This is a genomic window from Tenacibaculum litopenaei (genome assembly GCF_964514025.1).
Classification (GTDB): Bacteria; Bacteroidota; Bacteroidia; order Flavobacteriales; family Flavobacteriaceae; genus Polaribacter; species Polaribacter litopenaei.
In genome coordinates this window covers 346,029-461,371 of the sequence record NZ_CAZEQT010000001.1, presented here as the reverse complement: position 1 = coordinate 461,371, position 115,343 = coordinate 346,029, and the positions used below count along the sequence as shown (strand labels likewise).

The 115,343-nt window shown below is 39.3% G+C and carries 111 protein-coding genes (2 of these 111 cut by a window edge); 60 read left to right on the top strand and 51 right to left on the bottom strand.

Translation table 11 applies throughout. The features are described from left to right. On the bottom strand, window positions 1–84 hold the 5' portion of the coding sequence (locus tag ACKTS5_RS02000) for a winged helix-turn-helix transcriptional regulator (protein ID WP_408042157.1). The gene continues 165 nt to the left of window position 1, outside the view; only the first 84 of its 249 coding nucleotides appear in the window; its start codon is at window positions 82–84; its stop codon lies beyond the left edge, outside the window. Window positions 85–192: 108 nt separating this feature from the next. On the opposite strand from ACKTS5_RS02000, the gene ACKTS5_RS01995 reads away from it, so the two are divergent. From ACKTS5_RS01995 to ACKTS5_RS01970, 6 genes are all read left to right on the top strand, one after another. After that, entirely contained in the window at window positions 193–1,341 is a 1,149-nt protein-coding gene (locus tag ACKTS5_RS01995; protein WP_408042156.1) for a DUF6438 domain-containing protein, read from the top strand. Window positions 1,342–1,446: 105 nt separating this feature from the next. Next, window positions 1,447–2,373 carry a hypothetical protein gene (locus tag ACKTS5_RS01990; RefSeq protein ID WP_408042155.1) on the top strand — a complete coding sequence of 309 codons (927 nt, stop codon included), beginning with the start codon at window positions 1,447–1,449 and terminating at the stop codon, window positions 2,371–2,373. Window positions 2,374–2,467: 94 nt separating this feature from the next. Continuing rightward, window positions 2,468–3,997 (top strand): YifB family Mg chelatase-like AAA ATPase, encoded by a 1,530-nt coding sequence (locus ACKTS5_RS01985; RefSeq protein WP_408042154.1) that lies wholly within the window; start codon window positions 2,468–2,470, stop codon window positions 3,995–3,997. Window positions 3,998–4,175: 178 nt separating this feature from the next. Next, complete coding sequence (locus tag ACKTS5_RS01980; RefSeq protein ID WP_408042153.1) at window positions 4,176–5,183, top strand: TlpA family protein disulfide reductase; 1,008 nt, start codon at window positions 4,176–4,178, stop codon at window positions 5,181–5,183. Window positions 5,184–5,308: 125 nt separating this feature from the next. Further along, on the top strand, window positions 5,309–5,605 hold the full coding sequence (locus ACKTS5_RS01975) for a hypothetical protein (RefSeq protein WP_408042152.1): 297 nt from the start codon (window positions 5,309–5,311) through the stop codon (window positions 5,603–5,605). An 87-nt stretch (window positions 5,606–5,692) separates the two neighbouring features. Beyond that, window positions 5,693–6,199: a ferritin gene (locus tag ACKTS5_RS01970; RefSeq protein WP_408042151.1), complete on the top strand. Its 507-nt coding sequence runs from the start codon at window positions 5,693–5,695 to the stop codon at window positions 6,197–6,199. A 77-nt stretch (window positions 6,200–6,276) separates the two neighbouring features. On the opposite strand, the gene ACKTS5_RS01965 is transcribed toward ACKTS5_RS01970, so the two are convergent. Both ACKTS5_RS01965 and ahcY read right to left on the bottom strand, forming a co-directional pair. Further along, window positions 6,277–7,146, bottom strand: coding sequence for an alpha/beta fold hydrolase (locus tag ACKTS5_RS01965; protein ID WP_408042150.1), 870 nt, complete (start codon window positions 7,144–7,146; stop codon window positions 6,277–6,279). 206 nt (window positions 7,147–7,352) lie between these two features. Further along, entirely contained in the window at window positions 7,353–8,669 is a 1,317-nt protein-coding gene (ahcY, locus tag ACKTS5_RS01960) for an adenosylhomocysteinase (RefSeq protein WP_408042149.1), read from the bottom strand. A 62-nt stretch (window positions 8,670–8,731) separates the two neighbouring features. Between ahcY and ACKTS5_RS01955 the strand changes: the two genes are divergently transcribed. The 6 genes from ACKTS5_RS01955 to ACKTS5_RS01930 all read left to right on the top strand — a co-directional run bounded on the left by ACKTS5_RS01955 (window position 8,732) and on the right by ACKTS5_RS01930 (window position 14,919). Beyond that, window positions 8,732–9,358 (top strand): 4'-phosphopantetheinyl transferase family protein, encoded by a 627-nt coding sequence (locus ACKTS5_RS01955; RefSeq protein WP_408042148.1) that lies wholly within the window; start codon window positions 8,732–8,734, stop codon window positions 9,356–9,358. Between the two features lie 56 nt (window positions 9,359–9,414). Beyond that, entirely contained in the window at window positions 9,415–9,675 is a 261-nt protein-coding gene (locus tag ACKTS5_RS01950) for a hypothetical protein (RefSeq protein ID WP_408042147.1), read from the top strand. Beyond that, a complete protein-coding gene (gene pnuC, locus ACKTS5_RS01945) occupies window positions 9,659–10,288 on the top strand; it encodes a nicotinamide riboside transporter PnuC (protein WP_408042146.1) in 630 nt (209 codons plus the stop codon). The genes ACKTS5_RS01950 and pnuC overlap by 17 nt, the downstream gene beginning before the upstream one ends. Continuing rightward, window positions 10,252–10,848 (top strand): AAA family ATPase, encoded by a 597-nt coding sequence (locus ACKTS5_RS01940; protein WP_408042145.1) that lies wholly within the window; start codon window positions 10,252–10,254, stop codon window positions 10,846–10,848. The genes pnuC and ACKTS5_RS01940 overlap by 37 nt, the downstream gene beginning before the upstream one ends. Window positions 10,849–11,008: 160 nt before the next feature. Continuing rightward, on the top strand, window positions 11,009–12,304 hold the full coding sequence (locus tag ACKTS5_RS01935) for a lipase family protein (RefSeq protein ID WP_408042144.1): 1,296 nt from the start codon (window positions 11,009–11,011) through the stop codon (window positions 12,302–12,304). Window positions 12,305–12,549: 245 nt separating this feature from the next. Continuing rightward, window positions 12,550–14,919 (top strand): TonB-dependent receptor, encoded by a 2,370-nt coding sequence (locus ACKTS5_RS01930; protein WP_408042143.1) that lies wholly within the window; start codon window positions 12,550–12,552, stop codon window positions 14,917–14,919. A 35-nt stretch (window positions 14,920–14,954) separates the two neighbouring features. Here the strand turns inward: ACKTS5_RS01930 and ACKTS5_RS01925 are convergent, their stop codons facing one another. Together ACKTS5_RS01925 and ACKTS5_RS01920 are read right to left on the bottom strand one after the other, a co-directional pair. Continuing rightward, window positions 14,955–15,377: a hypothetical protein gene (locus tag ACKTS5_RS01925; protein ID WP_408042142.1), complete on the bottom strand. Its 423-nt coding sequence runs from the start codon at window positions 15,375–15,377 to the stop codon at window positions 14,955–14,957. A 339-nt stretch (window positions 15,378–15,716) separates the two neighbouring features. Beyond that, the gene (locus ACKTS5_RS01920) at window positions 15,717–16,769 is read right to left on the bottom strand and encodes a zinc metalloprotease (RefSeq protein WP_408042141.1); all 1,053 of its coding nucleotides are present in this window, start codon (window positions 16,767–16,769) and stop codon (window positions 15,717–15,719) included. A gap of 388 nt (window positions 16,770–17,157) precedes the next feature. Here ACKTS5_RS01920 and ACKTS5_RS01915 point away from each other — a divergent pair, with 388 nt between their 5' ends. Further along, window positions 17,158–17,862: a Bax inhibitor-1/YccA family protein gene (locus ACKTS5_RS01915; RefSeq protein WP_408042140.1), complete on the top strand. Its 705-nt coding sequence runs from the start codon at window positions 17,158–17,160 to the stop codon at window positions 17,860–17,862. Window positions 17,863–17,919: 57 nt separating this feature from the next. Here ACKTS5_RS01915 and ACKTS5_RS01910 read toward each other — a convergent pair whose 3' ends face one another. From ACKTS5_RS01910 to ACKTS5_RS01885, 6 genes are read right to left on the bottom strand one after another with little or no spacing between them, the layout of a single operon-like run. Further along, complete coding sequence (locus tag ACKTS5_RS01910) at window positions 17,920–19,458, bottom strand: polyamine aminopropyltransferase (RefSeq protein WP_408042139.1); 1,539 nt, start codon at window positions 19,456–19,458, stop codon at window positions 17,920–17,922. A gap of 5 nt (window positions 19,459–19,463) precedes the next feature. Next, window positions 19,464–20,246, bottom strand: coding sequence for a hypothetical protein (locus ACKTS5_RS01905; protein WP_408042138.1), 783 nt, complete (start codon window positions 20,244–20,246; stop codon window positions 19,464–19,466). Next, window positions 20,239–20,718 (bottom strand): DUF4178 domain-containing protein, encoded by a 480-nt coding sequence (locus tag ACKTS5_RS01900; protein WP_408042137.1) that lies wholly within the window; start codon window positions 20,716–20,718, stop codon window positions 20,239–20,241. The genes ACKTS5_RS01905 and ACKTS5_RS01900 overlap by 8 nt, the downstream gene beginning before the upstream one ends. Window positions 20,719–20,730: 12 nt before the next feature. Next, window positions 20,731–21,531: an ion transporter gene (locus ACKTS5_RS01895; protein WP_408042136.1), complete on the bottom strand. Its 801-nt coding sequence runs from the start codon at window positions 21,529–21,531 to the stop codon at window positions 20,731–20,733. After that, window positions 21,518–21,895 carry an adenosylmethionine decarboxylase gene (gene speD, locus ACKTS5_RS01890; protein ID WP_408042135.1) on the bottom strand — a complete coding sequence of 126 codons (378 nt, stop codon included), beginning with the start codon at window positions 21,893–21,895 and terminating at the stop codon, window positions 21,518–21,520. The genes ACKTS5_RS01895 and speD overlap by 14 nt, the downstream gene beginning before the upstream one ends. Window positions 21,896–21,923: 28 nt before the next feature. Continuing rightward, entirely contained in the window at window positions 21,924–23,135 is a 1,212-nt protein-coding gene (locus ACKTS5_RS01885; RefSeq protein ID WP_408042134.1) for an aminotransferase class V-fold PLP-dependent enzyme, read from the bottom strand. A gap of 88 nt (window positions 23,136–23,223) precedes the next feature. On the opposite strand from ACKTS5_RS01885, the gene ACKTS5_RS01880 reads away from it, so the two are divergent. Together ACKTS5_RS01880 and ACKTS5_RS01875 are read left to right on the top strand one after the other, a co-directional pair. Beyond that, complete coding sequence (locus tag ACKTS5_RS01880; protein ID WP_408042133.1) at window positions 23,224–24,549, top strand: serine hydrolase domain-containing protein; 1,326 nt, start codon at window positions 23,224–23,226, stop codon at window positions 24,547–24,549. A gap of 3 nt (window positions 24,550–24,552) precedes the next feature. Continuing rightward, window positions 24,553–24,894, top strand: coding sequence for an SdpI family protein (locus ACKTS5_RS01875; protein WP_408042132.1), 342 nt, complete (start codon window positions 24,553–24,555; stop codon window positions 24,892–24,894). A gap of 4 nt (window positions 24,895–24,898) precedes the next feature. Here the strand turns inward: ACKTS5_RS01875 and ACKTS5_RS01870 are convergent, their stop codons facing one another. Then, on the bottom strand, window positions 24,899–25,576 hold the full coding sequence (locus ACKTS5_RS01870; RefSeq protein WP_408042131.1) for an SCO family protein: 678 nt from the start codon (window positions 25,574–25,576) through the stop codon (window positions 24,899–24,901). A 155-nt stretch (window positions 25,577–25,731) separates the two neighbouring features. On the opposite strand from ACKTS5_RS01870, the gene rseP reads away from it, so the two are divergent. Continuing rightward, window positions 25,732–27,078, top strand: coding sequence for an RIP metalloprotease RseP (gene rseP / locus ACKTS5_RS01865; protein ID WP_408042130.1), 1,347 nt, complete (start codon window positions 25,732–25,734; stop codon window positions 27,076–27,078). Between the two features lie 99 nt (window positions 27,079–27,177). Further along, on the top strand, window positions 27,178–28,260 hold the full coding sequence (gene dinB, locus ACKTS5_RS01860; RefSeq protein ID WP_408042129.1) for a DNA polymerase IV: 1,083 nt from the start codon (window positions 27,178–27,180) through the stop codon (window positions 28,258–28,260). Here the strand turns inward: dinB and ACKTS5_RS01855 are convergent. The 4 genes from ACKTS5_RS01855 to rplU all read right to left on the bottom strand — a co-directional run bounded on the left by ACKTS5_RS01855 (window position 28,257) and on the right by rplU (window position 32,055). Continuing rightward, a complete protein-coding gene (locus ACKTS5_RS01855; RefSeq protein ID WP_408042128.1) occupies window positions 28,257–30,182 on the bottom strand; it encodes a tetratricopeptide repeat protein in 1,926 nt (641 codons plus the stop codon). The two genes, dinB and ACKTS5_RS01855, sit on opposite strands and share 4 nt — an antisense overlap. Window positions 30,183–30,187: 5 nt before the next feature. Next, on the bottom strand, window positions 30,188–30,922 hold the full coding sequence (locus ACKTS5_RS01850; protein WP_408042127.1) for a LytR/AlgR family response regulator transcription factor: 735 nt from the start codon (window positions 30,920–30,922) through the stop codon (window positions 30,188–30,190). Between the two features lie 364 nt (window positions 30,923–31,286). Then, complete coding sequence (rpmA, locus tag ACKTS5_RS01845; RefSeq protein ID WP_408042126.1) at window positions 31,287–31,547, bottom strand: 50S ribosomal protein L27; 261 nt, start codon at window positions 31,545–31,547, stop codon at window positions 31,287–31,289. Between the two features lie 22 nt (window positions 31,548–31,569). Then, window positions 31,570–32,055: a 50S ribosomal protein L21 gene (rplU, locus tag ACKTS5_RS01840; protein ID WP_408042125.1), complete on the bottom strand. Its 486-nt coding sequence runs from the start codon at window positions 32,053–32,055 to the stop codon at window positions 31,570–31,572. 218 nt (window positions 32,056–32,273) lie between these two features. Between rplU and ACKTS5_RS01835 the strand changes: the two genes are divergently transcribed. Together ACKTS5_RS01835 and ACKTS5_RS01830 are read left to right on the top strand one after the other, a co-directional pair. After that, complete coding sequence (locus ACKTS5_RS01835) at window positions 32,274–33,590, top strand: M16 family metallopeptidase (protein ID WP_408042124.1); 1,317 nt, start codon at window positions 32,274–32,276, stop codon at window positions 33,588–33,590. A gap of 20 nt (window positions 33,591–33,610) precedes the next feature. Further along, window positions 33,611–35,668, top strand: a complete 2,058-nt coding sequence (locus ACKTS5_RS01830) for an insulinase family protein (protein ID WP_408042123.1) — start codon at window positions 33,611–33,613, stop codon at window positions 35,666–35,668. A gap of 55 nt (window positions 35,669–35,723) precedes the next feature. Here ACKTS5_RS01830 and ACKTS5_RS01825 read toward each other — a convergent pair whose 3' ends face one another. After that, on the bottom strand, window positions 35,724–36,596 hold the full coding sequence (locus ACKTS5_RS01825; RefSeq protein WP_408042122.1) for a DMT family transporter: 873 nt from the start codon (window positions 36,594–36,596) through the stop codon (window positions 35,724–35,726). 91 nt (window positions 36,597–36,687) lie between these two features. On the opposite strand from ACKTS5_RS01825, the gene ACKTS5_RS01820 reads away from it, so the two are divergent. Further along, window positions 36,688–37,320 (top strand): cation transporter, encoded by a 633-nt coding sequence (locus tag ACKTS5_RS01820; RefSeq protein ID WP_408042121.1) that lies wholly within the window; start codon window positions 36,688–36,690, stop codon window positions 37,318–37,320. Window positions 37,321–37,390: 70 nt separating this feature from the next. On the opposite strand, the gene ACKTS5_RS01815 is transcribed toward ACKTS5_RS01820, so the two are convergent. The 3 genes from ACKTS5_RS01815 to ACKTS5_RS01805 are packed head-to-tail and all read right to left on the bottom strand — an operon-like array spanning window position 37,391 to window position 41,009. Next, a complete protein-coding gene (locus ACKTS5_RS01815; RefSeq protein WP_408042120.1) occupies window positions 37,391–39,214 on the bottom strand; it encodes a GNAT family N-acyltransferase in 1,824 nt (607 codons plus the stop codon). A gap of 41 nt (window positions 39,215–39,255) precedes the next feature. Beyond that, window positions 39,256–40,524: an aspartate kinase gene (locus ACKTS5_RS01810; RefSeq protein ID WP_408042119.1), complete on the bottom strand. Its 1,269-nt coding sequence runs from the start codon at window positions 40,522–40,524 to the stop codon at window positions 39,256–39,258. Beyond that, complete coding sequence (locus tag ACKTS5_RS01805; protein WP_408042118.1) at window positions 40,524–41,009, bottom strand: GNAT family N-acetyltransferase; 486 nt, start codon at window positions 41,007–41,009, stop codon at window positions 40,524–40,526. Before ACKTS5_RS01805 ends, ACKTS5_RS01810 begins: the two co-directional genes overlap by 1 nt. A 158-nt stretch (window positions 41,010–41,167) precedes the next feature. On the opposite strand from ACKTS5_RS01805, the gene fbp reads away from it, so the two are divergent. Beyond that, window positions 41,168–42,202, top strand: a complete 1,035-nt coding sequence (fbp, locus tag ACKTS5_RS01800; protein ID WP_408042117.1) for a class 1 fructose-bisphosphatase — start codon at window positions 41,168–41,170, stop codon at window positions 42,200–42,202. A gap of 123 nt (window positions 42,203–42,325) precedes the next feature. Further along, window positions 42,326–42,934 carry a superoxide dismutase gene (locus ACKTS5_RS01795; protein ID WP_408042116.1) on the top strand — a complete coding sequence of 203 codons (609 nt, stop codon included), beginning with the start codon at window positions 42,326–42,328 and terminating at the stop codon, window positions 42,932–42,934. Between the two features lie 46 nt (window positions 42,935–42,980). Here the strand turns inward: ACKTS5_RS01795 and ACKTS5_RS01790 are convergent, their stop codons facing one another. The 3 genes from ACKTS5_RS01790 to ACKTS5_RS01780 all read right to left on the bottom strand — a co-directional run bounded on the left by ACKTS5_RS01790 (window position 42,981) and on the right by ACKTS5_RS01780 (window position 46,293). Beyond that, complete coding sequence (locus ACKTS5_RS01790; protein ID WP_408042115.1) at window positions 42,981–43,853, bottom strand: cupin-like domain-containing protein; 873 nt, start codon at window positions 43,851–43,853, stop codon at window positions 42,981–42,983. A gap of 120 nt (window positions 43,854–43,973) precedes the next feature. Then, window positions 43,974–45,074, bottom strand: coding sequence for a biotin synthase BioB (gene bioB, locus ACKTS5_RS01785; protein WP_408042114.1), 1,101 nt, complete (start codon window positions 45,072–45,074; stop codon window positions 43,974–43,976). A 64-nt stretch (window positions 45,075–45,138) separates the two neighbouring features. Beyond that, window positions 45,139–46,293, bottom strand: a complete 1,155-nt coding sequence (locus ACKTS5_RS01780) for a beta-ketoacyl synthase N-terminal-like domain-containing protein (protein WP_408042113.1) — start codon at window positions 46,291–46,293, stop codon at window positions 45,139–45,141. A gap of 122 nt (window positions 46,294–46,415) precedes the next feature. Here ACKTS5_RS01780 and ACKTS5_RS01775 point away from each other — a divergent pair, with 122 nt between their 5' ends. Next, a complete protein-coding gene (locus ACKTS5_RS01775) occupies window positions 46,416–46,853 on the top strand; it encodes a cytochrome c oxidase assembly factor Coa1 family protein (RefSeq protein ID WP_408042112.1) in 438 nt (145 codons plus the stop codon). Between the two features lie 45 nt (window positions 46,854–46,898). Here ACKTS5_RS01775 and bioA read toward each other — a convergent pair whose 3' ends face one another. The 3 genes from bioA to ACKTS5_RS01760 form a co-directional block, all read right to left on the bottom strand. After that, window positions 46,899–48,164, bottom strand: a complete 1,266-nt coding sequence (bioA, locus tag ACKTS5_RS01770; RefSeq protein ID WP_408042111.1) for an adenosylmethionine--8-amino-7-oxononanoate transaminase — start codon at window positions 48,162–48,164, stop codon at window positions 46,899–46,901. Then, a complete protein-coding gene (bioD, locus tag ACKTS5_RS01765) occupies window positions 48,161–48,772 on the bottom strand; it encodes a dethiobiotin synthase (RefSeq protein ID WP_408042110.1) in 612 nt (203 codons plus the stop codon). The genes bioA and bioD overlap by 4 nt, the downstream gene beginning before the upstream one ends. Window positions 48,773–48,836: 64 nt before the next feature. Further along, window positions 48,837–49,979, bottom strand: a complete 1,143-nt coding sequence (locus ACKTS5_RS01760; RefSeq protein ID WP_408042109.1) for an aminotransferase class I/II-fold pyridoxal phosphate-dependent enzyme — start codon at window positions 49,977–49,979, stop codon at window positions 48,837–48,839. A 93-nt stretch (window positions 49,980–50,072) separates the two neighbouring features. Here ACKTS5_RS01760 and ACKTS5_RS01755 point away from each other — a divergent pair, with 93 nt between their 5' ends. Genes ACKTS5_RS01755 through ACKTS5_RS01745 form a run of 3 tightly spaced genes read left to right on the top strand, consistent with a single transcriptional unit; the run spans window position 50,073 to window position 51,681 of the window. After that, window positions 50,073–50,306, top strand: a complete 234-nt coding sequence (locus ACKTS5_RS01755; protein ID WP_408042108.1) for a thioredoxin family protein — start codon at window positions 50,073–50,075, stop codon at window positions 50,304–50,306. Window positions 50,307–50,362: 56 nt separating this feature from the next. Beyond that, a complete protein-coding gene (locus ACKTS5_RS01750) occupies window positions 50,363–50,968 on the top strand; it encodes a MarR family winged helix-turn-helix transcriptional regulator (protein ID WP_408042107.1) in 606 nt (201 codons plus the stop codon). Between the two features lie 2 nt (window positions 50,969–50,970). Then, a complete protein-coding gene (locus tag ACKTS5_RS01745; protein ID WP_408042106.1) occupies window positions 50,971–51,681 on the top strand; it encodes an AAA family ATPase in 711 nt (236 codons plus the stop codon). A 34-nt stretch (window positions 51,682–51,715) separates the two neighbouring features. Here ACKTS5_RS01745 and nhaC read toward each other — a convergent pair whose 3' ends face one another. After that, window positions 51,716–53,200: a Na+/H+ antiporter NhaC gene (nhaC, locus tag ACKTS5_RS01740; protein ID WP_408042105.1), complete on the bottom strand. Its 1,485-nt coding sequence runs from the start codon at window positions 53,198–53,200 to the stop codon at window positions 51,716–51,718. Window positions 53,201–53,280: 80 nt separating this feature from the next. Between nhaC and ACKTS5_RS01735 the strand changes: the two genes are divergently transcribed. Then, window positions 53,281–54,300, top strand: a complete 1,020-nt coding sequence (locus tag ACKTS5_RS01735) for a metal-dependent hydrolase (protein WP_408042104.1) — start codon at window positions 53,281–53,283, stop codon at window positions 54,298–54,300. A gap of 53 nt (window positions 54,301–54,353) precedes the next feature. On the opposite strand, the gene ACKTS5_RS01730 is transcribed toward ACKTS5_RS01735, so the two are convergent. Further along, window positions 54,354–55,571 carry an aminotransferase class I/II-fold pyridoxal phosphate-dependent enzyme gene (locus ACKTS5_RS01730; RefSeq protein WP_408042103.1) on the bottom strand — a complete coding sequence of 406 codons (1,218 nt, stop codon included), beginning with the start codon at window positions 55,569–55,571 and terminating at the stop codon, window positions 54,354–54,356. Between the two features lie 161 nt (window positions 55,572–55,732). On the opposite strand from ACKTS5_RS01730, the gene ACKTS5_RS01725 reads away from it, so the two are divergent. Further along, window positions 55,733–56,197: an Lrp/AsnC family transcriptional regulator gene (locus tag ACKTS5_RS01725; RefSeq protein WP_408042102.1), complete on the top strand. Its 465-nt coding sequence runs from the start codon at window positions 55,733–55,735 to the stop codon at window positions 56,195–56,197. On the opposite strand, the gene ACKTS5_RS01720 is transcribed toward ACKTS5_RS01725, so the two are convergent. Beyond that, complete coding sequence (locus tag ACKTS5_RS01720; protein ID WP_408042101.1) at window positions 56,194–56,667, bottom strand: retropepsin-like aspartic protease; 474 nt, start codon at window positions 56,665–56,667, stop codon at window positions 56,194–56,196. The two genes, ACKTS5_RS01725 and ACKTS5_RS01720, sit on opposite strands and share 4 nt — an antisense overlap. 41 nt (window positions 56,668–56,708) lie before the next feature. On the opposite strand from ACKTS5_RS01720, the gene ACKTS5_RS01715 reads away from it, so the two are divergent. Both ACKTS5_RS01715 and ACKTS5_RS01710 read left to right on the top strand, forming a co-directional pair. Next, window positions 56,709–57,473 carry a TatD family hydrolase gene (locus ACKTS5_RS01715; protein ID WP_408042100.1) on the top strand — a complete coding sequence of 255 codons (765 nt, stop codon included), beginning with the start codon at window positions 56,709–56,711 and terminating at the stop codon, window positions 57,471–57,473. Further along, on the top strand, window positions 57,466–57,960 hold the full coding sequence (locus ACKTS5_RS01710; RefSeq protein WP_408042099.1) for a methylated-DNA--[protein]-cysteine S-methyltransferase: 495 nt from the start codon (window positions 57,466–57,468) through the stop codon (window positions 57,958–57,960). Before ACKTS5_RS01715 ends, ACKTS5_RS01710 begins: the two co-directional genes overlap by 8 nt. Here ACKTS5_RS01710 and ACKTS5_RS01705 read toward each other — a convergent pair. Further along, complete coding sequence (locus ACKTS5_RS01705; protein ID WP_408042098.1) at window positions 57,957–58,403, bottom strand: nucleoside deaminase; 447 nt, start codon at window positions 58,401–58,403, stop codon at window positions 57,957–57,959. The genes ACKTS5_RS01710 and ACKTS5_RS01705 overlap by 4 nt on opposite strands. A 93-nt stretch (window positions 58,404–58,496) precedes the next feature. On the opposite strand from ACKTS5_RS01705, the gene ACKTS5_RS01700 reads away from it, so the two are divergent. Next, window positions 58,497–59,258 (top strand): UDP-2,3-diacylglucosamine diphosphatase, encoded by a 762-nt coding sequence (locus tag ACKTS5_RS01700; RefSeq protein WP_408042097.1) that lies wholly within the window; start codon window positions 58,497–58,499, stop codon window positions 59,256–59,258. A gap of 65 nt (window positions 59,259–59,323) precedes the next feature. On the opposite strand, the gene ACKTS5_RS01695 is transcribed toward ACKTS5_RS01700, so the two are convergent. After that, window positions 59,324–61,924: a TonB-dependent receptor gene (locus ACKTS5_RS01695; RefSeq protein WP_408042096.1), complete on the bottom strand. Its 2,601-nt coding sequence runs from the start codon at window positions 61,922–61,924 to the stop codon at window positions 59,324–59,326. A gap of 229 nt (window positions 61,925–62,153) precedes the next feature. On the opposite strand from ACKTS5_RS01695, the gene ACKTS5_RS01690 reads away from it, so the two are divergent. From ACKTS5_RS01690 to ACKTS5_RS01635, 12 genes are all read left to right on the top strand, one after another. Beyond that, a complete protein-coding gene (locus ACKTS5_RS01690; protein ID WP_408042095.1) occupies window positions 62,154–63,143 on the top strand; it encodes an AAA family ATPase in 990 nt (329 codons plus the stop codon). A gap of 84 nt (window positions 63,144–63,227) precedes the next feature. Then, the gene (locus ACKTS5_RS01685) at window positions 63,228–63,557 is read left to right on the top strand and encodes a hypothetical protein (RefSeq protein ID WP_408042094.1); all 330 of its coding nucleotides are present in this window, start codon (window positions 63,228–63,230) and stop codon (window positions 63,555–63,557) included. A gap of 3 nt (window positions 63,558–63,560) precedes the next feature. Then, window positions 63,561–64,427 (top strand): DUF58 domain-containing protein, encoded by an 867-nt coding sequence (locus ACKTS5_RS01680; protein WP_408042093.1) that lies wholly within the window; start codon window positions 63,561–63,563, stop codon window positions 64,425–64,427. Window positions 64,428–64,453: 26 nt separating this feature from the next. After that, the gene (locus tag ACKTS5_RS01675) at window positions 64,454–65,542 is read left to right on the top strand and encodes a hypothetical protein (RefSeq protein WP_408042092.1); all 1,089 of its coding nucleotides are present in this window, start codon (window positions 64,454–64,456) and stop codon (window positions 65,540–65,542) included. After that, a complete protein-coding gene (locus ACKTS5_RS01670; protein WP_408042091.1) occupies window positions 65,532–66,536 on the top strand; it encodes a vWA domain-containing protein in 1,005 nt (334 codons plus the stop codon). Before ACKTS5_RS01675 ends, ACKTS5_RS01670 begins: the two co-directional genes overlap by 11 nt. Window positions 66,537–66,548: 12 nt before the next feature. After that, window positions 66,549–67,589 (top strand): VWA domain-containing protein, encoded by a 1,041-nt coding sequence (locus ACKTS5_RS01665; RefSeq protein WP_408042090.1) that lies wholly within the window; start codon window positions 66,549–66,551, stop codon window positions 67,587–67,589. Between the two features lie 4 nt (window positions 67,590–67,593). Further along, window positions 67,594–68,415, top strand: a complete 822-nt coding sequence (locus ACKTS5_RS01660) for a tetratricopeptide repeat protein (RefSeq protein WP_408042089.1) — start codon at window positions 67,594–67,596, stop codon at window positions 68,413–68,415. Window positions 68,416–68,507: 92 nt separating this feature from the next. Further along, window positions 68,508–70,283 carry a BatD family protein gene (locus ACKTS5_RS01655; protein WP_408042088.1) on the top strand — a complete coding sequence of 592 codons (1,776 nt, stop codon included), beginning with the start codon at window positions 68,508–68,510 and terminating at the stop codon, window positions 70,281–70,283. After that, window positions 70,280–71,047, top strand: coding sequence for an SH3 domain-containing protein (locus ACKTS5_RS01650; RefSeq protein WP_408042087.1), 768 nt, complete (start codon window positions 70,280–70,282; stop codon window positions 71,045–71,047). The genes ACKTS5_RS01655 and ACKTS5_RS01650 overlap by 4 nt, the downstream gene beginning before the upstream one ends. 51 nt (window positions 71,048–71,098) lie before the next feature. Continuing rightward, a complete protein-coding gene (locus ACKTS5_RS01645; protein WP_408042086.1) occupies window positions 71,099–71,404 on the top strand; it encodes a hypothetical protein in 306 nt (101 codons plus the stop codon). Window positions 71,405–71,543: 139 nt separating this feature from the next. Continuing rightward, window positions 71,544–73,076, top strand: a complete 1,533-nt coding sequence (locus tag ACKTS5_RS01640; protein ID WP_408042085.1) for a SulP family inorganic anion transporter — start codon at window positions 71,544–71,546, stop codon at window positions 73,074–73,076. 132 nt (window positions 73,077–73,208) lie between these two features. Further along, entirely contained in the window at window positions 73,209–73,838 is a 630-nt protein-coding gene (locus ACKTS5_RS01635) for a carbonic anhydrase family protein (protein WP_408042084.1), read from the top strand. A gap of 44 nt (window positions 73,839–73,882) precedes the next feature. Here ACKTS5_RS01635 and ACKTS5_RS01630 read toward each other — a convergent pair whose 3' ends face one another. The 3 genes from ACKTS5_RS01630 to ACKTS5_RS01620 all read right to left on the bottom strand — a co-directional run bounded on the left by ACKTS5_RS01630 (window position 73,883) and on the right by ACKTS5_RS01620 (window position 79,139). Beyond that, on the bottom strand, window positions 73,883–75,844 hold the full coding sequence (locus tag ACKTS5_RS01630) for a hypothetical protein (protein WP_408042083.1): 1,962 nt from the start codon (window positions 75,842–75,844) through the stop codon (window positions 73,883–73,885). Between the two features lie 82 nt (window positions 75,845–75,926). After that, window positions 75,927–78,173: an inorganic phosphate transporter gene (locus tag ACKTS5_RS01625; protein WP_408042082.1), complete on the bottom strand. Its 2,247-nt coding sequence runs from the start codon at window positions 78,171–78,173 to the stop codon at window positions 75,927–75,929. A gap of 81 nt (window positions 78,174–78,254) precedes the next feature. Beyond that, entirely contained in the window at window positions 78,255–79,139 is an 885-nt protein-coding gene (locus ACKTS5_RS01620; RefSeq protein ID WP_408042081.1) for a metallophosphoesterase, read from the bottom strand. Between the two features lie 166 nt (window positions 79,140–79,305). Here ACKTS5_RS01620 and ACKTS5_RS01615 point away from each other — a divergent pair, with 166 nt between their 5' ends. Continuing rightward, window positions 79,306–81,390 (top strand): M20/M25/M40 family metallo-hydrolase, encoded by a 2,085-nt coding sequence (locus ACKTS5_RS01615; RefSeq protein ID WP_408042080.1) that lies wholly within the window; start codon window positions 79,306–79,308, stop codon window positions 81,388–81,390. A 53-nt stretch (window positions 81,391–81,443) separates the two neighbouring features. Here the strand turns inward: ACKTS5_RS01615 and ACKTS5_RS01610 are convergent, their stop codons facing one another. Next, the gene (locus ACKTS5_RS01610) at window positions 81,444–82,754 is read right to left on the bottom strand and encodes a DUF5689 domain-containing protein (RefSeq protein ID WP_408042079.1); all 1,311 of its coding nucleotides are present in this window, start codon (window positions 82,752–82,754) and stop codon (window positions 81,444–81,446) included. 26 nt (window positions 82,755–82,780) lie between these two features. Next, complete coding sequence (locus ACKTS5_RS01605) at window positions 82,781–85,534, bottom strand: carboxypeptidase-like regulatory domain-containing protein (protein ID WP_408042078.1); 2,754 nt, start codon at window positions 85,532–85,534, stop codon at window positions 82,781–82,783. 167 nt (window positions 85,535–85,701) lie between these two features. Between ACKTS5_RS01605 and ACKTS5_RS01600 the strand changes: the two genes are divergently transcribed. Further along, entirely contained in the window at window positions 85,702–86,751 is a 1,050-nt protein-coding gene (locus tag ACKTS5_RS01600) for an endonuclease/exonuclease/phosphatase family protein (protein WP_408042077.1), read from the top strand. Window positions 86,752–86,782: 31 nt separating this feature from the next. On the opposite strand, the gene ACKTS5_RS01595 is transcribed toward ACKTS5_RS01600, so the two are convergent. The 3 genes from ACKTS5_RS01595 to ACKTS5_RS01585 are packed head-to-tail and all read right to left on the bottom strand — an operon-like array spanning window position 86,783 to window position 89,294. Then, window positions 86,783–87,127: a hypothetical protein gene (locus ACKTS5_RS01595; RefSeq protein ID WP_408042076.1), complete on the bottom strand. Its 345-nt coding sequence runs from the start codon at window positions 87,125–87,127 to the stop codon at window positions 86,783–86,785. Between the two features lie 51 nt (window positions 87,128–87,178). After that, a complete protein-coding gene (gene recJ, locus ACKTS5_RS01590; RefSeq protein WP_408042075.1) occupies window positions 87,179–88,864 on the bottom strand; it encodes a single-stranded-DNA-specific exonuclease RecJ in 1,686 nt (561 codons plus the stop codon). Window positions 88,865–88,868: 4 nt separating this feature from the next. Next, window positions 88,869–89,294 carry an OsmC family protein gene (locus ACKTS5_RS01585; RefSeq protein ID WP_408042074.1) on the bottom strand — a complete coding sequence of 142 codons (426 nt, stop codon included), beginning with the start codon at window positions 89,292–89,294 and terminating at the stop codon, window positions 88,869–88,871. Between the two features lie 120 nt (window positions 89,295–89,414). Here ACKTS5_RS01585 and ACKTS5_RS01580 point away from each other — a divergent pair, with 120 nt between their 5' ends. After that, window positions 89,415–90,005: a carboxymuconolactone decarboxylase family protein gene (locus tag ACKTS5_RS01580; RefSeq protein WP_408042073.1), complete on the top strand. Its 591-nt coding sequence runs from the start codon at window positions 89,415–89,417 to the stop codon at window positions 90,003–90,005. A gap of 211 nt (window positions 90,006–90,216) precedes the next feature. Next, window positions 90,217–91,212, top strand: coding sequence for a helix-turn-helix domain-containing protein (locus ACKTS5_RS01575; RefSeq protein WP_408042072.1), 996 nt, complete (start codon window positions 90,217–90,219; stop codon window positions 91,210–91,212). Between the two features lie 35 nt (window positions 91,213–91,247). Here ACKTS5_RS01575 and mscL read toward each other — a convergent pair whose 3' ends face one another. Genes mscL through ACKTS5_RS01560 form a run of 3 tightly spaced genes read right to left on the bottom strand, consistent with a single transcriptional unit; the run spans window position 91,248 to window position 93,406 of the window. Next, on the bottom strand, window positions 91,248–91,652 hold the full coding sequence (gene mscL, locus ACKTS5_RS01570; RefSeq protein ID WP_408042291.1) for a large-conductance mechanosensitive channel protein MscL: 405 nt from the start codon (window positions 91,650–91,652) through the stop codon (window positions 91,248–91,250). A gap of 52 nt (window positions 91,653–91,704) precedes the next feature. Further along, window positions 91,705–92,805 carry an alanine racemase gene (alr, locus tag ACKTS5_RS01565; protein ID WP_408042071.1) on the bottom strand — a complete coding sequence of 367 codons (1,101 nt, stop codon included), beginning with the start codon at window positions 92,803–92,805 and terminating at the stop codon, window positions 91,705–91,707. Then, entirely contained in the window at window positions 92,798–93,406 is a 609-nt protein-coding gene (locus tag ACKTS5_RS01560; protein WP_408042070.1) for a thymidine kinase, read from the bottom strand. Before ACKTS5_RS01560 ends, alr begins: the two co-directional genes overlap by 8 nt. A 101-nt stretch (window positions 93,407–93,507) precedes the next feature. On the opposite strand from ACKTS5_RS01560, the gene ACKTS5_RS01555 reads away from it, so the two are divergent. Genes ACKTS5_RS01555 through ACKTS5_RS01545 form a run of 3 tightly spaced genes read left to right on the top strand, consistent with a single transcriptional unit; the run spans window position 93,508 to window position 96,359 of the window. Next, entirely contained in the window at window positions 93,508–94,647 is a 1,140-nt protein-coding gene (locus ACKTS5_RS01555; protein ID WP_408042069.1) for a hypothetical protein, read from the top strand. Between the two features lie 51 nt (window positions 94,648–94,698). Next, window positions 94,699–95,307 (top strand): DUF4254 domain-containing protein, encoded by a 609-nt coding sequence (locus ACKTS5_RS01550; RefSeq protein WP_408042290.1) that lies wholly within the window; start codon window positions 94,699–94,701, stop codon window positions 95,305–95,307. A 5-nt stretch (window positions 95,308–95,312) separates the two neighbouring features. After that, on the top strand, window positions 95,313–96,359 hold the full coding sequence (locus ACKTS5_RS01545; RefSeq protein WP_408042068.1) for a glycosyltransferase family 9 protein: 1,047 nt from the start codon (window positions 95,313–95,315) through the stop codon (window positions 96,357–96,359). A gap of 160 nt (window positions 96,360–96,519) precedes the next feature. Here the strand turns inward: ACKTS5_RS01545 and infB are convergent, their stop codons facing one another. The 3 genes from infB to rimP all read right to left on the bottom strand — a co-directional run bounded on the left by infB (window position 96,520) and on the right by rimP (window position 101,363). After that, entirely contained in the window at window positions 96,520–99,510 is a 2,991-nt protein-coding gene (gene infB, locus ACKTS5_RS01540) for a translation initiation factor IF-2 (RefSeq protein ID WP_408042067.1), read from the bottom strand. 121 nt (window positions 99,511–99,631) lie between these two features. After that, window positions 99,632–100,888 carry a transcription termination factor NusA gene (gene nusA / locus ACKTS5_RS01535; protein ID WP_408042066.1) on the bottom strand — a complete coding sequence of 419 codons (1,257 nt, stop codon included), beginning with the start codon at window positions 100,886–100,888 and terminating at the stop codon, window positions 99,632–99,634. 13 nt (window positions 100,889–100,901) lie between these two features. After that, window positions 100,902–101,363 carry a ribosome assembly cofactor RimP gene (rimP, locus tag ACKTS5_RS01530; protein ID WP_408042065.1) on the bottom strand — a complete coding sequence of 154 codons (462 nt, stop codon included), beginning with the start codon at window positions 101,361–101,363 and terminating at the stop codon, window positions 100,902–100,904. 155 nt (window positions 101,364–101,518) lie between these two features. Between rimP and ACKTS5_RS01525 the strand changes: the two genes are divergently transcribed. After that, window positions 101,519–102,346, top strand: a complete 828-nt coding sequence (locus ACKTS5_RS01525; protein WP_408042064.1) for a universal stress protein — start codon at window positions 101,519–101,521, stop codon at window positions 102,344–102,346. Window positions 102,347–102,393: 47 nt separating this feature from the next. On the opposite strand, the gene ACKTS5_RS01520 is transcribed toward ACKTS5_RS01525, so the two are convergent. Continuing rightward, window positions 102,394–102,723 (bottom strand): YegP family protein, encoded by a 330-nt coding sequence (locus ACKTS5_RS01520; RefSeq protein ID WP_408042063.1) that lies wholly within the window; start codon window positions 102,721–102,723, stop codon window positions 102,394–102,396. Between the two features lie 303 nt (window positions 102,724–103,026). Here ACKTS5_RS01520 and ACKTS5_RS01515 point away from each other — a divergent pair, with 303 nt between their 5' ends. The 3 genes from ACKTS5_RS01515 to ACKTS5_RS01505 all read left to right on the top strand — a co-directional run bounded on the left by ACKTS5_RS01515 (window position 103,027) and on the right by ACKTS5_RS01505 (window position 105,835). Continuing rightward, window positions 103,027–104,178 carry an SPFH domain-containing protein gene (locus ACKTS5_RS01515; protein ID WP_408042062.1) on the top strand — a complete coding sequence of 384 codons (1,152 nt, stop codon included), beginning with the start codon at window positions 103,027–103,029 and terminating at the stop codon, window positions 104,176–104,178. A 61-nt stretch (window positions 104,179–104,239) separates the two neighbouring features. Then, window positions 104,240–105,340 carry a DNA helicase PriA gene (locus tag ACKTS5_RS01510; RefSeq protein ID WP_408042061.1) on the top strand — a complete coding sequence of 367 codons (1,101 nt, stop codon included), beginning with the start codon at window positions 104,240–104,242 and terminating at the stop codon, window positions 105,338–105,340. A 132-nt stretch (window positions 105,341–105,472) separates the two neighbouring features. After that, a complete protein-coding gene (locus ACKTS5_RS01505) occupies window positions 105,473–105,835 on the top strand; it encodes a DUF2200 domain-containing protein (protein WP_408042060.1) in 363 nt (120 codons plus the stop codon). Here ACKTS5_RS01505 and ACKTS5_RS01500 read toward each other — a convergent pair. After that, a complete protein-coding gene (locus ACKTS5_RS01500; protein ID WP_408042059.1) occupies window positions 105,832–106,374 on the bottom strand; it encodes an STM3941 family protein in 543 nt (180 codons plus the stop codon). The two genes, ACKTS5_RS01505 and ACKTS5_RS01500, sit on opposite strands and share 4 nt — an antisense overlap. 456 nt (window positions 106,375–106,830) lie before the next feature. On the opposite strand from ACKTS5_RS01500, the gene ACKTS5_RS01495 reads away from it, so the two are divergent. Together ACKTS5_RS01495 and ACKTS5_RS01490 are read left to right on the top strand one after the other, a co-directional pair. Continuing rightward, on the top strand, window positions 106,831–107,262 hold the full coding sequence (locus ACKTS5_RS01495; RefSeq protein ID WP_408042058.1) for a hypothetical protein: 432 nt from the start codon (window positions 106,831–106,833) through the stop codon (window positions 107,260–107,262). Window positions 107,263–107,272: 10 nt separating this feature from the next. Continuing rightward, on the top strand, window positions 107,273–108,412 hold the full coding sequence (locus ACKTS5_RS01490; protein ID WP_408042057.1) for a tetratricopeptide repeat protein: 1,140 nt from the start codon (window positions 107,273–107,275) through the stop codon (window positions 108,410–108,412). A gap of 87 nt (window positions 108,413–108,499) precedes the next feature. On the opposite strand, the gene ACKTS5_RS01485 is transcribed toward ACKTS5_RS01490, so the two are convergent. From ACKTS5_RS01485 to ACKTS5_RS01470, 4 genes are all read right to left on the bottom strand, one after another. Further along, window positions 108,500–109,435: a hypothetical protein gene (locus ACKTS5_RS01485; protein WP_408042056.1), complete on the bottom strand. Its 936-nt coding sequence runs from the start codon at window positions 109,433–109,435 to the stop codon at window positions 108,500–108,502. Window positions 109,436–109,441: 6 nt separating this feature from the next. Next, a complete protein-coding gene (locus ACKTS5_RS01480) occupies window positions 109,442–109,942 on the bottom strand; it encodes a hypothetical protein (RefSeq protein ID WP_408042055.1) in 501 nt (166 codons plus the stop codon). 233 nt (window positions 109,943–110,175) lie between these two features. Continuing rightward, window positions 110,176–110,919 (bottom strand): hypothetical protein, encoded by a 744-nt coding sequence (locus ACKTS5_RS01475; protein WP_408042054.1) that lies wholly within the window; start codon window positions 110,917–110,919, stop codon window positions 110,176–110,178. Between the two features lie 61 nt (window positions 110,920–110,980). After that, window positions 110,981–111,280 (bottom strand): hypothetical protein, encoded by a 300-nt coding sequence (locus tag ACKTS5_RS01470; RefSeq protein ID WP_408042053.1) that lies wholly within the window; start codon window positions 111,278–111,280, stop codon window positions 110,981–110,983. 189 nt (window positions 111,281–111,469) lie between these two features. Between ACKTS5_RS01470 and ACKTS5_RS01465 the strand changes: the two genes are divergently transcribed. The 4 genes from ACKTS5_RS01465 to ACKTS5_RS01450 all read left to right on the top strand — a co-directional run. After that, window positions 111,470–112,048, top strand: a complete 579-nt coding sequence (locus ACKTS5_RS01465; RefSeq protein WP_408042052.1) for an RDD family protein — start codon at window positions 111,470–111,472, stop codon at window positions 112,046–112,048. 84 nt (window positions 112,049–112,132) lie between these two features. Then, window positions 112,133–113,434 (top strand): serine hydrolase domain-containing protein, encoded by a 1,302-nt coding sequence (locus ACKTS5_RS01460; RefSeq protein ID WP_408042051.1) that lies wholly within the window; start codon window positions 112,133–112,135, stop codon window positions 113,432–113,434. A gap of 88 nt (window positions 113,435–113,522) precedes the next feature. After that, window positions 113,523–114,173: an HAD family hydrolase gene (locus ACKTS5_RS01455; RefSeq protein ID WP_408042050.1), complete on the top strand. Its 651-nt coding sequence runs from the start codon at window positions 113,523–113,525 to the stop codon at window positions 114,171–114,173. A gap of 170 nt (window positions 114,174–114,343) precedes the next feature. Then, a protein-coding gene (locus ACKTS5_RS01450) for a helix-turn-helix domain-containing protein (RefSeq protein WP_408042049.1) crosses the window boundary here: on the top strand, window positions 114,344–115,343 show its 5' portion. It continues 86 nt past the right edge of the window; only the first 1,000 of its 1,086 coding nucleotides appear in the window; the start codon lies at window positions 114,344–114,346; the stop codon falls past the right edge of the window.

Sequence of the window (115,343 nt, the reverse complement as noted above, 5' to 3'; positions counted from 1 at the left end):
GTATTTGTCACCAATTAAATGCACTACAAATGCTAAAAAACACACAAACTCTTTGCCTTTATAAACTATTTTCTGGCTTTGCATAGAAGTCTTATTTTGGGTAGGTACCATGGGGACTAACAAATATACCGAAATTCAAAAAAATCGTATCTTCATCGCGATAACTGGCCGTTATTCAAAAAATTGCTAGCCATGAAAAGAATTACAAAAATTAGCCTTAACCTACTAGTATTGACTTTTTTCACCCTGGGATGCCGTGAAGAAAAAAAGAAAAAAACAGTCCTATTGGATGGGTCTTGGAGTAAAGTACAAAAAGACAATAATGAACATTTTGGCCTTAGCTTTTCGGATACAAAAATTGAATTATTTAATGGTTTTATTCGGTATGAAAGAGACTCCACATCTGGGGTGCATAGAAAAAACTACAAAGGCCTTACTACTCGCTATGAAGTGAGAAAAGACAGCATTTTTATAAAAGATCCTTTCAGTCAAAATTGGAAATTTAGTTGGCGTATAAAAAAGCTACTAAAAAACACTTTGGTGTTAGAACGAAACAATTCTACTTTTATCGAGTTAAAGAGAATAACCTCCATTCCGAGCTTCGATTTTGACCAAATTGTCTTTTCTCGTTCTGGTTGTTACGGCTATTGCCCCGTACTCGATATTTCATTACATAAAAATGGAGAAGTATATTATCAAGGCGAAGGTTATATACATCCCTTAGGTTTTTATAGATCAAAAACCAACAGTGCTCAAAAAACTCAGATTTTCTCAAAATTTCGTAATATAGCCATTGACAGTCTATCAGATGTGTATTCAGCAAGCCACACAGATGATGAAACCATAACAACTACCTTCATAAAAAATGGCCGCATAATAAAAACCATTTACGACTATGGAAAATCTGGTCCCAAAGAATTGGTATGGGCTTACGTTCCTATCGAGAATCTTTACACTCAACTAAAGTTTGATAGTATACTTAACGATGACGCCATTTATCCTAAGCTTCACTACCACTACTTTCAAAAAGACTCCAAGATTGTAACCTTAGAGAAGTCAGAAAGTTTTTATTTATCGACTGAAATTCAAAAATCTAAGATTGTCCAAACAAATTTTCAACCTGAATATCAAATAAGATTTACAGTAAGCTCCCCCGGTTGGATAAATGCCCCAACCGAAAAGAAAACACCTAAAATCGAGTTAGTTAAAATTGTAACAGACGGAAGATTGTTTAAATTTTCTTTCAAAAATCACAAATCGATTACCCGTGATTTAGGCTATAATTTTATTTCGAGGAATTTTACGCAAGCGGATTTCAAATTGAAAACAGCCTACCATTAATACGGACGAAAACAATCGTAATTACTTTTTCAAAGAGAAAAAATACTTTTACATTAACCCACATAAAATTGCATTACATACCTTTCGGTACCAAAATGAAATCCTATGCCTAAACATTTAATTTGTCTTTTAGTAATAGGTAGTATTTTACTTATAAATTGTTCTGGAAATACTACTAAAAATTCATCATCCAACTTCCGTAACAAAAAAACATTACTAGACAGTCTAGCAAAGTTAAAACAGCACACTCTAGACACATTTATTATCAACACAACAAAAGCACAAAAAGCTAGTGATTTTAAATTGAATAAAAATTGGGCTTATAGTAAAGAAACGGTACAATCGATACCGAAGAGGGTAATAGAAAAGTGGCCTGATAAAGGGAAAATATTTATAAACGAATTTAAAAATCTAAAAATCAAAAAGACTAAACTCGACACTACAATTATATTAACACGAAATAATTGCATGGTAGTTAGCGATTTGTATTATGATCGTTACGAGGATAAAAAAGGCGTATATGGAATTAAATATTATGACAAATCTAACCTAGTTTACAGTCCAGAAGATAGACACTTAACCGATTTTGTACTCTACAAAAAGGAAACAACTCTTAAAAAACATTTTAATTTCGATACGGATGTAGCTTATGACGAACTTCTAAAAAGTTATAATCAAACCATAAAAAACCTAGATTCTGTAAACTATATTTTGGTACTTGATAATGTGTTATACCAAAAAACTAATCGTCTTTTTGACAAATTTATATCTGGTCATTTAGCAACAAAAGTAAGCTTGTTTGATTGCACGAAAAGTAAAATAGTACTAAGCGATTTAATTTTAGCTTCTAATAGTGAAACCCTATTTACCAGACATTTAACAAACGATAATAACAGTACAAGGCAAGCTAATAAAGAATATTTTGACAACGAAAGCTTTAAAGACCTCATACGAAATCGAAACAAGAAAATATTGAATTTGATAAATAGGTCTTCTGATTCAATTGCGAAGAAACAAGCACCACCTAACTAACTTACAAACAAAACATTAAATAAAGTACTTCAATCTAAGCACTTATTACATATAAAACTAGAGGTTTTGATGAGTTTCGTACTTTTAAACAAAAATGCTTATCAAAACCTACGGTGCAGCTCTGTTTGGCATTGATGCAACTACCGTAATCATCGAAGTCAATATTGATATGGGCATAGGCTATCACCTTGTTGGACTTCCCGACAATGCCGTCAAAGAGAGTTCTTATCGCATTATGGCCGCTCTCAAAAACACCGGTTACAAACTTCCAGGAAAAAAGATCATTATCAACATGGCTCCAGCGGATCTCCGAAAAGAAGGTACTGCCTATGACCTTCCTATTACCCTCGGTATACTAGCCGCTTCTGGCCAGATACACTGTTCTAACCTACACGAATACATTATTATGGGAGAACTCTCCTTAGACGGAGGTTTACACCCCATAAAAGGAGCCCTCCCCATTGCTATTCAAATGCAGAAAGAAGGTTTTAAACATTTCATTCTCCCCCAACCCAATGCCTTAGAAGCCTCCGTAGTCAGTGGTATAGACATCCTCGCCGCTCAGCACCTCAGCGAGGTCATCGAACATTTTACTGGAGCTACACCGCTCACCACTGTAGTCACAGACCCCGCTATTTTTTGCCAATATTCCAACGCCTACACTATGGATTTCTCCGATGTTAAAGGCCAAGAAGGCATCAAACGCTGTATGGAAATTGCCGCCGCAGGAGGGCATAACCTATTGCTTATTGGTCCGCCCGGAGCCGGAAAAACTATGTTGGCAAAAAGACTACCTACCATACTTCCTCCCATGACACTTGAAGAAGCTTTGGAAACTACGAAAATCCATTCCGTTACCGGCGTACGATCGCATGCCGGACTGGTACAAGTACGTCCGTTTAGAGCTCCTCACCACACCATCTCAGACGTCGCCCTCGTCGGTGGTGGTCAATATCCCCAGCCCGGCGAGATATCACTGGCCCACAACGGCGTGCTCTTCCTAGATGAACTCCCCGAGTTTAAACGCAGTGTACTCGAAGTCATGCGACAACCTCTGGAAGATAGAAATGTCACCATTTCTAGAGCAAAATTTACCGTAAATTACCCCAGTAGCTTTATGCTGATCGCCAGCATGAATCCCAGTCCTAGTGGGTACTTCCCCGGCTCCAACCAATTTCCAGCTCCTTCCTCGTACGAAATGCAGCGCTACCTGCAAAAGTTATCGGGACCTTTACTCGATCGCATTGACATGCATGTTGAAGTTCTCCCGGTGCCATTTGACAAACTAACGACCAAAAATCATTCAGAAAACTCAGAGACTATTAGAAAACGCGTTTGTCAAGCTCGCGAATTGCAAACAATCCGCTTTCAGTCATCCCCCAACATCCACTACAACGCACAAATGAGCAGTGCTCAACTACATCACCACTGCGCATTGAGTCCAGCTTGCTTAGCACTCATCAAAACTGCCATGAAACAACTCGCTCTGTCCGCTAGAGCCTATGATAAAATACTAAAGGTATCGCGTACCATTGCCGATCTGGATCAGTCCCCCACACTCAAAGAACAACACCTCTCCGAAGCTATTTTGTACCGAAGTCTCGACAGAACCCACTGGTTTTGAACAACAAAAAATAAAAAAACGTCCTCCAAACAATGCAAAACGAGGTACTCTCAACCTGTAAAACGACCCAAAACACGAATTTTAACCACTTCCCAGCAGTGAATACAATTTTAACAGGACCAGTTTATCTAATTATTACTAACTTAGTCACCCATTAAACACTATAATTAAATCTCAGATGAAAAAATTTTTCTATTTAGCATTAGCGTCCCTGGCTATTGTTTCCTGCAAAAAAGAGGCTAAAGACTACCTTACCTTCAGCGGTAAGATCACCAATAAAAACTCAGACTCTTTGGTAATTGCCAACCCTAGATTAGGATTTAAAAGAGTTATTAAAGTACAAGAAGACGGTACTTTTAAAGATACAATGAAGATTCCTACGGGAGTATATCGTTTATTTGACGGTCGTGAAGTGACAACTGCCTACTTAAAAAATGGGGCTGATATCAACATGACTTTAGATACCAAAGAATTTGACGAAACAGTAAACTATACTGGAGCAGGTTCAGAGGAGAGTAACTACTTGGCAAAAGCAGCGTTAAAAGAAATCAAGTTCATGCAAGACGAAACCTTAATGGATTTAGAGCAAGACGCATTTGACGCAAAGGTAACTGCTTATGAAAAAGAATTCAACGACCTTATTGACAGCAAAACTTTTGATTCTACTTTTACTGCTAACCAAAAACAAAACTTAGGGTATCTTAAGCAGTATTTAAAAAGAGCCTATGATGAAAAGGCATATATCAAAAAGAACCTAGCAAAAGGAATGGCCTCTCCTAAATTCGTTGCCTACGAAAACCACAAAGGAGGAGAAGTTTCTTTAGACGATTTAAAAGGTAAATACGTATATATCGACATGTGGGCGACTTGGTGTCAACCATGTAAAAATGAAATTCCTTTCTTAAAGAAAGTAGAAAAGGAATTCCACGATAAAAACATCGAATTCGTAAGTATCTCTGTTGACAGAGCCAACGATTACGAAGTTTGGAAGAAAATGGTTGCTGAAAAAGAATTGACTGGTTTACAGTTATACGCTAAGCAAGATAAGTCATTTGCAGACGCTTACCGCGTTTCTGGAATTCCAAGATTTATCTTATTAGATCCAGAAGGAAATATCGTTGATGCAAATGCACCAAGACCTTCTAACCCTAAATTAGTAGAGTTATTCAAATCTTTAGAGATTTAATTCTAGATAAATAGTTAAGAAAAAACTCACCGATTGGTGAGTTTTTTTGTTAGGACCGTTTGATGTTCACAGGATATTAACAAATTTTGCTTCTTTAGATTAATTAAAAATAATATCTTTGCAGCATGGACATCTGCCTTTCAAATACATCGATACAAGTACGCTATAGCCGAAGAAATTCTTATGAGTTGGTTTTAGAACACAAAACCATCGCGCTTAGATTTTGCCAGTTGTTAGCACTCAGAGCAAAAGTACTTGAACTTACAGAAATAGGTGCCCTAGAAGAACTCATCAACGGAGACAACTTCGTATTGCTATTTGTCGCTGATAAACAGCACGTACTCTACCTCGACGTAGCGCAATTATTAGCTGTTAAAGAAGCTTTGGCCTACACTTTTCAGGATACTACCTACAGCTACTAAGACTTACTAAGACTTTGTATAAATTACTCTTTCGCGTTTTTGACGCGCTTATAATCTGTACCTTTATACTATCTAAAACATAGTATCATGGAAACAGCAATCAGAAGAGATATGATCTTACATGTTGAGGTCGTTGATTTATTAAATAAACAAATTATGATGGAGCAAAAAGCTTCGTCAAAATACTTAGCAATGGCTTCTTGGTGTGATCAACGTGAGTTGAGAAATAGCGCGACCTATTTTTACGCGCAGGCAGAAGAGGAAAGAGCTCATATGATGAAAATCTTCAAATTTGTTAACGATAACGGTGGAAGCGCTTTGTCACCTACCGTTGCCGATGTCCCTCACGAATTTGAAAGTTTACGCGCCGTTTTCGAAGCTTCTTTAGACGCTGAAATCGAAGTAACGAAAGCCATACACCACGTTTTTAAAACCTCTAGACAGTTAGGTGATTTCACCTCTGAAATCTTCTTACAATGGTTCGTTACAGAACAAGCAGAAGAGGAGGAAAAAGTACGTGATATCTTAGACATGATCGATTTAATGGGCGATATGCCTTTAAAAATGATCGACGAACGCATACCTACAGCCTAAGCTGTACCATTTATTCGTAACAAAAACTAAAAAAGCCTCAACGAGTGTTGAGGCTTTTTTAGTTTTTACAGCATTTGTTATTTGATATTAAAAACAGTTTTCATCATCGTCGCTGTTTTTTCAATGGCCGTTCCATGTCCGCCGTTAGGTACGAGAACCACCTTTGCTTTTTTCGATTTTAAAAAGGCAATTTCAGCGCTAGACAACGGTCCTACTTGTGCGTCTCGATCTCCGTATACATAGGTTACTTTTGAGAGGTCCTTAAGAGCGGCCCATTCTTTAGTATACCTGTGATACCCTAATCCAGCCGCCAATTTTGACATATTTTTTTGCTTAACACCAGGTATATTGTGCGCTTCGATCGTATAATTTCCCGACGCGTCAAATACATAACGCGTTACCATCCCTTTGCTAAATGGCTCCCAAGTTTCCTTGTCGATATCGAGGCGTCCTACGGAAATTAAATAACCATCTGCCACGTCCTTTCCGTAATTAGCTATTAGCTCTTGGGTCATAAAAGCACCGAAAGAAATCCCGAGTACATACACCTTTTTCTTCGGCTGCGCCTTGTAAAAGTCTACCACCTTCTTTAGGTTAGCCACACTCTCCTGATCGTATTTTTTTGCCTGATCAAAACTAATTTCTCGACTAGTAAACAAGGATGGTTTTGCGGTTTGTACTTGATGAACATTCACCACCAAGGCTTGATCTTTAATACCTGCTTTTGTTAGTATATCTCCTAAGGTTCGTTCATCTAAAGCCGTTTCCGGGCCTCCTTGTGTATTGATGATAACTGTATTGGAATTCCTATTGCCGTGAAAGGTCACCAGTTTTGCTATCTGTTTAACATCGGTTGTCGGGTTGTCTAATGTGTCTTTTTCATTACAAGCTGTCAAACAGCAAACTGCTACAACGAGTAGCAGCATTTTTTGCATCATAGTTTTCATTTGTTTTGGGTTTTAATTATTGTAGGTAAAACAGCTCAACCTCCACTTCCCCAACTGAATTTTAAAGGTTTAACAGCGGATTAACAACAGCTCTTAAAAAAGGGCTTCCTTTCTTAAAAAACTCCCAAACTATGTTAACAAAAAAAAACCTCCAAATAACGTATTTGGAGGTTTTGAATATCAACTACGAAGTAGTCTTTATGCTATTAGTATCTGTAGTGCTCAGGCTTAAATGGTCCTGCTACGGTTACACCAATGTACTCAGCCTGATCTTGACGTAACTCTGTCAACTCAACACCGATTTTCTTTAAGTGTAATTTTGCTACTTTCTCATCTAAGTGTTTTGGCAACATGTAAACTTCGTTCTTATACGCTTCTGAATTGTTCCACAATTCGATTTGCGCCAATGTTTGATTAGTAAACGAATTCGACATTACGAAACTCGGGTGTCCTGTAGCACAACCTAAGTTTACCAAACGTCCTTCTGCCAAAATAATGATATCATTACCATGTACGTTGTACTTGTCAACCTGAGGCTTGATTTCTACCTTGCTCGCTCCGTGCTCTCCGTTTAACCAAGCCATATCGATTTCGTTATCGAAGTGACCGATGTTACAAACGATGGTTTTATCTTTCATTGCTTCGAAGTGCTCTCCGCGAACGATATCTTTGTTTCCAGTCGTTGTAATTACAATATCAGCATTACCAACTACGGTTTCTAACTTTTTTACTTCAAATCCGTCCATTGCCGCTTGTAAGGCACAAATTGGATCGATTTCAGTCACGGTTACAATACTTCCTGCCCCTCTAAATGAAGCAGCAGTTCCTTTACCTACATCTCCGTATCCACATACTACAACGCGTTTTCCAGCTAACATTACATCTGTAGCTCGGCGAATAGCATCTACTGCTGATTCTTTACATCCGTATTTGTTATCGAATTTAGACTTCGTTACAGAATCGTTTACGTTAATTGCAGGCATTGGCAATGTTCCGTTTTTCATACGCTCGTATAAACGGTGTACTCCTGTGGTTGTTTCTTCTGACAATCCTTTGATTCCGTCAACTAAGTGTGGGTACTTATCCAATACCATATTGGTTAAATCTCCACCGTCATCTAAAATCATATTCAAAGGTTGCTTATCCTCACCGAAGAATAACGTTTGCTCGATACACCAGTCAAACTCTTCTTCGTTCATTCCTTTCCATGCATATACTGAAGTTCCAGCAGCAGCAATCGCAGCAGCAGCTTGATCTTGAGTAGAGAAAATATTACAAGAACTCCAAGTAACCTCAGCTCCTAATGCTTGTAAAGTCTCGATTAATACAGCCGTTTGAATCGTCATGTGTAAACAACCTGCAATGCGTGCTCCTTTTAACGGTTGCTCCTCTTTATACTCTTCGCGTAAGCTCATTAATCCAGGCATTTCTGCCTCTGCCAACTCAATTTCTTTTCTTCCCCAATCAGCTAAAGAAATATCTTTAACTTTGTAAGGAACGTATGTAGCTGTATTTGTGCTCATATTTTTTGTATATTTATTATCAATCTTTCGAGCTGCAAAGTTACGGAATAACTTTTTAATTTATGCCTATTTACAAAACTGTAACACTTGTTAACAATATTAAAGTATTGATTTGGAAGATAGAAGAGTCTATCGAAGAATTAACGACTGGAATCACGTTGACAGCAACGAGTCAAAACCGCGTGGATGCCATGAAGTCAGAACTCCACCAAAAAGGTTTTCTCAGTATCCGGCATTTACTCAAAGAAGAAGGCTATACCGATAGCGATTTGCGCTATGACGAATTCGGAAAACCACACCTGAACAACGGTCATCACATTTCCATTACGCACTCATTTACCTTTACGGCCATTATTATTTCACCTGAACATCCGGTAGGAATCGATATCGAAAAACGCCGCGATAAAATTGTGAAAATTGCCCACAAATTCACCCCTATAGACGCCTATAAGTCCATCGCCAACCACGATGCCCTGGTGAGTAAACTCACGGTAGTTTGGGGAGCTAAAGAAAGTTTATACAAAATATACGGAAAGAAAAAACTGTTGTTTCTAGACCATATCTACATTGAAGACTTTGCCTTTGAAGATCAAAAAACTTCTGGTACAATCTTGTACGAAAGTAAAACGGACGACTACGATGTGCACTTTGAAGAAATTGAGGATTTTACCTGCGTATACGCCTTTTAGCGGGGCGATTATGTGCTGAGAACTTCGTACCTTAGCCCCCCTTGAATGAATCAATTATGCAAATATCTGTCGAGCTTACCTTGAGTCCGCTACAAAACGAATTCGAAGCACCAATTATCGCGTTTATTAAAAAATTACGCGCTTCCGGTTTAACGGTTATTGAAAATCCACTGAGTACCCAAGTGTACGGCGACTACGATGTCGTGATGCCTTTGCTACACTCCGAGATAAAAAATGCCTTTGAATTGATGGAAAACGGACTTATCTTCCTGAAAATTGTAAAATCTAACCGAAGCGATTATGAGCCAAATTTTTGATTTTCTCTTCGGGCAATACAGTAGCTACGCCCCATTGGATGTAGCCTTAGAATTTATCGCTGTAATTTTTGGAGGACTCTCCGTTTGGTTCTCGAAAAAAAATAATATTTGGGTATTCCCTACAGGTATGTTAAGTACCGCTATTTTCGTGTACCTGCTGTTGAAATGGGAACTGCTTGGAGACATGATGATCAATGCCTACTATTTTATCATGAGTGTATACGGGTGGTATGTTTGGACCCAAAAGGTAAACGGCGCCGAAGTGACTCCCATCTCTAGAACTACGAACAAAGAAAAACGCATTAGTGTACTCATTTTTATAGCGACGCTATTATTTGTATTTGCCGTATACCAAACCTTTGACAAATGGAATTCTTGGACCGCCTATGTAGACACCGTAACGACCGCTGTTTTCTTTGTCGGAATGTGGTTAATGGCCCGCAGAAAAATAGAAAACTGGATCTATTGGATTTTAGGCGATTTAATTTCCATACCTTTGTATTTCTATAAAGGATTCACCTTTACCAGCATACAATATTTAGTTTTCACCTTCATCGCTATATTCGGATATATTTCATGGAAAAAGCACTTAAGCAACGCGACATTAACCTAGTCAAGGTAGTTTTATTCGGTCCTGAAAGTACAGGAAAAACGACGCTCTCTGAGCAGCTTGCTCGTCATTACAATACTGTTTGGGCTCCGGAATACGCCAGAGAATACCTACAAGACAAATGGAACAACGAGCGAAAAACCTGTGAAGAAAGCGATTTAATTCCCATAGCTGAAGGGCAGATGAAATTGGAAAATGACCTCGCTTTAAAAGCAGATAAAGTACTTATTTGTGATACCGATTTGCTAGAAACTAAGGTGTACTCTGAGCAATATTACGGAGGTTTTGTTGACCCAAAACTCGATGCGGCCGCTCAAGAGAACACCTACGATGTGTATTTCTTGACCTATATTGATACGCCATGGGTAGCCGACGACTTGCGAGACAGACCTGAACAACGTGAAGAAATGTTCAACGCTTTTGAAGATGCTCTTAAAAAATATGAAAAGCCCTACGTTTTACTCAAAGGAGACAAAACGACCCGCTTGCAAAAAGCAGTGGCACATATCGATAAAATTTTGACAGAAAAAAGCAATTTATACACCTTTTCACAAAACTTATAAGCCCCCAACAGCACACACATACCCAATACTAGCTGAGTTAAGCACTAAATACGAACTCTTACAACCATCACAGTCAGTACCATAACGAGAAGACAGTAATTTTAATCCTGTAGGCTTCCCTCGAAAGCCGCTGATTAATCTAACTAAACAATTGTTCGTTATGCAACCAACCTATTCTAAACAACAAATTATCCACAGCCTATCGCTCGCCAGTAACAGCGCTTATGGCTTGAGCTTTCCCAATAATCAAGACTGCGGAAAATCATTTGAACAACTCCAGGGCTTTGTAAGTGGTCTCGCAACCGCACTACTCGCTCAAAAAGAAATTAAAAAACTCATCGGTGACGACTGGAAAGAAGTGTGGGGACCTGTCGTCTACGCTACCGACGAAAATTCTTCCGCCGCGATTGCCGACAATACGATGGGCGTATACTACAGCCCGCAGTTAAACCTCTTTGTGATTGCCATTGCCGGAACCAATCCTATTTCCTACTTCGGTTGGATGCACGAAGATTTTGATGTCAACAAAACTGTATCTTGGAAGTCTATTACAGGAAAGGGAAAAGGAGCTATTGCACAAGGTACCGCCAGAGGCCTTGAGATACTCACTAAAAAAATGAAATTCCAAGGAAGAGGTTTGTTAGAAGGACTACAACACTTCATTTATGAAAACGGTATCAAAGCTGCCGAAGTAGCCGTTGCCGGACATAGCCTAGGAGGAGCCCTTTCACCTGCTTTGGCACTGTATTTACTGCACACACAAGCTACCTGGGACACCACCAACTCCATGAAAATAGCCACCTATCCTTCGGCAGGTCCGACCATAGGAACTCATCCAAAACTCGGAGAAAGTTTTGTCAGTTACTACGAAAGTTTGCTTGCCAAAGACGGTGCACTTACCTTCGGAAAAATTGCCTACCACGCCGTTAAAAATGACCTCGACATCGTACCCATGGCATGGCAAGCCAGTACACTTGCAGCCATTCCAACGCTGTATCAAGATTTCGGAATTACACCAGACATGATTGGTCCGATAACTCAGATCGCCGCCATCAATAAAATCAGCACGCGTCCTTTACCACATGTAAAAAACTACCGACAAATACAACCGCTTACTGCACTCAAAGGTAGCTTTGACAAAGCCTCTGATCAGGTTTTGCGTACGAAATTTAGCTTTGTACGTTATTTTACACCCAAGCAGTTACACGCATTTACCCCAGCCCTGGAAAATCTGGTTCGTTTTTTAATGCAGGCGGGATATCAGCATACAACAGCCTATTCTAGTTTGCTTCAAATTACCCAATTTATGGATCGTTACGATGCATTGAGAACAGCGCTTATTCCTGACAATTGTACCCAAAAAGACTGTGTTCAAGATCAGGTAAGTACCTTGACAGGTATTGACATGACTCAGCTATTAGCCTTGCAACCAGAGCCTAGTACCGAAGAAGTATAAGAATGTTCGCTACAGATAAAAACAAGGGGTTTCTTTTCTACATGAAGGAAACCCCTTACCTTTGCGCCGTTCTCATAAAGGGGTGCCATATTCGATATGCTATCGAATTGAAAAAGGCTGAGATCATACCCATAGAACCTAGAACAGGTAATGCTGTTTAGGAATAAGCTGATAAAATTATCAGCCCCAATAATTACAAATCATAACTGAAGAATAATTACCCCTTTTATTCTGAATTGACTATCATGAAGTTGACATTCGTATGTAAAAAAGTGAAGACAGTAGCTTTTTTATTCGTCATGTTACTCGGACTTACAGCTCATGCACAAAGCTATGTGTTGAGTGGTAAGGTAACTGACAAAAATCAAAACGGTTTAGAGGGAGCCACCATTAGTATTCCTTCACTACAAAAGGGAACCATTACTGACGTTGAGGGGAACTTTATGCTCAAAGTACCGGCCGGTAAACAAACAGTTCGCATTGCCCATATCGGTTTTACTAGCTTACAACAAGAGATTGACCTCAAAGAAAATACGTCGATTACCTTTGTTTTAAACAGTGATCACGTTTTAGACGAAGTACTCGTGCAAGCGGTACGTGTAAAAGCCGATGCTCCTGTAACACACAGTAACTTGAGCAAAAAGGAAATCGCCAAACGCAACCTAGGTCAAGACATTCCTGTTTTATTAAATTATTTACCTTCGGTAACCTCATCATCTGATGCTGGTGCAGGAGTTGGATATACCTACATTCGCGTTCGTGGTTCGGATGCGAGTAGAGTAAATGTTACGATCAACGGAATTCCTTACAACGATGCGGAGAGCCAAGGGACATTTTGGGTTAATATGGGAGATTTTGCTTCTTCGACTCAAAGTTTACAATTACAACGTGGTGTAGGAACCTCTACCAATGGAGCTGGAGCTTTTGGTGCGAGTTTAAACATCTTAACAGATGCCATGGCTGAAGAAGCTGGTGGAGAAATTGCCAATTCATTTGGATCTTTCGGAACTAGAAAACACACGGTTAAATTTACTACAGGACGTATCAACGAGCACTTTGAATTAGCCGGTAGACTTTCAAACATCTACTCTGATGGGTATGTAGATCGTGCATTTACGGATTTAAAATCGTACTTTTTACAAGGAAGTTATAAGAACGGAAACACCTTTATCAAGGCACTCGTTTTTGGAGGAAAAGAGAAAACCTACCAAGCTTGGGCCGGATTAACCCCAAAGCAATTGGCACAAGACAGACGCCAAAACCCGTATACCTACGAAAACGAAACCGACAACTACTGGCAAGACCACTACCAATTGCACTGGAATGAAAAACTAAATGCACAATGGTCAACCACTGTTGGTTTAAATTATACACGTGGTAAAGGATATTTCGAACAATTCAAATCAGGAGTATCGGCCGCAGCTTACAACAATTTGGTACAAGACAAAAGTAACGCCATCGTTCGCCGTTGGTTAGACAACCACTTTTATGTGGCTAACGGAACCTTAACCTATACCAACGACAACTTGGAAGTAATCTCAGGAGTGTCGTACAGTAAGTACAAAAACGAACATTACGGAGAATTAATTTGGGGAAATGCACTCGCTACCAATACGCAATGGGGAGATCGTTACTACCAAAGTAACTCAACGAAACAGGACTGGAGTGTTTTTTCAAAGGTAAATTTCAATGTTACTGATGAATTAAAGGCTTTTGTAGATCTTCAAGGACGCTTTATCAATTATAGCACCGCAGGTCTTACAGATAAACGCGCAGCGATTGCTGTTGATGAAAACTATCTTTTTTTCAATCCAAAACTAGGATTCACCTATACCTTTAACAACGAACACAGCTTATACGCTTCTTATGCTCGTGCTAATAGAGAACCTAACAGAGCGGATTTTGAAGGAGGGAACAGCCAACACGAAAGCTTAAACGATTACGAATTAGGATGGCGTTTTGCTACGGATCGCGTAAAGTTAAATACCAATGTTTACTTTATGGATTACCAAAATCAGCTCATCTTAACTGGTGCCATTGACCCGAATTCAGGAGAGCCTTTGCGCGCTTCAAGCGGAAAGAGTTATCGTTTAGGAATCGAAATTGACGCGGACATCACCCTAGCAAAAACACTGGCACTGCGTCCGAACATTGCGTTTAGTAAAAACGTAAACCAAGATTTCTACGCAAAAATTGACGGGCAATTACAGAACTTAGGAGATACTCCCATCACCTTTTCACCGGACATCATTTTCGGTAATGCCTTGGTGTACCAACCAGTACAATCGGTACAAATCGCCTTCTTATCAAAATACGTAGGAAAACAGTTCATGAGTAACTTCAACAGTAAAGTAACTGATTTAGATGTCTTAAAAGGATTCTTTACCAGTGATTTAAATGTAGTTGTTGAAATTCCAACTCAAAAGGTTTTCAAATCTATCGTATTAAGCGGAACGGTCAACAATATCTTTAACAAAGAATACGTCGATAGAGGGTACTACTATACCTATGACGATACTTGGTCGCAACCGGGTACTACCAAAACAGTAGACGGTGCCGGATACTATCCGCAAGCCACTAGAAACGTTTTATTAGGGCTGACACTTAAGTTCTAACAATAAAAAAATCCGAGAATATTCTCGGATTTTTTTTATTCTGGTTTGCTCAAATCTAAGAGCAAATGTACCAATTCTTTAATCTTTGTAGGTGGATTCCCTTCGTCAAAGGTAGGAGATGTATACCGAACTCCTCGTTGTTCTATCTCTAGGCGTGCCTGTAAGGCGGCATCTGATGAACGCTTGTTTGACGGGACTTCTAAAGTCTTCAGCGCATTCAAAGATACTTCTGATAACAACTTCTGAATTTTTGCTTTTCTCACATAAGAAACCTGATATTTCTTTTGCTGACCGTTGCGATTAAAAACGACTTCATCACCCTCTAAGGTAATTTGGACCTGTGTCCCTCTGGTTTCGGCTTTGTATGTAATTTTATCAAATCCACTGGATTTTTGAGCGCTAACAGCTGTAAAACACATAGCTAAAACGACTAACAAAAAATAAGTTGTTTTCTTCATTTCTAATAATTTGAGCTCAATATATGAAAAAAGACGTATATCTTACAAAGCATTCCTCTAATCCACTTCATTCATTCGCAATTATTAGACAGTGTAAGAACAAAGCCTTTCCTACTCCATCTGCATAAATGATACCAAAAGTAATTCAACCCTTTTCCACATATAGGCTATTCATTATACTAGAATCAAAAATTACAAAGAGCCATTCAACAACTCATTATGGCATGGATGAGAAACGTTGTGCTACAGTGGGATCACTATTTCCGCAATCAACTACACAATTGCATAGCAATTGTTAGCGCTAAAAAAAGGATACCGAAGTATCCTTTTAAAATTGTATTAGTTAAGCATTGAGGCCCTTGCTCCTCCAGACTGGAAAATCGCTCTCATTCTCGATTTTTGACCTTCGGTAAACAAGCTCATACAAGCATCGTTCGTATAATCCATATAATTCATGGTCATATCATTGGAACGACAGTTAACGGTTGGATACGAAGGGCATCCATAATTAGGACCGTCTGATGATGGTGTATCCGCTACAAAATCGTCCTGACGACATCTACCATCACCCCAAATATGACGTAAATTCAAATAATGACCAACCTCGTGAGTCATAGTTCTACCTCCATCAAACGGTGACGATACGTAACCTGTAGTACCAAAGTACTGAGGTGCACATACCACGCCATCGGTTGCTGAATTTCCTCCTGGGAATTGTGCATATCCGAGAATTCCTCCACCGATATTACACACCCAAATATTTAAATGGGTTGCTGGAGTAATAGGCGGATACTCAGCTTTAACGGCATCATTAGTTCCCCATGAAGTTCTTGAATTCGCATAACGATACGTTCCTGCCAAGGTAAATTCTATTTCACTATCTGCAGCAACTCCAGCAAATTCACTTGGTGTATTCGAAGCATCTGAGTTCGCCTTTCTAAAATCGTCATTGAGTACTCTCATTTGAGAAGTGATCTGTGCATCGCTAATATTCTCATTAGAATTGCTGTATACTACGTGAATGTATACCGGAATGGTAATCACTCCTAAATTATCTGGAGTAGATCCTCCGCCACCGCCACCGGTGCCACCGCCACCGTTGCCGTTACCATTTCCATTTCCTCCCTTTTTAGCTGCAATAAACTGACGCGTTGCGTACTCGATATCATACATTTTCTTGTAAAGACCAGGATTCTCCTTAACCTGTCTGTTTAATACCTTCATCGAATGACAAAGATCATTTCCTCCCCTTGCGTGGTTGTCCTCCGTTTCAACATAGAAATCACTCATGTCGATACTTTGTTGTGGTACGATTTCGTCATTTTTTGCTGAGTCTTGACATCCTACCAGGGTAGCAGCCACAACTGCTACAGTTAAAAACATTTTTTTCATGTCTAAAATTTAAAAAATTAATTAATCTAGTTTGTTAAGTTCCCCAATAAACAAACTTTAAAAAAATTACCAGTATTTTGGATTATCGATAATTTTAGAAGGGCTTTTTTAACGATTCACAATATATATAATAATTTTAACAATAATTTAGTTTTTTTTTAACACAAAATAAAGGTAACAAGCCCAGCAGTCATCACTAGCGAGCCAACTATTAATAACGATTCTAAATATTTAAAAATTAAACAATTAACCAAAAAACGTCAAATTTTAAACAATAAACCGTTCAAAATGGTTATTCATAGAATTTTCAATCGATAATAAAAACACCTTTCTCAAACATCAGAGTATCCTATCAATATTCCTATCTTTACTCCAAAAAAACTACCACATGGAAAATTCATTTGACAACAACAAGGTTGCCGTTGCCCAACTTTCTGCTGCGGAACGCGTTGCCTTTTACAAAAAGACCTATGCACACGTTGCTGGAGGTGTATTGCTATTCTTTTTATTTGAGTTTATGTTCTTGCAAAGCGCGAGTATCGTAAACTTTGCGGTTTCAATGACGCAAGGCTATAAATGGTTACTCTTGCTAGGAGGATTTATGCTCATCACCAATTACGCAGAAAGTACCGCACTGAAAACCACCGACAAAAACATGCAATACCTGGCCTATGCCACTTATATTTTCGCAGAAGCCTTTATTTTTATTCCGTTGATTTACATCGCTATTGAAACTACAAATAGCACAGCATTAATTCAACAAGCAGCGATCGTAACGTTAGGACTGTTCGCAGGAATCTCTTCAATTGTGTTTATCACCAAAAAAGACTTTTCTTTTTTAAGGTCTATCTTATCAATTGGGTTTTTTATTGTGATCGCCCTCATTATTGCAGGAACCCTTTTCGGATTTAATTTGGGGCTTTGGTTCTCTGTTGGTATGTGTGTATTAGCGGCAGGAAGCATCCTTTACCAAACGTCTAATTTGGTACATGAATACACCAACGAAGAATATATTCCAGCAGCATTAGGCTTGTTTGCCTCGTTAATGCTTTTATTCTGGTACGTGCTTCAAATTTTAATGTCGCGCGACTAATAACGAAGCCACTTTTAACAGTATAAAAAAAGCATCGTCCACTTCGGCGATGCTTTTTTAGTATAAGTCCCAATTACCATCTCGGTAATAGGTGTATAATTTAGGTTCAAAAATGGTATTGACCTCCACCCCAGTTGTATCTACCAAAGGTTTTCCAAAACTGATTAACTGTGGTATGGCCTCTGCTGTTAACCATTTTAGTTTCATCCGCTCAAAACCTCGGGTATCCATGATTCTTCCTTTTACTGGTTTCTTCATTCCTAACACCCAGCCCCACTCTCCTAAAGTGAGCACTTGATTGTGCATTGGGAGGGTTTTAAAGCCCGCAGCTCGAAAGGTTTTATCGATACAATAAAAAGCTTTGGTAGCGTAGTATGGGCTTCCTGCCTGAGTTATTAACACCCCTTCTTCACGTAGCTTTTGATAACACAATTGGTAAAACTGCTTCGTATACAACTTATTCAAATCAACTGAATTAGGATCGGGCAAATCCACAAATATGGCATCAAATTGCGCAGGAGCCTTTTCTAAAAAGTTAAACGCATCTTCAGAAACACAAGTTACCTTGGGGTTGTTCATGGCATTCTCATTCAATTCTTTCAACACCGGGTAGGATTTTCCCAATGCAATCATGCGCGGATCGAGGTCAACCAAGGTCATTGACTTGACTTCTGGATACCGCAGTAATTCGCGAGCCAAACAGCCATCACCTCCACCCAAAATTAAAATATTACTTCGTTGTTTTAATAAACTCATTGGGATATGAGCCATGGGTTCGTGATACATAAACTCGTCGAATGACGACAATTGCTGATTGCCATTAATATAGAGAGAATGCCAATTTTTCCACTGAGTAATCACGATCTTTTGATACCGAGTTTGCTCACTAAATACAATTTTATCTTTGTATTTTACCTGTTCTCCGTACTTCACGATGGGTTTTGCAAAATAGACTCCAACAACAATAGCAAGCGTTACCAAGGCATAGGCCATTTTCAGTCCTCGTTTTGCAGCAGGCGCAATGTATTCTTGCAATATCTTAAACAGGAAAAACGAAACGGTTAAATTCAATATCCCCAGTACAAAAGGCGTATAGGTCAACCCTAAATACGGTAAGCCGACAAAGGCAAAAAATAACCCACCCAACAAACTTCCAAAATAATCTTTCTCCAAGATACTGGAAATGTTTAATCGGAGTTCTTCAAACTCATCATTGATTCGGGTGGCAAAGGGAATTTCCAAACCGATCAGCAGTCCGATAGCGATGGAAAGACAGTAAATTACCAACCAAGAAATGTCCGTAACACCGTACACCCAGTAGGCTACCAACGCTGAAAACGATACGAGTATGGACAGCAGTAATTCGGTGAGTATAAACCAGACGATTACTTGAGAGGTAAAGCGCTTGCTAAACCTACTCCCTAAGCCCATTGCAAACAGCATTATCGAAACAATTAAGGTAAACTGTAAGATGGCATTCCCGATAAAATAAGACGCCAAAGTCGATAAAATATACTCTGCTACGATGCCACTCACCCCCGTTGCAAACAAGGCTATTTTTAATGCGAGTGATTTTTGTTTTTTACTGTATCCCACCTTGCTTATTTTCCAAATCCTCCTGATCGCGAACGCGTTGAAGACCCGTTTGAGAATCTCGATGAACTACTCGATGTTCTGCTTTTTCTTCTAACAGAACCATTCCACCTATTCATATCCTGCATTTTTCTCGTAAAGAAATTAGAACGGTTTTTTCGTTCATAACTACTACGCGTACCATAGGCATAGGTACCGCTCGAAGCATTTGGTCCGTAATAGCTTCTTCCTTCACTTGCATTTCTTTGGTAAGCGTTGAAACCATTACTATATACAGGACCTCTGTTACGCGAACCTAACCAATACCAAAAAAACGGACTCATCGAATGCGATCGCCATACGCGGTTACTTGAATGAGAACCAGAAGCGGTCTTAGTCGAATCTTTCTGTGTTACCCACTCTCCGTGTTTTTCGTTTCCAATGGCCCATCCGAACCCAACAGGCTTCGCTATTCGCGACACCTTTCCGTCGTGTTTCGAGTAGATTTCCATTCCCAAGTCATTCTCGTGTTTTTTAAAGAATTCTTTGTTCACCACACGCCAAGGTTGCTTGTATACATGGAGTGAATCTTTCTCCATACTCAACACCTTATACTTGTGCTGATACAAGAGGTATTCCGGATTTTCTCCAATTTTCATATCGTCTAAAACGACAGAAAAATCGTTCCATTTAAACTTTCGGATCAGCTGTTCAATAGGCTCTTCAGAAACCTTTTTAGCCGTTTTTAAGTTATCACCACAACTCACCAATGCCACTGCTATTCCTAGCAGTAGTAAACGATACTTATTCATAACGTAAATTTTTAATTTTTTTTGCTTTAATTTCCTCCCCTAAAAACGTTTCAAAACTTCCATCACTCCACAATTCAACCGTCACAAATTCATCGCCTTTATAAAACTGAAAACACTTTAAATTTTCGCGAGCCGAGCGGGCTGTTAAATTTCTAAAATCCCCTTCGTATACCTCGTCCAATTCGTAGGTTTTTCCGTTGAAGTACAGTTCTTCTCGTTCCAGACCTTCTTCTATATCACCCTGATCCATGCTAATTGCCTTACTGAAGTACACTTCGTACGCCCCTTTGTAAATTTCTACCTCTAAATAGGCCTCTTTACCTTTTGAGCTCAAGGTATACTCTACAGACGAACCGTCCATTTTCCAATCGTATTCTCCAATAGCTACGATTTCCCAGTCAGTTCCATAAACTTCAAATTTACACCCTACACGCAAGCGCTCTAAGGGTTCTGTTGTCGATTTTCCAAACATAATTTTTTACTTTTATAATTCTTTTCCACAATGAGGACAACTACAGCTCGTAGTTTTCCCTTTCAATTCTCTAAATTCTTCCATGTAAGCAGAGCTGATAATCCCTGTCGGAAGGGCTACTATACCAATTCCTAAGAGCGCGATAAAGGCACTCAGTAATTTACCTAAGCCCGTTATGGGATACACGTCACCATACCCTACAGTTGTCAGTGTTGCCACGGCCCACCACATCGACTCACCAATGTTTTTAAAGGCCTCGGGTTGTGCTTGTTTTTCAATGTTATACATCAAGGTAGAAGCCAGTACCAATAAGATAAAAACTAAAAATACGGTAACGGCAATCTCATTTTTTGTTTTTAAAATTACATTTCTAATGAGCCTCAGAGAGGTAAAATAACGATTTAATTTTAATAAGCGTATCAACCTAAACAGGCGTAAACTCCTTAAAATTCTCAAATCCATGAGCAGCAAATAAGGCAAATAAAAGGGTAGTATTGCCAACAAGTCGACCAATCCTAAAAAGGAAGTCATGTACTTCCAGCGCGCTTTCCAGGCGGGAAGTTCTGGATGTCGCTCGTCGGAAACCCAAATTCTAATGAGGTATTCCACTGTAAATACTCCTATCGAAAAAAGCTCAAAATTCATGAGCCAATCTCCGTAAACGGGCATAATTTCCTCGTATGACTCCAATACGATGGCAACCATATTGGCGACGATCAGTGCTGAAATAAAATACTCGAAAAATGCAGTTCCCCGCATGGTTCCCTGTTCGTCATCAACCAACAAGGCTAATTTGTTTTTAAGCACTTTCATCCTCGTTTATTTCGTCTAAAAATCCGCGTTGACTGGATTGTGTTCTATATTTTTTTGCTTTAAACTTTTCTTGGATCCACTTGATGCCCTCTGTCAAATCATAGCGCTCATTACAGGTAAAGAAATCCAAGGCCACGTAGTTGTGTTCTGGCCAAGTATGGATGGCAATATGACTTTCCTCAATCACCAAAACCCCACTAATACCGATGGGGGAAAATTCGTGGATGGTAGTATTGACGACAGATAATTTCATAATTTCTGCCGCCTTTACTAATATTGCTCTGACAGTGTCTACCGAGTTGATTACTCCGGCATCACAGTCGTAATAATCGATGGTTGTTTGATAGCCTAAACTCTTTTTCATGCCTCAAAAGTACATAAAAACGAGGTAATTATGACAACATCATCTTTGCCTTTTTAACCGCGGCTACCAACACGTCTATTTCTTCTGTGGTATTGTAAAATGAAAAAGATGCCCTTACCGTTCCTGGAATGCCAAAGAAATCCATAATAGGTTGAGCACAGTGATGTCCTGTTCTTACAGCCACTCCAAGCTTGTCTAAGATCGCTCCAATATCATAGGGGTGTATCCCTTCAATATTAAAGGAAATCACAGAAGTTTTATGGCTAGTTCCGTAGATTGTTAATCCATCGATCTCTTCCAATGCTTTGGTTCCGTAGTCGAGCAGTGCTGTTTCTTGGGCTGCAATTCCCTCAAAACCTACCTCATTCATATAATCAATAGCAGCACCAAAAGCGATTCCTCCACAAATATTAGGAGTTCCTGCTTCAAATTTATGAGGCAATCCAGCATAGGTCGTCTTTTCAAAAGTAACCGTCTCAATCATCTCTCCTCCACCTTGATACGGAGGTAGCATATTGAGTAACTCCTCTTTACCATACAACATTCCCACGCCTGTAGGACCACACATTTTATGGGCAGAAGCCACGTAAAAATCAACATCCAACGCCTGTACATCGGGCTTGATATGCGGACAAGCCTGTGCTCCGTCAATGAGGACATAAGCCCCAAATTTATGAGCCGCATGGATGAGTTCTTCGATAGGATTGATAGTTCCTAAAGCATTTGATACGTGATTACAAAAAACTAGTTTTGTTTTAGGGTTCAACAGTTCGTGGAATACATCCATTCGCAAAGCTCCCTGCTCATCCATAGGAATGACCTTTAAAACAGCACCTGTTTTCTCACAGAGCATTTGCCAAGGAACAATATTCGAATGATGCTCCAAAGCCGAAACGATCACTTCATCGCCCTCTTTTAAAAGCGCTGCAAATCCTGAAGCCACAATATTGATACTGTGGGTTGTTCCTGCCGTTAAAATAATCTCGTAGGCCTTTTTAGCATTAAAGTGCTTTTGTACTTTGAGTCTGGCTTCTTCGTATTTGTCCGTTGCTTCTTGACTCAAGGTATGCACCCCTCGGTGAATATTGGCGTTGTAAGTAGTATAGTAATCCACAATGGTATCGATAACCACCTGTGGTGTTTGTGACGTCGCTCCGTTATCAAAATATACTAAAGGTTTTCCGTGAACTTCTCTGTTAAGTATTGGAAAATCAGCTCTAATTTTAGTGATATCTAACATAAATCCTCTAATTTATACAAAGGTACGGCATGCAATTTTAAATAGCCAACAATCGATTAAATTATTACATTTGTTAAAAACACTGATAATGAAAATTTTAAAAAGAGCTTTATGGGTAGTGCTAGCCCTCATCATCGTCGTTGTATACCTCAACTACCCCAAGTTAAACATTCTGGCAGGCTATTCTGCTAAGAATACCGCATCTTCCGTTTTTGTAGGAGAACGCAGCTTGGCTTTTACCGATAGTACGGACAATAATTTTTCACCGATTAATTTAACCACCGATAAAATCAATCGCGATGAGCAGTGGGCCAAAGGCTCTGTATACGGGCTTCTCACCAGAAAAGCAGTATACCGCCCCGGATTAGGTGCTGTATTGGTAAACGACGACTTTGACCCAGCCGCTCCGTATGCGGTTCCGAACAGATACCCCAACGCAAACCTCGCTCCGTATCCTTTTGGTAAAGGAGCCGCTGTTGATACTACCTTTAGCCATGTGGACTACGCAAAATTGCAGGTTGCGGTTGACAGTTTGTTTGCCCCCAAAAATAAAACCAGGGCTTTGGTAATTCTTCACAAAGACCAATTGCTCTATGAAAAGTACAGCGCTCCAATTACAAAAGATTCCAAACTGCTAGGTTGGTCAATGACCAAGAGTATTACCTCAACCATGTTTGGGATACTTCAAACACAAGGAGGTATAGATGTACACGCACCGGCTCCTATCGAAGCTTGGAAAAATGATGAACGAAAAAAGATCACCATTCACAACCTACTCCAAATGAACTCTGGACTCGAATGGGTAGAGGACTACAATACGATTTCTGACGTTACTAAAATGCTTTTTTTAGAAGAAGACATGACCCAGACTCAAATTACAAAACCTTTAGTAGGCACTCCTAATGCTACCTGGAATTACTCATCGGGGACAACCAATCTACTCTCTGGAATTCTACGACAACAGTTTGCCTCGCACCAAGAATACTTAGATTTTTGGTATCGTGAGCTCATCGATAAAATTGGTATGAACTCCATGCTCATTGAAACGGACATGAACGGAAACTACGTCGGGTCGTCTTATGCTTGGGCAACGCCGAGAGATTGGGCGAAATTAGGACTGCTATACCTACACAACGGTTGTTGGAATAACGAAGAATTATTTACCGAAGACTGGGTAAAGTACGCGACTACACCCACTCCTACTTCTGATGGTTGGTACGGAGCTCAAATATGGCTCAACGCGGGAAAACGCTATCCTGACGTTCCGAAATCCATGTATTCTTTTAATGGGTACCAAGGACAAAACGTATTTATTTTACCAGAACAAGATTTGGTAATTGTTCGTATGGGATTGACAAAAAACGCGGATATTAATGTATTTTTGAGCGCTGTTATAGCATCAATAAAAAACTAATATATGAACTCGTATTACTACGTAGCCTCAATTAACGGGCTTTTATTTATCTTAAGTGTTATTTTCTACTACTATCCACCTAAGAAAGTAAATACCTTTTACGGTTACCGAACTCCAAAAACTACCAAAAACGAAAAAATTTGGCATTTTGCCAATGCTGTTTTCGGACAACAATTTGTTCGCTACGCGAGTATCACACTTGTTGCGGCCTTAATTTTGGCGGCCTTACAATTTGAAATTTCATGGCAACCTATGGGATTAATGCTACTCACCTTAGGCGCTTCTGTTGTAAAAACAGAACAAGAACTCAGTAAAAATTTTGATGAAGAGGGGAATAAAAAGTAGTCGACTACTTTTTATACTCTTCTTTTAACAAACTGATATCGTCAATAATTTTCTGCATATTCTCCACCTTTGTTCCATCGTAAATACCTCGTATTCTACGTTCTTTATCGATCAAAACAAAGTTTTCTGTGTGGATAAAATCATTTTCATCTCCGGTTCCTTCATCTAAAACAGCAAAGTAACTTTTACGCGCCAAGTTGTAAATGTGCTTTTTATCACCAGTCGTAACATTCCACTTACCGTCGATAACTCCTTTTCTGGCCGCATAGGCCTTCAAAACGGGAATACTGTCCATGGTTGGAGTTACGGAATGCGACAAAAACATCACTTCGTCATCATCCTTGTAATGGTCTTGTAAGACCGTCATGTTCGACGCCATAATGATACAAATGGTTTGACAGCTCGTAAAGAAAAAGTCAGCCACGTAAATTTTATCCTTATAATCTTCTTGGGTAATGCGCTCTCCGTTTTGATTGCGCAATTCAAAATCCGCTACGCGGTGGTTCTTGGTTTTATAACGAACCGATTCATCTACCAATTTAGGGTTGATATCTGCTGGATTGTAAACTTTTAACTTAGGATCTACCTTTACCAAATGATAGAATACAGGCAATCCGATTACTGAAAAAAGAATCAAGAAGATAAATGTGCGCTTTGACTTCTTAAAAAACTTTAAATCCATATCTTTATTTTTATACAAAAATACGACTAAAATCACGGTACTAATCGCAGAGACGTAAAAAGTTTGTTAAATCAAAAAACTGAGTTTCTCTCAAACTTTTAGAACTCTTTTTAAAAACGTACATTTGTCAGATTTAAAAGAAGAAAAAACCATTTATGGAAATTTTAATAAGAGCATCACAATTTATTTTAAGCTTGTCGTTCCTTATCGTATTGCATGAATTAGGACACTTTATCCCAGCGAAATTATTTAAAACCAAAGTTGAAAAATTCTATTTATTTTTTGATTACAAATTCTCATTATTCAAAAAGAAAATAGGAGAAACTACTTATGGTATCGGATGGATTCCTTTGGGAGGCTATGTTAAAATTGCCGGTATGATCGACGAGAGTATGGATAAAGAGCAAATGAAAGAAGAGCCAAAGCCTTGGGAATTCCGCTCAAAGCCTGCTTGGCAACGTTTGATTATCATGCTCGGAGGTGTTACCGTAAACTTTATTTTAGGTATCGTCATCTATATTTTCTTGATGTATGGGTACGGTGAAAAGTTTTTACCTAATGACAGCGTCAAAGACGGAGTGTGGGTTACGGATTCACTTGCCATGGACTTAGGCTTGAAAACAGGTGATAAAATTATAACCATCGATGGAAAAAAGATCGACCGCTTTGGTCAAATCCCATTAGAACTCATCAACGGAAATCAATACAGTATTGAGCGCAACGGACAAGTAGTTACAAGTGAAATCCCTACAGATTTCATTTCTAAACTCGTAGACCGCGGAAAAAATGCAGGTCCATTTATCACTCCTCGTTATCCGTTTGTGATTAAGGCCCTAGCAAAAGATTCTATCAATGGTTCGGCAGATATTAAACCAAAAGATCAAATTACTGCAATCAACAATACGCCAATTCGCTATTACGACCAGGCAAAACCATTATTGCAGACTTTAAAGGGACAAGACATCACCTTGACTATCAAACGCGGTGAAGAGACAAAAAGCATCCCTGCAAAAGTTTCTAACAGCGGAAATATCGGAGTTGTATGGACCCCAGTAAGCATGGAGACCTTAGAAAAGTTAGGATACTACAGCTTAGCGAGCAAGACCTATACCTTTGCTGAGGCAATTCCGGCAGGTACCAACAAAGCTTGGACAACCTTGACGAACTACATCAAGCAGATGAAAAAAATAGTAAATCCTAGTACTGGTGCCTACAAAGGACTCGGAGGATTCAAGTCGATTATGGACATCTTCCCTGTGAGTTGGAGCTGGCAGAGTTTCTGGGGAATTACGGCTTTCCTTTCTATCATGCTCGGGTTTATGAACTTACTTCCTATTCCTGCTCTTGATGGAGGACATGTAGTATTTACGCTTTGGGAAATGATTACTGGTAAAAAACCGAGTGATAAATTCTTAGAATACGCACAAATCGTAGGATTTGTATTGTTGTTATCGCTCCTACTTTTTGCCAATGGTAACGATATTTTTAGAGCCTTTAAATAAAATAACACATAGAAATACTTACAAACACCTGAGTTTTCACTCAGGTGTTTTTTTATGCCTTCTACTCGTAATCCAAGGCTATTTCTTTATTTTTACCTTATGGAATTACAAGGGCCGTTTAAGAAAATTATTCACGTTGATATGGATGCGTTTTACGCTTCTGTTGAGCAATTAGACTTCCCTGAACTACGCGGCAAACCACTCGCTGTTGGAGGCAGTGAAAAACGCGGTGTCGTTTCCGCAGCGAGCTATGAAGCCCGAAAGTTTGGTGTAAAGTCGGCGATGAGTGGAGTGCTAGCCAAACAAAAGTGCCCCACCCTTATCTTTGTAAAACCGCGCTTTGATCGCTATAAAGAAATCTCTACCAAAATTCGAGAAATCTTTTACGATTATACCGACCTCGTTGAACCCTTGTCACTTGATGAAGCGTATTTAGACGTGACAGAAAACAAGAAAGGAAATCCTTCTGCCAGTTTGCTAGCACAGGAAATTCGAGATCGTATTTGGGAGGAACTTGAGCTTCGTGCTTCTGCTGGAATTTCAATCAATAAATTTCTTGCTAAAGTCGCTTCTGACATCAACAAGCCCAACGGACAAAAAACCATTCATCCTAGTGAAGTACTCCCTTTTTTAGAATCACTTCCCGTTAACAAGTTCTATGGTATTGGTAAAGTCACCGCCGCAAAAATGCACAACTTAGGTATCTTTTCCGGGCTAGATTTAAAGAAAAAAACCTTGCCGGAGCTCACTCGGCTGTTCGGGAAATCGGGCAATCACTATTACCACATTGTTCGCGGTATCCAACACAGCGAAGTAAAGCCTGATCGCATTCGAAAATCCATAGCTGCAGAGCGCACCTTTAGTGAAAACATCTCTTCCGAAATATACATGCTCGAACGCCTCGAAATAATTGCCGTGGAATTGGAGAAACGCATGAAAAAATCAAAGACCAAAGGAAAAACCGTCACTTTGAAAATAAAGTACGGTGACTTCTCGCAGCAAACGCGAAGCAAAACCCTCAGTCAATTTATAGATGCTAAGGCTGACTTTATGCCAATTATCAAAGAATTACTCTACCAGGACGCCTTAAAAGACTCTGTTCGTCTCTTGGGAATTTCTTTTAGCAACCTCGATACCGAAAAGAGAAGTCCAGTATGGGTGCAACTTCGGTTTGACTTCTAAATCAACGGAATTGTCAAGGACACCCTCGTACCACAAGGACTACCTTCTTGATTAATTAAATCTGTATACACCAACGAAAAACTATTTTGAAATTCGTCTGTAAAATTACGGAGTCGTTGTTTCGTTAGCTCAATCCCAATCGATTTTCGCTGTAGCGATTTGCTTTTTTTAATACGCATCGCCTCGTCTCTACCGATACCGTTGTCTTCGATATCAATTTGAATAAAGTGTTCCGAGAGTTTGGTTACGGACAAACTCACTTTTTTCGCTCCTTTTTTAGACGATAACCCATGCCAGATAGCATTCTCCAAAAAGGGCTGTAAAATCAGTGGTGGCACCTTAACTTTCTCTAAGTTTAGCGAGGTATCTACTTCTTCTAAATAATGGATTTCATTGGAAAAGCGAATATTCTCTATACTCATATACAAATTCATCGTCTTCAACTCATCTGCCAAAGTAACTTCCTTGGTTTTCGATGATTCTAAAATGCTCCGTATTAACTTAGAAAACTTGTTCAAGTAATACACCGCATTCTTCTGCTCGTTGTTGATGATATACAATTTAATAGAGTTCAACGCATTGAATACGAAATGCGGATTCATTTGGCTTTGCAACGCCTCTTGCTCCAACATCAGTATTTTTTTGTCGTTACTCAACAAACGCTGTCCATAAATCGCGTACAACAGTACTCCAAACAGCGCTATGGACACCAAGGCTATGATAAGTACATTTCTGTTTCTGGTCAATTTTAACTTCGTAATCTCGTTCTCTTTAGCCAGACTTTTAATCTTATTGTTCTTTACCTCATTGTCGTACTTATTAATGAGGTTATTCACATACAATATGTTCCTGTCGTTAAAAATTTTCTTGTTCCCCTCTATCGATTTGCGATAGTATTCATAAGCCTGCTTATAATCGTTTTTAATCTTGTACATCTCCGACAAGTATTCGTAGGACTTATTAACATTGTTAGGTACTCCGTATTTGATGGCGGTATCCAGGGCGCGTTTGATATTTTTCTCCGCAGCTTCCAAGTCATTTTTCTTTACCTGGCAATACCCCAAGGTATTGTATACCTCTGACACGTAATAATTATTTCCGATATGCTTAACCAAGTCTTCCACTTCTCTTATATACTGCAAGGCTTTGTCGTATTCTCCTTTTGAAATAAGCACATTAGAAATACTGTTGTGACAAATAACCTTCCCAATTTTCGATCGATTGCGATTGTTGTAGGCCAGTGATGCGTAGTAGTTTTTAAGGGCATTGTCCAAATCGCCCAATTGCTGAAAGGCGAATCCCATATTTTGATGGTTGATGGCCATACCGCGATTGTCTTTTAGCTCTTCTTGGGTTTTTAAGTTTTTCTCAAACTTGTCCAAGGCTAATTTGTACTGCTTGAGCGCCAGGTAAATATTCCCGATGCTATTTTCAGAAATACTGCGGCACTTTTTCACTTCCAAGGTTTGCTTTTCAAAACGGTTGGTCAATTCCAAGGCGTACTGATGGTAGTTAAGGGCGCTGCGAATTTTGTCCTGTCTTCGATACACCACTCCTATTTGATTCAAGGTAACGACCTCCCCTTCCAAGCTCTTGTACTGACGGCACAGGTCTAAGGCTTTGATGTGATTGGTCAGTGATTCTTTGTACAGTGTTTTATTGCGGAAGTCGCGTCCGAAGAGGTTTAGCGCATAAATTTCTCCGAGCACATTATTCTCTCGTTTGCTGCGTTCGTACAATTCTTGAATTTGCTCGTTGGTAAATCGATAATTCCTAAAATAGCGCTGTATCTCAAAATAATCCCAATCCCGTCGTTCAAAGAAATCGTTAAAAACTTTCGCATTGTCAATAGTCAAGCGCTGGGCTTGTACCGTCATCACAACAGCAAACACAGCATAAAAAAAGAGAAAAAAACGCTTCATTAACTTTAAAATTTATCCAGAAAATCAGATTTTTTCTGTCTAGAAACAGGAATTTTATGACCGTTTTCCAGAACCACATAACCTTCCGACTTCAAAAACTCTTTGATTTTATTCAGGTTTATGATATAGGAATTGTGAATTCTAAAAAAGTGATCATCGGGCAATAGGGTATTCACTTCTTTTAGCTTTTTAGTAATGACAATTTTTTTGGTATTGGTGGTGTGAATCGTACAGTAATTTCCGTCCGACTCGACAAATAATATTTCTGACTCTTCCAAAAACACCAACTTACCATCGGTACTGATAGTAATTTTTCGACGGTTAAACTTTTGATTAAAACTCGATAGAATTTGATCAAATTTATCCGTATTGTTCTGCTGGCGATCGTGTTTTTTGATGCGGCTAATGGTTTCTTCAAGGTCATCGCTATCGATGGGCTTCAACAAATAGTCAATAGCCTGATTTTTGAGCGCTTTAATTGCGTACTCGTTATAGGCCGTAGTAATAACAATAGCAAAGTCTTTCTTTTCCAACCGCTCCAACAACTGAAAACCATCCATGGTAGGCATTTCAATATCCAAAAACAAACAATCGAAAGTATTGGTATTGATATAATCAATCGCCTTCTCCGCTTCTGTAAAAGTTTCAATGACTTCTAAATCATGATTAAAATTAGACAGTTCCCAAGTGAGGCCTTGTATCGCCTTAGGCTCATCATCAACAATTACAGCTTTTAACATAAATCACGTATTTGTATCAAATGTAACTTATAAAAAGCGCAAAAAAAAATCCAAATGTTCTAATATTCATACAAATACCCTCATACTAAAACCTACTATACCACTATAGTTACCAATTATACATACAGATATGCAAATTATACATTAAGGTTTTATTAAATTATATTTTCGCCCCATATTTGCAGTGTAATATACAAGGGGAATCATTTTGATAATTGGGGGATTAATCAATAATGATAATTAAACGAAAAAGCACTGTAGAACAGTGCTTTTTCTTTTTGTATCGATTTTCATCGCTTTAAATCGAGGACAAAAAAAAGCCGTACGCAGAACGTACGACTTTATTTCTTCATCAAATAGTTTCTTAAGCCTCAAATGGGATGATAGAAACGTATGATTTGTTATCTCTTTTCTTTTGGAATTGAACAACTCCATCAACTCTTGCGTGTAATGTATGGTCTTTCCCCATATATACATTTTCACCTGGGTTGTGTTGTGTTCCTCTTTGGCGAACGATGATGTTACCAGCAATAGCTGCTTGTCCTCCAAAAATCTTTACTCCTAATCGTTTCGATTCCGATTCACGACCGTTCTTCGAACTACCGACACCTTTCTTATGAGCCATCTTTGTAAGTTTTTTAAGTTAATTATTTACTTAACGCTTCAATTAATTCAGCTTTCTTTAAAGAAGTGTATCCAGTAATACCTCTTTCTTTAGCTAAAGCCTTTAATTCAGCAACAGTCATAGCGCTCAAGTCGTTAGACTCAGCCTTTACTTCTGTTTTAGGAGCTTCTTTTTTAGCTTCTGCTTTTTTTACTCCAGATGCAGCAATACCCTCGATTTGAATCTCAGTTAAGTATTGTCTATGTCCGTTTTTCTTTTTGTAACCTTTTCTTCTTTTCTTCTTGAAAACGATTACTTTATCACCTTTTAAGTGACCTAAAACTTTTGCAGTTACTCCTGCACCTTCTATAGCTGGGGCGCCAATAGTTACATTTCCATTGTCCTCGATAAGCATTACTTTATCAAAAGTTACTTTTGATCCTTCTGCTTCAGGTAAACGGTGAACGTAAACTTTTTGGTCTTGTGCTACTTTAAATTGCTGCCCTGCTATCTCTACGATTGCGTACATACTTTTTAATTTGCGTTTATACTTTCATTTACAACTTCTTAGAGAAATTGCGGGTGCAAATATACAAATTTCAAGTCATTTTACAAGCTAGATATCACAAAATTAACCATTTATCCGTTTATTTCTCCTAGTCACTAATTTATTTCTCTTTTTTTGTAACAGACACGGTGTTCGTGCGTCCTATTCTAGGACTAAAAATTCAAACTAAATAGTAATCAATGAAAAAACAAGTTTTGACTCTAGCCTCTGCGGTAGCACTTACGTTTTCAGTAAATGCTCAAAAAGTAGAGTTTGAGGAGTACGATTTAGATAACGGAATGCATGTTATCTTACACCAAGATAATACGGCACCCGTAGTGACTACATCAGTAATGTATCACGTTGGAGCAAAAGATGAGCAACCTAACAGAACCGGAATGGCTCACTTTTTTGAACACTTGCTTTTTGAAGGAACAAAAAATATCAAAAAAGGAGAATGGTTTAAAATCGTTTCTTCTAACGGAGGAACCAACAATGCCAATACTACCGATGACCGTACCTATTATTACGAAGTATTCCCTTCGAATAACTTAGAATTAGGGTTGTGGATGGAATCTGAGCGTTTGTTACACCCTATTATCAAACAAGAAGGTGTGGATACGCAAAACGAGGTGGTAAAAGAAGAAAAGCGTTTACGTGTTGACAACCAACCCTACTCTCGCTTTTTGGAGAACGTGAAAAAACACATGTTTAAAAAGCACCCGTACAAAGGAACTACCATCGGAAAAATGGAGCACTTAGACGCGGCTACTTTAGAAGAGTTTTTAGCGTTTAACAAAAAGTTCTACGTTCCTAACAACGCTACCTTAGTCGTTGCAGGAGACATTAATATCAAAGAGACTAAAAAATTAATCAAGGCCTATTTCGGACCAATTCCAAAAGGAGAAAACATCGTTCGTAACTTCCCTAAAGAAGCTCCGATCACGGCCGAATTCACGGCTAAAGCCTACGATCCAAACATTCAAATCCCAGCCATCGTACAAGCGTACAGAACGCCTTCTATGAAAACGAGAGATGCGCGTGTTCTCGATATGATTTCTACGTATTTAAGCAGTGGTAAGAGTTCAGTACTCTACAAAAAACTCGTAGATACTAAAAAGATGGCTTTACAAGCAGGGGCCTTTAACTTAAGTCAAGAAGATTACGGTACGTATATCATTTATGCCTTGCCATTAGGTAAAACTGCCTTAAGTGATTTGACCAAAGAAATCGACGAGGAAATCGCAAAACTTCAGAAAGACTTAATTTCAGAAAAAGATTTCCAAAAACTTCAAAACAACTTTGAGAACGACTTTGTAAATTCAAACTCAAGTGTTGAAGGAATTGCAAATTCACTTGCTCGTTTTAACGTATTATACGGTGATACTAACTTGATCAACACGGAAATAGACATCTATCGTTCTATTACTCGTGAAGAAATTAGAAAAGTAGCCCAAAAGTATTTAAACAAGAACCAACGTTTGGTGATGGAGTATTTACCAGAATCAAAGAAATAATTCAGTAGTAAGACGTTAGTATGAAAAAATTAATATTATCAGCATTAGCAGTAGTAACCTTGTCTTTTACTGTTAACGCACAACAAATAGATCGAAGCGTTCAACCTAAACCAGGTCCCGCTCCAAAAGTAAAATTAGGAAAAGCTCAAAAATTCAGCCTTCCTAACGGTTTAAAGGTAATCATGGTTGAAAACCACAAGTTACCGCGTGTATCTGCCTCTTTAACCATCGATAACGATCCGTCATTAGAAGGATCAAAAGCTGGTGTTTCTGACATCATGGGTGGTTTGTTAGGAAATGGTACTTCTGACATTTCTAAAGATGCTTTTAACGAGCGCATTGATTACCTCGGAGCTTCCGTTTCGTTTAGAAGTTCTGGTGCCTATGCCCGTTCTTTGACGAAGTACTTCCCAGAAGTTTTAGAGTTGATGGCTAAGGGAGTTAAAGATCCTGTGTTTACTCAAACTGAGTTTGACAAATCGATCGAGCGTACCTTAGAAGGACTTAAAAACGAAGAGAAAAACGTCAAGGCAATTGCGCGTCGTGTAGAAAATGCTTTGTTGTACGGTAAAAATCACCCTTACGGTGAATTTGTTACCAAAGAAACAATTAAGAACATCACTTTACAGGATGTAAAAAACAACTATTCGACATTTTACCGTCCGAACAACGCGTACTTAGTAGTAGTAGGAGATGTAAATCCTAAAGCGACTAAAAAGTTAATTAAAAAGTTATTTGGAGATTGGGCGAAAGGAACTATTCCTGCCTCAAACATTCCTACACCTAAAAATGTAGCAACTACAGAGATTGACTTTATTAACATGCCAAATGCAGTACAGTCAGAAATCGCTGTTGTAAACACGAGTGACTTAACACTTGGTGACAAAGATTACTACGCAGCATTACTTGCTAATAACATCTTAGGAGGTGGTGGTACTGCTCGTTTGTTTATGAATTTACGTGAGGATAAAGGATACACCTATGGATCGTATTCAAGCATTTCACAAGACAAACTAAACGGTGCTGCAAAATTTAGAGCAGGTGCCGCTGTTCGTAACATGGTAACTGACAGTGCTGTTGTTGAAATCCAAAAAGAAATCAACAAAATCAGATTCCAAAAAGTAAGTGCTGAAGAGTTGAAAAACTCAAAAGCTGAATACATCGGAAGCTTTGTAAGAAATGTACAAAAGCCAGCAACAGCTGCTCGTTTTGCATTGAACATTGCACGTTACGATTTACCAGCTAACTTCTACGAAAAGTACTTAGAGAACATCAATGCAGTAACTTTAGAAGACGTTCAAAACGCAGCTATCAAGTATTTCTTAGGTGACAAAGCTCGTATTGTAGTAACTGGTAAAGGAATGGATGTTTTAAAGAACTTAGAAAAAACGTCTGAGTACAAGATCAACTATTACGATCAGTTCGCGAACGCGACGAAGAAACCTAAAATGAGTTTACCTATTCCTGCCGGAATGAACGCAGGTACGGTAATTGACAACTATATCAAAGCTATTGGTGGAAAAGCTAAAGTTGCAGGAGTAAAAACTTTACTTACTACTTCAAACGCTTCTATTCAAGGAACTCCAGTAGTTTTAGTGATCAAATCAGCTGCGCCAAACAAGCAGAGTACTATCGTTTCTGTTATGGGGAACGTAATGCAAAAAATGGTATTCAACGGTACTACCGGATACCAAGAAGGAAGAGGACAACGCAAAGCACTAGAAGGAGACGATTTAAAAGAAGCTCAGACTACCAGTGCCCCTTTTGCTGACAACGCATACCGCAGTGGAAAACTCGTGCGTATTGAGCCAGTTGACGGTAGCAATGCCTACGTAATTACCGCTGGAAAATCAGAAATCTTTTACGACGTAAAAACTGGTTTAAAGGTGAAAGAAGTAAAAACTTCAAAAGGACCACAAGGAGAAATCAAAGTACCTGTAACTTACGGAGATTACAAAGAGGTTAATGGAATTAAATTCCCACATAAAATGGTTCAAACTATGGGACCAATGAAGATGGAGTTTATCACAAAAGAAATTAAAATCAATGAAGGTGTTACCGACGCCGATTTTAAATAGTTAATTAACATCATGTATAAAAAGAGCCTTAGTACTAAGGCTCTTTTTTTTTGTATTACTTTTTCTTGTTTACTAGGTACACTCCAATAAAAATGACCACGGCCGCGAGGGCTTGTAGCCAACTTAGGTGCTCGCCGTCCCACACGCCCCATCCTACCGCAACCAAAGGAATAAGATAGGTTACTGAAGAAGAAAATATAGGCGATGAAATTTGGATTAACCTATTAAAAAGAATTTTCGCCACTCCCGTCCCTATCACCGATAAAATGGTAATGTAGAGCAAGGCTGACTGCCCCTCTGGAGTCCATTGAAACTCTTGAACAAATCCCGATTGCCACAATACCACAACAGCAGGTACCATAATCACGGCAAAGTTCCCTGCCGTAATAGAAAGCGCATCTAACTCTTGCAAATGCTTCTTAATAATATTCACATTAAAGGCGTACCCTATGGAAGCACACACCGGCAATAAGGCGTAAAGATAATTTTGACTCGGATGAATTTGAGCTCCCTCAACGATGAGCACGACAGTTCCGAACAAACCGATCAGAATACCGATCACTTGTGCTTTTTTAAAGTGAAAGCCAAAAACTACTGCCCCTATCCAAAGCGCATTGAAAGGCGTAATAGCATTTAGGATAGATGCTATGGAACTATCAATATGCCGTATGGCAAATGCGTATAAAAATGCAGGGAAAAAAGTCCCCAGAAAAGCACTGAGAGCTACCCATTTCCACTGTATTCTACTAATTTTTCGAATCTTCGCATAGCCTATTACGAGCAGACATATCCCCGTGATAAGCACGCGTAACGCTCCTAATTGAATGGCTGACACCCCCAATAATGCCTTTTTCATTAAAATAAACGAGCTCCCCCAAATTAGCGATAACACTAATAAAAACACCCATTTTTGCTGTTGTTGCCTCATAATCACATCTTATTAGCGCAAAAATCGGTTATTTCTGCTAGAATACACAAGCGAATTACTAAATTTGCAATAACCCAAAAAAACTTATTTGATGAATTTAAAAAAATTCCTTCTCGTAGCTGGTATCATCGGAATGATGAGCGTAGGCTGTAAAAACGAAACGAAGAGCGAGGCTAAAACACCTGCTCAAAAAGAACAAGTAGCTGCCAAAGTTGAAGAGGCTAATTTTGCGATCTCTGGTATGACTTGTGAAATCGGATGTGCAAAAACCATCGCTTCAAAACTTTCTAAAAAAGAAGGTGTTCTCGAAGCAAAAGTTGTTTTTGAAGACAGCACAGCTATCGTGAAATACGATGCAAATAAATTGGATAAAAAAGAAATCATCGCCTTTATCGACGGGATTGCAGATGGAAAAACATATAAATCATCAGCCTTAGCTAAATCAGCTTGCCAAAGTGACTGTGAAAAGGCTTGTTGTGAAAAAGGAGCATCAAAAGAAGCGTGCAAGGAAGCTTGTAAAAAGGCCTGCCAAGACAAATCTAAAGAGCACAAAGCCACTGCTTGTGTAGACAGCTGTAAAGAAGCGTGTTGCAAAGACGGTGACAAAACTGCGCAAGCTTGTAAAGAAGCGTGTAAAAAAGATTGTCAAGACAAAACTGAAGAACACAGAGCAACTGCTTGTGTAGACAGTTGTGAAGAAGTATGCTGTACTAAAGACGCCTAATAGCATCATCCTATAAACTTAAAAAGCTCCATGAAAATCATGGAGCTTTTTTTATACAAACGAATGTTTGTTATTGTTCTATATTTTCTTGCTTTGCATTTTCTGCAGCTCGGCGTTCTAACTCTGCTTGAAACTCTTCCATTACCGGTTTTACCGTGCTTTCTGGAAGGTCAACAATTTTGATATACATCAATCCATCTACCGCATTGTTAAACTTCGGGTCGACATTGAATGCCACCAAACGCGCATTTTGCTTTACGTATTTTTTAATCAATACCGGAATACGCAACGCTCCTGGCTCAATTTCATCGATGATCTTGTCAAATTTTTGTAAATCGGCAGCAGTTTCGTCAAATACGAAGTCCTTATCACTGTCCTTGAGTTTTACCTTAAACTCCTTTTTAGGATGAATGTACTGCGCCAAATACGGATCGTAGTAGTGCGACTTCATAAATTCAATCATCAGCGACTTTGAAAACTCAGAGAACTGATTACTAATACTCACCCCACCAATCAAATACTTATGCTCAGGGTAACGCAACGTCACGTGTACGATTCCCTTCCACAACAGGAATAAAGGCATAGGTTTTTGTTGGTACTCTTTGATAATAAAAGCACGTCCCATTTCAACAGAGGCTTCCATCATTGGGTGAAGTTCCGGTTCAATTCTAAACAAGGTTTGGATGTAAAAACCGTTGATCCCGTACTTCTTGTAAATTTCTTTACCCAGTCCCATACGATAGGCTCCAGCTAAACACTGTTTGTCACTGTCCCACAAAAACATGTGGTAATAATACTTGTCGTATTTATCCAAATCCAAGGGTTGGTTGGTACCTTCTCCTACCTCACGGAAAGTAATCTCTCGCAAGCGTCCAATCTCGTGTAGGATGTTAGGTATCTGCTTTGCGTTGGCAAAAAACACCTCGTAATTTTTACTCTGTAATAAACGAGCATCAGACTTGCGCAATTTATCTACTTCTTTGATAAACAAATCGGGAGATTTTTGCGAACTGATTTTCTTGGCTTTTTTAGGAATTTTCAAATTTTGAGAAGAAAGAATCTTCTGTGGCGTTTTCTCATAAGGATTTGCCAACATATAGGTTTTCGTTCTCAAGAACTGGTAAAAATCAGGAATTTCCTTATAACTGTCTTGGTCTTTTACCGAAATCGGTTTCCCGATACGTACTTTAATCACGCGGTTCTTTTGTGATAAGAGCTCCGATGGTAGCTTTGCTGTACGCATGGTATCACTGATTCGTGACAACCAATAAAATAGTTTACTGTTTTTGGCGTGGAAATAGATAGGTATCACGGGTACTTTTGCCTTTTTGATAAGACGTACCGCTCCTTCTTCCCATTCTTTGTCAACCATTAATTTACCATCGCGATAGGTTGAAACCTCTCCAGCGGGAAAAATCCCTAAAGGTTTACCTTCGCGTAAATGCAACAAGGCATTTTTAATACCGGCAACGCTCGATTTGGCATCCTTGTGATTTTCAAAAGGATTTACCGGCATTACATACGGCTTTAGCGGTTCTATTCTATGCAATAGAAAATTAGCAATAATTTTATAATCCGCACGGTGCTCCACTAAGAGTTTTAACAACAAAATACCGTCAATTCCTCCCAAAGGGTGGTTTGATATTGTGATAAAAGGTCCGTCTTTCGGAATCCGTTTTAAATCTTCTTCCGGAATCTCAAACTCAATTTGAAATTCGTTTAATAAACCGTTTAAAAACTCTAAATCTTTTTTGTGCTTGTGCTTGTTATAAACCTCATTTGCTTTAGAAATGCGCAAAATCTTCATCAACAACCAGCCCGAAAACATTCCAAAAACGCCGAATTTATCAGCGCCTATTGCTTTTGCAATTTCCTTAGGTGTTACTAATCCCATATTAGATAGCAGTTAGACATAACTGCAAATATAGCGTAAATTTATGAGCTTTGCACCTTTTCTTGGATGACTAGTTGTGCAGTTTCAGTATTTATTTGCCTGATAATCGCTCTACCCCTAGCTTTGATGTCGTTTATTGCGGTATCATTAAAATGTCGGATGGTATACAGGGTTACTTCCTTGTACGATTTTATAGCATACGAGGCTTCCAATTCTTTTGAAAAGTCCTCAAAAGTATTAAATTTATCCTCTACACAAACGGAAAAACTCAGTGCGGAATTCTGAATGAGGTTGACCTTTAATTTGTAGTCGTGAAGTTTTTTAAACACGTGACTAATATTGTCTTCCACCATAAAAGAAAAGTCCTTCGCAGCAATGGAAATCAGCGTTTGATTTTTCTTGACGATAAAACAAGCCACCAACGGATCGAGTTCTACTCCCTTACTCACTTTGGTTCCCATTTTGGTCAAATCGTCAAATGAGCGTACATAGAGCGGAATATCTTTCTTTTCTAGGGGTTGAATTGTTTTTGGATGTATTACTGATGCTCCGTAAAAAGCCATTTCAACAGCTTCTGCATAGGAAATATTTTTCAACAGCTGCGTTTCTGTAAAGACGCGAGGATCCGCATTTAACACTCCTTCAACATCCTTCCAGATGGTTACACTTTTAGCGTTTAGGCAATAGGCAAAAATTCCTGCAGTATAATCAGAACCTTCCCTACCCAATGAGGTGGTCGTTTCAACATCTGAACTACCAATAAAACCTTGAGTGATATATAATTGATCGGATTTGACAGTTTCTTGAATAGCCCTTTCCGTAGCCTTCCAATCCACTTTAGCATCCCTAAAATTAGCATCGGTTTGGATACACGTACGAACATCCAACCACTGGTTATGGATCCCTATATCTGCCAGGTATGCGCTGACGATAGTTGTTGACAGCAACTCACCATAGCCCACCATCTGATCGTATACATAATTGTAATTACTTTCCGTATTGGTCGACATAAATCCGTTCAATCTGCCTAACAATTGATTTACTGAAGCGTACACTTCATGGGTATCCGTTGCAAACAATTCCTCCAACATCTGCAAGTGAAACTGTTCTATATGTCCATAGGCAGCATCAAAATCATCCGATTTTTCCAAATACGCTGCGATCAAACGTTCAAAAGCGTTGGTCATTTTCCCCATTGCGGAAATCACCACCAATGTATTATCGATTCCTTCGTGTTGCAATACGCGTGCAACATTTCTTACAGCTTCGGCATCTTTAACAGAAGCCCCTCCAAATTTAAAAACTCTCATTAGTTCTCTGTACCTACAAATTCTACCAAATTCTTTTCATTCATTTGTACTACTTGCCAGCCGTCTAAGACATTGGCACCTGTACTTTTATAAAAATTAATAGCACTCGTATTCCAATCTAACACCTCCCAAGAAACGCGTTTACAACCCTGTTCATAAGCGTACTTAAGTACAGCGGTATACAGCGCTTTTCCGGCTCCTACCCCTCTTTTCTGTTGGGTCACCATCAAATCTTCAAGGTGAATAATTTTCCCTTTCCAAGTAGAATAGCGTTCGTAAAACAAGGTCATTCCGATAATGGTTCCGTCGGCTTCCTCGGCTACGAAGGTCTTAAACTTGGGCTGGTCAGAAAATCCGTCGCGAAGCAAATCGGCCTCTGTTAGCTCTACTTCATTCGGCAACTTCTCAAAGACTGCCAACTCAATAATTAAGTCGAGTATTGCTCGAGCATCGCTTGCTTTTCCTGGTCTAATCTGAAAACTCATGTCTGTAATTTTTGGTAAAGATACTTTGAAAACGTACCGCTAAAAATAAACCTAAAAATTAAAACACATCGAGATATTTTGTTGAAAATTTTAAACAACGAAATCGTTGTAGATATGGAAAAAAGTGGGCATCTTTGTGTACAACACAAAAATTTATCATGAATAACAAGCACATGACGCTGGGTGAATTCATCATCAGCAATCAAAAATCCTTTAAATATTCTTCTGGTGAGTTATCTCGATTAATAAATTCCATCCGCTTAGCAGCAAAAGTAGTAAACCACGAAATTAGAAAAGCTGGATTGGTAGATATTACTGGAGCCGCTGGTGACATCAACGTCCAGGGAGAAGCCCAACAAAAACTCGATGTTTTGGCCAATGATTTATTTAAGCAAACATTGATAAACAGAGAAATTGTATGTGGGATTGCCAGTGAAGAAGAGGACGATTATGTAGTAGTTGAAGGTCGCAATAAAACCAACGAAAATAAATATGTGTTATTAATGGATCCTTTAGACGGGTCATCAAATATCGATGTAAACGTCTCTGTAGGAACCATTTTTTCTATTTATCGCAGAGTTTCTCCGGTAGGAACTCCTGTTACACAAGAAGATTTTTTACAAAAGGGGAGTGAACAAGTTGCTGCGGGTTACGTAGCTTATGGTACCTCAACCATGTTGGTATTTACCACTGGAAACGGAGTTAACGGATTTACCTTAAACCCTGCCATCGGTACCTTTTACCTATCACATCCGAACATGCAGTTTCCAGAAATTGGAAAAATCTATTCGGTGAGTGAAGGGTATTTTACCCACTTTCAAGAAGGAATGAAACGCTTCTTAATCCACTGTAAAGAATTGAACAAAGAAGACAACAGACCCTATACAGCGCGCTACATCGGATCTTTGGTATCAGACTTTCACAGAAACATGATTAAAGGGGGAGTTTATATTTACCCTGCCACTGCCATCGCGCCAAACGGAAAATTGCGTTTGTTGTACGAATGTAACCCAATGGCCTTTATTTGCGAGCAAGCTGGCGGAAAAGCTTCGGATGGTTTTACTCGTATTTTAGACATCAAACCGACTGAGTTACACCAACGCGTTCCTTTCTATTGTGGTAGCAAGCAGCTCGTAGAAAAAGCGGAACAATTTATGGCCGACTTTTCAGCAGAAGAAAAACCAAAATACTAAGCGATAATATCTATTTATAGCGAAATAAATATTCCCTAAGGCAAACGGTTGTTTGCCTTATTTTTTTAGAGTAACTTTACCCTGGAAAAAACAAAAAATTAACCATTTAAAATTTAAATACTTATGGCTTTTGAATTACCAAAATTAGGTTATGCTTACGACGCTTTGGAACCACATATAGATGCTAAAACTATGGAAATCCACCATAGCAAGCACCACAACGGATATACTACTAAGTTGAACGGAGCTATCGACGGAACTGATTTAGCTGATAAATCAATCGAAGATATCTTAACGAACTTAGACATGAACAACATGGCTGTTCGTAATAACGGAGGTGGATTTTACAACCACTCTTTATTCTGGACTGTGATGAACCCAGAAGACAAAGGTCGTTTATCAGGAGAGTTAAAAGACGCTATCGAAGCGGAATTCGGTTCTTTCGAGGCGTTTAAAGATGCTTTCTCTAAAGCCGCTGCTACACAGTTTGGTTCAGGATGGGCATGGTTGTGTGTTCACAAAGGAGGTAAAGTTGAAGTTTGCTCAACGCCAAACCAAGACAATCCTTTAATGCCAGGTGTTTCTTGTGAAGGAACTCCAATTTTAGGATTAGACGTTTGGGAGCACGCATACTACTTAAACTACCAAAACCGTCGTCCAGATTACATCGAGGCTTTCTTTAGTGTAATCAACTGGAACGAAGTTGAAAGAAGATATGCAGAAGCTAAGTAATTAGTAAGCACCATAAAAAAAAGGACTTCGTTTGAAGTCCTTTTTTTTATGGTTGTATTTGATTGATTTTATTCGTTCTGACAATGGCTTGTTCGTTTTTCCAATCAATCCATTTCTGACCGCGAATTCTCCTCATGATATTATCTACAGTTCTCATGACAAATACATTGTATACTGCTTTACTCAAATTTTTCGGCTTTCGTGCTATAGCGCGTAAACTCATAGAAAAACCAGGAGTAATATATCGCATGTAGTGCCACCATCCTTCGGGCATATACAATACATTACCGTGTTCTAATTCTGCTACAAATCCCTTGGCATTTTTAAGCGCGGGCCACTTTTCAAAATCAGGATTGTTAAAATCGATATCTTCTCTGGTAATCAGCGAATGTGGGATTTTATACAAAAACTTATTCTGTTTTTGATCGAATAAAATACACTTCTTTTTTCCTTCAAAATGAAAGTGAAAAATATTAGCTAAGTCTATGTCGTAATGCATAAAGGTATACGAATCTCTACCTCCAAAAAACAACATGGGCAGTCCTTTCATCAACTTCAATCCAAAATCTGGGAATTTAAAATCCTTTTGAAGTTGTGGCACTTCTTTTAAAACATTCCATAGGAAAATTCTAAATTTCGTGGGCTCTTTCTTTAACAAATCTACATACTCACTCATCTTCATAGTGGCGTGTGGCTCGTTAAAACCGTCTTTATAATCTACTGGCCTATCGTCGTATAAGGGAACCGTCTTGTCTCCAGCAACTTCTTTCATATAGTCTAAAGACCATTTCTCATATGCTGGCCAGTCTTCAATAAAACGCTCAATAACCACAGGTTTCTGCGGTCTGAAATAATTCTTGATAAAGTCTTCCTTAGTAATGGTTTTAACTCTATCTACTTGCTGTAATTGTAGTCCCATACTTCCAATTTTTTCAAGAAGCAAAGTTAAGAAAATGTTACGAAGTTTCTTAACCTTCACTCTGTTAAAAAAAGGCATTCATAGTACTATGAATGCCTTTTTTAATACGTATTATGCGAATTACTTTCTGCGAATTGCAATCGCTTCTTTTTTCTTTTGTTCGTTTCTTTCAATCTTGTGGTCCGGGCGTGTCCATTTCGGCTTTTCTCCCAATGCCTCAAGTTTCGATTCTTCAGCAGCTACAGACTCGCGTTGTTCGTGTTTGTAGAATGCTTTTTGTGGATTCAACCCTAATTCTTCGAACATTTTCATGTCCTCGTTAATATCTGGGTTTGGCGTGGTCAATAACTTATCTCCTGCAAAGATAGAGTTGGCCCCTGCATAGAAACACATCGCTTGTCCTTCTCTACTCATCTGAGTTCTACCTGCCGATAAGCGCACCTGTGACTCAGGCAATACGATACGGGCAGTAGCAACCATGCGTACCATTTCAAAAATGTTCACCGGTGGTTGATCTTCTAACGGAGTTCCTTCCACTGCTACCAAGGCATTGATTGGCACCGATTCTGGATGTGGTGAAAAACGCGTCAAGGTCTCTAACATACCCGCGCGGTCTTCTAAGCTCTCTCCCATTCCAATAATACCTCCTGAACAAACAGTAACGTTTGTTTTTCTTACATTTTCAATGGTATCTATACGATCTTTAAACGCTCTTGTTGAGATCACGTCATCGTAGTAATCTTCCGAAGTATCAATATTGTGATTATACGCGTACAATCCTGCTTCTGCTAATCGCTTTGCTTGATTCTCAGTAACCATACCTAAGGTACAGCATACCTCCATATCTAATTTATTAATGGTACGAACCATTTCAAGAACCTGATCAAATTCAGGACCATCTTTAACATTTCTCCATGAAGCTCCCATACACACTCTTGACGAACCACTCTCTCTGGCACGCAATGCCTGAGCTTTTACCATGTTCACCGTCATCAAATCATTTCCGTCAATATCCGTGTGGTAACGTGCTGCTTGCGGACAATAACCACAATCTTCCGAGCATCCTCCCGTTTTTATCGATATCAAGGTACTTACCTGAACCGTATTCGGGTCGTGGTACTTTCTGTGCATTGTTGAAGCCTCGTGTAACAGCTCCATCAACGGCTTATTATATATCGCTAAAATTTCTTCTTTTGTCCAATCGTTTCTTACATCGCTCATAAACTCAAGTTTATTAGTTAGTTGTTTGAAGATTCAAAAGTACTAATAATATATTATATGTTTTTTACTTTTTACGCAATAATACCGACACGGCATTCCCTCCAAAACCTACGGCATTCACCAATACTCTATTCAACTCTTTTACAGGCTGCTGCTCTGCTGCGAATGGCACAGAAATAACCTGTTGCTGCTGTAACATCATCACTGCCAACTCCATACTCAACAATCCCGAAGTGGCAAAAGTATGCCCGAGCTTCCATTTGTTGGTTGTTAAAAAAGGACAGTGTTTTCCAAATATTTTTTGAATAGCATTGATTTCTGAACTGTCTCCTTTCAGGGTTCCAGGTGCATGCATCACAATAGCATCTACCGCCGTCACCGGCAAGCTTCCCAGTGCCATTTTCATCGATCTTTGGAAGCAATCGGCATTCGCAGAAATAGAAATATTGTGTTTTAAGACCTCCGTAGCATACCCCACACCTTCTATTACAGCAAGGGCGTTCGAAGTTTCTCCTGCCTCCAAACACCAAACAGAAGCTCCTTCACCTAAAACCATCGTATTTCTAGATTTGTCCATATCAAAAGCCTTACAAGGATAGCGATCGCTATTTCGTGCATATACCTTTAAGGCCTGCATTTGCGCTACAGTAAACCCTGTTAACGAAGCTTCACTCGCCCCGATCATGAACTTTGAACTCATACCCGAACGCAGCCAAGCGACACCGTTAAGCAAGGAATGTAATCCTGTGGAACAGGTAATAGAATGTGATATTTCAGGTCCTTTGGTTTGTAAATCGTGTGCCAACCAAGAAGAGATATTCCCTAAAGTTGTCGTTGGAGAACTCAACGTCGACGAAGTGTTGGTTGCTAAGTATTCTCGGTGGTACTTTTCAAACAATGCTGTGGCTCCTCTCGAAGACCCCATGTTTACACCAAAATCATCTCCTGCGTTCCAACCTGCATTTCGCATGGCCTTACGTGCCACATACAACGCATACAATACGGTTTTATCCAGATCTTTGTATTTCGCATCTGATTGCGCAAGCGCCTCAATACGCTGTAAGTCAGCTGCTGGCAATGCCGCTACCCAAGCGCTAAAATGTTCAAAATCCTTTACACGTAAATAGTGTTCTCCATCTGTATATCGCTGCCAAATCTCCTCAAAATCACTTCCTAATGCCGAAACTGAAGCCATTGAGGTTATGGATATATGTTTCATCAAACCTTCAAAAAATTTCGACAAAAATAAAACTTATTCTCCCTACTCACAGTATTTATAAGTTTAGATTTTGTTATTTGTAACATATTAAACAAATTATCGTCTTATAAATAAAAAATGATATGTCAGAACATCAGAGAAAAAGTTGGTTTGGCCGTAATTGGCTTTGGTTTGTTCCTTTAACAGGTTGTATGAGCATCATTGTCTTGTTCGTACTCGGTATAGGAGCTGCCTTTTTTGGAGTGTCTAAAATGCTCACCGAATCTGAACCGGTCGAATACGCCATAGCATTGGCGAACAAAAACGAAGCTGTTGCCCAATATTTGGGAACACCTGTCACCAAAGACGGACTCCCTCAAGGGAATATCAGCTACAGCAATGACGATGGAAAAATCGATGTTAAAATTCCTGTAAACGGAAGTAAGGACGAAGGGTATTTAATAGTCAAAGGAATAAAAAATGACGGAATCTGGATTTATGAGGAAATCTACATTCTGATTAAAGAAAATCAACAAGTGATTAACTTACTTGAAAAAGAGAAGGTTTTAGAGCAACTCTAAAACGTAATTTGTGTTATAAAAAAGCTGCCCTGAAGGCAGCTTTTTTTATAGTATTTCTAAGGCGTTTTCGATAACCTGGTACACTTTGCTCAACTCCTCCGCTGTAATGACAAAAGGGGCCAAAATATAAATGGTATTTCCGAGAGGTCGTAAGCACACTCCTCGCTCCATAAAATAATTGAAAAGCTGATAGCGCGCTGCTCCATAACGCTCCATATCCAATTCCAAATCCAAAGCGTAAATCACTCCTAACTGACGAGTTTGCCTTACCTTGGGATGTTGCTTAATTCTCGTATCAAATGTAGCATGTGATTTAATGATGCGTTGGATGTTTTGTTGGATTTCTTCGGATTGCAATAGTTCTATCCCTGCCAATGCCGCGGCACAGGCCGTTGGATTTGCTGAATAGGTATGACCGTGAAAAAACCCCTTTCCCATATCATCGCTTAAAAACGCGTTGTAAACCGCTAAGGAACAACTCGTAATTGCCATCGGAACTAATCCTGCTGTCAATGATTTAGACAGACACATAATATCGGGTTGAACGGTCAAATACTCGGAAGCGAAATTCTTCCCTGTTTTTCCAAAACCAGTCATTACCTCATCTGCAATCGTCAATGCTCCGTGGCTCTTTGCTAACAACAGCAGTCTTTCTAAAAGCGCAGCATCGTGCATCTTCATCGCCGCGGCTCCTTGAACCAAAGGTTCATAGACAAAAGCAGCTACTTCATTGTCAGTCAACAACTGCTCCATCAAAGCAACAACTTCCTCTATATTCTCTGCGGTAGGAACTGGAACACGAGCTACATCAATAAAAAAATCTTCAAACGGACCGTTGTATACCGACAATCCTGATACAGACATCGCTCCAAAAGTATCTCCGTGAAACCCACCTTCTAAGGCCAGAATCTTGGGTCTTTTCTGCCCTTGATTAAAATGGTATTGCAAGGCCATTTTTATAGCCACATCTACCGAGGTCGACCCATTATCCGAAAAAAAGATCTTTTCTTGATTTTCAGGTAAAATAGCCACAAGTGCTTCGGATAAACGAACTGCAGGTTCGTGCGTAAAACCAGCGAACACCACGTGATCAAGCGTTTGCATTTGCTCTGCCACCTTTTCCGTAATATACGGGTTGCAATGACCGTACATACAGGTATACCACGATGCAATTCCATCGATATACGAATTCCCTTCTTCATCGTACAAAACAGCCCCCTTAGCTCTGGTGATGGCTATGTGGTTAGGGTGTAACTTATGCTGTGTTAAGGGATGCCACAAATGTTTTTTATCTCGTTCTTTTAAAGTCATAAGCGCTCTTTAAACAATTCTGCGTATTCACGAATTACATTGCTGTCTATATACGGTTCTTCCGCTATACGTCCGATTACCGAAACTCCGGTCATCTTTTCTATGATAGCCTCCGTTGTTGGATGCTCGTCACCTGAATACAATAAGGCCACATCAAAGCCCTTAGCCTTTAATAAGTTTACCGTTAGTAAGGTATGATTAATACTCCCTAAATAGTGTCGTGAAACTACGATAACCTTATACTCCGGTTGAATCAAATCGAGGATAGTATCGGTATCATTTAAAGGTACTAACAATCCACCTGCCCCTTCTATCACCAAGTGATTTTCGGTATTTGGCGCTACAATTTTATCCAATTCTATACGGACTCCATCAATCGCCGCAGCTGCATGTGGGCTCATCGGAGTTTGTAGTGCATACGAATTATCGTGAAAAACAGACGTCTCGTTTGACACCAATCGCCTCACCTTATCCGTGTCTGAATTTTCCAAATCACCTGACTGTATTGGCTTCCAATAATCGGCCTGTAACGCTTCAGTTACGATTGCCGAAGCCACCGTTTTCCCTACTTCTGTAGAAATTCCAGTGATAAAATATTTTTTTTGCATAGGTTTCAAATTTAAGAGTTTACAACAAAATCCTTCACGAGGAATCTCATGCTAATGACTAAACTCACACTGCAAAGGTAATGAGCTTCTCTAAAACATCCGATATTTCTCTGGGCGTATTATAACTGTGTAAACAAAAACGCAAGCGCTCTTTTCCTACAGCTACAGTCGGTGAAAGTATCGGCTTTACATCGTATCCTGAATCTTGTAAAAACTTAGCAACTCCTTTCGTCTTCTCATTTCCTCCTATTACGGTACATTGAATGGCACTCGTACTCGGTATAAAGTCGATCCCCAATCGGCTGCTTTCCTTCAAAAAGTGTTTGATATTTTCTTGTAGGCGCAATCTTGCTTCGGCACCTGTAGTGACTAAATGTTCGTATCCTGCGGAAATAACCGCCAAGGCGTGAGGAGGCATTCCGGTAGTATAAATAAAACTTCTGGCGAAATTCACCAAGTACGATTTCAGTGCTTCAGCCCCCAACACCACTGCTCCGTGACATCCCATAGCCTTACCAAAAGTCATTACTCGGGCAAATACCTTATTTTCCAGTCCTAATTGTTGTACCAGTCCTAATCCTCGATCGCCGACAACTCCCAAAGCATGAGCTTCGTCAACGATTAGGTAGGCACCATAGTCACTACATAGTTTTGCCATCATCTCCAAATCGGGCTGATCACCATCCATAGAAAACACCGACTCCGTAACCACGTATACATGCGCACTCTGAAGCTCGCTAAACTGCTGTAATTTTTGCTCCAAACTCACGTGATCATTGTGTTTGAACTTATAGGTCTTAGCGTTGCTCAATTGAACACCATCGCGAATAGAGGCATGGATAAACTCGTCGTACAAGACCACATCTCCTCGTTGAGGAACACTGGCAAACAGCCCAGTATTAGCGGCATACCCAGCGTTGAACAAAAGTCCTGCTTCTGCGTTGTGCAGCGTAGCTAACGCCAATTCCAGCTCATTGTACAGGCTGTAATTTCCGGAAAGTAAGCGTGACCCCGTAGCGCCATTACTGTGTAAATCTTTCTCAGACAACAGGGAATTTGCACGGGTGAAAAGCATTTTTGACCGCGAAAAGCCCAAATAATCATTCGATGAAAAATCGACACCACGCTGTGCTTTCCCCAAGCTTCTCAAAGCTGCCTCTTCGGCTCTACGATCCAGTTTTTGCTGTAGTTTTTTAGGAAATTCCATACTGCTAAAGTACGAGAGTTTTTGAAAATTCAAGTATTAATTTTGTTTAGTTAGGATTCCTTACTATATTTGTTCCCACAAAACATACACATTATGAACAAATCAATTTTTTACCACGCAGGATGCCCAGTGTGCGTCACAGCAGAAGCGGAACTCGTTGAACTCATCGGAAAAGATGCTGTTGAAATTATTCATTTAGGTGAGCAGCCCGAAAAAATTCAAGAAGCAGAAGCTGCGGCCATCACCTCGGTTCCCGCCTTAGTAACTCCTACGGGAAATGTACTCCACATTAACTTTGGAGCCGCTATTGCCGACTTAAAGGCATAACTTTTTTTGCTTCACATAGTTAGGATTACTAATTTTGTGAAGCAAAACTTTCGTTTATGTCGGCTTTTAATCCAAAAACACAAGATCACAAACTCGCTAGTAAGATGATTGTCGCCTTAGAGCGCATCTCTGAAACATTTCGCGTACTCCTTTGGGAAGAAGCCAAAAAACACCAGCTCAGCCCTATTCAAATTCAACTTTTGATCTTTTTGTTGTATCATCCAAAAGAGCAACGCAAGGTCAGTTATTTAGCCAAAGAGTTTAACATGACGAAAGCTACCGTAAGCGACAGCATTCGCGTACTCTTTAAAAAAGAACTGATTACCAAAGAAAAAGACCCGAACGACACTCGAAGTTATACGATTGATTTAAGTCCTAGCGGCACTGCTATTGCTCAACAGTGTTCGGTGTTTACCAATCCCATAGAAAAAAGCATTCAGCAATTATCAAACGACCAGCAAGACCTAATTCTCGACGGTTTAATGCACCTCATCAACGGGCTGAACTCCGATGGCGTGATCACCGTACAACGCATGTGTCGCAATTGTGCACAATACCGCTATACCGAAGGAAAGCACTACTGTTCTTTATTAGAATTGTATTTAAAAACTACTGAATTACGTGTTGACTGTCCTGAACACAGTCCTAAAACCGCCTCTTAGCCATGTACCACCTTACTACTCGCCCCGAGCAAGTCGTTTTAAGCTTAGACGACCTGTCTCTTTCGAAAACGAATCGAGTGCAACTCGATGACTTTTTAGACGAAATTAGCTTTCAAGAAACCTTGCGCAACTACCAATTACCCGTCAGCCATAAACTGCTGTTTTACGGTGCCAGTGGTTGTGGAAAAACTGCAACTGCCAAAGCATTGGGAAAAGCACTTGAAAAGAAAATATTTAGCATCGATTTAAGTGAGGTCGTTTCGTCCAAACTCGGAGAAACGGCTAAAAACATCGGTAGTATCTTTAAAAAAGCCAGCCGTGAATCGTGTATTTTGTTTATCGATGAGTTTGATGGACTCGGCAAACTTCGAAACTACGATCAAAAAGATTCAGGCGAAATGAAACGACTTGTTACGAGCTTGTTGCAGCTTATCGATAATTTAAGTGAGGACGTCATTTTAATTTGCGCCACGAACTATTCGGAAGTCATTGATACCGCTATTTTAAGGCGTTTTCAGCTCCGTTTGCATTTCGAAGCTCCAAATCGAGCCACTTTAGACACCTATTACGACCAACTGCTCAGTAGGTTTCCAGAACAGCTCAAAAAATTTCCAAGACGCTACGACATTTCATTTGCTGAGGCAAAAGATTACGGATACCGTCAAGTAAAGAAAGCAGTCATACTGCAAGAAAAAAATCGTTTAAATTCATAAAAAAAGGCTGGTGAAGTACACCAGCCTTTTCTATTTATTTTGTTGTCAATTGACGAATTTTAATTCTAAACGCTGCAAAGAGCAAGGTCATAAATGGACTCAACCAGTTAAAAATTGCATAAAAGGCATAGTCTACAACAGGTACTCCCAATACTCCTGAGTGGTAAGCACCACAAGTATTCCACGGTACAAGCACGGATGTCACTGTTCCTGAATCTTCGAGAGTTCTACTCAAATTTTCAGGAGCCAATCCTTTGTCTTCATAAGCTTTGGCATACATTTTACCCGGTACAACAATTGCCAAATACTGATCTGATGCCGTAATGTTTAATCCGATACAAGTAGCTACGGTACTCGCAAACAATCCGAAAACAGAATCGAACAAGTTAAGCATAAAACTACTGATACGTGCTAATGCTCCAATAGCATCCATAACACCACCAAACACCATGGCTAATAAGATCAACCAAACAGTATTGAGCATTTTCTTCATTCCTCCAGCCGTAAACAAGTCTTTTAAGACCTCATTATCGGTAGGAACTGCAGTTTCTACAGTGATGGCTTTCATCACTCCTTTATAAGCCGTTTTTACATCTAATACCTCCACACCAGCTATTTGTGCTACCACACCTGGTTGAAAAATCAAAGCAAAAACTCCACCTAACAAGGTACCCGCTAATAAGGCTATTAACGGTGGGGTCTTTTTTATGATGAGCACGATTACCAATACAGGAACGATAAACAACCAAGGCGTCACGTTAAAGGCTTTCTGAATATCTGTTAACATAGCAGCGGTATCGGCCTCTCCAGTAGAAGTTTGGGTAAATCCAAGAATTAAGAAAAACACTAGTGAAACGACAAAAGTAGGAATGGTTGTGTATCCCATGTACTTGATATGGGTAAACAAGTCGGTTCCCGCCATCGCTGGCGCTAAATTCGTAGTATCAGACATCGGTGACATTTTATCACCAAAATAGGCTCCTGACAATACGGCTCCGGCCGTCATTCCCATCGAAATTCCTAAAGCTTCACCAATTCCCATTAAAGCAATCCCCACGGTCGCAGCAGTCGTCCATGAGCTTCCTGTAGCAATTGAAATTACCGCACAAATAATTAAACAGGCCACTAAAAATATGGTCGGATTTAGAATTTGCAGTCCGTAATAGATCATCGATGGTATTATTCCACTTATCAACCAAGTTCCCGCCAAGGAACCTACCATTAGTAAAATTAAAATAGCTCCGGCCGTCGATTTAATATTCTCAGCTACTTCATCGATCATGGTCTTATACGAAACACCATTTTTAAATCCTACAATCGCTGCAACGGCACCTCCCAATAACAAGACAAACTGATTACTACCACTTAAAGCATCGTCTCCAAAGACAAAAACATTGAATGCGAGCATTAAAATTAAGGCAATTACAGGAAAAAGTGCTTCAAAAATATTTAACTGATTGTTGTCTACGATCTGTTGATCTTCGATCGTAATTTTCGATAAATTTTTATCGTCTTGCATGGGTGTTGTTTTTTGATGTGTAATGTTACAACTTTGTAAAGAATTACACAAATAGAATCAGTTCACTACATTTGTTTACTATGGATTCATTAACACAAATTGTTTTAGGTGCTGCTTGTGGCGAAGTCGCACTCGGAAAAAAGATAGGAAACAAAGCCATGCTCTTCGGCGCAATAGGAGGTACCATCCCAGATTTAGACGTCATTCTCGGTAAACTTTTGTTCGGAAATGAAATTGATGCTCTCGCCTTCCACAGAGGTATTATGCACTCTGTCGTATTTGCTGTTCTCGGAGCCTTTGTTATTGGAATGCTCACGTTTAGAGCCTACAACCGCAAGGAACGAATTGGAACAACCACTCAAAAAGATTGGATTTGGCTCTTCTTCTTATCCATCTTTACCCATCCAATTTTAGACAGTTTTACCCCATACGGAACACAACTCTTTTTACCTTTTAGTGATTATCGCGTCGCTTTCAATACTATTTCCGTCGTGGACCCCTTATACACCTTGCCTTTTTTAATCTGTTTACTAGTTGCTATGTTTTACAAAAGGCAGCGTAAGGGACGACTGTGGTGGACCCAGACCGGTATTTACCTCAGCACGGGGTACCTAGTACTCACCTTAGTTAACAAGAACTACATCGATTCCATTTTTCAAAAATCATTTGACAAAGAAGAAGTTTCTTATAAACGTTTTACGGCGCAGCCTACGCTCTTAAACAATCTTCTCTGGTACGGAATTGCCGAAACCGACAGTAGCTACGTCGTTGGATTTTACTCCTTACTCGACACTAAAAAGGAAGTAGACACCCTGCTAAGGCTACCCAAGGCTAGGGCCATAGTCGATTTAGACAGCCCGGAAATACAAACACTACGCTGGTTTAGTAATGATTATTACGCTATTCATGCCAAACCTTCGAAAGATACGCTTACCTATACAGATTTGCGATACCCTTTACTCAATCCAGAAGACCCCAATAGTTCTATATTCCAATTTAAACTTTTTAAAACTGACGGACGCTGGGATATCGAATCGGACTACAAAGATCCATCACAATTAGATGGTAAGAAATTTGTCCAACGCATCTTTGGTAAATAACACAAAAAATCCCACTGATAGCGGGATTTTCACTTCTATAAAATAATCAATTCTTACATGGTGGTGCTTTCCTGAAGTACCCCTACTTCGATCATGCAATCCTTCATCATTTGATAGGTTCGTTCAATATCGTTGTCAAGACCTATAGAAAAGCGAATAAGGCCATCTGTCAATCCCATTTCCTTTTGTTCTTCTTCAGGTATTTCAGAAGAGGTCGAGGTTCCCGGTGCTGAAAAGAGCGTTTTGTAAAACCCTAAACTCACTGCCAAATACCCGAGGTTTCGCTCTTGCATTAACTCCATCAATTCATTTGCCTTTTCTAGTGACCCAGCATCTATGGTCAGCATACCTCCATAGCCGTACTCTTCATTCATCATCTCACTAAAAATTTCATGTGAAGGATGTGAAGCCAAACCTGGGTACACTGTTTTAATCCCATCGTTTTCAAATTGGCTGGCCAAATACATCGCATTCTTACTGTGCTGTTTTACTCGAATATGCAGCGTTCTCATATTTTTCATTATCGATGCAGAACGCAAGGAATCCATAGAAGCCCCCAATAACATGCTCGCTCCATCAATAACACTTTTCTGAGCCGTAATAAAATCAGCAGTTCCACAAACAACACCTCCCATGGTATCAGAACTACCGTTAATAAACTTAGTTAAACTATGAATCACCACATCGGCTCCTAATTGAGCGGGCGAAATAGACAAGGGTGAAAACGTATTGTCAACTACCAAAGTCAGTTTATACTTCCTTGCCAGGGCGGCCAAACCTTTTATATCGGCAACCTCCAATAGCGGATTGCTTACCGATTCACAATAAATAATTTTAGTACATTCATTGATTGCGGCTTCTACCTGCTCCAATTTAGTGATATCAACAAAAGAAGTCTGAATATTCATTCGCGGTGTAAAATTCTTTAAAAACGCATAGGTTCCACCGTAAATAGTTCTGCTTGAAACCACGTGATCACCAGCACCACACAACTGTAAAATAGTCGGTGTAATGGCGCCCATACCCGAAGCGGTAACATGAGCCGTTTCCGTTCCTTCCATGGCGGCTAAAGCCTCTCCTAAATACAAATTAGAAGGTGACGTATGACGTGAATACAAATAACATCCATCCGTATTTCCTTCAAAAGTATCGAACATGGTTTTTGCTTCTAAAAAAGTATAGGTAGACGAATCTGAAATTGAAGGGTTGACACCTCCAAATTCTCCAAAATATTGCAAGTCTTGAATGCGATTTGCTGGTTTAAACTTCATGGCTGAATTCTTTAGTTGTTAAAATCACACACAAATAGCAATTTTATTGATAAAAAATCAACCACAACAAATAAATATAGATAATTTTTCTATTTTTAACCTAAAAAAACGAATTAAACCAAAAAAAACTCTATAAACATTAGCTCCATTGCGAATTTACCATGACACTAGACACGACCGACAAAAAACTGATCACTCTACTGCAACAAGACAGTAAGCAAACCACCAAAAGCCTTTCACTTCAACTCAACTTATCGGTAACAGCCATTTACGAACGGGTAAAAAAACTGGAAAAAGAAGGAGTTATCAAACAATATACAGCTTTAATAAACAAAAATAAAGTTGCCAAATCACTCATGGTTTTTTGTCATATTAAACTCGAAAAACACACGAAAGAATGCATTGCTGAATTCGAAAAAGAAATCAACGAACTGTCAGAGGTCACTGAGTGTTTTCACGTGAGCGGAGAGTATGATTACGTATTAAAAATATACGTTGCTGACATGGATGCCTATCGAGAATTTATGGTCAATGTAGTTACTGGACTCAAACACATCGGTAGTACCCACAGTGTTTTTACCATTGGGGAGGTCAAAAACTCCAGTGAAATTCCGGTCCTGAGTTAGAACGGTAATTTTTTCAGTTTTTTCCTTTTGACTTTTTTTAGGTAGAGGCATTTTTCTCCGTAATCGATAAATGCCTTGCCGCTTTCCAATAAATCAGCACCAATAATTCCATGAACCTCTTTGGCTTCACTTTGCTTGAGTACCGTATTGATATGACCGAGATCCAACAGTACCAAATCGCAGGAATCTATTTTCCACTTCCCTAGTTGAATTTCGTTAGAAGAAGAGCGTTTGGTAAGCATATCAATAGCTCCAGCCCCCGCTGCTTTTAGATCACTGTCTTCAGTAATGAGATTAAAATATGAAATTTGATCGATCCCCACACAAGAAATGGACGCACCAGTATCGAGAATAAAGCGCCCCTTCACTCCGTTAATTTTAGCTTTTAACTCGAGGTGATTCGTGGCTATTTTCTTTAATTTAACCTTTAGGTATTTCTTTTTCTTTAATACTTTTTTCAAACTTGCCATTTCTCGTACTTTTGCGCTGCAAAGATACGACACAAAAACTTATGATAACGGATACCCATACACACTTATACTCGGAACAGTTTGACGACGACAGAGCTAGCATGATACATCGCGCTAAAGAAGCAGGAGTTTCTAGGTTCTTTATTCCTGCCATTGACAGCAGTTATACCGACCGTATGCTCAGCTTGGAGCAAGAATTTCCGGAAGACGTATATTTAATGATGGGTTTGCACCCCACTTCGGTGAAGGAAAACTTCTTAGAAGAATTGGAGCACGTTAAAACCTGGTTATCGCAACGCAACTTCTATGCGATTGGTGAAATCGGTATCGACTTGTACTGGGACCAACAGTACCTAAAACAACAACAAGAGGCTTTTAGAACGCAAATTCGCTGGGCAAAAGAAATGAAATTACCCATCGTTATTCACTGTAGAGAAGCCTTTGATGAGATTTTCGAGATTCTCGAAGAAGAAAAAGGTCCGGATTTACACGGAATCTTCCACTGTTTTACTGGAACACTTACCCAGGCGAAACAAGCTATTTCTTACAATATGAAATTAGGAATTGGCGGAGTTGCTACTTTTAAAAATGGAAAAATTGACAAGTTTCTAAACGAAATCCCTCTCGAACATATCGTATTGGAAACCGATGCTCCTTACCTGGCCCCGACTCCGTTCAGAGGCAAGCGCAATGAAAGCAGTTATATTACCAATGTCATCGATAAGCTGGTAGGTATTTACAACAAAAGCTTCGAGGAAATTGCTACGATTACCACTGAAAACTCAAAATCAGTTTTCGGTGTCTAATGTTATAGACATATACGTAGACACTCCGATTGGAGCCGCTCAAATTACAGGAAATATTGACGGTATTCAGGCGGTAAGCGTTTTGGACACGGAAGTTGCGTTCACCGACTTGAGTGATTTGTTTATCCCTCAGCCACTGGTGGATTGTGCACGACAATTGCAAGAGTATTTTTCAGGACAACGAACGGATTTTGACCTCCTACTTCGTCCGCAAGGCACAGCGTTTCAACAACGGGTATGGCAATCGCTCACTCAGATACCACACGGTAAAACTACTACCTATTTAAACCAAGCAAAAGAGCTGGGTGATGTCAAGGCTATACGGGCAGTTGCGAGTGCTAACGGAAAAAATCCTTTGTGGATACTTGTTCCCTGTCATCGCGTGGTAGGTAGTGACGGATCACTAACGGGCTACGCAGGCGGTGTATGGCGTAAAAAGTGGTTGTTAGAGCACGAGAGTGGCTGTAAACAACAGACCTTATTTTAGTTTAAATTGCGTTTTTCTATAAAGAACTTCTTCAATAAAAAACCGCATTCCTCTTCTAGTATTCCAGCCACAACTTTCGTTTTTGGATGAATTTTGGTCTGCAACTTGCTAAATCCCAATTTGGGTTCACTGGCACCGTATACTATTTTCCCAATCTGAGTCCAATAACTAGCACCAGCACACATCTGGCAAGGCTCTAAAGTTACGTATAGGGTGCAATCTCGAAGGTATTTCCCTCCTATAAAATCAGCTGCTGCGGTATAGGCTTGCATTTCAGCATGTGCAGTTACATCATTTAGGGTTTCGGTTAAATTATGTGCTCTGGCAATAATTTGTTGTTTGTGCACAATGACCGCTCCTACAGGCACCTCTCCTTTATCAAAGGCCATTTGTGCCTCTTGGAGTGCTTTTTTCATAAAATAGGTATCATCATAGGGAGTCATACGCATTGCTTTTAAATAAATCTCTTACAAAAGTAACTAAAATTAAACTGCCTCCCCTCTGAGCAAATTACTTATTTTTGTAAAAAAAAGACATTGATTTCAATAGCAGTACCCGACGATAAAAAAGTATACTTCGCCTCAGACCAGCACTTGGGAGCTCCTACAGCAGCCGCTAGCTTCCCTCGTGAGAAAAAATTTGTTCAATGGCTCGACGAAGTAAAACACGATGCCGCAGCCATCTTTTTACTCGGTGATTTATTCGATTTTTGGTTTGAATACAAAACCGTAGTTCCCAAAGGATTTGTGCGCGTTTTAGGGAAGCTTGCCGAAATCAAAGACAGCGGGATACCGATCTACTTTTTTGTGGGCAATCACGATTTGTGGATGAATGATTATTTTGAAAAGGAGTTGCAGATTCCGGTATATCACCAAACCCAGGTTTTTAAACTCAATGAAAAGTTACTTTTTATAGGTCATGGCGACGGGCTAGGACCTCATGACAAAGGATATAAACGCATGAAAAAAGTTTTTACTTTTCCGTTATTTCAATGGATGTTCCGATGGCTACATCCTGATGTAGGAGTGCGATTAGGACAGTATATGTCGGTAAAGAACAAACTGATTTCCGGTGATGACGACGCTACTTTTTTAGGAGAAGACAACGAATGGTTAGTCCAGTATTGTAAGCGTAAATTAGAAACCCAACATTACGATTACTTTATTTTTGGCCACCGCCATCTTCCTTTAGACATCGACCTTCCTAACCGTAGTAAGTACATAAACATCGGTGATTGGGTAAAGTACTACACCTATGGAGTTTTTGAAAAAGACACGCTGCACCTGCGCAATTACTAAAAACAAAAGGGACCCCATTTAGAGATCCCTTCCACGCTTTTAGTAACTTAAAGACTATTTAATGTTTAAAATTTAAACGTAAGTCCTGCTTTAAATGATGTTCCGTTAAAACCGAATTGGTTTACTTCCCAAGGATATCTAAATCGCCCTCCGAGATTCGTTACCGGATCTCCTTTAGGATCAATTTCATCTGGGAACACGTCGAACAAATTATTTATTTGTGCTCTAAAAGAGATCGCATTGGTAATGTCGTAACCAAACGACAAGTCTGTAACAATTTTCCCTTGGAATGTTTGATCTCTAAACGAGTCAGCAGCGTGCTGCCAAGTAACCTCTCCGAAATAGGTATTGTTTACATTGGCAGAAAACTTCCCTACCTTGTAATTCGCTCCAAACAAAAACTTCATGTTTGGACGAGCACTTACAATTCTCGATTGTTCTTTTCTATTAAAAATCTTGTTTTTATAGCCACTTAACTTTTCAGGTGTCTTTACGTCTCCTTCTAAAGTTGTTCTATTCACGTTTAATGCTCCGTTGATCCCGAGTTTCCCGGCACCTACTTTTAAGTTCTTTAAACGCATAGTCAAGTCAAAACCTCTGGTTACCGTATTCACAGCATTGATAAAAAACTTGATACTAGTTACATTGTTTGCTGTTAAGATCTGTTGAACTGCTGCATTGGGTACGCCGTTATCATCTACTCCGGTAATTTCACCTGTAAACAATACGCGGTCATCTACACGCACTTGGTAGTAATCTAACGAAACTGAAAAATTACGGCTTCCTTTCACTGTAATTCCAGCAGAAATATTCTTTGAAGTCTCCGCAAAGAGTGGAGCAACTCCTAAATCTTGAATTACTGGACTCACATTATTAAAGGTTCCTTGATTAGAGATTGTTCCTCCTGAAACCAAGGTTTGCACATTACTCAAGTATACCTGATGTAATGAAGGGGCTCTAAATCCAGTACTATACGAGGCACGCAATACTCCAGCTTCACCAATTTTATACCTCGAATTCACTTTCCAAGAGGTATTCCCTCCGAAATCTGAATAATTTTCATAACGCACAGCTCCCCCTAACAAGAAATCTTTGGTAATATCCCAATCTGCAGTTGCATACACCCCCACATTGGTTCGGGTTTCATTGAGTGCATTAGAAGGTTGTAATCCGGGGAACGATTGTGCTCCTCCATTTACATACGACTCTTCTTGTCCTGCAGTAACTTCAAAACGCTCCTGACGTGCTTCTACTCCCATTCCGAGCGTAAGATCACCGAAGGATCTGTTAATATCAAAATTCCCGATGAAATTGCTAAACGCATAGGCTCCTGCATCAAAACTCGTTGGGCTACTCGCACCTAAACTCGGGTTAATCGTATTTCCAATGGTATAATCAACAGAGTTCCCACCGTAATTTGCAGATAGGTCGGCATTGAACTCTCCTAACTTAAACTTCGCACCTGCTGTAAACAACAAGTCCTTGATATCTGTTTCAAAAGTAGGTTGAAATCCATTATAGGTAGCTCCTTGAGGCGTCAACAACCCAAAATCGGTGGTTATCCAATACGGTGGACGGTACAAGGCAAAGCTCTTTCCTTTGCGCAGGTTAAATCCTCCGAAAGCGTAGAGCGTCGTATTTTCATTCAAGGGATACTCTGCATTGAGATACACATCTCCTTTTTTCATTTCTGGCTGACCAACGATCATTCCCAAGCTTGGGTTGATTTTAGTCCACTGATTGTTTACCCCGAACAGATCATCTCTTCCAGGAGACCCTGCTCTGTTGGTATATCCTTGATAGCTCAATCCAACAGTTGCATTTAAAAAACCTCCATCGCCGAAGCTCAAGGTATGGTTTACGTCCGCATCTGCATTAAACCCATCACCACGAGAGGTAATTCCAGAATTCACATTCACTTGGGTAAAATCGATATTCTTCTTCAAAATAATATTCACCACACCAGCTACGGCATCCGAACCGTATTGTGCAGAAGCTCCATCACGCAAAATTTCGACGCGTTCAATAGCTGCAGTTGGAATACTTTTCATATCTGTTCCTACCTCACCTTTACCTGGAGTATCATTCACGTACACAAGTGCACTTTGATTTTTTCGTTTCCCGTTAATCAGCACCAAGGTTCTACTCGGTCCAAGACCTCTTAAATCGGCTGGATCAAAATGGGCTGTTGCATCAGAAATTGTTTGATTGGTAGAATTGTACGACGGTACCGTATAGGTCAACATTTGATCAATATTTGTTTGTCCTGTTGCCTGAAGTTCACGAACTCCGATATTATCAATAGGCACTGCCGAATCTAAAATGGTTCTCGGCTTTGCGCGGTTTCCGGTAAGTACTACCTCTTCCAAGACACTAGTGTCTTCTTGTAATACGACATTTACAGTACCTGCAGCGGTCACTTCTTTTTCAATGGTTGCAAACCCCAAAGAAGAAAACACGAGTACACTCGGCATTTTTTTCAAGGTTATCCGGAATTCCCCATTGCTATCTGTGTTTACACCATTGGTCGTTCCTTTTTCGATAACATCAATCAATGCTAATGCATTTCCTTGGGCATCGGTGACCTTACCTTGGATGGTTTGTCCTACGGCAAACGCAAAACACCAAAGTGCCAAGAAGGTCAGTAATTTGGTCATTTGTCTCATAATCAAGAGTTATTAATAAAAAGTTTGTTCTATAAACATCGTATTCTACAATTAACGAATCAATAATAAAAGACATAAAATTTCATTATATACTCTTAAAATTTCATAATTTTTTATTTTTTCTTTACTCAAATTCAGTTTTTAGGTTTAACCATACTTTAACAAATGTTAAAGTGTTATTATTGTAGCTTTGTTTCACTAAAAAGCGACACTTAAATTACCACTTATTATGGATGTAGATGTAAGAGCTATTAATGAAAAGATCGAGCGTGAAAGCGCTTTCGTCGACTTATTAACTTCTGAAATGAACAAAGTAATTGTAGGTCAGAAATACATGATTGAACGATTGCTTATCGGTTTATTAGGAAATGGGCATATCTTGTTAGAAGGGGTTCCAGGGTTAGCAAAAACCCTTGCGATCAACACCTTGTCAAAAGCAGTTCAAGGAAGTTTTAGCCGAGTTCAATTTACGCCGGATTTATTACCGGCAGACGTTGTTGGAACGATGATCTACAATGTAAAAGAGAACGACTTTTCTATTAAGAAAGGACCCATTTTTGCTAATTTCGTACTTGCAGATGAGATTAACCGTGCTCCTGCCAAGGTACAATCGGCCTTGTTAGAAGCCATGCAAGAGCGTCAAATCACTATTGGTGATGAAACTTTTAAGCTAGACGAACCTTTCTTAGTAATGGCAACGCAAAACCCTGTTGAGCAGGAAGGAACCTATCCTTTACCAGAAGCACAGGTTGACCGTTTTATGTTGAAAACCGTAATCGATTATCCTAAATTGGAAGATGAGCAACTCATCTTACGTCAAAATTTAAACGGAGGATTTGCCAAAGTGAACCCAGTAGTTTCAATTGAGCAAATTATCAAAGCGCGTCAGGCAGTAGGTGAAGTTTATATGGATGAAAAAATTGAGAAGTACATTCTCGACATCATCTTCGCAACGCGTTATCCTGAAAATTACAATTTAGCGAAGATTCAACCGTTTATTAGTTTTGGTTCTTCTCCACGTGGAAGTATTGCCTTAGCTAAAGCGGCCAAATGTTATGCATTTATTAAGCGACGCGGCTATGTAATTCCAGAAGATGTTCGAGCAGTTGTATACGATGTGCTCCGACACCGTATTGGAATTACCTATGAAGCAGAAGCAGAAAACATCACGTCTATCGATGTGATTAATACGATCATAAACGAAGTGCAAGTCCCCTAGCCTTTTGAAATATTGAAATATTACAGCTAACCGCACTCTACTAAAGAACTAATTTTTAACCCCCTTAAATTAATCTTAATAGAGATGACATTCAAATTAACAACGTACAAAACATTAACAGGAACAAAAGAAATTTTAGAATTAACCCAGAAAACGAGAACAGAGGCTATTGTTTACCACAACAATCAACCGGCGTATCACGTAGACTGCTTTGATTTACAAACCGAATCAAACGTCATCATGAACAGCCTAGTACTCGCTCAGAAGCGAAGTATCAGTGAGGTAATCAAAGACATAGCCAAAAAGAACAATGTAGATTTAGCAATCAAAGAGGCTCCTATTTTTTCTATTGAGAAATCATCAGAAATGCGCGAAGTCGAGTTGCCTCCATTGCCTGAAAATTGGTTGAACTAATTAATGGACACAAAAGAATTACTCAAAAAAGTTCGTAAAATAGAAATTAAGACAAGAAGATTGTCTAATCACATATTTGGAGGAGAATACCACTCGACCTTTAAAGGTCGTGGTATGACCTTCTCCGAAGTACGTCAGTATCAATACGGTGATGACATCAGAGCCATTGACTGGAATGTGACCGCTCGCTATAACGAACCCTATGTCAAAGTCTTTGAAGAGGAACGCGAACTGACCATGATGCTCGTGGTTGATATTTCTGGATCTGAATTTTTTGGTACCCAGGGACAGTTCAAAAAAGATACTATTACAGAAATTGCCGCGACCTTAGCCTTTTCGGCCATACAAAACAATGACAAAGTAGGATTAATTCTTTTTTCTGATCAAATTGAACTCTTTATCCCTCCTAAAAAAGGGAAGAGTCACGTACTCAGAATTATTCGTGAGCTCATTGAGTTTGAACCCAAAAGCATAAGCACTAGTATTGAGGAAGCTCTAAAATTCCTCTCCAACGTTTTAAAGAAAAAAGCGATTGTTTTTGTACTTTCTGACTTTATGGATTCCGGCTATGAACACACCTTAAAAATAGCGGGTAACAAACACGACTTGACAGGAATTCGCGTGTACGACAAACACGACCAAGAGATTCCTAATTTAGGAATGGTTCCGATGAAAGATGCGGAAACCGGTGAAGTGCAGCTAGTGAATACCAGTTCGGCAAAAGTTCGAAAACAATACCAAGCCCACGCACGTGAACTCGAAGGATATTTTACCTCGAGCTTCAGAAAAAGTGGTGCAGGAACCATCAATATGAGTGTTGATGAAAGCTATGTTAAAAAACTACTCGGGTATTTTAAACAAAAAGGTTAATCGCTAAAAACTACAGCAATATTACGATGAGACAAACGCTATTATACATATTATGGATAGTAAGCATCGCAGTTGGCTATGGTCAAACCAATCCAGTAAAAGCGACTATCGATAGCACATCCATTCGCATAGGTGAACAATTTGAATACAAAATTACCATCGACGAAACGGAGAATGTAATTATCCCGAAACTTCAAAATTTGAAGGGTTTAGAGGTAATTGATTCTTTAAAAATGGATACCCTAAACAACCAACTCATTCAAAAATACATCCTAACAGGATTTGACAGTGGTGCTTTTTACATTCCAAAACAGCAGCTCTTTATCAAAAACCAAGCGTACTATACCGATAGTCTTTTGGTGAAGGTTGCTACGGTCCCTATCGATACTACCAAAGTAAAAAAATACGAAATCAAAGGCATCAAAGGAGAACCTTATCAATTCGATGACTATGCAAGGTATGTGTATTGGGCACTTGCCGTGTTACTCATCGTAATCGTTACCCTGTACTTTGCTCTTAAAAGAACAGATGAAGACGATAGCACAACGTTTGTTCCGAAACTAGCTCCTTTCCAAGAAGCCATGAGAAACTTACAATTGCTGGACGAAAAACTCCTCTGGCAAAACAATAAAATTAAAGAGTACTACAGTGAGCTCACCGACATTATACGTATGTATATCGAACGCGAACTACACGTACCAGCCTTAGAGCAAACGACTAACGAAGTTGTGCGTCAATTAGAATTGCTAAGAGATGCCAACAACATAGAAACTGAAAAAGAAACGATCAAAAAGCTTTCGAAACTATTCCAACAGGCTGATCTCGTAAAATTCGCGAAATCAAAACCTTTGGCTCACGACATTGAAGCAGACCGTAATATTGCTGAATTGCTTATCAATAATATCAAGCCTGCCCTTTCAGAAGAAGCTACTGAAACAGATTATAGTACTCCGGTTACTATCGTTGAAAAACCGCCGGTAAAAAAGACAAGTCCTCTGCAAAAAATCTTCCTGATACTAGGAATTATTGTAGTGGTAGGAATTTTGAGTTTTGGAATTGTCAAATTAATAGAATACACCAACGCCAATAATACCGCAGTAACCCATGTTAAGTAATTTTGAATTTCACTCTCCAGCGTTCTTGTGGTTGCTCATCAGCATTCCATTACTCGCTGTTTGGTTCTTCTTAACGAGAAAAAAAGATCGTTCAGAACTCACCATTGGCTCTGTAAGAGGCTTTGCGGTACAACCTTCTATATGGGCGAAGCTGAAGCCTGTACTCTACTTATTGCGCTTGTTGGCCTTTACTTGCTTAATCATCGCTCTAGCCAGACCGAGAAATGTAGCCATTAGTAAAAAAACAAAATCGAATAGAGGTATAGACATCGTGATGGCCATAGACGTCTCTGCGAGTATGTTAGCCAAAGACCTCAAACCCAACAGACTTCAAGCACTAAAACGCGTAGCAACCGATTTTATTAACAGGCGTCCTAACGATCGCATCGGTATCGTAGTTTACGCCGGAGAAAGTTTTACTCAAACTCCGATTACAAGTGATAAATCTATCGTAAAAAGAACCATTTCAGAAATCAAATGGGGACAACTTGAAGGAGGTACTGCTATAGGTATGGGACTTGGATCTGCCGTAAACAGACTTAAAGAAAGCAAGGCAAAAAGCAAAGTTATCATCTTATTAACAGACGGTGTTAACAACGCCGGTTTTATAGACCCTAAAACAGCTACAGAGCTTGCCAAAGGGAACAACATCAAGGTGTATACTATTGGGATAGGAACCAATGGGATGGCAGATTTCCCATGGACACGCAATCCAAACACAGGACAAATTACCTTCCGCAAACAACAAGTTGAAATAGATGAAGCGCTGTTACAACACATCGCACAAGAAACAGAAGGAAAATACTTTAGAGCTACAGACAACAATAAGCTCAAGGCTATTTACGACGAGATTGACAAGTTAGAAAAAACGAAAATCGAAGAATTTAAATACTATAATTACACCGAGCAATTTCGCTTTTGGGTATTGTTAGCCGGAGTCTTTTTACTCTTGGAGTTCCTATTAAAAAACACGCTGTTTAAAAGTTTTATTTAACCTGCTTAGCTTATGTACAAGATTGAAGAACCAATATATTTTTATGCCTTTGCAGTGATTCCTGTAATCATTGTCGTATTCTTATTGGTGTTGTGGTGGAAAAAGAGAACGCAAAAGAACTTTGCTTCAGCAAAGCTACTCGCCGTGCTGGCACCAACACATTCGGTATTTAAAGCCACCTTAAAACTCATCGTCTTTTTAATTGGCTTGAGCTTATTAATTATTTCACTGAGCAACCCCAAAATGGGTACCAAATTAAAAACAGTGAAGCGCGAAGGAGTAGATGTGGTGTTTGCACTGGATGTTTCGAGAAGTATGCTCGCAGAAGACATCGCCCCGAACCGATTGGAAAAGGCGAAACAAATAATTTCAAAAATCATAGATAAGTTAGGAAGCGACCGTGTTGGAATCATCATTTATGCCGGAAACGCATATCCACTTCTACCGATCACTACGGATCATGCCGCCGGTAAAATGTTTTTACAAAACGCGAGTCCCGACATGGTTTCTAGTCAAGGTACTGCTATCAACGAAGCCTTAAATTTGGCTAAAACCTACTACAATAACGACGAGCAAACCAACCGTTATTTGATCGTTATTTCCGACGGAGAAGACCATCAAGAAGATACTAAACAGATTGCCCAAAACTTGTCGAACGAAGGTGTTAAAGTATACACCATAGGTGTCGGAACCGCTGCAGGAGGAAAAATACCTCTGAAACTAAACGGTTCGCTTATCGGTCATAAAAAAGACCGCAAAGGAGAAACCGTCATCACCCAACGCAAAGAAGACATCTTACAAGATATTGCCGAAATAGGCAATGGTGAATACATCGATGGGAATAAAACAGAGGTTCCTGTAAATAAAATAGCGACCATCATTGGCAATGCCCAAAAGAGTGAATTCGAAACCAAACAATTTTCAGACTACAAAGATCAATTTCAGTGGTTTTTAGGCTTTGGTCTTTTCTTTCTACTCTTAGACGTGTTTTTATTTGAGAAAAAGACCAAATGGGTACAGCAAATTGATTTATTCAACGAACGAAAAAAATAAAACCATGAAACAACAGCTTAGCATTATCCTGTGTCTTTTAGGGTTTTTCACGAGTACTGCCCTAGTTGCGCAAAAAGATTCCATAGCACTTCAGCGTGAGGCGAGAGCCTTACTCCGAGAAGGGAATAAATTATACAACAAAGAAAAGTTTGACGACGCTTCTATTGCTTATCGCAAAGCTCTAGGAAAAAATGCCAATTACGAGAAGGCAAATTACAATTACGGAAATACCTTATACCAAAACAAAAACTACAAGGATGCCATTGCCCAATATCAAATCACAGCAAAAACGGTAAAAGACAAGATTGCAAAAGCTGAGGCGTACCACAACATCGGGAATGCGATGATGGAGCAAAAGCAATATCAAGGAGCTGTCGATGCCTTCAAAAATGCCCTTCGCAACAATCCTGGTGATGATGAAACGCGTTACAACCTCGCGGTGGCGCAAAAAAAGCTAAAAGAGCAACAGCAACAACAAAAGCAGAAAGATAAGGACAAGAACAAGGATAAAAATAAAAAGGACCAAAACAAAGACAAGCAGGACCAAAACAAAAAAGATCAAAATAAAAAGGATCAGAACAAAGATCAAAACAAAAAAGATCAAGACAAGGACCAGCAAAAAAACAAAGACAACGAACAAAACAAGGATCCTAAAAACCAACAAAACAAAGACAAACAAAAGCCGAAGCCACAACCTGGAAAAATGACCCCAGAGCAAATGAAACAACTTTTGGAAAGCTTAAATAACGAGGAAAAAAAGACCCAAAAGAAGATGAATGTTCGCAAAGCGAAAGGAAGAAAGGTTAAACAAGAAAAAGATTGGTAATACTTGTATATTTGCCCCCCCTGCAATATCATTTCGATAAGGTACTTGTATAACTAATGGATCAATATTACAGTTAAAATAGTTTTTTGCACATGTTACAAATGAGCACTTATACAAAGATATTCATACTATTCGCACTAAGTTTTTTTAGTTTAGGAGCTGCTGCCCAGGATGTAGAACTGAAAGCCTCTGTGAGTAAAAATAAGCTCGGGTTAAATCAGCGATTGAGAATTCAATACGCTATCAACAAACAGGGTGCAGACAATTTTACACCGCCCAATTTCAAGAACTTTAAAGTTGTGGGAGGGCCGAGCCAATCGGTCAGTCAATCGTGGATCAACGGTAAAGAATCTTTTTCACAATCGTATACTTATTTTCTACAACCCAAGCGCAAAGGAGAGTTTAACCTTCCACCTGCAACCATTGAATTCAACGGAAAAACTCTAAAATCAAACGTTCTTAAAATTATTGTGGTCGATGCCGTGGAGCTTCCTAAAAACCCTAACGACCCAGGGTACATCGCTTCACAAAATATTCACTTAGTTGCCGAAATCTCAAAGGCCTCACCATATGTAGGAGAAGGCGTGTACTTAGAATACCGATTGTACTTTAGTCAAAACGTCGGTATTTACGACAATGCCATCACCGAATCACCACAGTACAACGGTTTTTGGAATCAAGAAATAAAACGAAACGGAACAACCGTAAAACAAGGTACTTACAACGGAAAAAACTATCGTTATGCCGTATTGCACAAAGCCCTGTTAATTCCAACAAAGTCAGGTAAACTCACCATAGACCCAATGAAAATGGACATCGTCGTGGCCGTTCCTACCGGGCGTACCGATTTTTTTGGAAACGTGATGACCCGACAGGTACGAAAAGAATTTGCCTCGGCAAAAAAGACGGTTCGCGTTAAAGAACTTCCAACCGCTAACAAACCTGCAGACTTTAATGGAGCTGTTGGAACCTTTGCCTTTGACGTCAACTTAAACAAGCAGCTACTCAAAGCCAACGAAACGGCTGAAATTGCTGTAAAAGTAACAGGAAAAGGAAACTTAAAACTCTTTGAACTTCCTAAAATAACGACTCCTAAGGAGCTGGAAACTTACGAGCCTAAGCGACAAGAAAAGATCAACATTGCGACTTCTGGTTTAAAAGGAAGTATCACTGATGTGTACACCGTTGTCCCTCAATACAAAGGAAAATACAAGATTCCTGCCGTTACATTTTCATATTTCGACCCCAAAGAAAAAGTGTATCAAACCATCACTACAGAAGACATGTACGTCGATGTATTACAGGGGAAAGAGCTCAGCGATAGCACGAGCCCTAGCGTAACTAAAAAACAGGTGACCCTAACAGGAAATGCTTTTGAATACATTCAAAAAACACCGAATTGGCAAGAACGCACACGTCGTCCTTTCTTTAAATCCACTGGGTATTATGTGTTATTATTACTTCCACTTATTGGAATTCCGATAGCCATTTTCTACAAAAAGAAACGCGACGAAAAAGCGGGGGACATCGAGGGTAATAAAATGCGTAAGGCAGACAGATTGGCTAAGAAGTACCTTTCTGAAGCTTCGAAACAACTCGGAAACAAAGAGGCTTTCTACGAATCGTTAGAACGTGCTCTACACAACTACCTCAAGGCGAAGTTAAAAATAGAAACCACCGATATTAGCAAGGAAAAAATTGCCAATATCTTACAAAATAAAAATGTTGATTCGGAAAGTATTCGCTCGTTTATAGCAGTACTCGACGACTGTGATTTTGCTCGATATACCCCTATCGACAACGTTCAGATGCAACAAGAATACGAGAAAGCAAAATTAGTGATTACTCAATTAGACAAACAGTTATGATCAAACAACTATTAACAGTATTACTAGTAGTCTTGACAACTGTACTAGCTGCGCAAGACAATAACGAAAACTTCGCTAAGGCAAATGACCTTTATAAAAAAGGCGACTACCAACAGGCAGCTGCCCTGTATGAAAATATTTTAAAAGGCGATCAAGTGGTTGCCTCAGAATTGTATTTTAATCTCGGGAACTGCTATTACAAACTAAACGAGGTCGCTCCAAGCATCTTTAATTACGAAATGGCACTATTAGTGGACCCGTTGAACCAAGCTGCTGCGAACAACTTAAAAATAGCTCAAAAACTCACTTTAGACCGTATTGAGCCACTTCCTAAAAGCTTAGGGGATCGTTTAGATGCATCGCTACTTGGAAAATTACATTTCGAACATTGGGGAATCTTGAGCATTGTCTTTTCAATTCTTGCCAGTTTGCTCTTTATCTTGTTCTATTTTGCAGATATCAGTACGCGAAAACGGCTGTATTTTATTGGAGCATGCCTCAGTACGTTACTTTTAGGTACAAGCCTGCTTATCAGCTTTCAGCAATACAACAAAACAACGCAAACTAAAACTGCCATTGTATACACTCAAGAGGTTTCCGTAAAAAATGGACCGACTGCTGATTCAGAGGTTATATTCACCCTACACGAAGGCACAAAAGTTCAACTTTTAGATACGGTGGACGATTGGAAGAAAATCAAACTAGTAGATGGAAAAACAGGCTGGTTAAAGTCAAAAACCATCAAAATTCTCGAGAATTTGTAATTTTTTAACATGCAATCGTGGGCTAAAAAATGTATATTTAGGGCTACGATTATGAAAAAACGCGTTTTTACATACTTCTTGCTTACCGTGATGGTGTGCGCAGTTGCGCTCCCCACCTATATCGTATTGTCGCAAGAAAATTGTGAAAACACTCATATTGTTGAAGATTACGACCGTGACACGGATGAGAATGTCGGAGAATTCGAATTAAACTTCTATTTCGAAGATGCCCTAACCATTTCACACCCCGTAAGTCAACGCCGCAAAGAAACAACCTACCTATCAAAAACCTATGCGACGGTTAATCGACGCCTAGAAAATCCACCACCAGAAACTGTACCTTCTTACCTTTTATAGAGTTACTGAATTTCATTCAGCACAGCTAAGGCTAGCTATACACAGTGCTCTCTTTCCTAATTTGCATTAGGAAACCACATCCAATAAAAACAACATTAATTCGCCAATAAAAAATTGAATTGGCTAAAAGAAATCGTACATGTTCAAAACAATTAAAAATGACTTACCTGCTAGTATTGTCGTATTTTTCGTCGCACTCCCCCTCTGTTTAGGGATTGCCCTTGCCAGTGGTGCCCCCTTGTTTTCGGGTCTAATTGCCGGAATCGTAGGTGGAATTGTTGTCGGTGCCATCAGTGGCTCAAAAATAGGTGTTAGTGGACCCGCTGCTGGGCTTGCCGCTATCGTACTTACCGCAATTACAGATTTAGGATCGTTTGAAAACTTTTTAGTAGCCGTAGTACTCGGAGGTGTTTTCCAGCTCATCTTAGGAGCACTGCGTGCCGGTGTCATCGGTTATTACTTTCCTTCTTCAGTGATCAAAGGAATGCTCACCGGAATCGGGATCATTATTATTATCAAGCAAATACCGTTTTTCTTCGGTTATGACAAGAGTGCCGGAAGCTTCTCTCTCGACAACATCAATATGGGGTCAACCCTCGTCGGAATTATAGGGATTGCCATCCTCTTACTCTGGTCACAAGTTCTCACTAAAAAAGCAAAAATCTTCCAACTCATTCAGGGGCCTTTAGTGGCCGTGGTTGTCGGAATCATATTTTACGTAGTTACCCAAGGTAATGAACTACTCGGTATCGAAGCCAAGCAATTGGTAAGCGTACCAGTACCTGAAGACTTGGATTCCTTTTTAGGGCAGTTCACCTTCCCTAATTTCGAAGTAATCACTCAGGGTTCAGTGTGGCTTACAGCCTTTACAATTGCCATAGTAGCTAGTTTAGAAACCCTCTTATGTGTGGAAGCTACCGACAAGTTAGACCCACATAAAAACGTAACTCCGACCAACAGAGAGCTCTTTGCCCAAGGAGCCGGAAACATCCTTTCAGGATTGGTAGGAGGACTTCCTGTAACTCAGGTTATCGTTCGAAGCTCAGCGAATATTCAATCGGGAGGACGCAGTAAGATGTCAGCAGTAATGCACGGATTCTTCCTGTTAATTTCTATTATCCTCATACCGACATTATTAAATAAAATTCCTCTTTCAGTTTTAGCTGCTGTCCTATTTATTGTCGGGTTTAAACTTGCCAATCCCAAAACATTTATCAGCATGTACAAACTGGGGAACAAACAATTTATTCCTTTTATGGCCACAGTGCTTCCTATGGTAATCACAGGTGATTTACTCTTAGGAATTGGACTAGGACTAGCCGTTGGTATTGCTGTAATCTTATACAAAAGCTATCAAAACTCTCACTTCTTACACATTGAGGACAAGAGCAACGGTCAGAATACCATTAAGATGACCTTGGCAGAAGAAGTTACTTTCTTTAATAAAGGAGCTATTTTAAAAGAGTTAGACAGCTTACCTGAAAACTCTTACTTAGAATTAGACGTGCGTAAAACGCGCTATCTCGACAATGATATTATTGAAATTTTAGAGGACTTTGCCCTAAAAGCCAAAGAACGCAATATCAATATTAAATTGTATTCTGAGCGTGGTGCTGTCGAAAACCCAGAGAGTTTTATCGAGTTTTTTAAACTGGACTATAAAACTGCCTAGTCAGAAGGTCGCACGAAACCCAGCAATGATAGATTTTAACTTTACCCCGCAAAGTTTGATTTTTTTTAAGAACTTTAACCAGTTCTTACTATAAGGCATAACAATATTAAAAAGAAAATTAAAACATTTATAATGAGAAACACTGCTATTACCAAAGACGTTCAAAGCACTTTAACTCCTGCTGGAGTATTGGAAGATTTACTGGCTGGTAACGAACGATATACCTCAAATAACCTTACCGCATCTAATGTGAACGACCTCGTTAGTCAAACTACAGGAGGGCAATTCCCTAAAGCGGTAATCCTTTCTTGCATCGATTCACGCGTGCCTGTAGAAATGGTTTTTGATCAAACTATTGGCGATGTTTTTGTGGCTCGTGTAGCTGGTAATTTCGAAAATACAGATATTTTAGGAAGTATGGAGTACTCTTGTGCTGTTGCCGGTAGTAAACTCGTTTTAGTACTCGGTCACGAAAGTTGTGGAGCTGTAAAAGCTGCTTGTGACGGTGTCGAATTAGGAAACATTACCGCTATGCTCGACAATATTGTTCCTGCCGCTAAATTAGCAGCCGAACAAGTAGAGGGTGCAGCAGACTCTAGTAACAAAGCATTCGTGGCTAAAACAGTTGAAAACAACGTTAAACTGACCATGGATCGAATTCGTGAAAAAAGTCAGATTTTGCAAGAAATGGAAGATAACGGTGAAATTAAAATCGTAGGGGGCGTGTATTCCTTAACTACAGGAAAAGTTACTATGTTATAATACAACGCGACTTCAAACCCAAAGAAAAGGATAATGCTCAGGCATTATCCTTTTTGTTTAGGGACTATTTTTAATAGCACATCCTGTTTCTTTATCAATTTGTTAAAAAAGGCTTTCAAGGCAAAATACTCGGTACTACTATAGGCGCTTCTCTCAATGCTCCATTTACAAAAAAGTCGCAATACCCTTCCTTGAACAGCAACATTCACAACCATACTTCCACCCTTATTGGGTAGTTTGATCGCCATATTCTGCGGAATATTTTCAAAAACATATCCTTCAGGAGCGGTCAATTCCAAACGATAAAAATGCTTTCTCGCATAGCCAAAGTCAACCGGATAATCACGCCTTTTCAACTTAAAAGGATTAATGGTTCGCTGACTAATTAAAAAAGGATTGATGGCCATAGCGGCATTGTTTCGTTCTGAGCTTATACGAACCTTAAAGTTTTCTTTGAGTGGCTTCGCTATTTCCTTCAAATTATCCACCTTAAAAGAATCTACTTCTATCGCAGGATATCTACTCTCAAATTCGTCTAAATACGCCTCTTCAGAAACCCTGCTCAATTCTTTTCTCTTGTTCAGTGCTTTATATCCTTTGGTAGTGCGGGTAAGTACTCCTGTAACCTCACCGCTAGCATCTATATCGAGCTTTGCTCGAATACTCTCCGTTGCTACTTTCTTCATCGTAATTTCTTCCCAGAAACTTCCCTTATCAAAATCGAGTACGCGTCCATCTCCGTTAATAGCTTTAAACTGGACCAAACCAAATGGCAGTTGCTTTTCTGTTGCATCTAAATAATACACCTGCCCATCAACAACCACCTTTACTAGTAAATAATTAAACTCATTAATAATTGGGTGGAGCTTGGTAGGAACCGCTCTGTTTCTGGTAGACGACAATACTAAATACGTTTCAATATCTGCTGCTTTTAAAGCATTGAACAACGACAAATTAATATCGAATACATTTCCCGTCTTTTCAGCAAAGGCTCTTTTAATTCGTACCTTTTGAGAAGGCCAATACTTTCCATTCCAAGTATAGTGCTCTTTAATGTACCCATACACCTCCTCAGCCCTCGTTAAAGGATTCTCAACCTCCAGTATAGAAGAGGGCATATTGCGTTTAAAAAAGCCTTTTTTAGAAACCTGATTATCCAGAAAATCTCTACGCAAACGACTGTCGGCATGTTTCCACGTTTTGGCGTACTTATCAACACGGCCGTCAGCATGGGTAAAAGAACTCAATACAAAAGCCACTTTCGATTTAAAATTCTCAGCACTGAGCATGTGCTTCTCCTCTTCAAAGGCTGGAATATTCGCTATTCCATACTTTAAAACGACACAATCACCCATACCCAATCCGGGCATATACACACAATTTTTACGAACCTTCACCTCGTTGGTGGTCAAGGGTAAATAACCGACGCTTCTAATCTTGTACTTCCAATTCCCCAATATAGCAGCAGTAAATTTGCTTTTTACTTTCGGAATATCACTTTGAAAATACCAATCATCAATTTTGGAATAAGGACTCGTAATCGAATAACGGTATTCTATAACACTTCCGACTTTGATATTAGGCATGGTAAACGTCACTTCACGCCATTTTGAAGTAAGCTGTTTCTCGTAAATTTTATCTTTTACAAGAACAGTTTTTCTTACTTGGCCTGCTTGGGTTAGGTTGTAAGTACTTCCCTTTATCCCATGCACTTTTTCATCACCGTAAAGTTGGATACTAACAGTAGCCTTATCGGCCCCTTCTTTGGTCAGTATTTTAACCTTGTGATAATAATCAGTAGTTTTTTTAAACTTTCGTTTTTCATCTACGTAGTAGTTACCGTGCTCGTAAAGAACTACAGCCCGTGCGGTGCTATCGGCTGGATACACTTGTAACGCGAGTTCTTTTTTAGTAACCTGATTCAATTTCGAAGATAGGGAGCGCTGCCCATAGGCAACCATCCCAACTATCAGGGACAAGCATGCCCCTAGCATTTTTCTTTTCATAGCGTGATATATAAATAAAAAATCCTCAAGTAAGACTCAAGGATTTTTATATGTTAATTACAATTTATTTCATTCCAAAACCTTACATCTTAGTGCTTACGTGGAACTCTTCATAGGTCTCCAACAACTGCATTAATCCAGAAACTAAATCTTGTGTTTCGATTAAAATACTAAAGTACAAGGTGGTATTCTTCGGACTGGTTTCGTCTGTTCTAATACGATCAACCTGACGCTCGATAGACGAAGAAACATCCTTTAAAAGCTCTCGCTTTTCGTTGATAATCTCACTGAGATCATCAAAACTTCTATTTTCAAAAGTCGCACTAATTTTAGCCAACAAACCAGAAAGTGTGTTATCTATTTCCTTTAAATCTTTTAACTGCCCTTTCTTTAAGTTTTTATGGTTGTTATTTACGTGTTTATACGTAGCTCTCGAAATATAGCTAATCGACTGTGCAACGTCTTGTAAATACCCTAAAATAAGGATGTAAAATCTACTCGCCTGCACTGAGGTATCGTCTAACGACTTAATAAAATAAAATACGCCGTCCTTTAGGCTATCAATTTCATCATTTAACTTTGTAACGTGCTTGTCCGTTTTACGCAATTTCACCAAATCGTGATTTGCCAAATCGTTCACTACGCTTGAATACAATTTGTTTATTCGGGCAGCAACTTCCGCAATGTGGTCAGAGCTTTCCTCAATTACTCCGTTAATAGAAATCAACTCAGCACGCTCTACAAACATTTGCTTCTTTTCTTCTTTCGCTTTTCGCGAATACATAATGCTTGTACGCACGAGTAATCCGATAACCAACAACAACAACACCGGAATCATTTCTTGGTGCCAGCTAATCAAGTAGGCAACGATTCCTGCAGCCGTAAAAGCTACAATCGCCGTTAAAAACCATCCACCGATAACGTTGAATACACCAGCTACACGGTATACTGCAGACTCGCGTCCCCAAGCTCTATCCGCCAAAGAGGTACCCATAGCCACCATAAAGGTCACATAAGTAGTTGACAACGGCAACTTCATAGAAGTAGCGATTGAAATCAACACACTCGCCATAATTAAGTTTACAGAGGCACGCACCAAATCAAATGCTGGAAGCTCGTAGGTTTTATCTTTAGGTAATTTAATTACCGGTTTTTCAAACTTAGAATTGATATAAATCTGTGTCTTCTTAGGAATTAAAAGATTTATTCCTGCGTTGGTAAACATCGCCAAACGCACCACTACTCTCGATAAATTATTCGGCTGAAACTTTTCTTGTCCTTCTCCTTGACGCGATAAGTTAATCCCTGTTTCAATCACGGCTCTCGCCTTTTTAGAAGACCAAAGTGTTACTACCATGATGAAACCAGCTAACAGTAACAACCAAGTATTAGAAGGAACTTTCTGAGCCAGTACTCCCATCGTAAATTCATTCGCAGCCTTCCCTGAAGCACTCCAAGCATCGTATGAATTCAAGGCTGCAATAGGCACTCCAATAAAGTTTACTAAATCATTTCCGGCAAATGCCATGGCTAACGAAAAGGTACCTACTGCAATAATGGTTACCAAGACATTAATCTTAAACACCTTGATTAACATATACGACACTCCTGACCAGAGTACGAAAGAACCTGCTATAATAGCTGCTGTATTTCCTTCGAGTAACCCTTTTAAATTTGCATAAAAAGGCGTTCCTTTCAATCCTTTGATAATGATAAAGTACGTTATTGCAGTAATGGCAAAACCACCAAATAGCGCACTGATATACACGGGTCTTTTCTCAAAATCAAATGAAAAAATCAATCGCGAAAAATACTGAACAATGGCTCCTACTGTGAAGGCCACAATGACGGAAATGACGATTCCTAAAATAATTTCTATCGCCTTTTCATCATTGATATACGACCAAATATCACCAATTGTCTGCGTATCACTTGCCGATATTTTGATCAGCGCTATAGCTACTGCAGACCCTAACAATTCAAATACTATGGACACCGTTGTTGACGTCGGCATCCCCAGTGAATTAAACACATCCAACAATAAGATATCCGTTATCATTACCGCCATAAATATGTACATGATTTCTTCAAACATGAACATATCCGGATTAAATATCCCTTTCCTCGCTACTTCCATCATTCCACTTGAGGTTACTGCTCCGAAAAACACCCCCACACTGGCAATAATCATAATAGTTTTAATCGGTATGGCCTTTGAACCGATGGCCGAATTCAAAAAGTTTACGGCATCATTACTCACACCCACCACTAAATCTAAAATTGCTAGTCCTCCTAAAGCAACTAGCATCAAAATAAACGGATCTCCCATTCCTTGTTTTTAATTTAACCCGACAAATTTAAGAAATCGCTACTGATTAATAATATTAATTTAATGTTATCAACAAAGTTTTTATAGATAATGCGTTAAGGAGGTAGGTCCTTCTAACACCTGCCTTGTTATCTTCATGATTCCTTGGGCATTAGTTTCTAAAAACCATTTGATCAGCGTAATTTCGCCTCCTTCAATTTCCAAGCCGGTAATACACCTCGGATGCACGCAACTTCCATCGTTAAAATGCGGCAATTCTGTAGTACCCGGAAAGCGTGGCCGGTGCGTATGCCCTGTGATAATCATCTGGTTATTATTGGCTTTAATCCATTTTTCCAAGCGTCTTTCTACTTTTATAAGTTCTCTAAAATTCTGGGCGGGACTCGTTGGATCTTTAACCCCTAACACCTGTAAGGGCCTCCATAAATAACGTACCAAAAACTTACTCAAACGCCAGAAATTATAATTAAACCAATCGGCTTGGTGTCCGTGAAGTAAAAATATAGAGCGCCCATCTTCACGTTCCAGAACAAGGGCTTCTGAAAAAGAAGCTCCAATCATCAACTCTTTATCTTTATCATCTATCGTATCTCTGTAGTAATGCAAATTTCTTTCGACGGCCTTCGGATTTCTATACGCCATATCGTGATTGCCCCAAACGAAATGTAAGCGATTGGCCTCGTGGAATTCTTTTAGCAGTAAATACACATCCTTATTAGCATCGAAAATTGCCTGGAAAGAGTTTTCCCATAGTTCATCACCATCACCGAGTTCTAAATAGGTAAATCCTTCTTGTTTGTAATGTGATAAGGCATGAAGATACAACTTGCGATTCCTCGAAAAATCATCAGCAAAACTATTATCACCTCGATGGCAATCGGAAAACATCACGTATCTAGATGCGTCGGTAAGAGGTAATTTCTTTGCTTTTTTAAAAGCACGTGTTAATCGTCGGTTCGATGACATAGGCCCATTTTTTTACTTAACGAGCCTAAAAATAAATAATTCGAAGTAAACGGAGTATAACACATCAGAATTAACCTCTTATAAGAAAACGACTTACCTACTCAAAAACAGTAACTTATACTAAAATTTTAGTATTTTTATTAAGATTAATTTAAACCCTTCTAAAATGAAAACAACTCAAGTAATACTGTTCGCAGTATTTTTGTGCTTGTGGAGCCTTCCCATGCACAGTCAACAATCACAATTTTATGGTACCATAACTACCAAAGACGCCCAAGTACTGAGAAAATTATCTCCAAAAGACATTGAAATTCTCCATACGGAAGGAGAGTTTAGCGCTGTAAAACTCAGCCATCACGCCGCTGAAAAGCTTCATCACATGATATTGACCCACGGTCCTGGATTTATCTACGAACCTTCGAAAGATGCCGCAATCAAAACCATTAAGGCCATGCGATTACGCGGCAAACAACCGAAAATGGCTGCCTATACCATTTCCGAACAAACATTGGTAAATCAGGCCATCGGGCAGGTTAACAACAGCAATATTGCGGCTCATATTCAAACGCTCGAAAACTACGGAACGCGCTATCACACCACACAAAAAGCACGACAATCCGTGTTGGATTTAAAGCAAAAATGGGAAACCATGGCTACAGGACGCAGCGATGTAAGCGTCCGTATTGTAAATCACAACAGTACCAATATGCCTTCAGTGGTTATGACCATACAAGGTAAAAACAACCCGAATGAATACGTAATCATCGGAGGTCACATTGACTCGGTAAGTCCACAGCGGGAAACCAATGCTCCTGGGGCTGATGACAACGCCTCTGGAATTGCCACAATTACCGAAGTCGCCCGAGTGTTGTTGAACATGAACTTCAAACCTAACAGAACCATTGAATTCATGGCCTATGCTGCCGAAGAAGTTGGTTTACGAGGATCTAAAGAAATAGCACAAGACTACAAAAACCGAAATGTAAACGTATTGTCATATGTGCAATTCGACATGACCAACTACAAAGGTTCGAGCAGTGATGTTTATATCACCGACGACAGCTATAACAGCAGTAGTTTAAACGCTTTTCTAGTGCAGCTCATGGAACAGTACAACAAAACCGGGGCACATCAGTTTAGCTATGCATATACGCGATGTAACTACGGATGTTCCGATCATTACAGTTGGGCACAACAAGGCTTTAATGCCGCCTTTCCTTTTGAAGCTTCGTTCAACGATTCTAATCCACATATTCATACCGTAAACGACACGTTTGACCGTTCTCCTACCGCGAATGCCACCCACGCCGCTAAATTTGCTAAACTGGGCTTGGAATACCTAATTGAAGTCGCTAAAAATGAGGGGAGTGTTACCCCTCCTCCAACGACAACCTATTGTAGTTCAAAAGGAGATAACGTTTCGGACGAATATATACAAAAGGTCGTAATGGGGAGTATTTCTAACAGTTCTGGAGCTACCAATGGCTATCAAGACTTTACAAGCCTCACTACTGATATTGCGCAAGGAGCTACTCAAAATATCAGTATTACGCCTAAATGGACAGGGTCGCAATACCGCGAAGCCTATAGTGTATGGATAGATTTTAATCAGGATGGTGACTTTAGTGATAGTGGCGAACAGGTATGGACCAAGGCGGCCTCTACAAGTAGTCCGGCAACCGGAAGTTTTACCGTTCCGAGCACGGCCAAACTAGGAAAAACCAGAATGCGCGTCAGTATGCGTTACAACAGCCTACCCAGTGCTTGTGGGAATTTTAACTACGGAGAAGTTGAAGACTACAGTGTTACGGTAAAGGAAGGTAGTGCACCGGTAAATAAATGCGATGGCGTGGCTGCCTACAATGCTGGAACCAATTACCAAGTGGGCGACAAAGTGGTTTACAATAACACCTTATATCAGCGCAGTGCTACTGGCTGGACAAACTTGGGGTCTTGTACAAGTGCAAAGAGCCTTGCTACTGGTACTTTTGATTTCCTCGTCAACGATGCAGCGGTACTCCAATTTTCACCAAATCCAGTGAAAAACGACGAAGTCAATATCAAAGTCTTTAACGAACTGTGGCAACACAAGGCCTTACTCCTGATCAACAATCAAGGAAAAGAGCTCCTTAAAATCAAGCTCAGTAAAGCACAACAAAAGATATCACTAGCCAAACTACCTCCTGGGGTATACTTCTTCACCTTAGAGCACAGCGGAAAACAATACACGCAAACACTACTGAGAGAATAAACTAAAAAAGCCGAGCATCTGCTCGGCTTTTCTTACAATTTTAAATATATCAATTACTTAGCAGCAACTTTTACATTATCAATTTCAAATGTAGCAGCTCCTGAAGTAGTAGACACGTATTTGAACGCTACGTATAACTTTCCTCCTGCAGCAGCAGAAACGTCTACGTTACCTGACCCAGTCCAAGAAGTCCAGCTTCCTGTATTTGTATCTAAGGTCGGATTTAACTTAGTCCAAGTATTAGCAGCATCATTAGGGTTTCCTCCGTTGTAGTTGGTAGAGAAATACACCTCGATATCTGGACCACTGTATCTCTTAACGCTATCAAAAGTTAAGATTGCTCCAGTAATTCCCGTTAAATCGATTGCTTTGGTAATCATCCAATCCTCGTTTTCTTTAGCTCCGCTAGAGAATCCTGAGATTTTTGCACTTGGCTTTGGGTTTCCAAAGTTTACGATTTCCCATGACTGTGCTCCTGTAACATCTTGCATAGTCCATTGGTTAAAGTTATTCGCTGAAAAGTTTTCTTCGAATAAAGGATCACATCTGTTTTCAGTTAAGTTAACATCCTTAGTATCACGGATGAATAACTGTAAATCAGAACGGTATTTACCAACAACAGCTGTTACAGTACCTTTGTTATTAGAGATAGACTGTCCTTTAAAATCAGCAAATCCACTGTTTCTCATGATGATAGTAGCATCGTCAGCACAGCTCTTAAACATTCTATTTACAGAGAATGTATTGTTGATGTTTGCATAGGTTTGATCCTTATCAACAGTTTGCATATCCTTTAATTGGATTAACATCCCGATGTGAGTATCTTTAATATCGTTAATACTAGCGAGCTCAACTGGCTTAACTTCTGCTACTTCTGTAGAGCGGAAGATGTGCTTTTTGTACTCTGTAGAAGTGATTCTTTGCACGTCAGTACCGTTGATAACACCGATTTCTAATACACCGTTGTTATCGTGCATTCCCAATCCGTTTAACTTTACGATTACTTTTCTTCCTACTTCGTAGAAATTGTATAAATCAAAACCGTCCACTGCGATTTGGATCGCCGCTGTTGGGTTTACTGGTTTGTCTTGGATGTTTAACACTTTGTAGAAGTTTCCTGCTTCATCACTAGATACTACGTATCCTTCGATTACCATGTCACCTCCGTTGCTCACCTTATTGAAATCTACGATTCCGCTTCCGGTATAAGCACTCTTAATTGATTGAATAGTATTGGTAACTTTGATTGCAGGTTCTTGTACTTTAGTATCTGGAATACTGTAATCGTTATTATCTACACAGGCAGTAGCTGTTGCGAATAAGGCAGCTAAAGCAGCTATTTTAAAAATATTTTTTGTTTTCATTTTGATGATTCTTTCTGTTGCGTTTATTAAAATCTAAAATAAATATTCATGAAGTAGGTAGTTCCTCTACCGTACCAATATTTATTACCAAATACCGGAGTATTTAAGTCAGCATCAGCTTTCGCTGTTCTATAGTTCGCGCTTCTTCCTTGCTCAAAACCTCCCGACTTGTACTTTTGGTCGAGAATATTGTTAATACTTGCAAAAAATCCAACATAATACTTTCCTACTTTCCACGATTTTCCACCTACCGCGTTCAACACGATATAGCTATCAAATTCTTCTTGTGCTAATAAACGTCTTGCTACTGCAGGATCGTAATCAGAAAATTGAACACCGTCAGAATCTAAGGCAAAGTTAGAAGTTCTCTTTAATGGCGCTACATCTACAAAAGTATCGTCTAAGTAGTTTGCAGTTGCACCGAACCACCAGTAGTCAGGATCGCGGTATTCGAAACCAACCGAATACGCTTTCTGTGGTCCTGAAGCTACGCGATAATCTTTTAAATACGCAGTAGTGCTAGGTAATTGTAACCCTGCATCAGACGTTAAATAAATTGATGGGTTATTGTTATACGTGTACTGACCAATATTCGCAGCACCTTTTAACTTCAAGGTTGGCGTTACTTGTGCTTCTAATCCTATTTCCGCTCCGAAATGTCTTTTCTCGATTCCAGTCAATACTTCTTGTACGAAAGCAGTGTTATCTCCTCCAATACCATCAGCGAAGAAGAATGAAATCTCCGTAGCGTCTTTGATACCAGTATAGTACCCTGTAACTTTCGCTTGAATCATTGGTGTTCTTAAGATATAACTCGCATCAAAAGACATGATTTTTTCGCTTGTTAAATTTAAAACGGTCTCGTTATTTTCTCTTGGGTTAGAGAATGAATTACGAACAGTTGGTGCTTTTGTTAAGTACCCTCCGTTAAAATCTAATAAATGACGTCCTGAAATTTTATACGTAAATCCAGCTTTTGCACCGAAGTTTGTAAACTCTAACTTTTTTGATTTACCAAAAGAATTGTTTGCAAAGGCACCATTTTGGTATAATCCCTCACGTTGATGAGAAGTACGCGAAACGTCTCCTGCTACATAAAAATCAACTTTGTTGTACTTGAATAAAGCTTGTGCAAATCCGTTGTACACTTCAGAATTAATTCTGTAGTTATACCCAAAACGATCTCCAACACCTACCAAACGGTTCGGGTTTCTCAAATCACTTTGCTTTTGATCCAAAGTTGCACCAAAAGTATCTACATCTAAAAATCCGCCACCACCTAATAAATCGATGATGCTCGCAAAGTTCTCAGAACGCAATCTGCTGTACTGAGCCTTACCGATAAGTGTTATATTATCGTTAATTTCTGTATTAAAAATGGTATTTGCAGTAAACTGCTTGTCGTCATTTCTATCCTCATATAATACGTACTTTGAATTGGTACTTTGAGAACCTGCTAAGTTTTGACGAATCATATCGTCCCAATCTAACTGACCATCGTTCAAGAAATTTTGCAACAAAGCGTACTCATTTCCTGTACCGTTGCGCAATGCGTAACTCGGTAACTTTTGATAATACGTAGGATCAGGGTTTGAACCTCCTCCAATTGGCAATCCGTTTACTAAACGCGCACCGTTAAAATTGATACGGCTATTTCCAATTTGTCCAAACTGGTAAGATACGTTGGTATTTAAAGTAGTAGCTTCACCGATGTTCCAGTAGTGGTTTAACATCACGATTGGCTCGTATAAATCACGGATACGAGAGTTTCTCATTTTTCCGTTTTGGTATCCCCAATACGGGTTGTACTTGATTCCTTTTAAATCGTACACCTCGTCGGTATTAGGAGATGATTTTCCTCTTTTATTTTGCGCAGCCATCACTGTTAAGTTCAAACTGTGCTTATCGCTAAATTGCTTTTCAACAGCTGCAAAAATTGAATTAGCATCGTAAAAAGTTCCATCGACGAAACCTTCGTTTCCTGCTCTTCTACTTCCTGAAACAGCAATAGCCCATCCGTTTTCTAACAATCCTGAAGTATAGGTACCCATAATACGGTGTACGTAACTTCTGTTCGATGATGCATAAGAAATTCTAGTTCCTTTTCTGTACTCAGATGCTCTGGTACTGATGTTTGTAGATCCTAAAACGCCACCAAAAGTGTAGTTAGAAGGCGTTAACCCGTTGCTAAATTCTTGATTTCTCAACACGTCATTTAAACCACCCCAGTTACTCCATTGTGGTCTTCCGTTGTACAACTTATTCATTTCGATTCCGTTGATCAACACTTTACCATTCTCTGAATCCAATCCGCGGATTCTATAAAATGATGAACTCCACTCAAAAGCAGCTGTTCTTAAGTATACGTCACGAGACGATTGTAATAATCCCGAAATGTTATCAGCAGCACTTGTATCATCATTTAACTCATCATCAGTTAAGTTAATCGTACTTAAATCACGATCTTCAGAAACATCCTCAAACAACATGATAGTACCTAAGTCTACGGTTTTTCCTGATAATAAGACTGGGAAGTTTTGGGTTTCATACCCCTGTAATGATACCACTACAAATTGACGTCCGTTAGGTAAATTCTCCAAAACAAAACTACCGTCTGCTCCAGTAGTTAGGTTTATCCCTACTTCTTTTACGCTAACCGAGACACCTTGTAGAGGACTTTCAGAATCGCCATTAATAACGACACCTTTTACAATGTTCTGCGCGCTTAAGCTCAAGGTAAAAGCCAGCATTAAAAACATTGTTACTCTAAAATTTCTCATAAAATATTGGTTATAAAATATTTGATTAATCCCTTTTCATCAACAAAAAAGGGAGGCAAAATTACAAAATTTTTAACACCCTAACATTAAATTATTGTTACGAAATTAACTTTTAAATATATATGGTTTAATTTTTGTATTATTTTTGCCGAGTAAAATTAGATAGAATGAAGAAAACAATTTCCTTTTTAGTATTAAGTCTAGTGTTATCTTTTAGTTACGCACAGCGCAATGGTAAGAGTTATAAAATTCGCACTGTTGCCTTCTATAACTTAGAAAACTTATTTGATACCGAAAATGACACCGAGAAGAACGACGAAGCTAGTCCAATCATGGAAATGGGAGGCGACCGTGAGAAAGTTTATCAAGATAAACTCAAGAAACTAGCGAGTGTTATTAGTCAGCTAGGAAAAGAAAAAGCAAAAACCAGCCCAACCTTATTAGGTGTTGCTGAAATTGAAAATAAAAAGGTGCTTACCGACCTAATTAATACAGATGCTTTAAAGAAAAAGCACTACGGTATTGTACACTTCGATTCGCCAGATAAACGCGGTATTGACGTTGCCTTATTATACCAAAAGCGTTATTTCAAGCCTGTTCACTTTGAAGCGATAGATCCAAAAATCTACAGTAACGGAAGAAAAGTATACACGCGTGATATTTTATTAGTTTCGGGATATTTGGATGACGAATTAGTACATGTAATCGTAAACCACTGGCCATCACGACGCGGTGGAGAAGCAAAAAGTAGACCTTTACGTGAAAAAGCGGCAGCCCAAGTTGCTAAGATCATTGCAAAGATTAAGGAGACCGACCCTAATCCGAAAGTATTGATCATGGGAGACTTTAACGACGACCCGATCAACTCGAGCTTTAAAAAAATCCTGAAAACAAAATCAAAAAAGAAAAACGTAACCAAAGAGGACATCTACAATCCTTATGAGGATATGTTCCGAAGAGGGTTTAACACCTTAGTGTACCGAGACAACATCAATTTGTTTGACCAAATTATGTTTACCTATCCACTATTAAACAAAGGAAATAATGATTTTTCTAGTTTTAAAATGTTTAAATCTGGAATTTTCAACAAGCGTTTCTTAACTCAGAAAAATGCGCGTTATAAAGGCTATCCTTTCAGAAGTTTCTCTAATGGAAAATACACAGGAGGATACAGTGACCACTACCCAGTATATCTGTATTTGATCAAAGAAAAATAATTAAAAAGAGGCTTGTTAAACAAGCCTCTTTTTAATTTTTACACAAGTCGTTTAAGTAATTGTTCATTCGGATTTGAAACAAGGTACCTCGCAATAAATCTTCAATCTGCCCCAGCTCTTCGTAATTTACCGCCATGCTCACCTTATCGGAAGGAGTCTGCAACAATACAGACCTACAATCTCCTGACAACTCACAGCTCTTACAAGGTTTCTGCATTTTGGCATCACATACCTTGTCTATAAAAAACTCAATTTCTTCGGTAGTCAAATGAAAACCGGTATCCCTAAATATAATTTGTGTTAGGTTCGATTTTACCTGTTTCCATCGAAAAGAAATCCCTATTGTGTTATCATATATTTTATAAATACTGTCCATAAGCAAGAAATTATGGAGCAAATATAATTAATTTAGAATTAATCTAAATAACTATTGTAAATCTTTTAACACTAATTGCAAACTCGTATATCCATTCCATGTATTCTCATCTAAAGAATACACGATGTCAAAATCATTTTCTACCAATTCCATCTTGGCTCCCAATCCAAAACCTATAGCTCCATAAGTTTTGCGATCAGCACCGTACAAAATGTTTAGCTTAAGGTGCGACTTATCTGCTCCAACTTGTTTCCCATAGCCGTTATCGCGCACATTCTTGGTCAGAAAAACAGGTTTCATATTCATAGGACCAAAAGGTCCCATTTGCTTGAGTATGCGATAGAATTTCGGACTGATATCCGGCAATTCCATCGGTGCATCGATCACAATCTCCGGCACGAGTAACCCAGGGTCGATAGTCGCTTTGACTACTTCTTCAAATTTGGCTTTAAACTTCGGATACTGTTCTGGGAGTAAGGTTAACCCTGCAGCGTACTTATGACCTCCAAACTGTTCGATGTGTTCTGCGCATGCCTCGAGAGCATTGTACACATCGAATCCTTTTACCGAACGCGCAGAGGCAGCTAATTTTTCACCGCTCTTGGTAAACACTAAAGTTGGGCGATAATAGGTTTCTGTCAAACGCGAAGCGACGATTCCGATAACCCCCTTGTGCCAACTTTCATCGTATACTACGGTTGTAAATTGCGCTTCCTCGTTATTCTCGACGATCTGATCGAGGGCTTCCTGAGTAATAGATCGGTCGAGGTCTTTGCGATCACTATTAAACTTTTCAATCCCGGCCGCTTCTAATTTTGCCTGTTCAAAATCGTACTCTGTCAGTAAACTCACAGCAAAGTTTCCGTGGCGCATTCGTCCGGCAGCATTAATTCTAGGAGCAATGGTAAATACGACATCGGTAATGGTCAATTCTTTTTTTTCCAACTGATGGATCAACGCTTTGATTCCATTTCTAGGCGACGTATTAATAACGTCTAACCCGATGGCTGCTAGCACTCTATTTTCTCCTGTAATTGGAACTATATCAGCAGCCACAGCTGTGGCTACCAGATCTAAATACGGAATCAGCGTTTCTATTGCGTTCCCCTTTACAAAATTGAGCGCTTGTATCAATTTAAACCCAACCCCACAACCGCAGAGTTCTTTATAGGGATAGGCGCAATCTTCACGTTTGGGGTTTAGCACTGCATACGCTGCTGGAATTTCCGGCCCTGGCTTATGGTGATCACAAATAATAAAGTCAATGCCTTTTTCCTTGGCATAGGCTACTTTATCAATTGCTTTGATACCACAGTCCAATGCTATGATCAACCCAAAATCGTTATCATCGGCGAAATCAATTCCTTTATAAGACACTCCATAACCTTCAGCATAGCGATCTGGGATATAGGTTGCCACATTAGGATACTCCTCTCGTAAATAAGACGACATCAACGCTACGGAAGTGGTTCCATCCACATCGTAATCACCGTATACCAAAATGTTCTCATTGGCTGCGACCGCCTGCTGGATACGCTCCACAGCACGGTCCATATCCTTCATGAGAAAAGGATCGTGGAGATTGGCAATATTGGGACGGAAAAAGGCTTTTGCCTCTTCAAAAGTGCTGATACCACGTTGAACTAATAAACTCGCCAAAACACGATCTATTCCTAATTCATTTGCTAAAGAGTGTACCTGTTCATTATCAGGTTTAGGCTTTAAGGTCCAACGCATTTAGTTAATTTTTATGGTAGTGAATGGATGTTTTAACGGTTGCGAACTTGCGAAACATTTCCATAACACCACAGTATTTATCAATAGAAAGCTGTACTGCTTTTTCTATTTTATCTTCTTTTAAATCGGCACCTGTGAAATGGTACTCAACATGTACGGTATGGTAATACTTAGGGTGTTCTTCTGTCAATTCACCGGTTACCACCATTTTAAAATCAGCGAGGTCTACACGCATTTTTTTCAAAAGCGAAACCACGTCCAAACCAGAGCAACCTGCCAAAGACGACAGCATCATGGCTTTGGGTCCCAAACCGCTATTGTTCCCTCCATTTTCTTCAGAGGTATCGATGGTTACTTGATGTCCGCTAGGATTGTCAGAAATAAACTGCATATTTTCTTGCCAAGTAGTTGTTACTATGTGTTGTGCCATAATTTATTTATTTTTGTTACTCTTGTAATTTAAAGTAAGATTATTCGACTTTTCTCAGAATAGTTTTCAAAACAAACTTACAGCAAAAAAACATCAATAAAAACTAAAATGTAATCAACTATGCCATTAGTAACTCCACTACCATCAGACCACGATTTGGAAACGCAAGAACTCGCAAAATTCTTTAATGAAACGCTAGGTTTTTGCCCAAATTCAGTACTTACTATGCAACGCCGTCCCGCCATTTCAAAAGCGTTTATCAATTTAAACAAAGCGGTAATGGCCAATGAAGGACGAGTTACTTCTGCCTTAAAGAGAATGATTGCCTGGGTTTCTAGTAACGCTACGGGGTGTCGTTACTGTCAAGCACATGCCATCCGTGCAGCGGAGCGCTATGGTGCCGAGCAAGAGCAATTAGATAATATTTGGGAATACAAAACCCATCCTGCATTTAGTGATGCTGAGCGCGCAGCCTTGGATTTTTCACTGGCAGCCAGTCAAGTTCCTAACATGGTCGACGCGGCTATTAAAGAAGAATTGTACAAGCACTGGGACGAAGGAGAAATTGTAGAAATGTTAGGAGTAATTTCGCTATTTGGATACCTAAACCGTTGGAATGACTCTATGGGAACCAGTATCGAAGAAGGTGCCGTAGATAGCGGTGAACAATACCTCGGAAAACACGGCTGGAATAAAGGAAAACATATCTAAATTTTTTCTTATATTAGAGCAAAACAAAAGTCTTCTCTCTGCATAGAGAAGACTTTCTTTTAACCTTAAATAGATGCCCCCCACAGTTCACCTAAACTAAGTCTCAACAGCAAATTAAAAAAGATTTAAACAATAGGTAATTGCAAATAGTGCAAAAAGAAGAAATGCCTTTTGCAGTTTTTAAGTCGGAGAACACTATTTAAGGAACTATATGGGTATAGAAAAAGATAAACTCTTTAACGTCATCAAGCAGAACCTGCCTGAAAACGTACTTTTTACTGAGGAAATAGCGGATGCATTAGATCTGAGTTACGACGCTTCTTATCGACGCATCAAAGGAAAGACCTCGCTGACCTTTGAAGAAGCCATCAAATTGGCAAAACACTACAAAATATCACTAAATGAACTGTATGATTTACCGGCGACGAATTCGTTATTAATTAATAGGAAAAATTACAAAAACAGCATAGACGGACTCATTGCCTTTTACCGAGAGCTCTCGGTGTATGCACAATCATTTACACCGACCAACAAGTCAGAGCTGTTCTATTCCGCTAAAGACATTCCGTTCTATCACGTAAAAACAGACGACTTATACTGGCGCTTTCGCCTTTATGTATACCTAAATTTTTCCGAAATTGGACATCAACGAGAGAAGATCGCTTTTCACAAATTTTTTCCGAAGTTAACCGCCATTGAAGAGGCCAACAAGTTTCGCTCCATCTTCGAACAAATTAACATTACGGATATTTGGAGTGACACCACGATCAACACTTCTTTATATCAGATATTTTATTTTTACAGAACCAAACTTTTAGCTAAAGAAGAGGCCTTGTTACTGTGCAACGAGATCGGAACGATCATTAAAAACATCGAACACCATGCTACCCTTGCTCGAAAGCAGTCGAAGAAAGTACATTTTAGGCTGTATCACAGTAAATTACTGAACCTAAATCACGCTATTTTCTTAAAAAACGACCACAGAATGGGCTTGCTAATGCCTTACAATTCCTTTTCGCATATCAAAATTGAGGACAGCAATATCTGTAAGGAAGTAGAAGAACAATTACAGAAGCAACTGCAGCTAGCCAAAAAGATTGCCGCAGACACCGAGGTAGACAGAAAGCTGTTTTTTACAGCTATGCACGACAAAGTTGAACAGCTAAAAAGGGAAATTAGCTCAAAACTACTGATTTCATTCTTTTAAAAAAGAAACCTTGAGGAATTCCTCAAGGTTTTTTTCTATTGCTTTTTTAATAGGTCTCTAATTTCTGCGAGTAAATCTTCTTGTGAAGGTCCTTTAGGTGCCGCTGGGGCAGGTTCTTCTTTTTTCTTCAACGCATTGATCGATTTTACGATGATAAACATCACAAAAGCGACGATGATAAAATCGATGACATTGGTCAAGAACTCTCCGTATAACACAGATACTTCACCTACGACCTCACCTTTGTCATTGGCAACGCCATCTTTAATGACTAATTTCAGGTCTTTAAAGTCTGCATTAAACAATAATCCTACTAAAGGTGAGACAATTCCTTTGGTAAAAGACGCCACTACTTTGTTAAAAGCAGCTCCCATCACAAAGGCAACGGCAATATCTACCAAATTACCTTTCATGGCAAAGTCTTTAAACTCTTTGAGCATTCCCATATTTTTGATTTTTAAGTTAAATTGATCTCTAAAATAGCAAAAAAAGTTAGAACTTCACCACTCTCTCAACTCGTTGAGAAATTGCAGTAAGCACTTCGTAGGGGATGGTCTCTGATTTGTGAGCCATGTATTCAACGTGCTGTTGATGATTGAAAATGACAACTTCATCTCCTTCTTTACACTCGATATCCGTGACATCGACCATAATCATATCCATACAAACATTTCCAATAATCGGTGCCGGTTTATTATTGATAAACACAAAACCATTCTTATTTCCCAATCGCCTTGAAATTCCATCGGCATGACCAATCGGCACTGTAGCACTCCTGGTAGCTCTGCTAGCTACAAAAGCACGGTTGTACCCCACAGTTTCTCCGGGCTCAACCTGGTGAATTTGCGAAATAATCGATTTTAGATTGTGCGTATTTTTTAAGTGCTTGGTTTCTTGAGGATCATTTGCAAAGCCGTATAGCCCGATTCCAACGCGCACCATATCAAATTGTGCCTTTGCGTAGTTTACGACTCCTGAAGTATTGAGTATATGAATCATCGGCTCATACCCTAAATGGGTATAGAGTTGCTTAACGATATATGCAAAATTATTAATTTGCCCTACAGTAAACTCTTGCTCTCTAGGGTCCTCACTCGCTGCTAGGTGCGAAAATACAGACTGTACCTTAACGTTGTTTGACTGTTTAATAGCTGCGATCAAAGTAGGTACATCGGTATGCCAAAACCCTAACCTATTCAGTCCGGTATTGAACTTAATATGAATAGGATAGTTCATTAAAGGACGTTCATCAGCCAATTTTAAAAAGGCATCGAAAATTTTAAAATTATACAAATTCGGTTCCAATCGATGGGCTACGATAGCTTCCAAATTGGGAATTTGCGGATGCAACACTAAAATGGGCGTTTCTATGCCTGCCTCACGTAAAGCAATTCCTTCTTGTGCATAGGCAACTGCGAAATAATCGACCTGATCTTTAACGATTTTCGCGACTTCTACCCCATCGCTTCCATATCCAAATGCCTTAACTACGGCCAATAATTTGGTATTTTCCGCTAACTTCTTCTTAAAGAAATTGAGGTTGTGCAACAGTGCTTTTGCATCTATTTCTAAAACGGTTACATGCTTATTCATGAGGTTCTTCGTTTGCTGGATTGGCGTCTTTCATCGCTTTAAAATAAGCCGCTCTACTCAGTGGTTCGTATTCTTGGGTCTCTCCTAACAGTACTAAATCATCACTTTCTGATTTTCTAAAACTGTAATGTGCTAAGTTCCCTGTACGGGTACATACGGCATGTACTTTGGTAACGTATTCGGCAGTTGCCATTAAAGCGGGCATAGGACCAAAAGGGTTCCCTTTAAAATCCATATCTAAGCCAGCGACAATTACGCGAATTCCCCTATTGGCTAAATCGTTACAAACCGCTACAATCTCATCGTCAAAAAACTGAGCCTCATCAATTCCTACCACATCTACGTTGTTTGCCAATAGCAAAATATTAGAAGATGCCGGAACTGGTGTTGACCGAATGCGAGTTGCATTGTGTGATACTACCTCTTCATCATCGTAGCGCGTATCCACCGCAGGTTTAAAAATCTCTACGCGTTGTTTTGCGTATTGAGCTCTTCGCAATCTCCTAATAAGTTCTTCAGTTTTCCCCGAAAACATTGAGCCGCAAATTACTTCTATCCACCCAAATTGTTCTGTATGATTTACTGTATTTTCAAGAAACATTTTGTAATTTTAAGCTCTAAATATTAATATTTGTTTTACTTTCGAACAGGAAACAAATTTATTAAAAATTAGGAGGAAAACTTAAAAACGCAGGACAACTTATGCACAAAAAATTAGCAGGAGAATTAACCAGTTTAGCTCACAGGATCTTACAAATGAAAAACAAAGAGGATGTGATTTTGTTAAAACAAAAGGCTTATGAGGTTTATGAAAAGTTAACTGTATTAGCCTATGTAGAAGAGTATCTTAACACCACTCCTCAGGCCAAAGAAACCAAAGAAGAACTCCTTGAAAAAATATCCAATGCTGAGTCATTGCGTCAGCTTGCGATGACCGAAGCTCCTGAGCATACACCTAGTATCCCAGCGAGCCCAGCACCTACCGAAACAGTTAGTGAACAAGTCTCAGAAACAGCTGATGAAACCAGCACACAAAGTACTCCTACTACCGTATCGGAACCTGAAGTTGCCACAGAAACATCAGCAACGTCTTCCGTAAATAATCAAGAAAACGTAGTGGAAGAAGTGGTAAAAGAGGAGGTACTAGAAACCCCTATAGAAGCAGTTCAAACAGCCGTGGAAGAAGTGGAGCTCGCAACATCACCACATGCTCCGGAGCCGGAAAACAAAATCGTCGAAAATACATCAATTGAAGAGGCCACGGCAACGCAGCAGGACCTCGTGAAAGACACTTCTTCTGCTACAGCCACCACCGCTACGGAGGAAGCTAGCAAGCATGAAGATATTCAATTTGAACGCATCACAGAAGCTCCTAAACAGGCAGTGGAAGTGCCGGTAACTCCTCCTGTTGTAGAGGAAATCACGGAGCAACCTTTTGACGAATTAGAACAACTCCTCTCTGGAGAACCAACAGAAGAAAAAAACGATGTCAAGGATGTAGGCGAACGTAAAACTCCTACTTTAGAAGACGAGCTTCAAGACACCTTACCCGTTGATGTTATGGCTAATTTATTTGAAAAAGTACCGCCTAAAAAATCGTTAAACGACCATTTGCAAAGTACCATTCAAATTGGTCTTAATGATCGCATCGCTTTTGTAAAACACTTATTTGAAGGAAGCCAGAACGACTTTAACAGAGTGATATCACAACTCAACACCATCAAAACGGAAAAGGAAGCTAAAAGGTTTCTCAACAAGTTAGTAAAACCTGACTACGACTGGACAGACAAGGAAGAATACGAAGCTAGGCTTATTGAAATCATCGAACGTCGCTTTGCGTAAGCATGTAAAATTTATGTAGTACCTTTACCTTTTTAAAAGTGTACTTAAATGATGTTTACAGAAAAAGCAAATGCAATTTTTCAGGAGGTGATCGACACCTACCATATCAAAGATGATGTTTACCAAAGTTTTACCAATAAATACGATAAGGAAAACGATTTAATTGCTCATTTGCTCTACAGAAAGTGTTGGATTGACACCGTTCAATGGCATTATGAAGATATTATTCGCGATCCGAATATCGATCCTGTTGCTGCCCTTGACTTAAAGCGTAAAATCGATGCTTCTAACCAAGACCGTACCGATATGGTGGAGTATATTGATGCTTATTTTCTGGACCTATACAAAGAGGTGAACACGAAAAAAGATGCAAGCATCAATACTGAAAGTCCAGCATGGGGAATTGATAGGCTCTCAATTTTAGCCTTAAAAATTTACCATATGAATGAAGAAGCTACGCGCAGCGATGCTTCCGATGAACACCGTGCTGCTTGTCAGAAAAAACTAGACGTACTCTTAGAGCAACGCGTTGACTTATCAACAGCGATTGATACCTTACTGAACGATATCGCCGCAGGTGATAAGTATATGAAAGTGTACAAGCAAATGAAAATGTACAATGACGATGAATTAAACCCAGTATTGCGATCTCAAAAATAACTTATTTGAAAACAAACCCAAAACACCTACTCGTCATACGTTTATCCGCTATGGGTGACGTTGCGATGACCGTCCCCGTATTGCAAGCGTTTCTAAACCAGCACCCAAAAGTAAAAGTCACCGTGTTGACTCGTGCCTTTTTTGCCCCGTTCTTTGAACACCTACCGAGCGTAACCGTGGTTACTCCTGATTTAAAAGAACGACATAAGGGAGCTATTGGACTGTACCGATTATACCAAGAATTACGCCCTTTACAATTCGACGCCGTCGCTGACTTGCACAATGTTTTGAGGTCAAAGATTTTGAGAAAGTACTTTGCCTTAGGAGGAATTCCTGCTGTTAAACTAGACAAAGGACGTTCGGAAAAAAAAGAATTGGTCAAAGCGGATCCTAATAAAACTCTTAAGAATTTAAAGAGCATGCACGAGCGCTACGCAGATGTTTTTAGATCTTTAGGATTCACCCTCGATTTCAGCCAAACATATAGCGTTCCCAAACTCGCGATTCCTCAATTGAAGTTTACAATCAATTCAGATAAACCTATCATAGGTATCGCTCCATTTGCAGCTTACGAGAGTAAGTCGTTACCTGTTCCCGTGCTCAAGCGTTTGCTCCATGTACTAAATGCGAACGTAGCTGGAACCATCGTATTATTTGGTGGGGGTACAGAAGAAAAAATAATACTCGACGGTATTGCAAAGGGATTTGACAATGTACATTCAGCTGTCGGAATCATGACATTTAAGGAAGAATTAGCCTTAATATCGAACCTTTCTTTGATGCTAGCCATGGACTCTGGTAACGGGCATTTAGCGGCCATGTACGGCGTTCCTGTCATTACTATTTGGGGACTCACGCATCCTTGCTTAGGTTTTGCCCCTTTCCGACAAGAAGAAGAACTACAATTCACACCCAATTTGGATGAATATCCACTTATACCGACTTCAGTTTACGGAAAAGACTATCCTGCAAACTACTTAAATTGCTTTAACAGCATTTCTTTGAACAGCATTGTTCAAAAAGTCAGTGAACTAACAGCAAAGAAAGCTTAGAACTCGGGTTTATCAACATAAGATTACAGCATAAAAAACCAGCAAAAGGTATCTTTTGCTGGTTTTTTTTGTCCTCGTACGCTATAACGACTGCCATAAAAAGGACATAAAAAAAGCGCTTTTCAAAAGAAAAGCGCTTTTTACTATAAGTATATATCGATTACTTAAGTTTTTTCTTAACGGCAACTTCCGTGTAAGCTTCAATTGTATCTCCTTCTTGGATATCGTTATATCCTTTAATTTGAAGACCACAATCGTATCCTTTTGTAACTTCTTTTACATCGTCTTTAAAACGTTTCAATGAAGTTAACACGCCATCGTGTACTACGATACCATCTCTAATGATACGTACTTTAGCATCACGGGTAATTTTACCTGTCATAACCATACATCCGGCGATATTTCCAACCTTAGAAATCTTATAAACCTCACGGATTTCAACATTTCCAAGTACTTCTTCTTTCATCTCTGGTGACAACATTCCTTCCATGGCATCTTTCAAGTCATTGATAGCGTCATAGATGATAGAGTACGTTCGGATATCAACTTCTTCCTTATCTGCAACCATACGTGCATTTCCTTGCGGACGAACGTTAAATCCAACAATAATTGCATTTGAAGCTGTTGCTAATAATACATCCGACTCAGTAATAGCTCCAACACCTTTGTGTAGGATATTTACTTGAATTTCTTCTGTTGACAACTTCTGGAACGAATCTGTTAAGGCCTCTACTGAACCATCCACATCTCCTTTTAAGATAATGTTCAATTCTTTGAAGTCTCCTAAAGCGATACGACGACCAATTTCTGCAAGTGTTAACGTCTTTTGCGTACGTACTGATTGTTCTCTTTGTAATTGTGAACGTTTTGCTGCAATTTGCTTCGCTTCACGTTCGTCATCAAATACATTGAACTTATCACCTGCCTGTGGCGCTCCGTCAAGACCTAAAATCGAAACTGGTGTTGAAGGTCCTGCCTCTTTCACTTTATTACCGCGTTCGTCAAACATGGCACGTACTTTACCAGAGTGTTTTCCGGCAAGTAAGTAATCACCGATACGTAAAGTACCTGCTTGAACGAGGATGGTAGAAACGTATCCTCTACCTTTATCCAACTGTGCTTCTACCACAGTACCTAAGGCATTTTTATTTGGATTTGCTTTGAGTTCTAATACTTCGGCCTCTAACAATACTTTTTCCAACAATTCATCAACACCTTGTCCTGTTTTAGCAGAAATCTCTTGAGATTGGATATTACCACCCCAATCCTCTACCAATAAGTTCATGGCAGAAAGTTGTGTTTTAATATTGTCTGGGTTCGCGTTTGGCTTATCAATTTTGTTGATAGCGAAGATAATTGGCACATCTGCAGCTTGTGCGTGTGCAATTGCTTCTTTTGTTTGTGGCATTACATCGTCATCCGCTGCAATTACAATAATTACTAAATCGGTAACCTGTGCACCACGAGCACGCATTGCGGTAAAGGCCTCGTGACCAGGAGTATCTAAGAAAGCGATTTTTTGTCCGTCTTCAAGCGTTACTCCGTACGCACCGATGTGCTGTGTAATTCCTCCACTTTCTCCTGCAATTACATTGGCTTTACGCACGTAATCCAAGAGCGATGTTTTACCGTGATCAACGTGTCCCATTACAGTAATAATTGGAGCACGTCCTAGTAAATCTTCTGGTTTATCTTCAACTTCTTCAATCGACTCTTCTACTTCTGCTCCTACGAATTCAACCTTGTAGTTAAACTCTTCTGCTACGATTTGAAGTGTTTCAGCATCCAGACGTTGGTTCATGGTTACCATCATACCCAACATCATACAAGCAGAGATAATGTCCGTTACTGGTTTGTCCATCATGGTCGCTACCTCACTTACGGTAACGAATTCAGTAACTTTTAATACTTTGCTTTCTTCTTGTTGTGCACGCAATTCCGCTTCCGCTTGTTGACGGTGTTGATCACGCTTATCACGACGGTATTTAGCACCTTTCCCTTTGTTAGATTTTCCTTGAAGCTTTTCAAGTGTTTCTCTAACTTGTTTTTGGATTTCTGCTTCTGTCAATTCTTCTTTTTGAACAACAGGGCGTCTTCCTCGTTGACCTCCACGGTGATTTCCACCTGGACGGTTTCCACCTTGGCGATTTCCTCCTGGGCGGTTGTTATTTCCTCCTGGGCGTCCACCTCCTTGGCGGTTGTTATTATTACCACCTTGACGGTTATTTCCTTGTCCTTGATTACGCTGGTTATTGTTATTATTTCCAGCACCAGGTTTGCTTATACGCTTACGTTTTCTCTTGTCGTTATTATCGTCTTTCGCGTCTGGCTTTTTCTTCTTAGGGCGCTCAAATTGTTTTAAATCAATTTTCTGACCTGTAATTTTAGGACCGTCTAACTTTTTGTATTGGGTCTTGATTTTCTCAGCGTTCTGAGGAGTTACCTCTGCGCTTTTCTCTGTTTGTTTCGGCTTCGCATCCTGTTTGCGGTTGCGTTGCGTATGACTCTGCTCTACAGCCTTGTCAATAGTTGTTTTGGTTGGCTGTTCTGGCCTAGTAATATCTTTCTTCACTTCAGGCTTTTTATTTTCAACTGACTTCTTCACTTCTTGAGCAGCAACAGGTGCAGCTTTTGGTTTCTCCTCTACGGGCTTTACATCGAGCTCTTTCTTAGGTTCCTCAACCACAGGAGCTTCTTTCACCACTTCTGGTTCCGTTGCTTTCTCCACCGGTTTCGGTGCTTCTGGCGCAGGTGTTTCTTGCACAGGCTTTTCTACTTCGACCTCTTTTCCGGTTTCGATGTTGATTTTACCTACCGTTTTTAATTCTAATTTCGCTGCTTTGGCTTTTAAAATTTCTTGCTTTTTAGCTTCTTCCTCTAAACGCTTCTTTTCTTGCTCTGCCTCTAATTGCTGACGAATTGCTTCTTTCTCTTTTCTCTTTTCTTCACTTACTTCTTTAGATGCAACTCGTTTAGACTTATCTGTTTGGAATCCATCAAGCAGTACTTGATACTCCGAATCAGAGATCTTAGTTGTAGGACGAGCCTCCACCTCATAACCATTCTTAGCTAAGTGTTCTACAGCTCTGTCTAAAGAAATGTTTAGTTCTCTTAAAACCTTGTTTAGTCTTAATTTTTTGCCTTCAGCCATAAATTATTTTATACTTTATATTAAAGAACACACTTTACAAACACATTGTAGTTATGTTCTTTTTCTCGCTTCGTTAGGTTTTGTTTGCTTACAAACTAGGCTTCCTAACTCCTATATCTAATTAGTCCTCAAACTCTTCTCTCAGAATTCTCTGAACTTCTAAAATAGTCTCTTCTTCTAGGTCTGTACGCTGTACTAACATCGACACGTCTTTTTCTAATACGCTCTTTGCAGTATCCAATCCTATTTTCTTAAACTCTTCGATTACCCAAGCTTCGATTTCATCAGAGAATTCTGTCAATTCAACATCTTCTTCTTCGATTCCTTCGCGTTGTACATCAATTTCGTATCCTGTTAACTCGCTCGCCAAACGGATATTTACACCGGCACGACCGATAGCTTTCGATACTTCTTCTGGTTTAAGAAGAACATTTACACGACCTTTTTTACCGTTCTTTTCTTCCTCAAACTTTTCAATATCAACAGAAATCACCTTTGCTGGACTCAATGCTCTTGCTATGAATAAGTTTTCATTTTTAGTAAAGTTGATTACATCGATATTTTCGTTCCCTAACTCGCGAACAATTCCGTGAATACGAGAACCTTTAACACCGACACAAGCTCCTACAGGATCGATACGATCATCGTATGAATCCACAGCAATCTTTGCTTTATCACCTGGAATACGCGCAACACCTTCAATGGTAATTAACCCGTCAAAAACTTCAGGAATTTCTTGCTCAAACAACTTCACTAAGAACTTAGGAGCCGTTCTTGACAAAATGATTGCAGGCTTATTACCTCTGAGTTCAACAGACTTAATTACTCCTCTTACCGTATCTCCTTTTCTAAAGAAATCCGAACGAATTTGCTCGCTCTTTGGCAATACGATTTCATTTCCTTCATCATCTAACAAAATCACTGCATTGTGACGAATGTGATGTACTTCAGCACTGTAAATATCTCCTTCAAGATCTTTGAACTGCTTGAAGATATTAGTACTATCGTGCTCGTGAATCTTAGATATTAAATTTTGACGTAACGCCAAAATAGCTCTTCTTCCCAAATCGACCAATTTCACTTCTTCCGATACATCTTCTCCAATTTCGAAATCAGGCTCAATTTTTCTAGCTTCAGATAATTCAATTTCTTCGTTATCGTCTTCAGAAAACCCGTCGGCAACTACCACACGGTTTCTCCATATCTCCAAATCCCCTTTGTCTGGATTGATGATAATATCAAAATTCTCATCAGAACCAAATCTACGTTTTAAAGCGGCTCTAAACACCTCCTCTAAAATCGACATCAAGGTTACCCTATCGATACTTTTGTAATCCTTAAACTCTGAAAACGATTCGATTAACGCAATATTTTCCATCTCATTATCTTAATTAAAATATAATCTTCACTTTTGCTTCTTTTATGTCTCCATAGGTCAAGGTCGCTGTTTTTTCGACAGTGTGTTTTCCTTTCCCTACAGGTTTCGGTTCTCTAGCTTTCCACTTCAAAGTAATCTCTTCATCAGTAGCACTTACCAAAGTTCCTTCGAATTCTTCTTCGGCAGTTTTCACCTTTAGAATTCTATTGATATTTTTCACATATTGACGCTTCAACTGCAGTGGATGCGCAATATCTGGAGTGGTAACTTCCAAGGCAAAATCTTCCTCTTCTCTATCTAAATTGTGTTCGATATTTCTGCTTATGCGCACGCATTCACTCAAGGGAACACCTGAATCACCATCGACAATCACCTTAATCTTATTATTAGCAAGAAACTGTAAATCAATCAAAAACAATGATTCATTCTCCTGTAACGCTTCTTCCAATAATTCTTTTACTCTCTCTTGATTCATTTTAGGTATAAAAAGAGGGGACTGACGTCCCCTTCATTACTAACTCGTTTAAATTCACTGCAAATATACTAACTTATTCCTGAATATACAAGTAGCTTCCCTGTAATTTATTTCGTATATTTAAAGGGTTACTCTCTTTTAAATTCCAAAATCTTATGAACAAAATCCTCATCCCAGTAGACTTTTCAAAACATTCGCAATACGCCTGTGTTTTGGCCGCTAAAATTGCTAAAAAATCCAATAGTGAAGTGCACCTTCTTCACATGGTTGAACTACCACGTGGGATCGTTGATATGGGAGCTGGAAGTAATTTCAGTATTCCCGAAAGTATGTTGTACATTCGAAAGGTTAGAGATAAGCTCATCGACCTCAAAAACCAGTATTTCAACACTTTTGACGATATTCAACACGCCATCAGATTTCAGAACCCTTATGAAGGAATCAGAGATTACGCAAAAAAAATCAGTGCTGACCTCATCGTAATGGGATCCAAAGGACAAACCGCCCTGGAAGAAATCCTAATTGGGTCAAACACGGAAAAAACAGTGAGAAGCTTAGACATTCCGACCTTGGTAACCAAAAAAGAGGACGCCAACTTTAAGTTTGAAAAACTGGTTTTCGCCTCTACTTTTGAAAACGACGAAGCGAAGGCCCTAGAAGGTTTTCTGGAGTTTGCCAAAAACTTTGAATCGGAATTGTACTTCTTGAAAATCAACACACCTCAAAAATTTGAAAGCACTTCGAGTTCACGAAAGAAAGTCGCGGATTTTATTGCTAAATACGACATCGACAACTACGCTATTCGGGTGTATAATGACAATACGGTAGAAGAGGGAATACTAAACTTTTCTGAAGAAGAAAATGTAGACATGATTGCCCTGGCTACCCACGGACGAAGTGGTCTCTCCCGTTTCTTTAACGGAAGTGTATCACTCAACCTGTCCAAAAACGTGCTCAAACCGGTATTGACCTTTAGGGTATAAAAAAAGCAAGTCTTCCGACTTGCTTTTTTTTATACTTTGGTTTTTCACTACTCAATTTCCACTACTGCAGCTTCTGGAGCATTTTTCTTAACCGATTCAATCCCATTATCTCTTGCATCTTCAGAAGCATACATTTGACTCGAACCAATTACTTGACCGTTGCTCGCCTTAAGATTGAAGTAAGGCTTACCACTTTTCGACTCTAGACGATCAAAACGAGCGTCATTTGGAGCATTTTTCTTTACCGATTCGATACCATTTACACACCCTGCTTTAGCAGCGTATCCTTCACTTGCAAGAATCACTTGACCATTTCCTGCCTTTAAGCGAAATCTAAATTCAGCACTAGCATCTTTGTAAATCTCAAATTTTCCCATATGTTCTTAATTTTAAACGTTTTTATTAATTTCTTACTTTCTCATGCCCTTTCTCCCAAGGCGACAGAAGTTCGTTGCTTCTATACCTCTGACCCTTGATTTTTTAAAAAGTCACATTTCACAGTAATTACGTTTAAAGCTACGAAAAAACATCAAAACAAGCAATCCATTACATATTGTAATAGAAAACAAAGACTCAATCGACATTGTTCCTCAGGTCACTTCCTAGATATTTTAACAATTCGTGTAACTAATTGCTCTTCACAAATACTTATATTGTGTACGCAAAAAAAATGTGCAGACATGGATATATTTAACGAAATCAAAAAAAAACTCAGTCATGAATTCATTGACATCATTGAATGGCTTGACGACACTAAAGACACCCTTGTATATCGCTTTGAGCGCTATCAAAATGAAATAAAAAACGGGGCACAACTCATCGTGAGAGAAGGTCAGATGGCAGTTTTTGTCAATGAAGGCCAGATTGCTGACGTTTTCAGCCCTGGAACCTATGTACTCAACACACAAAACCTCCCTATCCTCACTACGCTAAAAGGATGGAAATACGGATTTAACAGTCCATTTAAAGCCGAAGTATATTTTGTGAGTACTCGCATGTTTACAGACGAAAAATGGGGCACTAAAAATCCAGTAACCTTAAATGACGACCGCTTCGGTTTTGTGGAAATTAGAGCTTTTGGAACCTATGCTTTTAAAATCAACGATGCGGGAAAATTTATCAAGGACATCGTAGGAACAGATAGCAGATTTACGAGTTACGAAATTAACGAGCACTTAAAAAGTTTGATTTCCACTCGTTTTACCGACACTATTGGTGAGGCCAATTTACCTATAGAATTATACGCGGCGAACACCAACGAACTTTCGGATACCTGCCTAGAAGTACTGCAACCCGAGTTTGAATCGGTAGGAATTTCTTTAGAGCGATTTTTTATTGAAAATGTTTCCATGCCTGAAGAGCTGAAAAAAGAGATTTTCGAATACAGCAGATTAAACAAAATCGACTTAGACAAACTCAGCAAATTCAAAGCAGCAAAGGCCATGGAAATTGCGGCAGCCAATGAATCAGGTACCGCAGGTGCAGGCATGGGCATGGGTATGGGATTTGCGATGGCACAGCAAATGGGAAATATTTACAACCAGCAACCACAGCAAACGGCACCTACCAGCAACACACAACATCCAGGAGCACCAGCAGGAGGAGCAACTCCTCCACCAATTCCGACACCTACACAGTACTACTATGCCGTAAACGGACAGCAGGCTGGACCGGTAGCATTTGAAAATTTAAAAGCACTTTTTGCGGCAAGAACCATCAATGCCAACACCCTCGTGTGGAAGCAAGGGATGCCAAACTGGTCGAGTTTAAATACGGTTCCTGAACTACAGAGTTTACTTGGAACAATACCACCTCCTTTGCCAAATATTTAATCAAGACGACAACAAAACACCTTTCTCCTCTTCAGGAGAAAGGTTGCTATGATCATCATATATGAACCCAGAAACTATTAAGCGTTCCGAGCAAAAAAAACCTTGCATCAATTGCGGCGCGGAACTTACCTACAAACCCGGATCATCAGAAGTTAGTTGTGAGTATTGTGGTTATGAAGAAACCATAGAAGAGACGAGTACTTTCGAAGAACTCGAACTGTACCCCTATCTCGAAAAGATGGGATCCCAATCGCACACCCAAGAAATTAGCATGCTGCACTGTAAAAGCTGCGGTGCCAATCAACATATTGAAGAAAACTACAAATCACTGCATTGTGTGTATTGTAGCCAACCTTTGATTATTGAAGATGCGCACAACGAAGAATGGATACTCCCTGGAGCAGTTCTTCCTTTCCAGCTCGACCAACAAAAGTCGTATCAGGTATTCAAAAAATGGGTTAACGGGCTTTGGTTTGCTCCGAACAACCTCAAAAAAGCAGCCCTAGACCCTCAAAGAACCAAAGGACTTTACGTTCCCTATTGGACCTTCGACGCCCAATTATACGCACGCTATCGCGGAGAACAAGGAACCTACTACTACGAAACAGAACACTATACCACCACTGAAAACGGAAAAAGCGTTTCCAAAACAAGACAGGTACGAAAAACCCGATGGCGCTCCGCCTCTGGAAACGTAAATGGCTTTGTTGACGACACGCTTATCAGTGCCTCAAAACAACGCAATAATCAAATTCCTGAGAAAATTGCTCATTGGAATTTAAAGGCATTGGTTCCGTTCAATTCAAAATACTTAGCAGGTTACATCACAGAAAAGTACACCTTGCCACTTACTGACGGACATCGAAAGTCAAAAAATGAAGCAGAGCGCATCGCCACGCGATGGGCAAAGCAAGACATTGGAGGAGACACGCAGCGCGTACATCAAATTGACGTACAGTTATCGGAAGAAACCTTCAAGCACATCCTCTTACCTGTCTTCATTTCGTCGTATCAATACAACGGTCAGTCGTACAAATTTTTTATTAACGGTCAAACGGGAGCGATTTCAGGAAAGCGCCCTTATTCCTTCTGGAAAATTTTCTTTGCGGTCTTACTCGGATTGCTAATCATTGCCCTAATTGTAGTCTTTTCCAAAAACTAATAGCTAAGAGCCCAAAATACTTTTGGGCTTTTACTACAGCCAGTCCCCCATTTTATTTTGTTGTTCCTTCCCCACTAACCTTTTAGCAAACTCGTATAATTTCAGTATCTTGGAGTTTTAAAAACAACTCTTATGAAATCAACCAGTCATCACGATGAACGCATTGCTCAAATGACCTTTGCCTCAGTATATCCTCATTACGTGAGCAAAGTAGAAAAGAAGGGAAAAACCAAAGCGGAACTGCATCGTGTTATTCTTTGGCTCACAGGATTTACAGAAGAAGAACTACAAAACACCATTGACCAAAAACTGAGCTTTCGCGAGTTCTTCGAAAAGGCCAACCTGCATCCTAATAGTTCAAAAATAACGGGGGTTATTTGCGGATATCGCGTAGAAGAAATTCAGAATCCACTTACCCAAAAAGCGCGTTATTTAGACAAACTAGTAGACGAGCTTGCACGTGGTAAAAAAATTGAAAATATACTCAGGTCTTAGGACCTAATATTAGCCATGGTCTTATAAGTTCTCAGGCCTTTATTGAGAGCCAAGTACAACTCGTCAAACTCAATTTGAAGTGCCTGTGACGATATAGGAACAGGCGTCCCATAAAGGCGTTGGTTTAACTGCAAGGACTTTCGTTTCAAAACGTTCGACACTTTTGCTATATAATTATCTGGATTTTTTAAAACACAGAGGACAAACTTCTGATTTTCTTTCTCTAATTTCTTAAATTCAACGATATCAGACCAACGGATCAACCCTAAAGACAAGCCACTGGAATTATCATTTACTCCTTTATCGCTGATCACTAATCCCATTTTGGGATCCACCAATTTCTGGATACAAATTGCTGCTATTAACCCGAAAAAAATAAGTCCGGCCCACCCTATTGTTAGCACTAAATAGACATTTCCGATAATAGTACTCGACAGCTCAGGTTTTTCAACCAACAACCCCATACTCAACAGTACTAAGGTCAAAGCTCCTATCAATAGTATTGTTAACTTTCTTTTACTCAATGGAATTTCTTTCATACTTTCCTAATCATTTTTAACTATTAGACGATTTTTAGAACCGCTTGTTACGACTCGCCAAATTGCCCAACAAATTCATTTCCTATTTCACGATGACCAAGGCCTGTAGCCATCGAATAGCAGTATCAATCCAAAAACCATTCCGCAATGAAAAGAAACTTGGTCTTTGTCTTCATAATCCCCAACTTTAAGATTGTTTTAGCTTAAAAAACACGTTTGTTGTTCGTATTCCAGCCCTGCGCACAATCAGCAGGTAAAAGAGGAGCACTATGTACCAAAATCACTAATTCAAAACCCTCCTTTTGATATCCAAGATGACGATTACTTCGCTTAAGAAAGCTCTCAAAACAACTCAACAAGTACCGTTAATTGGCTTAAACTAAACGAAGTCCACCCATCAATAACTCCAGATATTTTTGTACCTTTAAGCCAAGCTATAAAACTGAAAAAGAAACTATGAATATTGCGTACTCATCAGAAACTCTTATTGCTGAATTTTATCGTTCCGTTGACTTGATTCCACATATAGGCCAACAACGACTGCTTCAATTAGAAAGAACCCTTTCAAAGGTCTCTGATGAAATTATTGTCGATAGCTTAGTGTACATAACCAACAACACCGACCGAAATCTACCTTATACGGATCAATTTTACTTTTGCAGATTAATTTCCTTACGATCTCCAAAAACCACTCGGAATCTCAGTCCTTTAATGGAATCACTGATAGCCAACTGGGATCCTAGTGTTTATGAGCTTGTCAAGTGGATACGACAACAATTTAGCGAGTCTGAAATCAAAATTACTCTCGCCTACCTAGAACAAAAAATCACTACAAAAAATACCCTAACAAAGTTAGCCACCTTTAACCGATGGCTAGCAATACCTTAAACTATACACTATGAAAAAATTATTAGTAACGGTAGCTTTTGCTCTGGCAACCGCGGTTAGCCATGGGCAGGAAGCCATTGAAAAAAAACTAGAAACCCTGTACGACCAATCGGAATACGATGAACTTATCACCTATGAAAAAGACTCATTACATTTAAGCAACAAGTCTTTATACTTGGTTGGGATGGGGCATTTCATGAAAGAAAACAATGAGAAATGCCTGTATTTTATGAATACAATTCTTGCGAAAGACAGCACGTATGCGAATGCTTATTACATCAAGGGAATCACTTACAACTTCATGGGAACTCCTCAAAAAGGAGTACCTCTACTAGAGAAAGCCATTGAACTCGACGACCAAAACTCCCATTACTACGTGGGTCTTGGCGATAATCACTACGCTTCTAATAATTTTGATCAGGCGCTGGCTGCTTATGAAAAGGCAATTACGTTAAAGCCACTGCAACCGAGAGCATTTAGTATAATTCCTCTTATTTATCATCAAAAAAACGAATCTAAAAAGGCATTAACGGCCTACTATAAAGCACGAAACATCATTGATAAAAACAGTCAAGAATACCTACAGATTGCCTATAATATCGGATTGTTAGAACAGCTCGCTGAAAATTATGACCCAGCGGAATCTTCTTTTAAAGAAGTTCTGGAACGTGCGCCTAACGACTTTGAAACCGTTGCGAAACTCGTACAAATTCACTTTGCTAAAAAAGAATACCAGCAAGCAGCCACCTATAAAAAACAACTGTACAACGCATATAAAGAAGGAGTTTTACAAGGAACTAATATTGAAACTATGTTTTGTTTTGATCAATTTAAATGGCAAGACAAACACATCATGGCCTATGAAAAATTTGCGGAACCAGACGATTCTGGTTCCTTGTTTACCAAACACCTCTTCTACATAAAAGATAGCGATGGAAATATTGAATCGAGAATTCAAACGGAACACTCCTTTGCAGTTTCCATGATTAAAGGAGCTAAATACGTTTTAGGAATGAATAAAGGAAAAACACATTATACCTTTTTTGAAGCTACGTTTCCCGAAAAAGTAGACTATGTAAAACTCAAAAAAGCAGTAATTGACGTGCTTGAGGGAAAAATCAAGTCCAGTTCATCTTCTACTAAAAATTAATCAAAAAAGACCGTAAAAACGGTCTTTTTTGTTCGTTTAATCTTAAACACAGCCACTTTTTCAAGTAGCCATTATATGTCTTTATTATTATTTTGCCTTAATGGTTTTAGCCAGTTCTTGAAACAAGATTAGATCTTCCTTAAAGTCCTTCCTAGAAAAGCCTTGCACTAGCACAAAGGTTGCCCCCACCTTTACGGACTCTGCAAAAAACAACACGTCACTACCTTTCATTTTTCCTTGTAACACTGTAGTATACCCCTCCAAACCATTTACAGGATCCGTACTTTCACTCACAACCTTTGCATCTGACCAACCTTTTCCTTCCAAGCTACTCAATACAGAAGTTACAGCATTCTTAGGGTTTGTAGATCCTGATATAGGAATGGTCATGACCATAACCATCGGATGATCACCACCGATATTTTCGAGTTTCCCTTGCTTACTATACAACCATACTGGACCTGCTTTCTTCGCAAATTGCAACGCTGTTTGTGAATCGTCTAATTCAAACAACAGATTTTGGAAAGGGTCAACTTTTAGTTCTTTTTGATAGGTTATACTTAAGAGTCCTGCTTTTATCCCATTGATAACCTTTTCATCGTTTGTATTCATGAGCGCCATCGCCAACACGCTGAAACTGTCATCACCAAAAACCAAAGCCATTGATTTTATATCTTTCGTCATGTACACCCATTTCGCATCGAATCCCTCATGTTTAAAATCTTTGTACTCCAAGATGGTTAATCCTCCTTTTTCCAATGCTTGTTTCGTAAATTTCGCAGCGTTCGAATCAAAGCTCCCTCCATCTAAATCCATAATCTGAATCGTTCCAACCTCGTTGTTTACGAGTCCAGAAAAACTACTGCTTATCTGAAACCCGCTTGGAGGAGTGATAAACACCTTTGTTCCGGGAATGTTTAGTTGTTTTCCTCCAGTAGTCACAGTGTCTTGTGACCAAATTGCGACGCTCATTACCATAGCAATACATGTTAATGCTAGGGTCCTCAAATTGCTTCTATTCATCTATAATTACTTAAATTTCCTTTCAATAAAAATTCTTAATTGCTGCTTTTGTTTTCTCTCGATTAGCTTTTCCATAAGCCGCAGCCTTCCTAGGTAACGTTTGTTTTTATTATACACATCGAGGGCGTACTCAACGCCTGCCATTGCACAATCAACAACGCTGCTAGCTTTTTTATGCAACAAACTATATCGGGTCCATCCTTGCATAAAGGCCATTAGGATTTCGGGCTTGTCAAGTGGAATAAGTCCCTCCTTGATCTGTATCATTACGGTAGGGCTACCTGACATCCAACGCAAAAGAAAGTTTTGAACTTTTTTACGTTCCTCTTTTTCTTCTCCAAAAGTAGTTTGTTGTAACCAATCAATGCATTGGACGACGAGTTTTTCTGTATTTATATAATCGTCATGCGATTCCAAGGTCAAGTTTTGAGGAATGACAAGGTCCTGAGCTCGTAGAGCTAGACTTACCGTGAGAAATAAACACAGGGCAATTAGTTTCTTTTTCATAATCAATAGCGTACATGTACTGCTGAAATGTTCCATTCATACAGCACCTTAAAAGTTCTCAAAGATACACAAACCCACGATACTACAATTTCTCATTCAGTACCTTGACTAATTGCTACCTAAAAAATGCCCTGCTGTGAAATCGTAGTCTTTTCTTATCGTACAGCCTCTAGACCTATCGATACAAATAACGGCGTTTGCACTTCCCCGTAAAATCGCATCAGAACTTTCCATTATTCAGCCCCTTCAATGTGCCGTAAAATCTCAAAAGTGCTAGGATCCTCACGCAACACCTTCACAACTAAAGTATCTCCTTCGAAACACCTACCAGCACTCCGATCCATGACTACCGAATTCGCAAAGTACTTTTCATTAACCCAATAAGTAAAATTCAACTTTTGGGTTGTTCCCATATAGCTGGTATTATAAATTAAATCGACATCCGAAACAACTGCCTTTACCACAACTGTTTCTTCCAATAAAAACTTAAAATAGCCGGTTTTCCAAAGTCCAACAATGGCCATCAATACCAAAACAACGGTAACGAACACTCCCTTTTTTATTTGGTGCTTTTTCTCTTGAAGTTGGGTTTTACGATAGTTCTTTTTCCACTCAACTAGGCGTTCTTTTTCCTTTTCCTTATTACGCAGCGTTAGCTTTTCAAAAAAATCTCGACAACGTTCTGACTCTTCCTGGTCTAAAAGACTATGTAAATGAAAATAAAAATCCTCTACACTCGAATTTTCAATACCATCGAATTGAGGATTTGTATAATCATCGAAATGCAAGCTATACCCACTGGAAGAATATCCCAAGATCAATGATTGATACACGGGCTTTAGCCCCACCTTATACACAATAAAATTAAACGAAGGTACTTCTTGAATACTTGATAGCAACGAACGAATTTCTTCGACATTACTCACTGGAACCATCTCATCTCGAAATTCATACAATAAACGAACATGGACAATCATCACAACAACTTTTTTACAAAGATAGGTATTGAAGGCCGACTACCATCGCCCCTATTACTCTTTATTGGATAAGGGCAGCATAGAACACCCAAACGATGAATAAGGCGTGCCCTACTGCGGATACGTAGTATTTCACATCTTTTGCTTCCCCTTTGAGTCTACTAAAAAAAAGCATGGCTATTCCAACCATTAGAAACAGGTTGGTCAGCCCAGAAATCAGGATACTATTTACGGTCGATTGTGAGGCTTCACAAGTAAAACTCCCCAACTTTAGCAGGCAGCCAAAACTAAGCAAGTTGACTCCCAGTAACGCCATAAAAAAACGGAAAGACCAGTTTTTGAAATAAAAAGTTTCTTTCATAGATTTTCTTCTTCTCTTCTAAATATCACTACATCCTTGAATTCTCCTCAAAAATACCGCTTTACAAAGCGAAGCCCAACTGGGAACTCTTAAAATTCTCTTAATAATACTGTTAAACTTCAAGTTAGGTCTACTTTCAAATAACCCCATGAGTACTTATCTTCGCTCTTGAATACAATTGCTCGTCTTATGAAAATTACCAATACCAAATTTCCTCAATTCCAACTTGCCAGCGAAGAGCATCGAGGAGAAAACTTTGCCCTCGACCTTTTTTGGTCATCTCTTTTGGCGCTTAGCGTGCTTCTTATCACGTATCAGAATCTCTTCTTAGCCATAGGGATATTCTATCTTGTCAGATTTTGCTATTACCTACTGTTGGAATACTTTTTAGGACAGACCTTAGGTAAACTTCAAACGCAAAGTACTGTTGTAAACAGGCAAGGAAGTCGCCCATCCTTACGACAACTATGTCTCCGCAATTTACTTCGTTTTATCAGTCTCTTTTCTGCAGTTTCAGACAATGAACGAGCGATACATGACTATTATTCAGACACCTTTGTAATTCACAGCTCAACCGTCTCTAAACGCAATATCAAAACTTGGACAGCACTATTGGCTACCTTACTCATCAACGGGTATTTTTTTTACTACGTTTACCAAAAACCAAACAAACAGCATTACGACTTGTTCTTACTATTACTACTTGCTGTAATTCCTGTAACCACCTTCATTCAGCTCATAAGAAAAAGAAGAAAGAACCGGAAATAACCCCCTGTATTTCAGTAGCTCAAAATATAAACGTATATTACCAGAAATTAAGAATCTAACCTCATAACAAATTGTAAAACACACATGAATCGCTGGTTACTTGTGGTCTTGTTTAGCAGTCTCTTTTTTACCTGTTCAAACACTGCGACTAAAAAAAGACGTACGCACCGTGAAGAACTGGAGACATACTTCAATACTCTTCATACTCTTAAAAAACTCAATGGAGTGCTCTACGTCATGGAACAAGGTAATGTTTTGATGTGTGAAGCTTACAATTTAAACAACGATCCGCAGAGCAGTACTTTTGTAAGTACTGAATCGCAATTTGACATTCATTCCATATCAAAGCTTATGGCTCGCTATATCGTTGAGAAGTTCGAGCTAGAAGGGAAGTTAGAAAAATCAAATACGCTATTGAGTTTTATCCCTGACTTTCCAAATGGAGACAAAATTACATTAGGAATGCTCTTAAACCACAGCTCAGGCTTACCGAGAAGTTTTGAGGAGACACAAAAGACGGCAATTTCGTTAAATAGTAAAGAAATCTTGGACTTAGCAAAACAGCAAGAGCTTCAATTTAGTCCGGGTAGTGCTAAACAGTATTCTAATATTGCTTATGAAATAGTCTATTATATACTCGAACAAATAGCACAAAAACCGTTTGCACAAATTGTACAGGACGAGCTCTTTACTCCTTTACAAATGACAAACTCAGGAGCACACTTCTTCGGAAACTCCTTAAATTTACACCAGTGGGCTAAGAACCATGAAAAAGATGATGAAAACATCCTCCGTGTTCCAAATATCAACGATGACGAATTGAAAACCGCACGTCTTTTTTCAACTTCTCACGATTTGCACAAGTTTTTAACGCACCTCAAAGAGTCTCCCATTGCAAGTTTACTCCAAAATGAACAGGCGATCATCGAAAAAAGTGGCGGTTCTGATGGTATTCGAGCAGAGGTGTATTTAGACTTAAAAAACGACTTCCACTTTATACTGCTAGCAAACTACGACGCCATTCCCTTTCAAAAAACGGTTGCGGACATTGCTAATATTTTAAACGACCAGGAATACACACTTCCTCAGGTAGTAACACGCAAAGCAATTGATTTATCTGAACAGCAGTTAGCCCCCTATACGGGCTCTTACGTATTTCCGGATATGGGGAATTTAATTTTGATGATCAGCTCGGACAAGAAAAGGCTTATACTTTCGCAAGAGGGCACACAGATTGCTAGCTTAAAAGCCGAAAGTGAAACCGTATTTTTTGATGATCCAACAGAAGCAGAATCCTTTGAATTCATTGAAAATTCAGAAGGGAGTTTTGATGTACTTATGGGGTGGAAAGGTGTTCAACTAAAAGGCATTAGAATAGAAAAATGAGGATTTCATTTTTTTAAACCAGAAAAAAGCACGAATATAGCGAGCCAAAATTGCTTATATAACACCTAATACTAACACACCCTTCAAAATGAACAAACCTACCTACAAAGTACTCGTATTTGACCTTTACAGCACACTGATTCACATAAAAACTCCCAGGCGTTTTTTTGTGAATATCTACAAACAATCAAGTAATGGTTTCGGTGTTGAATTTGCGCAGTATATGGATATGGTAATGACCAAAGATCTCAAATTATTGTTTGATATGTTTCCGGAAGAGTTTTATACGCTCTACCAAGAGCATCAAAGTGCTTTGGAAAAAGAATTAGCCTCAGTGAGCGTGTACCATGAAGTACACAAAGTATTGGAAAAGCTAAAAGAACACTACGATTTGTACTTGATATCCAACTTGGCAACACCGTACAAGCAACCCTTTTACGACAATCGCCTACAAACCTACTTTAAACAGAGTTTCTTTTCGTGTAATCTCGGAATCACCAAACCCGATCCTAAAATTTTCAAATTAGTCGAAGATCAGGTAGCGTGTAAAGCTCATGAAATTCTCATGATTGGAGATTCGTTAAAATCTGATATTGAAGGGGCGAAATCTATGGACTGGAGTTTCCTTAGGATCGATCGTTCAGAGGAAAGCTACGGAACAGATAGCTTAAAAAATTTAAAAGAACTGGAAGTACTCCTAGAAGCTAACAGACAAGCAACCTCAGCGGTACCTTCGTAACACATAAATTTTATAATTCATACCAATAACTAGTTCATCAGCAATGCTATGAACTAGTTTTGTTTTTACTAAAACTATCAATAGCACACTATCTAATACTGCATTTATGGGAGACACAGCTATAAAATTCAGCATTAATTAGTATTTTTCACAACTTTAAAAATCGTATTGTGGTCGCTGTTATTTCCGAAATCCTAGAAATCAGTTCGCTTGTTGGAATCGCCCATTGCTTTGCTTTAAGTGCAGTTATCCTGTATTCTAAATTTATTAAAAGTGACACCAATAAATTTCTCGGTTATACCTTAGGCATCATTGCCCTTGTTGGTTTGAACAACTGGTTTTGGGATCGCAACAGTTTTCCGTGGATTCTGAACATATTTGACATTGGGCTTTGGCAATTTCTGTACCCGGTCACCTTGGCACTCTTTTTTATTAAAGCGACAAAGACAGATTTCCGCAATACTAAAATCTTATACGTTCCTTTTACCATATTAACAAGTTGCAATTTACTGCTCTATTTAGGAATCCATTTTCACTGGTACCAATTACCTTCAGTTATTCTAGAACACAGTTCATTGTTTTATAAGTTTATCAGCTTATTATCCATCGTGTTCCCAACGGTTATCACAGTGTACATTTACCTCCTCATTCATCGTTCCTCACCCACTAAAAATGAACGAACTTTATGGCTTCGTAAACTCTGGTTATACTTTTCAATATTGATTTTTTTAGGAGTTCTTTGGGAGAGCTACCGTTTTATTTACAATGAAAAGCTTCCATTGACAGCTATTTCAAACTTGGTCGCTCTTTTTCTATACTGGCTCATCTACCACGGTCTATACCGATTACAGCTATCCAATGAACAGTACGAAATTCGCGTTTTAAAAAAGCAACAACACGCATCAAACAACCGAAAACCGGACACTTCTGACTATTACCAACAAATTTTGTTCTTAATAAACCATGAAAAAATTCACCACAATCCACAATTGAGCCGTGATGAATTTGCACATACTATAGGTATCAGTAATAGTTACCTCACTCAAGTAATCAAAAACAACAGCCATTTAAGCTATTCTGACTTTATCAATTCATATCGTATAAAAGATACACAACAACTGCTAAAAGACCCTACTTATTCCAACTACAGCATTGTCGCTATTGGGCTAG

Coding starts and splice junctions, on each gene's coding strand:
- ACKTS5_RS01645 (WP_408042086.1), top strand. CDS start 71,099: ATGAAAAAACGCGTTTTTACATACTTCTTGCTTACCGTGATGGTGTGC.
- nusA (WP_408042066.1), bottom strand. CDS start 100,888: ATGGAAAATATTGCGTTAATCGAATCGTTTTCAGAGTTTAAGGATTAC.
- ACKTS5_RS01485 (WP_408042056.1), bottom strand. CDS start 109,435: ATGAATAGAAGCAATTTGAGGACCCTAGCATTAACATGTATTGCTATG.
- ACKTS5_RS01525 (WP_408042064.1), top strand. CDS start 101,519: ATGAACAAAATCCTCATCCCAGTAGACTTTTCAAAACATTCGCAATAC.
- ACKTS5_RS01685 (WP_408042094.1), top strand. CDS start 63,228: ATGACATTCAAATTAACAACGTACAAAACATTAACAGGAACAAAAGAA.
- fbp (WP_408042117.1), top strand. CDS start 41,168: ATGAATAACAAGCACATGACGCTGGGTGAATTCATCATCAGCAATCAA.
- ACKTS5_RS01970 (WP_408042151.1), top strand. CDS start 5,693: ATGGAAACAGCAATCAGAAGAGATATGATCTTACATGTTGAGGTCGTT.
- mscL (WP_408042291.1), bottom strand. CDS start 91,652: ATGCTCAAAGAGTTTAAAGACTTTGCCATGAAAGGTAATTTGGTAGAT.
- ACKTS5_RS01925 (WP_408042142.1), bottom strand. CDS start 15,377: ATGAAGAAAACAACTTATTTTTTGTTAGTCGTTTTAGCTATGTGTTTT.
- rpmA (WP_408042126.1), bottom strand. CDS start 31,547: ATGGCTCATAAGAAAGGTGTCGGTAGTTCGAAGAACGGTCGTGAATCG.
- ACKTS5_RS01660 (WP_408042089.1), top strand. CDS start 67,594: ATGAAACAACAGCTTAGCATTATCCTGTGTCTTTTAGGGTTTTTCACG.
- ACKTS5_RS01615 (WP_408042080.1), top strand. CDS start 79,306: ATGAAAACAACTCAAGTAATACTGTTCGCAGTATTTTTGTGCTTGTGG.
- ACKTS5_RS01550 (WP_408042290.1), top strand. CDS start 94,699: ATGTTTACAGAAAAAGCAAATGCAATTTTTCAGGAGGTGATCGACACC.
- infB (WP_408042067.1), bottom strand. CDS start 99,510: ATGGCTGAAGGCAAAAAATTAAGACTAAACAAGGTTTTAAGAGAACTA.
- recJ (WP_408042075.1), bottom strand. CDS start 88,864: ATGCGTTGGACCTTAAAGCCTAAACCTGATAATGAACAGGTACACTCT.
- ACKTS5_RS01680 (WP_408042093.1), top strand. CDS start 63,561: ATGGACACAAAAGAATTACTCAAAAAAGTTCGTAAAATAGAAATTAAG.
- ACKTS5_RS01515 (WP_408042062.1), top strand. CDS start 103,027: ATGGATATATTTAACGAAATCAAAAAAAAACTCAGTCATGAATTCATT.
- ACKTS5_RS01495 (WP_408042058.1), top strand. CDS start 106,831: ATGAATATTGCGTACTCATCAGAAACTCTTATTGCTGAATTTTATCGT.
- ACKTS5_RS01580 (WP_408042073.1), top strand. CDS start 89,415: ATGCCATTAGTAACTCCACTACCATCAGACCACGATTTGGAAACGCAA.
- ACKTS5_RS01715 (WP_408042100.1), top strand. CDS start 56,709: ATGATAACGGATACCCATACACACTTATACTCGGAACAGTTTGACGAC.
- ACKTS5_RS01720 (WP_408042101.1), bottom strand. CDS start 56,667: ATGGCAAGTTTGAAAAAAGTATTAAAGAAAAAGAAATACCTAAAGGTT.
- ACKTS5_RS01985 (WP_408042154.1), top strand. CDS start 2,468: ATGCTTATCAAAACCTACGGTGCAGCTCTGTTTGGCATTGATGCAACT.
- ACKTS5_RS01900 (WP_408042137.1), bottom strand. CDS start 20,718: ATGTTTGGAAAATCGACAACAGAACCCTTAGAGCGCTTGCGTGTAGGG.
- ACKTS5_RS01465 (WP_408042052.1), top strand. CDS start 111,470: ATGAAAATTACCAATACCAAATTTCCTCAATTCCAACTTGCCAGCGAA.
- ACKTS5_RS01635 (WP_408042084.1), top strand. CDS start 73,209: ATGAGAAACACTGCTATTACCAAAGACGTTCAAAGCACTTTAACTCCT.
- ACKTS5_RS01830 (WP_408042123.1), top strand. CDS start 33,611: ATGAAAAAATTAATATTATCAGCATTAGCAGTAGTAACCTTGTCTTTT.
- ACKTS5_RS01915 (WP_408042140.1), top strand. CDS start 17,158: ATGGAAAATTCATTTGACAACAACAAGGTTGCCGTTGCCCAACTTTCT.
- ACKTS5_RS01875 (WP_408042132.1), top strand. CDS start 24,553: ATGAACTCGTATTACTACGTAGCCTCAATTAACGGGCTTTTATTTATC.
- bioB (WP_408042114.1), bottom strand. CDS start 45,074: ATGAGCGATGTAAGAAACGATTGGACAAAAGAAGAAATTTTAGCGATA.
- rplU (WP_408042125.1), bottom strand. CDS start 32,055: ATGTACGCAATCGTAGAGATAGCAGGGCAGCAATTTAAAGTAGCACAA.
- ACKTS5_RS01600 (WP_408042077.1), top strand. CDS start 85,702: ATGAAGAAAACAATTTCCTTTTTAGTATTAAGTCTAGTGTTATCTTTT.
- ACKTS5_RS01850 (WP_408042127.1), bottom strand. CDS start 30,922: ATGTTAAAAGCTGTAATTGTTGATGATGAGCCTAAGGCGATACAAGGC.
- ACKTS5_RS01505 (WP_408042060.1), top strand. CDS start 105,473: ATGAAATCAACCAGTCATCACGATGAACGCATTGCTCAAATGACCTTT.
- ACKTS5_RS01455 (WP_408042050.1), top strand. CDS start 113,523: ATGAACAAACCTACCTACAAAGTACTCGTATTTGACCTTTACAGCACA.
- ACKTS5_RS01695 (WP_408042096.1), bottom strand. CDS start 61,924: ATGAGACAAATGACCAAATTACTGACCTTCTTGGCACTTTGGTGTTTT.
- ACKTS5_RS01760 (WP_408042109.1), bottom strand. CDS start 49,979: ATGGAATTTCCTAAAAAACTACAGCAAAAACTGGATCGTAGAGCCGAA.
- ACKTS5_RS01510 (WP_408042061.1), top strand. CDS start 104,240: ATGAACCCAGAAACTATTAAGCGTTCCGAGCAAAAAAAACCTTGCATC.
- ACKTS5_RS01475 (WP_408042054.1), bottom strand. CDS start 110,919: ATGATTGTCCATGTTCGTTTATTGTATGAATTTCGAGATGAGATGGTT.
- ACKTS5_RS01855 (WP_408042128.1), bottom strand. CDS start 30,182: ATGAAGCGTTTTTTTCTCTTTTTTTATGCTGTGTTTGCTGTTGTGATG.
- ACKTS5_RS01470 (WP_408042053.1), bottom strand. CDS start 111,280: ATGAAAGAAACTTTTTATTTCAAAAACTGGTCTTTCCGTTTTTTTATG.
- ACKTS5_RS01460 (WP_408042051.1), top strand. CDS start 112,133: ATGAATCGCTGGTTACTTGTGGTCTTGTTTAGCAGTCTCTTTTTTACC.
- ACKTS5_RS01555 (WP_408042069.1), top strand. CDS start 93,508: ATGCACAAAAAATTAGCAGGAGAATTAACCAGTTTAGCTCACAGGATC.
- ACKTS5_RS01490 (WP_408042057.1), top strand. CDS start 107,273: ATGAAAAAATTATTAGTAACGGTAGCTTTTGCTCTGGCAACCGCGGTT.
- ACKTS5_RS01820 (WP_408042121.1), top strand. CDS start 36,688: ATGAATTTAAAAAAATTCCTTCTCGTAGCTGGTATCATCGGAATGATG.
- ACKTS5_RS01480 (WP_408042055.1), bottom strand. CDS start 109,942: ATGAAAAAGAAACTAATTGCCCTGTGTTTATTTCTCACGGTAAGTCTA.
- ACKTS5_RS01940 (WP_408042145.1), top strand. CDS start 10,252: ATGGAAAAAGCACTTAAGCAACGCGACATTAACCTAGTCAAGGTAGTT.
- ACKTS5_RS01990 (WP_408042155.1), top strand. CDS start 1,447: ATGCCTAAACATTTAATTTGTCTTTTAGTAATAGGTAGTATTTTACTT.
- ACKTS5_RS01665 (WP_408042090.1), top strand. CDS start 66,549: ATGTACAAGATTGAAGAACCAATATATTTTTATGCCTTTGCAGTGATT.
- ACKTS5_RS01780 (WP_408042113.1), bottom strand. CDS start 46,293: ATGAAACATATATCCATAACCTCAATGGCTTCAGTTTCGGCATTAGGA.
- ACKTS5_RS01620 (WP_408042081.1), bottom strand. CDS start 79,139: ATGTCATCGAACCGACGATTAACACGTGCTTTTAAAAAAGCAAAGAAA.
- ACKTS5_RS01705 (WP_408042098.1), bottom strand. CDS start 58,403: ATGACTCCCTATGATGATACCTATTTTATGAAAAAAGCACTCCAAGAG.
- ACKTS5_RS01815 (WP_408042120.1), bottom strand. CDS start 39,214: ATGGGATTAGTAACACCTAAGGAAATTGCAAAAGCAATAGGCGCTGAT.
- bioA (WP_408042111.1), bottom strand. CDS start 48,164: ATGACTTTAAAAGAACGAGATAAAAAACATTTGTGGCATCCCTTAACA.
- ACKTS5_RS01520 (WP_408042063.1), bottom strand. CDS start 102,723: ATGGGAAAATTTGAGATTTACAAAGATGCTAGTGCTGAATTTAGATTT.
- ACKTS5_RS01690 (WP_408042095.1), top strand. CDS start 62,154: ATGGATGTAGATGTAAGAGCTATTAATGAAAAGATCGAGCGTGAAAGC.
- ACKTS5_RS01805 (WP_408042118.1), bottom strand. CDS start 41,009: ATGAGTTTTCAGATTAGACCAGGAAAAGCAAGCGATGCTCGAGCAATA.
- ACKTS5_RS01920 (WP_408042141.1), bottom strand. CDS start 16,769: ATGAAAAAAATGTTTTTAACTGTAGCAGTTGTGGCTGCTACCCTGGTA.
- rimP (WP_408042065.1), bottom strand. CDS start 101,363: ATGAATCAAGAGAGAGTAAAAGAATTATTGGAAGAAGCGTTACAGGAG.
- ACKTS5_RS01950 (WP_408042147.1), top strand. CDS start 9,415: ATGCAAATATCTGTCGAGCTTACCTTGAGTCCGCTACAAAACGAATTC.
- ACKTS5_RS01735 (WP_408042104.1), top strand. CDS start 53,281: ATGGATTCATTAACACAAATTGTTTTAGGTGCTGCTTGTGGCGAAGTC.
- bioD (WP_408042110.1), bottom strand. CDS start 48,772: ATGCAAAAAAAATATTTTATCACTGGAATTTCTACAGAAGTAGGGAAA.
- ACKTS5_RS01750 (WP_408042107.1), top strand. CDS start 50,363: ATGTCGGCTTTTAATCCAAAAACACAAGATCACAAACTCGCTAGTAAG.
- ACKTS5_RS01975 (WP_408042152.1), top strand. CDS start 5,309: ATGGACATCTGCCTTTCAAATACATCGATACAAGTACGCTATAGCCGA.
- ACKTS5_RS01905 (WP_408042138.1), bottom strand. CDS start 20,246: ATGAATAAGTATCGTTTACTACTGCTAGGAATAGCAGTGGCATTGGTG.
- rseP (WP_408042130.1), top strand. CDS start 25,732: ATGGAAATTTTAATAAGAGCATCACAATTTATTTTAAGCTTGTCGTTC.
- ACKTS5_RS01500 (WP_408042059.1), bottom strand. CDS start 106,374: ATGAAAGAAATTCCATTGAGTAAAAGAAAGTTAACAATACTATTGATA.
- ACKTS5_RS01775 (WP_408042112.1), top strand. CDS start 46,416: ATGTCAGAACATCAGAGAAAAAGTTGGTTTGGCCGTAATTGGCTTTGG.
- ACKTS5_RS01630 (WP_408042083.1), bottom strand. CDS start 75,844: ATGAAAAGAAAAATGCTAGGGGCATGCTTGTCCCTGATAGTTGGGATG.
- dinB (WP_408042129.1), top strand. CDS start 27,178: ATGGAATTACAAGGGCCGTTTAAGAAAATTATTCACGTTGATATGGAT.
- ACKTS5_RS01605 (WP_408042078.1), bottom strand. CDS start 85,534: ATGAGAAATTTTAGAGTAACAATGTTTTTAATGCTGGCTTTTACCTTG.
- alr (WP_408042071.1), bottom strand. CDS start 92,805: ATGAATAAGCATGTAACCGTTTTAGAAATAGATGCAAAAGCACTGTTG.
- ACKTS5_RS01640 (WP_408042085.1), top strand. CDS start 71,544: ATGTTCAAAACAATTAAAAATGACTTACCTGCTAGTATTGTCGTATTT.
- ACKTS5_RS01995 (WP_408042156.1), top strand. CDS start 193: ATGAAAAGAATTACAAAAATTAGCCTTAACCTACTAGTATTGACTTTT.
- ACKTS5_RS01880 (WP_408042133.1), top strand. CDS start 23,224: ATGAAAATTTTAAAAAGAGCTTTATGGGTAGTGCTAGCCCTCATCATC.
- ACKTS5_RS01585 (WP_408042074.1), bottom strand. CDS start 89,294: ATGGCACAACACATAGTAACAACTACTTGGCAAGAAAATATGCAGTTT.
- nhaC (WP_408042105.1), bottom strand. CDS start 53,200: ATGCAAGACGATAAAAATTTATCGAAAATTACGATCGAAGATCAACAG.
- ACKTS5_RS01935 (WP_408042144.1), top strand. CDS start 11,009: ATGCAACCAACCTATTCTAAACAACAAATTATCCACAGCCTATCGCTC.
- ACKTS5_RS01965 (WP_408042150.1), bottom strand. CDS start 7,146: ATGAAAACTATGATGCAAAAAATGCTGCTACTCGTTGTAGCAGTTTGC.
- ACKTS5_RS01655 (WP_408042088.1), top strand. CDS start 68,508: ATGTTACAAATGAGCACTTATACAAAGATATTCATACTATTCGCACTA.
- ACKTS5_RS01885 (WP_408042134.1), bottom strand. CDS start 23,135: ATGTTAGATATCACTAAAATTAGAGCTGATTTTCCAATACTTAACAGA.
- ACKTS5_RS01810 (WP_408042119.1), bottom strand. CDS start 40,524: ATGAGAGTTTTTAAATTTGGAGGGGCTTCTGTTAAAGATGCCGAAGCT.
- ACKTS5_RS01730 (WP_408042103.1), bottom strand. CDS start 55,571: ATGAAGTTTAAACCAGCAAATCGCATTCAAGACTTGCAATATTTTGGA.
- ACKTS5_RS01930 (WP_408042143.1), top strand. CDS start 12,550: ATGAAGTTGACATTCGTATGTAAAAAAGTGAAGACAGTAGCTTTTTTA.
- ACKTS5_RS01955 (WP_408042148.1), top strand. CDS start 8,732: ATGCCTATTTACAAAACTGTAACACTTGTTAACAATATTAAAGTATTG.
- ACKTS5_RS01835 (WP_408042124.1), top strand. CDS start 32,274: ATGAAAAAACAAGTTTTGACTCTAGCCTCTGCGGTAGCACTTACGTTT.
- ACKTS5_RS01755 (WP_408042108.1), top strand. CDS start 50,073: ATGAACAAATCAATTTTTTACCACGCAGGATGCCCAGTGTGCGTCACA.
- ACKTS5_RS01790 (WP_408042115.1), bottom strand. CDS start 43,853: ATGGGACTACAATTACAGCAAGTAGATAGAGTTAAAACCATTACTAAG.
- ACKTS5_RS01575 (WP_408042072.1), top strand. CDS start 90,217: ATGGGTATAGAAAAAGATAAACTCTTTAACGTCATCAAGCAGAACCTG.
- ACKTS5_RS01675 (WP_408042092.1), top strand. CDS start 64,454: ATGAGACAAACGCTATTATACATATTATGGATAGTAAGCATCGCAGTT.
- ACKTS5_RS01650 (WP_408042087.1), top strand. CDS start 70,280: ATGATCAAACAACTATTAACAGTATTACTAGTAGTCTTGACAACTGTA.
- ACKTS5_RS01610 (WP_408042079.1), bottom strand. CDS start 82,754: ATGAAAACAAAAAATATTTTTAAAATAGCTGCTTTAGCTGCCTTATTC.
- ACKTS5_RS01825 (WP_408042122.1), bottom strand. CDS start 36,596: ATGAGGCAACAACAGCAAAAATGGGTGTTTTTATTAGTGTTATCGCTA.
- ACKTS5_RS01745 (WP_408042106.1), top strand. CDS start 50,971: ATGTACCACCTTACTACTCGCCCCGAGCAAGTCGTTTTAAGCTTAGAC.
- ahcY (WP_408042149.1), bottom strand. CDS start 8,669: ATGAGCACAAATACAGCTACATACGTTCCTTACAAAGTTAAAGATATT.
- ACKTS5_RS01795 (WP_408042116.1), top strand. CDS start 42,326: ATGGCTTTTGAATTACCAAAATTAGGTTATGCTTACGACGCTTTGGAA.
- pnuC (WP_408042146.1), top strand. CDS start 9,659: ATGAGCCAAATTTTTGATTTTCTCTTCGGGCAATACAGTAGCTACGCC.
- ACKTS5_RS01670 (WP_408042091.1), top strand. CDS start 65,532: ATGTTAAGTAATTTTGAATTTCACTCTCCAGCGTTCTTGTGGTTGCTC.
- ACKTS5_RS01895 (WP_408042136.1), bottom strand. CDS start 21,531: ATGAAAGTGCTTAAAAACAAATTAGCCTTGTTGGTTGATGACGAACAG.
- ACKTS5_RS01560 (WP_408042070.1), bottom strand. CDS start 93,406: ATGTTTCTTGAAAATACAGTAAATCATACAGAACAATTTGGGTGGATA.
- speD (WP_408042135.1), bottom strand. CDS start 21,895: ATGAAAAAGAGTTTAGGCTATCAAACAACCATCGATTATTACGACTGT.
- ACKTS5_RS01980 (WP_408042153.1), top strand. CDS start 4,176: ATGAAAAAATTTTTCTATTTAGCATTAGCGTCCCTGGCTATTGTTTCC.
- ACKTS5_RS01625 (WP_408042082.1), bottom strand. CDS start 78,173: ATGGGAGATCCGTTTATTTTGATGCTAGTTGCTTTAGGAGGACTAGCA.
- ACKTS5_RS01870 (WP_408042131.1), bottom strand. CDS start 25,576: ATGGATTTAAAGTTTTTTAAGAAGTCAAAGCGCACATTTATCTTCTTG.
- ACKTS5_RS01725 (WP_408042102.1), top strand. CDS start 55,733: ATGACACTAGACACGACCGACAAAAAACTGATCACTCTACTGCAACAA.
- ACKTS5_RS01595 (WP_408042076.1), bottom strand. CDS start 87,127: ATGGACAGTATTTATAAAATATATGATAACACAATAGGGATTTCTTTT.